Raw genomic sequence first — 115,343 nt, 5'->3', positions numbered from 1 at the left:
CGGGTGATGGGACCGGACGTCACCTTGATTTCATCTGCCGACGAAACGGCAAGAGAAATCAGCACGATTTTGTACCATCGCGATCGGATGGAAACATCGGGGATATTGCCGATTCACCAATTTTTTTGCAGCGGAGAACCTACGTTATTTAAGCGGATAACGGAAAGTTGGCTCAAAGATCAGATAGCCATTACACCTGTCGTTTGGCAGGTACCAACTATTTTTTGAATGGACCCTCAGGTGGCTATTCTTAAAGATAAGAATTGTTCTGGGTTGAGCGTAAGCTCAACTTTTTTTTGTTAAAATCTAAGTATGGAATCGAATCTACTCAAACAAATATTTATCGTTGTAAAGACGGTTGTGCAGCAAAGTTGAAGGGCTACGTTGCATGACATACAACGGAATGGTGTGGTCAGACCGCGATTGCGGTCTTTCGTTGCACATCATACAACCATTTGTTGCAAAAGATGAATTGTAAGCGATTTAAATGCAACAATCGTTGTATGAAGTGCAATATAGATGCGAAGTGAGGCCCCTTTACGGCAAAATGGTTGCGCAAAATACAACATAGACTGTCACAGTCGCAACTCGGACACCACCCCATGAAATTTGCTGCTATCGCTCCAGCGGCAGCGGTTTTTTCAGGGAACTACAGGGCTCTATTTCATCGAAATAAGCTCTTCTTCGCGCGGAGGGGAACTGACGTCCTCTATTTGTTCGTTTTCTTGAAGAAAACGGGATTAGCGGTCAAATAAGGCCCTGCAGTTCCGCTTAAACGCGGAAACAGGCTTAATTTGTTAGAATAGCGCCCTGTAGATCCTCCAAGCTGTGGCCAGCCAGCTACCTCTCCTATGAGGATGCCCCCTCCGCCAAATGTCTCAGTACGCTGAATATTTAGCGGCGTTGGGTGTTCTCCACCCCAAATTCGCTCCCACTGGGCTCTTAACAAGCTAAACTACGGAGGAAAATTAACTCCTCCAACGATTCCTTTCTCCTCAGCGAGGAACTATTGTGCTCTATATCATTGAAATAGGCCTTTTTCATTGTAGAAGGCGTGCAATAACTTAACTTCGTTACGCCGCATGTTTCTAATGGAGAAGGCATATTCATAACCTACGTAGGAGATCAAAGAGCTGTGAGGTGGTCGTATGTTGGGTTACGGGTATGGAACGTTGTGTGATGAATTGAATCGGCTGGGCAGGATTTATCCTTTCCTGCATGTCGAAGTTATAGGAGAAAGTGTGATGGGAAAAGGCATACCTGCGCTGCGCATCGGCCAGGGGGCCAGAGAGCTCCATGTCAATGCAGCGATCCATGCGAATGAATGGATTACGACACCGCTTGTTATGCAGTTTGTAGAGGATCTTGCTTGTTCTTATGCCAGAGGAACAGCCTGGCAGGGCAGAAACACCAGACGCCTGCTCTCCGAGTACTCCTTATGGGTTGTTCCGATGGTGAATCCTGACGGTGTAGAACTTGTCCTTAATGGCATCGGGCCTGATCATCCCTACCAAGCCAATTTGCTGGAATTGAACGGAGATCAGCCTGATTTTAGCAACTGGAAAGCGAATATAAGGGGCGTAGACCTTAATGATCAGTTCCCTGCCCATTGGGAAGAGGAAGCTGAGCGCAGGGGGCAGTTGGGGCCGGGTCCGCGGGATTATGGCGGCGAGACGCCTCTATCGGAGCCGGAGACTGCCGCGCTCGCGCGTTTTACAGAATGCCACCCGTTTGAGCTCGTTGTTGCCCTGCACACGCAAGGAAGAGAGATCTATTGGAATTACCGGGGATATGAACCTCCGGAATCCGAGTCGTTTGCCGACCAATTAGCGGTTGTCAGCGGTTATGAAGCCGTGAAATTAACCGATAGCGATGCAGGGTATAAGGATTGGTTCATTCAACAATTCCGCAGGCCTGGATTTACCGTCGAGTTGGGTTACGGTGTCAATCCGCTGCCCGTGGAAGCCTTCGCCGAATTGTATGAAGAGATCGTCCCGATCCTGCTGACTGCGCTGGATTTACAAACCGTTAACCGCCAGACAACATCAGGAACATAACCTTGTCCCTCAAGAACCGTTCTGTCCAGACTTCATATACTGGAGTAAGTAGACGGTTGGGAGGCGAGGTTATGGCACCACCTAAAGGCAAAGGCAAAGTTGCTAAGAAGAAAATAGTATCTTCCAGAGAGCAGTACACGATGAGAATAGTGGAGTCGTCTACGTGTGCGGTTTGTAAAACACAATGTACAAGAGGACTTCGTTATTTGGAGCATATGGCTCAACCTGGGGCTGTAGGCAGAGGGGTTCCCTGCATTTTAACAAGAAGAAAAATCAATTAACGAAAAAAAAGTCCACGCCTGAAAGAAAAGAGGCATGGACTTTTCTTTATTTACTTGTGCCCTTTATTGCTTTTCTGATCCTGCGTTTTCGTCGTTGTATTTTTGCGGGATTGTCCTTGCTGCTTATGATCTTCTGACATGGCCGGTCCTCCTTGAATATCGTTGTTGAGAAGCGCGTGATTATTATAAGCAGTTGGTTGATTTTGATACAGTGGTTTCAAGAGGAAAATAAAAACCCAACGCACGATGGTGATCGTTCGTTGGGCTGTATGCGAAGATGGTAGAGTACAATTAATGGTTAGGAGGAAGCAGTTTATCTTCGAGGCGTTGTTTTACCTTCTTGATGGCATCTCGCTCTAATTTGTGGTTTAAGTTGAACTTTGCACCTGTTAATGCAAGCGCTTCCTTAACAGTCATTTCTACATAAATAATCTCTTCACCTTGACGAATTTGAATAGAATTTTGTTCCATTTCCATCACTCCTATGTCAACTTTTTGAAGAGGAAACCTTGATTTGTCGCACTTTTAATATAACATATCATGTGAGGTTAAACAAGGGTTATTAAGACCTATTTATAGAAAAAGAATGTCGGAAACGATGCCGGCCACCAAAGAAAAAAGCACGCAAAACGGCAGCGTTTGCTAATCCATTTTGCGTGCTTATGAGACTAACTGTAGCAGCGAATTTCTACGATTTCGGCTCGCTCAGCTCCGTTTGTTGATTCCACTAGCAAGCGCAAGCGGCTGGTTACAACGGTCTCTGGGAATGTATGCGTATGAAGGCGAGTGTGATTATTAAATGCTTCAGCGACAGTTTTCCATTCTCCTCCAACAAAGGCCTGGAGTTTGTAGTCTTTAACCAACTCAGGAATAATCTCGAATGCTGTCCGATGATGATGCAAATTAATTAAATCCTCATGGACGTCATCATTCAAGGTCAGCTGTACGCTGCGGATTGGCACGGCATTCGGCCAGCTGACTTCAAGCCACTCCGACTTACCGGCTTGCAGATGGGCTGAAGACCACATGTTCGGGCCGCCGTATGGCCGTTTAAAGCCATTAGCCGCTTTATCCGGCGAGTAAGCCGAAGTAGGTGAAAGCAGCCGGAAGCAGATCGGCTTACGGTTGAACTCGCCAGGAGTCCAATCAACGACAGGTTGGTTCGGTGTCGTGTCGCCATAATCTGCGGCATTGCTATTATCTTTATGCTTGAGCCCAAGGACGCCGGACTGCAGTTGGTCGGACTTATGGACCGATAGTGCAGGATTGCTGCGTAGAATAATAAACGCATTTTGAACGGTGTCCGGATGCCAGCTTAACGGAACATGGATCCACTGTCCAGATCCTTGCGGGACAGCTACTCGAACGGCTGTGACCTGTGTGTGCGGGACGTAGTTCTGCGGCTTCCCTGTGCTCCACAACTCGACGGATAGCTGCGTAGCCTCCGAGGCGTCAAGCAGCAGCTCCAAGCCCTCGATGTGCGGATCTACAGGCACGAGAAGCGCTACACTATCCGCAAGCGGGAACACCGACGCGGATTTCTCTACCGCCAGCTGACTCAAGGTGCTGGACGCTGTCAAGGTCGCGCCAAGCACAAGGTCGGCTGCGTCGGCGTTTTTGATCCCGAGCACGGAGGCATCCTGCCGCAGCAGCGTTTGCTGCAGCTCGCTCAGATGGCTGCCGTGCAGCTCGCGAGGGGAGATGCCTTTCGCTGCGCAAAGGGCAGCGCCCGTTCCTGCGGCTTCGCCGATGACGGCACATGTCGCCATGACGCGTGTCGTGCCGAAAGCGACGTGGGACGCGCTGATATTGCGCCCAGCCATAAGCATATTCGTCGTATTGACCGAATAGAGGGAACGGAACGGTATGTGATAGCTGCCGTCCACATGCATATGCTTGGAGCCCTTCGCCGTGGCGTACATGCCTTGTGGCGGATGCAGGTCAATCGACCAGCCGCCGAAGGCGACGCGGTCTTCGAACAGCTCCTGTGCGATGACATCGTTTTGATTCAGCACGTAGTCCCCTACGAAACGACGGTATTCCCGTTTGCCCGGAACCGAACCGATCCATTCGAGCGTAAGGTTATCCGCTTCGAATTTACCGGAATTTTTGATATAATCCCAAATCCCGTAAATCACGGAAGACAGTTCATCACGGATTCTTTCGTTATCATGAACCGTATCCAGTTCACCGCCCCACTCAATCCACCAGTAAGCGCAACCATTATCGCCGCTGCGAATAACACGTTTCATAGGAATCGTGGTCTGTGTAATGTCTTTGGCGAAACTAGGCGGGATGTACTTCACAGGTCGGCCAGCATCTTTGGTATAGAAGAGCAGAGTGCTGCCTAAGGTAATATCATCCGGGACGAGAGGCGCCCATTCTTCATTGAACTCCTCCTGCGCTTCACGGCCAATACGGAATTTCGCGCCTGCCAGAAAACCGACGAGCCCGTCGCCAGTGCAGTCGAGATAGACACGGCTGTCGAAGCGGATACGGCGTTCCGACCCCATCATCCACCCTGTAACGGATCGAATGGTCCGGGAAGTTTCGTCTCCGTCTGCATCAACTTCATGAACATCCGTATTCAAGAAAAGGGTAATATTTTTCTCGGCTTTCACTTTTTCGAGCACAATCAGGTCCCATAGATAGGGATTTCCATCGATATTGCGGTATTGATTCTCAACGAACATTTCACCCATGATACCGGTTTCACGCGCATACCGATGAAGCCCGTGGGAAGTAGCTCCACAAACCCACACGCGTACTTCACTACTGGAGTTACCACCAAGAACAGGGCGATTTTGAACAAGGGAAACGGTTTGACCTAATCTGGCTGCAGCGATCGCGGCACACACGCCGGCTAAACCTCCGCCGACAACGGTGATGTCGGATGTAACGATTTCGTGTTTCATGACCAGCACCTCACTAGTTGATAGAATATCTTTGATTTCATTTTAAAATATTATATTCCTATTGAACATGCAGTCAGTTACAATGAGCATATACTTTATTTCACTTAAAGAGGTGCGGGTATGGCTTTTCGTGATGTGGCGGTGAAACTTATTTCGCATGTTTACTGGCATCGTAAAGATGAGTTTATGTATAACGAGGACACGTATCCTTGCTGGACGTTATTTGCTGTGGAAGAAGGCCGATTTGTCTATGGAATCGGAGAGCACAAGGGGGAAGCGGGATTTGGCGATTTTGTTATTTGCCCGCCCCATGTTGGTTTTCGAAGGAGGACGCTGGAGCCGTTGTCGTTTCATTTTCTGCAGTTTGTTTGGCTGTCGGAACCAAGTTCAGAGGAAGCAACCAGTTGGAAAGGCAAGCTCGTCATTAAGGATATCGAGAGATTGGCCTCGAATTATCACTATTTGAAGGAGCTTCCGGGGTGGGATGAGGAGAGCACATTGCATAAGCAGCACATGCTCAGCGATATGTTTCGATTAGTCGCAATTGAACGAGAGCTCAAAGAGGACCTTACTACAGAAACGGACAGTTTGATGGAAAAGGCACGTAAATATGTAACGGATCATGCATACGGAAGTTTATCCATGTCGGATTTGGCAGAGAGCCTGGGGCTAACTCCCGTGCAGCTTACGCGAAGGTTTCGCAGAGCTTTCTCGCAAACACCTTCTGAGTTTTTGAATGAATTGCGTTTAACCAGAGCGCGCCATTTGCTGGAAGGATCGACTTTGACGTTAGATGCAATCGCAGGAAAATGCGGTTTTGAAAACGGTTTTTATTTGAGCCGCGTGTTTTCACAAAAAATGGGGATGGCTCCATCCGTGTACCGCAGTATGTATCGTGTATAATACGAAAAAAGCTCATCTTTCCAGAAAGGAAGGATGGGCTTTTAAGTTTATGGACCACTCGTAGGAAGATTGCTCTGCGTGTATTCGTCCTCAGGCTTGCGTATCCAACGATGGAAATAGCCTTGTGTATACAGAGCTTTGAGCAAGATGATTAGAACAGGCGACAGGATGACTCCCGCAACGCCAAACAATGACAGGGACACGATCATAAAAGCTAATGTCGTAAAGGCGGACACGCCCAGGGATTCCCCTGTAATTTTGGGCTCCATGATTTGTCTGACAAGGATAACGACAAGCAGCAGCGCGCTTAACCAGATCGCAAGTGTTGTCTGACCCACGATAAACAAGTAAATGATCCATGGAATGAACAAAGTGGAGACACCCAGCAGCGGCAAAACATCGAAAATAGCCGAGAGCAGGGAGATCGAAAAAGCATTATTGACGTCGAGCAGAAGCAAAGCGACAAAAACGACGATAAACGTCAGGGAAATCAGTTTAAATTGGGCTTTTACGTAAGAGACAATCCCCTTCACAACATTTTCCTTTAGAAAGAAAAATACCGATTTAAACGTTCTTGGTGTTTTCTCACTGGCAAGGCGTTTCCAGGAGTCGATTTCTATGCTGAGGAAGTAGGCCAAAATGATTCCGACAATGAAGTTGAACATGAAGGTGGAAAAGGAAGTCAGCGAGGCTACTAGTCCGGATAAGAAAGAAATAATGAATTTAGAGGCATTACCTGCAAATTGTCCGGCATATTCTTTAATTTTCACAATGACATCAGGGGGCAACGTTTGGAAGCGATTATTTAGTTCGCTAATTTTATGTATGATTTGGTCATTAAAAACGGCTTGGTAATCGTCTACTTTATCGACAAGGCTCATGATCTGGCTTGTGAAAATAACGGCGGCACCCGCCAGCGCGCCCAAGATGATCAGGACGAAGAGGAGCGTTGAGATCGCTGATGCAATCGACTTTCGCATCCCTTTTCGATTCAGAAACCTAGCAAAAGGCTCGATCATCATGAAAATGATCAGAGCCAGAAAGATAGGTGTCGCGATGCGATACAAATAGCTGAACAACAGCATGAAGAGGTAGACGGTTAGAACAATGAGAGCAATGTCAAAAGCAGTTCTCCAATATTTCTTGTAAAAAGAAATCATGCATGTTCCTCCGGGGCTTAAATGTTTATTGTTCCGTCAAAATAACCGGTCCTTGGCTCGTAATCGCAATCGTGTGTTCATATTGTGCGGACAGACTGCCGTCGTAAGTTCTTGCTGTCCACCCGTCGCTATCAACCTTGGAATGATATTTGCCGACATTCAGCATCGGTTCAATGGTGAACACCATGCCTTCTTTAATGCGCGGCCCTTTGCCTGCTGGTCCGTAATGCGGAACTTGCGGTTCTTCATGCATTTCGGAGCCGATGCCGTGTCCGATAAAGTCTCTGACGACAGAGAAGCCTTGTGATTCCGCATACACCTGAATCGCATGCGAAACATCGCCGATGCGGTTGCCTGGAATCGCTTGCTCAATGCCTTTGTACAACGACTCTTTGGTTACTTGAAGCAATTTCTCCGCAATCGGAGAGATGTTCCCAACGGCGTAGGACCAAGCGGAGTCTGCCAACCAACCATCAATCCGAACAACCATATCGATGGTGACGATATCGCCGTCGTTTAAGGCCTCTTTCTTCGGGAACCCGTGGCAGATCACATCGTTAACGGATGCACAGGTAGCGTAAGGATAGCCGTGATAGCCCTTTTGTTCCGGCGTTGCGCCGTGCTTCGCCAAAAATCCCTCGACGAATTGGTCGATTTCCCATGAAGTGATGCCAGGGCGAATCATTTTTGCAATTTCTTTATGACAATCGGCTAGAATGCGTCCAGCTCTGCCCATTTTTTCAATTTGTTCTTTTGTTTTAATGGTAATCACGTAAGTCCAACTCCTCAGCTGTTATTCAATCATCATGTCCATTTTGCGGACCATAGCTTCATCTCTTTTAATATTTGATGCAAATCCTGGCCTTTCGGTGTCAAGGTATACTCAACGGTAACAGGGACAGTTGGGTATGCCGTCCGCTCTAAAACACCGTGATCCTCCAGATGACGGAGAATATCGGTTAGAGATTTGGGGCTGATTCCAGTTACTTGACGCTGCAGTTCGCCGAAACGCTTCGTACCGCAAAACAGTTCCCGAAGCACGAGGAAGGCCCATTTGCCACCGATGACTTCAAGTGTACGTTCAATGGAGCATTCAATGACTTTCGGTACTTTAGGAACATAGTTGCTGAGCGGGGCGACTTTTTCATTTTCAAGAGTAGACATTCAGAAACGCGTCCTTTCCATTTTGGAATGTACATAACTATCCATGAAGTAAGTAAGTTACCAGCTTGAATTTAGGATAAAATAGTTCCACTACTATGTATTTTAAAGTTCGTGAAGGCAATTAGCAATAGCAGCCCGATTGGGGCATTTGTAAATCACTTTTTAAGTCGGATGCTGTCAAAGGTTGATTTCGTGACTTAGATTCTTTACAATAAGAAATAAAATTATTGTTTCAGGAGATGTGTACATATGAACGTCAAAATTTCTCGTAATGCAGCGAAAGTACTTCAATTAGAGCTTGATAAAGAAGAAAACAAAGGTCTATTGGTTCGAGTACAAGTGACTCATAAACATGGCGACCACGCTCACTATGGCTTGGGTCTTGACGATAAATCTGCCAATGATGTTGTTGTCAGCACGGACAAGGGCATTGATGTTTTGCTGGATGGAAACGAACCATTGCTTGACGGAATCCGTATAGACTACTTCTACACGCCAGAAGAAGGCTTCATGATTACGAACCCAAGCAAGGGGAACAACGGAGATCACTAATGCGCAATGATATTCGCATTTGTGATAAATGCAAACATATGAAGGTGAAATCTGCACTTTCAAAAATTAAAGTCATTGCACCTGATGCTGAAGTCAAAGTTGCCTGCAAATCGTATTGCGGTCCTTGTTCTCGTTTTGCTTTTATATTCATTAATGGCCGCTATGTGACAGGAGCAACAGAAGATGAAGCAATCGAAAAGGCTAAAAAATACGTCAAATAAAAAGAACCGTCGGAGCGATTGATGCCCTGGCGGTTTTTTTCTATATGTTAAGCATGAACGGTGGTATTTGCGAGCAGTTGGCGAATTTGGCTTTCAATTTTACGCGGCGTTGTGGTTGGTGAGAATCTTTTAATGACGTTACCGTTTTGATCCACGAGAAATTTGGTGAAATTCCATTTGATGCTGGAGCCGAGCAACCCGGAAGCCTGCTGTTTCAAGTAGCGGTAAAGTGGATGGGTGTCAGCGCCGTTGACATCAATCTTGGAGAACAAAGGGAAGTTCACGCCAAAATTGATTTGGCACACCTGCTCAACTTCTGTATCGTTTCCGGGCTCTTGATCTCTGAATTGGTTGCATGGAAAGCCCAGTACGCTAAATCCTTGATCTTTATATGTATCGTGAAGCTCCTGCAGTCCCGTAAATTGAGGGGCAAATCCGCATTTGGTTGCGGTATTAACAATGAGCAGCACTTGCCCTTTGTAGTCGGCAAGCGACTTATCTTCACCGCGGATCGTCCGGGCTGAAAATTGATGAACGGTCAAAAGAATCACCTTTTCACAGTTATTTTAGTTGTTCACGATATCCGCCAACGCTTTGTCGACGGAACTATATGTAAAACGAAAGCCATGCTGGAGCAGGACATGCGGCAGCACCTTCTGGCCTTCCAGAAGCAGTGTGGATAATTCGCCGAAAGCAAGCTTCATGACAAAAGCAGGGAGAGGAAACAGATTCGGTCTGTGAAGTGCTTGGGCCAGCTGCGCCCCGAACTGCTTGTTTGTGACAGGATTTGGCGCTGTCGCATTGACAGGTCCGCTGATTTCCTCGTTTTGTATGCAGAAATCGATCAATCTTACCATGTCTTCAATGTGAATCCAAGACAGCCATTGTTTGCCGCTGCCGATAGGGCCGCCAACGCCAAGCTTATAAGGGAAAGCCATCTTTGGAAATGCGCCTTCTTTCCCGTCGAGCACAAGTCCAACGCGAACTTTGACGAGCCGCGGACCTTTGATTTGATCTGCGGCTTGTTCCCATTTGTCCACGACACTCGATAAGAAATCCATCGTACGGTGCGGGCTGCGCTCATCGAAAGTTGCCGTCTCCGACGTGCCATAAATAGACATACCGGAAGCGTTAACGACAACTTTAGGTTTCTTGTCCATACGTTCTACAAGCTGCCCCACTTGCTGTGCTGCCTTAATGCGGGACTCTAGGATGCGCTGTTTGGCGGCAGCCGTCCAGCGCTGATTAATGGATTCGCCCGCCAAATTCACGATGGCGTCCAGTCCTTCGAGTATCTCGGGAGCATCTTGCAATTCTGCCCATGTTACCGTGCGCGCACCTTGTACGACGGTTTGGGATGAGCGGGAAATTGTAATCATTTCATGGCCGAGCTGTTGGCAATAGGCAATTAAACGACTTCCGATAAAACCGCTTCCGCCGGTTACTGCTATTTTCATCGATGAACACCTCCTCCTCGCTATTATATCATTTACAAAATTTGCATGTCATCTCAAGCTCCTCATGCTCAAGTTTCTCCTGCTCAAGTTCCAGCTGCGGTTCGAGTTAAAGGTTGTGAACACTTTCCTCGAAAAAATCAGGGAAGTGTTTTTCGTATGCAAGGGCATGCTAAAATTTAGACTGGAAAAATTCAGACGCCCTATGCTATACTCATGTTCAAACAGGAGATGATCAGATGAATTCTAAAATGTCTTTTCAACCGCTGAATCGTCCAAAGTTGGTAGACGATGTAGTGAATCAACTGCAAAAGAAGATTTCAGAAGGAGAAATAAAACCTGGGGATAAGATTCCTACGGAACCGGAATTGATGCAGCAGTTCGCCGTGGGACGATCAACGATCCGTGAAGCGGTCCGTGTCCTTGTTCACGCTGGCTTGCTTGAGAAGAAACAGGGCTTCGGTACTTTTCTGAAGGCGCAGTCGGCCATGCAGGAACCGCTGGATCACAGGCTCCGTAGAGCACAGATTCTGGAGGTTTACGAGGTCAGAAGGATGCTTGAGTTAGAAATCTCCAGATTGGCTGCTGAGCGCCGAGACGAGAACGATCTTGAGCAAATGCGAAGCGCGTTGGATCAACGTTATGAAGCATTGGAGAAAGGCGACACAGACACGTATTTGCGTGAAGATGTGAAATTTCATCTATCGATCGCTGTTGCGAGCAAAAATAGTGTTGTCATCGACCTGTATCGATCCTTCACATCGGCACTATTTGAGGCTTCACAGAAATTGATCGTGACTTTGCAAGATCCTCATCATTTGTTTCATGAAAATATGTACAAAGCGATCAAGGACAAAAATGTCGCGGAAGCGGAGTATTGGACCATGAAAAATCTGGATGAAACGGTCACACAGCTTAAACAGTTTGTAAACCAGGAGTAGCTTGACTCTCCTATGTCTTTAAACATCAGATGATATGATGAAAGGGGTTAGTGACAGTGTCAGATTCCAGTTCAGTACGCAATCATACGGTTTATGCGATTTTATTCTCGATCTCCCTGGTCCACTTATTGAATGACGCCATTCAATCCGTTATACCTGCCGTTTTCCCGATTCTTCATAATTCGCTGCAGTTGAGCTTTACTCAAATTGGCTGGATTGCTTTTACGCTAAACGTAACAGCTTCCTTATTTCAACCTTTAATTGGTTTGTACACAGATAAAAAGCCAAAGCCGTTTTTGTTGCCCGCAGGCGTATATTTCTCGTTATTAGGCGTGATTTTACTTGCTGTAGCGTCTTCGTTTGTTCAGGTGCTTGGAGCTGTTGTGCTGGTTGGTCTCGGATCTTCCGTGCTTCATCCGGAGGCATCGCGCGTTGCTTACTTGGCTGCCGGACCTCGTCGAGGCTTGGCGCAGTCGATTTTCCAAACAGGCGGTAATATCGGGCAGGCGCTTGCTCCTATTTTCACAGCGCTGATTTTCGTTCCATTTGGCCAATTCGGCATTATTTGGTTTTCGTTTGTCGCTGCTGCAGCGATTGTTGTTCAGTTTTTCGTAGCCAAATGGTATGGTAAAGCGGGCAGCAGCCGCTCAGCCGCTTCAAGTAAAGCTTCTGTCAGTAAACAGCCTCTGCCGCGCAAGACAGTTACCTATGCCATTTCAATTTTGATCATGCTCTTGTTTTCCAAGTTTGTTTATGTGGCAAGCATGACGGGTTTTTACGCTTTTTACTTAATCGAACACAATCAACTTTCCGTTGAAAAAGCGCAGCTATTCATATTCACTTTGCTTGCTGCTGGAGCAGTCGGTACGTTCATGGGCGGTCCGTTGGCGGATCGGTTCGGAAGACGGAACATGATCTGGTTTTCCATTCTGGGAACGGCTCCGTTTTCACTGCTTTTGCCATATGCAAACTTATTTTGGGCGGGCGTGTTGTGTGCATGCATTGGATTTATTTTACTATCCGGCTTCTCCGTCATTGTCGTTTATGCGCAGGAACTTCTGCCAGGCAAAGTCGGGACGGTATCCGGTTTATTCTTTGGCTTGGCTTTCGGACTAGGTGGGATCGGATCAGCTGTGCTTGGTACACTTGCGGATGCAACAAGCATCTCATTTGTCATTAAACTCTGCGCATTCTTGCCGCTAATCGGGCTATTGGCCGCTTTCCTGCCATCAGATAAAAAATTGAATATGACACAAATTGAACTATCACAAAATGTTGCTAAAGCTTAATTGATCACGAGGTGAAACCGAATGCCATCGATTATTGAAATGAATAACGTCTCCTGGTATAGAGATAACAAAACGATTCTGAATGAAGTGAATTGGCAGGTATCCAAAAATGAACACTGGGCCGTACTGGGTTTGAACGGTTCAGGCAAGACGACCATATTGAATATGATCAATGGTTATATCTGGCCGAGCCAAGGACAAATGGCTGTACTCGGCCATCCGTTTGGAACGGTAGATTTAAGAGATTTGCGTAAAATGATTGGTTGGGTAAGTTCATCCCTTCAGGAGAAGTTGTATGCCTCCGATAAAACGCAAAATGTCGTAATAAGCGGTAAACATGCTTCAATCGGGTTATATGAGAAACCGAGTACGGAAGACTTCGAGCAGGCCAAAGCGCATATGCAGCGGCTGAATTGTATGCATTTATACGACCGGACTTATCAATCGTGCTCTCAGGGTGAAAAGCAAAAAATATTAATTGCACGTGCATTAATGGCCTCTCCTAAACTGCTGATTCTGGATGAAGCAACGAACGGATTAGACTTCCTTTCTCGTGAAGCTTTGTTGTCCAGCATCCAAGAACTAGCCAAGGAACCGGATGCTCCGACATTAATATTCGTAACGCACCATATTGAAGAAATTCTACCTGTTTTTAATCAAACCTTATTGATTCGTCGTGGTGAGGTATTCGCAAAAGGGCTGTCGCGCCAAGTATTGACAAGTGAAGGTTTATCCTCTTTCTTTGAGACGGAGGTTGAAGTGAAATGGCAGCGAGAACGCCCATGGCTTTCGATTCCTGCTAGTGATTTGTGAGTTTCTAAGGGCACTTTCTTTATGGAAGTGCTCTTTATTTTGTGGGAATTATTGACATTCAATTTTTGGTGGTATACTATATATTTAGATATCTAACTAAATGATATGGAAGGAGGTTGAAGAATGAAATCATGCCCGGTTAATCCTCAAAAATCAATTCTGAAGCCTAAGTTCTTTGGCTGTCTCATCTGTTATACGGCTGGCTGGATTTCGTATTGGATTGCAAAAAGGAAAATGTCCAAAGGCCAGTACTAAGTATACGAGTTTGTCATATGTTCATCAGAGAGGTGATCGTATATAATGGCAATATAACACAAGCAACTTGTAAAGGGAGAACCAACATGAACGCTACACTGCATGGATCAATTGGATTCTGGTTAAAGAAGAATTATCGCAATGCCTGCAATTATTTGGATCAAATGCTGGAGGAACAGGGTGTCACGAACTCTCAGCTAGGTGTCCTTATGATTCTATGGGAAGAAGAGGGACGGACCCAAAAAGATATGGTGCATATTTTAGGCATTCAACCGGCTTCCATGACCTTCCTTCTTCGTGGGTTAGAAGATAGAGGGATGATCAATCGTGTACCAGACAAGTTGGATACCCGTATCAATCGTATTTATTTGACGGATAAGGGCTCCTCCATTAAAGAGGCTTGTTTAGCTATTGTCGAAGAGGGAGAAAAGATGATTCGCCAAGGATTTTCCGATCAGGAAATCGCCTTGATGCTGCATTGGATGAAGCGTGTTGACAGTAATTTTCAAGGGTGAGTGGACTGGCAAAATAAGTTGCATGGCAGTCTTTTTTTTGGATATATAATTAGATATCTAAATTATTTTTGGAATCTATAATCTAATGCTTGGGATCATTATAACGGATTTCAGGCTTTTTTTGTAGATAAAAATGAAAATTTAACATAATAAAGTCGAAATATTTAAATGTTGACAGCTAAAAATAAGTTAGATATCATAATATTCAAATCATAGAAATGGAGGAAATTGGAAATTAATTTTAAAAATTCTAATTCATTGTATGAACGCAGCAATTTGAGAAGAGTAGCAGAGCTGCAAGAAATTGTGCCACAAGGATCCAAAGCATTTTTTCAGTTTATGGGTGAGGCTTTTGGCGAAAGAGCCATTCGGAGACATTTGGGGCATTCGAACAATTTCAGTCCACAGCCATGGCGGATGGCGCTATTGATACCAAAACGAAACAGTTGATTGCTGTTGTCATCGCACATGTGAATGGTTGTGCTTATAGCATTGACAACCATACGCGAAAATTCAAAGAGTTGGGCGGGACAGCAGAGGAACTAATGGAAGGACTACTGGTCGGCGGTGTTGCGAATGCGGGCTACGTCCTGACTCATGGCATTAACGCCCTCAATGCCTTTGATTATCATTCGGATGCAGTAGCCCAGAATTAGTGTTGACTTCAAATTCTAGGCCACAAAACATATTTAAAACCGGCTTCCCGCTCGATATCGGGGAGTCCTTTTTTTATTCGACAAAAACATATAATAAAGGACACGAACTACCGTTTTTCGTGTATAATGGGTTCTTGATCTCATTTCTTAACCTTTGGTAAATTAGCAGCGAGAGGAGTTCTGACAGATGAATCGATTACGTGGTTTTCTTGGTTCGTATCATCCGATTGTACATACGTTAATTTTGGGAACGGTCATGGCCAGAGCAGCGTCTTCCATGAGTCTGCCTTTTCTGGCAATTTACTTAGCTAAACATACGTCGATGAGCGCGGTAATGATTGGGGTCGTAATTGGAATGGGAGCCTTGGCAGGAACAGTCGGAGGTTTTATCGGCGGCAACTTATCGGACCGATTCGGCCGACGCATCATCATGCTTGCTGCACTTTTTGGATGGGCGGTTGTGTTTGTAGGTTTTAGTATCGTGAAATTACCGGTTTTGTTCATGATGCTGAACATGCTGAACGGCTTGTGCCGCTCCTTCTACGAACCGGTCTCGCAAGCCTTGATGGCTGATTTGACCGAGCCGGCTAAGCGACTCAGTGTGTTTTCTATGAGATACATGGCCATCAATGTTGGTGTTGCTGTAGGACCTTTATTGGGTGCATTTTTTGCAACGATGGATGGAGCACTGCCGTTTCTACTCACTGGAATCGTATATTTTATTTACGCGGTTACACTCTATGTTCTCCTTATCGTTTTTGGTATTAAGCAAATAGAAGGGGAGAAAAAACAACCTGTTACGTTTGTCTCCGCATTGCGGGTCATTCAACGTGATGTCACGTTCCGCTATTACATTCTTGGTGGAATTATAGGGGCTATCGGCTATTCGCAAGTCATGGTGACACTATCGCAATATTTGGAGCAGAACTTCGCTGAAGGTGTGAAAATGTTTGCTGTCCTCATGAGTGTCAATGCCATTGTGGTGATTGCGATGCAAATACCGCTTACACGAATTTCTGATAAATATTCGCCGCTTGTAGCGATTATTTTTGGCAATTTGATGTTTGCGTTAGGCGATATCGGTTTTGCATTTTCGCATTCGTTAGTACCCATGATTATTTCCATGGCGATTTTTACACTAGGCGAAATATTAAATTACCCCGCGGCCAACATGCTAATTGATAAGCTGGCTCCGGAGCATATGCGCGGTACTTATTTTGGAGCACAAACGTTAACCAACGTAGGTCATTTTATGGGACCATGGGTTGGCGGCTTTCTGCTCGTAGCGTACGGGGGCACTGCACTTTATCTGGTTATCGCTTTTGTGACCCTCGCGGGATCTCTCTTTTACTGGAAAGGCGCCAATAATCTACAAGCACTGCCCAAAAATAGGTCGAAAAAAGAAGTTTTTTGATAAATATTGCAAAATTAGTTCTTGCGAACTATACGATTTCAAAACAACATCCCTTATTCTTGAGAGTGTAGTTATTTCTTGTAAAAGAATTCACAACACATCTCGACAATGGCAAAACTGACGAAAGTCAGTGACGCAAAGCTAAAGGGGCTACCTTGTTCATAAACGAACTCGTTGCCAGCCAGCTGCCGAACGATTGGGTATTCAACTTAGATCCCCTCCGATCGGTACACTATGGTGGGGTTTTTCTCTGTCATAACTTTTATAAACGATGGATAAAAGGAGGACCAAGCAGCATGCAGTCTGATTTACTTGAAGAGCAAAAAGTAACATCACTTTGCGGCAATCATGTTGCCCGTTTGGTGCCATCCTCGGATGGACCGAAGCTAATGATTAATTTAGAAGAGTACGCACTTAATGAGACGTGTTGGGATGTTGAAATGTTTCAGGGGAGAAGCAACAGCATTTTGATTTTCTACTGGAAAGGCGAAGTTAAGCTTTCTGTGAAAATGCCTCCGATGCCGCAAATTGAAGCATTTATGACTAGACTTTACCAAATTTTGACGTCCAAATTAAAAACGGTTCAGCCCATCTAGGCGAACTGTTTTTTTTTTTTTATTTCAAAAGCGCAAATGACAAAATGATTGTCACAAATCGACAGGTGCTGATATAATGATACACATAATCATACATAGTTCTTAAGTACTAACTTCGTAGGGGGATTTGCGTTATGCGATTAATTACGCGTTCGGATTTTGACGGTTTAGTATGCGCAATGCTTTTCAAAAAGCTAAACATGGTCGATGACATGAAATTCGTTCATCCCAAAGATATGCAGGATGGTCTGATCGAGGTTACCGAAAACGATATTTTGGCGAATGTGCCATATGTTGCGGGTTGTGGATTATGGTTTGACCATCACTCGAGTGAACTTGAGCGGATGGGCGAGAAGGTAGCATTCAAAGGGGAAACCCGTATTGCACCAAGCGCAGCACGCGTCGTTTATGATTATTACGGAGGGCAAGAAACCTTCGGTGATATTGACGATATTATGCAAGGCGTAGATAAAGCGGATGCAGCACAGTTCAGTAAAGAAGATATTTTGAATCCAAAGGGCTGGGATTTATTGTCCTTCATCATGGATGCCCGTACGGGTTTAGGACGTTATCGGGACTACCGAATTAGTAATTATCAGCTAATGGAAGAGCTTGTGGATCACTGCGCGGTGATGACGGTCGATCAAATTATGGAGCTTCCTGACGTTAAGGAGCGGGTGGAACGGTATTATGAATTGGATGCTCTGTACCGTGAAATGCTTGCAAAACATACGTATACAGAAGGAAACGTGATCATTACGGATCTTCGTGACGTGGAAACCATCTATCCTGGCAACCGTTTCATGGTTTACGCGCTTTATCCGGAGCAAAATGTATCCATTTGGATCGTGGACGGACGCAACAAACAAAATTGTGTATTTGCCTGCGGGCACAGCATTGTGAATCGCACTTCCCAAACGAACATCGGGACTTTAATGCTCCAAAATGGCGGAGGCGGTCACCACGCAGCAGGCACGTGTCAGGTAGAGTATGCGCAAGCCGAGAATATTTTGAAGAAAATTGTTGAAACGATGAGAGCAGACGGATAAAATAAGAAACGAGCCGCAGGATGGGGAATTCCCGGATTGCGGTTTATTTACAGAGTGGGGAGGCGTGTTAGTGAAAATCGATCGCATTCATCATGTGGCCATAATTAGCTCGAATTATGAACAGTCGAAGCATTTCTATGTTGATTTACTAGGAATGACGATCGTAAATGAGTTGTACCGGGCAGAACGTGATTCCTACAAACTGGATTTGCGCATAGGAGAAACAGAGCAGCAGATAGAATTGTTTTCGTTCCCTAATCCTCCCTTAAGAGTGGATAGACCGGAAGCGCGAGGACTTCGACACTTGGCTTTTGTCGTTGGAAATATGGACGAAAGCGTCAAAGAACTAGAGAGCAAGGGCATTGCGGTTGAACCGGTACGAATTGATCCCATAACAGGTGATCGGTATACGTTTTTTGCAGACCCAGATGGACTCCCGTTAGAGTTGGTGGAACATGCCGAACGATGATGTATCAAACAATGAACAAAAAGCAAAATTAGGCTTTGCTATAGGATGCATGTGGAGTATTCTGCTGTCTATTCCGCTTTGGGTCATAATCATTTGGCTTTTGATGAAAAAATAAATCCCTCAAACGCTCGACTGATCAGGGTCGTAGCGATTGGGGGATTTTTTTGGTGGCATTGGTATTAAACTTAGTAAATGTTGATTCGTCGAATAATTCCGTTTAGGCTGTCATAAATCACGATGTTTCCATGATGATCGATAGTAAAAAGGAAACTACCCTTGAAACTTAAAGCGCCAGGATCTTCAACCTGATCAGTAACGGATTTACCATCAACAATTTTATCATTTACGGCAGGCTGCTCATAGGTTTGTGTTTTCGGATCATATAAACCCTTGTTATAAGTTAAAAGAGAAACATTAGTGTACTGATCCATTTTACCAGCAACATCAACTTGATAAACCTTTGTATTATCTGAAATGTAGAAATACCCATTCCTCGAAGAGGCTCCCGTTATTTGATCCAAATTAACACTCGCTACCTCAGTAATCGTGCCGTCCAAGTTAACCTTGCTTATTTTTTTATTCGTTTTATTGAGGATATACATTTTCCCATCTGTGTTTAAAGAAACATAACTTGCTTTCTTATCGGGTAGGAATCCAATTACTTTACTCTCATTCGGTGCCTGAAAGTCGAATATTTTCCCTGAAAATGCATTGCTGTAGTAAAAATGATCTTGATCTAAAAACGAGATAAAATTGTTTTCTTCATTCATGGAACTTTCTAAATTATAAGTTACCATTTTTACTTCTGGTAGTATCTCATAAATAATCACGGCTTCTTCGACAAAAGGTCTCGCAGCATGTGCCATCAAATACAATTTGTCAGTTAAACTATCGTAATACAGTTTTTTGGGTGTTATATTTTGATATGATACACGTTGCACAGCACCTTTTGAATCCTTATACTGCGCGTCAAATTTACTATCTATAAAGGTTGTGTGCTGTATGTTTTTTCCATCCCCGTTATTTTGATTATAGGATAAAATCCCATAAAGGTAGGATTGACTTTTAACGTCAAAATCTATCATATATAGATTGCTTTTTGAGTCTGAAATAATATCTTCTATTTTTACATTACTTCTATCTGTTATTGGTCGTTCAATCGATAAATTATCTACAGTTGGCTTGTCTCGTTTTTCATTTACAGGTGCAGTTTGAATGTGTTTATTAGTGATTGTAATCATTTGCGTTGTACCATCGAACGAAACACTTTGATCCATATTTTCAGCAATAAAGCGGAGAGGGACCATAGTTGTATCATTGAGTATTGTAGCAGGTTGCTCCAAAGAAGTAGAAGCTCCGTTAATCACGGCATCTTTACTGTCGATTGCCAGAGATATTTTGGTTTTGGCTGTAGTCAGTGTAATTAAACGTGTAGCGTCATCCCATTGGACCGTAACTCCCAGAGTCTCAGCAATAAAACGAAGCGGCACCATGGTCACGCTGTTCATTAAAGTAGGCGGGACTGGAAGTGTTTGAGTTTGACCATTAACGGTAACGATTTGCTCATTCAGTTTAAGTTTTAGCTCATGCGGATACTTAGTGGCTGATGAGTCTTGTGCAAAAGCAGGTTGAATAGATAGAAAAATACAGCTGATGCTTAGTGTTAGAAGCTGTACGACTTTTTTATGAAACACGGTTATCTTCCTCGTTTTCTATGATTTAAAAGCGTAGATTCCACTTTCTGAATAATGTATATTCCACATATTGTTACATTTTCCTCTTTCCATTTAACAGCCTCGGGCATGAAAACAGTGGGGAATAAACGAACTGTACGGATAACTCGTCTAATAGAAGAGATCGAAAGTAGAAGAAGGTAGTAAAATCAGACAACAAAATTGAACTCTTATACTCATGTGTCATTAATGTATTAAACCTATAATAAAACTTAGTATATAAAACTTATTGATTTCAGCTGTAAGAGGTCCCATTTTTGGTGAGGAGGATGCGCTTGGAAGGAATTTTAATGTACTGCTTCTACTTATTCTTAGTTCTACTTATTTGCTACATAATTTTTATCTTGCCGACACAATGGCTAAAAATTGAGCGGATAAGATATCCTCTTAATCTAAATGTGAGAATTCTGCAAATAAGTGACATGCATGTTGAAAGATTAAGAATTCGTCCAGCCAGAATAGCCGCTATTATTCATGATGAAAAACCGGATTATATATTTATTACGGGTGATTTTACCAAATATAAGAAAATGCTTCCTAGACTGGAGGAGTACTTAAGAGCGATCGCAATTTGTAACGTGCCGATTTATTGCGTTCTTGGAAACCATGATTATCAGCAGAAAAATGTCAAAGATCTTATTAAGCTTTTAAGGAAATATGGGCTTAAATTGTTAAGGAACGAGTCGCTGCATTTACAACGATTTGAACTAATTGGAATTGATGATTTCGATTCTGATAAAAGTGACATTAAGGCTGCCTTTCGAGCTGTTGATGATCGCAGACCAAAACTCATTATTACCCACGATCCTAATATAGTCTTGCATTTAAATAAAAACTACGATTATTTAATGGCTGGGCATCTTCACGGCAAACAATTTAATATCCCATTTTTCTTTCATATTAAAAACGCAGGTAAGCTGCCTAGAATGGGGATTTACAAGGGATTACATAAACAGCAATATGGGGCTTACTACATATCTAAAGGTATTGGGCAAACTGGCGTCAATGCGAGATTGTTTGTTAGAAGCGAAGTAACCATGCATTATTTGTAAAAAGATAGAGGTAGCTGAGATGCAAGGGTCTCAGCTACCTCTGTTTCATTTCGTGGGTTGCTACTACGAAGTAGCTGCGCTAACGGACACCAGCGCCCTTATTTGCCATTTCCGCGGCCTAATTGCCTTCAAAATAGGCAAATAGCTGCGCTGGTGTCCGTTAGAAATCTAAATCGGCGATTTCACGCCGAATAAAGGCTCCTGTGTCCGTTAGCGTACCACCGTCGGGACTACCCAGGCTAGATATTACTACGGGTTAAGTAGCTGCCTCTTTTTCGTAATACCTACGTGGAGGAAACGGCCTAAGATACTGATACAGGTTGACAGAGTAAATATTGATGTTTTTTACTTATTCGTTTCGTCTAATTAGTTAAAATAAACACGAAGAATGATGATTTTTGTAGAAATTTGTTTAAGTCTACTCTATGGTGTGTTAGACTTGGAAGGGGTTGGAAGAGATTGGATGATTGGAATGAAAACGTGAAGTATGCATTGTGAGTTGTAGTTATTTGATTTCACCTAGTTTGATAAGTGTTTGTTAATAATTTCATATGCGTGAAGCAACGGAGGAACAAATGTTAAGTAATACGTTTTATGTAAGACCTCATCCTGATGTGGAGCTCGGCTACAGGCGCTCACTCTTGGAATATCAGCTTACGTTTCCCGAGGCAGGGGTTAACGAAGAGACCGGTTTGATCCTCTTTATTACGCCGTTTGGCGACACTCCGTCATCCGAATACCAGGCTAATAAGTTGCGGCCATACCTAGCTAATAAGAGCAACTGCATTGTTGCCGGCGTCCATTACTGGGGAGTAGACAATGAGATTAAGTCAGTCAAATTTGATAACGCGTATTTTGCAACGCTGAGTTCGTTATACGGTATCCCATGGACGGATTTCCTGAATAACGACGGATCGCTGCAAGACGACTGCTTGGACATTTTGGCGTTTCACCTGAAGCAGCGGGGCATTCAGTATTTGTTCGGGCATGGCTCACCATACATGCTCTTGTCGTATCATTTAAAAGGGGAATATCAGTCGTTCGGCTTTCTTCCGGCACTCGACTATTTGTCGGTGCTCGGCGATATTTTGAAAAAACACACGATCAATCGGCGCCGTATTATCGCCTATGGATCGTCATATGGAGGATATATCGCCTTATTACTCGGAAAGTTTGCCCCTCACACTTTTTCGGCGATTATCGATAATTCGGGTTTCTCGCGGGCGAGCGTGGTTGACATCTGCACGAAGGATTACAAGCTGGGACCATTGGTTTACCGGCATGAGGGAGTAACGATTCAAGCTATTGCCGATGAACCTTGGACGCTTTCAGATGAGCTCGATCCGTATTATTTCTCGGATAGCTGTCGCGCGATTCGTAGTTTGTTGGAGGAATCACACCGCATCGCGTCGGATACAACATACTATATATTTCATGGTGATGAGGATAAGGTATGCCCGACATCGGAAAAGGAACAAGTTGTTAACATATTAGAAAAATATAATCAGGTCAACTTTAAAAAAGTGACTGCAGATGATATTGATGGCAGAGTGTTTAAGGACTTGTCGCATGGGATGAAAGCATCACTTCGAGGCATTTTCGATCTAGTTCAAGAAGCCGGCGGCAAGTTACAGAAGGGTGAAGATCTAACGGACTTCGACCGTTCGAGTGTTTATACTTTTGATTGCGGAAATAAATCGTATCGTTTCAGTTATTCGGATGATTACCAGATTCGCGTTGAGATATTGAATTAGATTTACAAGGAATCATATATAAGTCTGAAAAACAGCGGCAGCTATGACTTTTATAAGTCTTAGCTGCCGCTGTTTTCGCAAAAATACTTGTCCTACCTGCGCGGAGGAAAAGGCCCAAGATACTGATAAAGGTTACACTCAATCCGTCCGTTAAACAACTTGCGCTTCTTATCAGCGCGGCGGTTCATATAATGCTCGAGCTGTGTGCTCGGGCTAAGAATAAACATGCTCCACGAAGGCATTGGAGCTGTAAGAGCCCCGAGCTCGCGCAGCGCGACCTCGACATCTTTGGCTTCACCAAGCCGCTCTCCATAAGGCGGATTGGTGATCAAACAGCCATAGTCGCCGCGCGGGCGGGCTTTGGCTACCGGTTCCACGCGAAGCTGGAACTGTTTCGTCAGCCCAGCCGACTTCGCGGCGGCTTCTGCCACTGCGATGGCAGACGGGTCAATGTCGCTGCCGATAATGTGCAGCGGCACATTATCGCGGACCGCGTCGAACGCTTCGTCGCGCGCTTTGTCCCAGAGCTTGCGCGGCACATTGCCCCACGCCTCGCTGGGGAAGCTGCGCCGCAGGCCTGGCGCGATATTCCAGCCGATCATGGCGGCCTCGATCGGGATCGTTCCCGACCCGCAGAACGGGTCGTAGAGCGGCCGATCGACGCTCCAGCGGCTGAGCAGGATCATGGCCGCGGCCATGGTCTCCTTCAGCGGCGCTTCGGTCACGAGCTTGCGATACCCGCGCTTGTGCAAGCTTGGGCCTGTCGTGTCGATCGTGAGTGTCGCAATATCGTTAAGAAGCGCTACCTCGATTACGTAACGCGCCCCGTTCTCGGGGAACCATTCGGTGCCGTATTGAAGTTTCAGTTTCTCGACGACGGCTTTTTTTACGATGCCTTGGCAGGCAGGAACGCTGGAAAGTTGTGACTTATGGGAACGCCCTTGCACAGGGAATTCGGCATCGTTCGGTATCCAGTCGGGCCAAGCGAGCGCTTTGGTGCCTTCAAAAAGCTCATCAAAGGTCAGAGCTTTAAACTGGCCCATAAGCACGAGAATCCGGTCTGCTGTCCGTAACCATAGATTGGCTCGGCAGATGGCAAGCTCGTCTCCCATGAAGCGTACGCGGCCGTTCTCAACGGTAACCTCGGTGTAACCGAGGTCGCGGACTTCGCGAGCAACGATTGCTTCAAGTCCCATTGGGCAAGTTGCAATTAGTTCAATAGATTGTGGCATGTTTAGATTCCTTCCATCCGGGTTGTGCTTCGTTCATAAAACTCATACAATTAACAAGTATAGGACAAATAAGATATACTTACAAACGAAACGGCAAACTCTTAGGAGGAATAACATGGAAACCCTAACAGCTGAAAGCTATATGGAAGGTTTATATGCGAATGATCCCGTGCTTGAGCGGGTGAAGGAAGTTATACGAACTAATAATATGCCAGAAATCTCAATCGCCCCGGGCTACGGCAGACTGCTTACGATGCTTGTGACGATGATTGGCGCAAAAAAGGTGCTGGAAATAGGAGCATTAGGCGGTTATAGCGGGATTTGCCTGGCTAGAGGGCTGCAAGAAGGCGGCAAACTCATCTCACTTGAGTTGAAACAGGAATTCGCCGATGTAGCCAAACAAAATGTGGCCGACGCAGGTCTGGGACAATTCGTCGAGTATCGTATTGGCGAAGCGTTGACGCATCTCAACGAGCTGCTTGTGCAAGGGGAGCGTTTTGATTTCTTTTTTATCGATGCGGACAAAGTGAACTATCCAAACTATTTGGAGCTTGCCATTCAATTAGCGAATCCAGGGGCCATCATTGCAGGCGATAATACGCTGATGAGGGGGAAAGTGGTTGACCCAGGCCAAACCAAAACCTCCGTGCAAGCGATGCGCAGCTTCAATAAGCTCATTGCTGAGGACCCGCGTTTGGAAAGTACAATTCTACCGGCCTATGACGGTTTGGCGCTGGCTCGGGTGAAATAAGGCGTACATAGGAAGGGCTACCTGATTGTCTGAAAAGACATTCCGGGTAGCCCTTTTCCCTTTGACATAGAAGGTTTATCTTAAGAAGTTAACTGATGCACTTGAAAAAATTTAAATTCGTTTATTTGCCAAGGTGCTTTCTCTTCTACCTGTGTAACAGGCTGAGCGGGTTGCAGTGTGGATATTGGATGTACATTTTGCTGCTTCTTGAAAGGTATAGCGCTCATCCCATTCCAGTAAATAAGCAAAATCTCCGCGCATATAACGATAAAAGCAATTTTGGACCAGTTCAGCTTCATGGAGGGCATCCTCGCTTTCAATGATGAACCTATATTAGCATGTAGTGGAATTAATTTCCATAATAATTTTTTGTTCAATCCCTTACTTGTGCACCAGCCCCGTTGAAATCTCAAGCGCATAGCGCTCAGCCTCTGGCATATGCACAGCGTGAGCTCTACTGATGGCATAGTCGATATCATACGGTACGCGTACATATTGTAGGGAAAATCCTGCTTGTAACTGACTATTCATATTGCCCTCCAGAACACAGTAGCAGGCTTGTGGAATGCCATCATAGGGAATGCCTACACTGCCCACGTTAAAGAGCATTAGACCGCTGTCGGAACTCGTTGTAACGCTCTTTTCCGAAGGGTTTTTCATCGTAATCAAAAAAGGGATGTGAATATCCCCGTAGCCAACAATATCGGGCAGCTTTCCGTTAGGAGCCGCACCGGTCATTTCTGTATTTTGAAACAGTGCCAGACGTTCTTTTTTGGAAGATTTACGCTTTACACGATGGTAAACACTTTGTGAGGAAGCATGAAATAAACGGAACAGTTTGCCGCTAAGGTAAAAATCAAAGGAGAATGGCAGTTCTGCCAAATAAGCAAGCCTTTCAGGCCCTAACTGCTGCTGCTGCCAAAAGCCTGCCGGCTGGTCTTGCGGCCTATTGATGCCTAAGTCCCAATTTCCCTGTATGACAACCTCGCAGGTTCTTTGTATCGTGTCAACAACGGCTGCCGAATCAGGTCCTTTGCCAACGAGATCGCCTAAGCAATAGATTCGCTTAATGCCTCGCAATTTGATATCAGCAATTACTGCTTCTAATGCAGGCAAATTTCCATGGATATCTGAAATAATCGCTATTTTTTCCAAAACGATGAATTCCTTTCCGTGCTGGTCTCAAGTGTGAATCTCATTGCTTCTGTTATATCATACGGATTCCATTCTGAAAATGAGTGTCCTTGACTATTACCCAATGCTAGATTCTTCTGCTATAATTTGTGGGGGAAAGGGGAAGGTTTTGAATGGAATCCAGAGTAGAGCGTCACCGTAAAGTGAAGGTAGTGCGTGCGCCTCAGAAGAAAACTCCGCTGAAAATGATCGGAGGACTCACTTTGGCTGCCGTTGCTTGTTTCGCGATTGGAATTGGTGCATCCTATTGGACATCGAATAGCAAAACTACCGAAGAACAAGAGGCATCTTTACCATTGGTGTCCGTAAACTCGCCTCAACCGACGAATGCCGCAAGTAGCCAGCCCAGTCCTGCAGCTACAGCAAACGCAATCGTACCGTCGTCATCACCGGAAGTTTCGGACAAGCAAGCGGGCAGTAGCGGACAAGTGAATCTCACTTTTGTTGGCGATGTGATGTTAGCTTCTAAGGTAGAAGATATTGTGAAACAAAAAGGCTATGATTATCCTTATACGAATGTAAAAGACTATTTGACCAAACCGGATTTCACCATCGCGAATTTGGAAACACCTATAACAACTAAAGGTACGGAACAGAAAAAGGATTACGTTTACCGCTCATCGCCTTTGGCTTTACCTCCGCTTAAGGATGCCGGCATTGATCTTGTTAATTTAGCGAATAACCATGTCATGGATTATGGCCCTGATGGTTTGCAGGATACGATGAATGCGCTGGATCAAGAGGGTATTAAGCGCATGGGAGCGGGCAATGATTTGAATGAAGCCTATCAGCCTGTCATAATGGAAAAAAACGGCATGAAAATCGCCTTCTTCGGCTTTAGCCGTGTTGTTCCGGAGGCCTCTTGGAAAGCAGGTCCCGGGCGTATCGGAGTAGCGGAAACTTACAATTACAAGCCGCCAGTCGAAGCCATTCAAAAAGCGAAAGAGAGCGCCGATCTTGTTGTCGTTGTTGCACATTGGGGCGTCGAGCGAAGCGATCATCCGGACAAGTATCAGACGGATTTGGCACACCGCTATATTGATGCCGGCGCAGATTTGGTCGTTGGCGGCCATCCGCATGTGTTACAAGGTTTTGAGCAGTACAAAGGCAAATGGATCGCATATAGCTTAGGCAATTTTATATTTACCACAAACGATGTTTCGAAGACATGGGAAACGGTTATCTTGGAAGCGTCCTGCTCGAAAGATAAAGCGTGCAATATTCATCTTGTCCCTATTTTAAGCAAATTCGCACTTCCAACACCTATGAATTCGGAAGACGGCTCCAAGCTGTTCCAGCGATTAAGCCAAATTTCGATTGGTTCCAAAGTTGATGCCGAAGGTAATGTTAGCAAGAAATAATGTGAGGAGATAACGACATGACAGATATTCGCAATATTTATTGTGTAGGACGCAATTACCGGGCACACGCTGCCGAGCTGGGGAATGATGTTCCGGATCAGCCGATGATTTTTACCAAACCAACGCATGCCTTGGCGGATATGAGTGGCGGGGAGCTGAAGCTTCCAGGCGATCAAGGCGAAATTCACTATGAAGCTGAATTGGTGCTGCATATCGCGAAGCCTTATCGTGAAGGCATTCAGGTTGATGAAATTGTTGACAAGTATGCACTTGGCATCGATTTTACGCTAAGAGACGTACAGTCTGTCATTAAGAAAAAAGGCCAACCTTGGCTGCCGGCCAAAGGGTTCCTGAAGTCAGCGCCACTCACGGAATTCCGCCCGTTCCCGGGGACTTCCAAACTGACGGAAGAGAACTTCCAGCTTCGCCAGAATGGCCAAGTCGTTCAGAACGGCAACATCAGCAATATGATTTTCGATTTGCAAACGATCATCGATTTCATCGCTAAGCATTACGGGCTGGGCGTAGGCGATATCATTTACACGGGAACTCCTGAAGGCGTTGGACCTGTAAATAATGGTGATATCTTGGAATTAACGTGGGGCGAAGAGGTATTCGGGGCAGTAACCATTCGCGTATAAAACAAAAAGGGCAGTCTCTTGCGGTCATCGTTGACCGAGAGATTTGCCCTTTTTATTGTACATCTGCCGAGTCCTCCAGCGCACTATCGGCATATTGTTCCCGCGCGTGAAGGATCGCCGGTAATTGTTCAAAAAAGACATCAACAACTTGAGGGTCAAAATGTTCGCCCCGCTCTTCGGTGAAAAGCTGTAGGATGCGATCTAAGTCCCACGCTTTTTTGTAGACACGCTCGCTGCCAAGCGCATCGAAAACGTCAGCAATCGCGGTAATACGCCCGTAGATGTGAATGTCTTCACCTTTGATTCCTCGGGGATATCCGCGACCATTCCATTTCTCGTGATGCTCATAGGCGACCACCGCCGCCGTTTTGAGAATGTGACGGTTGGAGTTTTTGAGCAGATTATAGCCGATCACGGTGTGATTTTGCATTAATTTGAACTCTTCATCGGTTAATTTGCCCGGTTTGTTGAGCACACTGTCGGGAATCGCTACCTTGCCGATATCATGCATGGGTGAAGCAATTTTGAGAAGTTCCGACTCTTCCATACTCATGCCTAATCCACGTGCAAGGATATAGGAATACTCGGCTACACGCTTAACGTGGTTCCCCGTTTCTTTGGACCGGCTCTCGCCAATTTCGCCCATACGGAAAATAATTTCTTTCTGGGTCGCTTCAATCTCATTGGTGAGCAGCGCAGATTCTAAAGATTTGCCCGCATAAGAGGAGGCCAGTGTTAAATATTCCATATCTTTATCCGAAAATTGCTGGCATTCCGTTAGTTTATTAATGGCCTGGTAAGCGCCCATGATTTCGCCCTGACTGTCGCGGAACGGAATAACCATCAAGGCTTTCGTGCGGTAGCCTGTTTGCTGATCCGTTCGCAGTGCGCCATTAAGCAAGTAGGTTTTATATTGTTCATTCGTGTAGGCGTCATCAATAAATACAGCTTTATCATGCGTGACCGCATAACCGACAAGTCCTGCCGTGCTGGGGATACGAATCTCATCGAGTCCATGAGCCACTTTGGACCAGAGCTCATTCTTACTCTTATCCAGCAGCCAAACCGTACAGCGATCAGAGACAATCATTTCCCGGCCCATATCCGCCATCAACATAAGGACATTCTCGAGTACTCGTTCATTGGCAATTTTGGCTGCATAATCAAAAATAACGCGCAGCATTTCTTGCGGATCCAAGTCATTTTTTATCTGGGATCTAGTTGTAATCTGGTCGTTATCCATGGCAGCCTCCTAGCTTTCGGAAATTATCTTACCATATTATTCTCGTAAAAAGGTTAACTTCCTGCTAGAATCTTACGAAAAATGATTGATTTTGTCGAAAAATAGTAGAGTTCGCTCGGGATGATTCCCAAGACTGTGCTATGCTAAAATAATAGTTGGAAATTGAGGTGTTCAAATGGAATGGATTTGGGGTTTAGCCGGCAGTTTGCTTATTGCAGGCGCTGCCTACTGGAGAGGATCCCTCTCTGTATCAGGTTTGATTTCTGCGGTTATTCTTGGGACCTTGATGTTTGTATTTGGCAGCTTAGCTTGGTTTGGGACGCTGATCGCCTTTTTTATTTCGTCTAGCGTGTTGTCGAAGCTTAAGCATCAGCGCAAGGCCGCTGCGGAAAGCGGTTATGCCAAAGGCGGAAGGCGAGATGCCGGGCAGGTTGCGGCTAACGGCGGTTTGGGCTTATTACTGTGTATAGGCAATGCGATTTGGCCTGATCCTGTTTGGTGGGTGTTGTTCGTTGGCGTGATGGCAACCGTCACAGCGGACACGTGGGCCACGGAAATTGGCGGAATGAGCTCATCTGAGCCGAGGTCGATTCTTAATGGCAAGCGTGTTCCTGCTGGAACATCAGGTGGCATCAGCACCATTGGCGTGCTGGCTTCTGTGGTGGGAGGAGCTTTCATTGGATGGCTCAGCGGTTGGTTCAGCACCATCGGCGATATGGACTACGAAACAGTCGCAACTCCTGTTTTAATTCTATTCGGTGCCCTCTCAGGTTTGCTCGGTTCCTTAGCTGATTCATGGTTAGGGGCAACTTGGCAGGTCATGTACCATTGTACGGTATGCGGGAAAACAATTGAGAAAGAAGTTCACTGTGGTCAAAATGCGAAGCAAATACGCGGCTTCCACTTCATGACCAATGACCGGGTAAATGCACTCTCCTCGCTGATTGGAGGCGTAGTGTGCTACGTATTATTACTTATATCGACGCAGCTATAAAAAAAGTGCAGCAAATTTATGAATTTTCGAATTCAATAGATTTGCTGCACTTTTTTAGCATTAATGCACGGTAGGCGAAGCCTCGCCGGCTGTTTCTCTCACCGGCTGCTCGGCTGGAGGCGAGACGGCGTCTTGCAGCTGTTTTTCCAAGTGCTTGACTTTACGATTCAGCTTGTACTGACGAACCATTCCGAAGAGGCCGACAATCAGACCGCCTAATAAGGTGGAGGTTAAAATAACGAGAATGAGTGGCGTGGATGTTTGGGCAAATATGAAATTTACTTGCACCGGTTCGACATTCACAACCGCAAAAACGGCTGTGAGGAGGGCGAATATTAATGCGCAGATCAGAATCCATTGCATCTTCATCCAACATTCATCCTTTCCAAGGAGAAAAGGTTGAAGGCTCGGGCCTCCAACCTCACTCGTTCACTTACTTCGTAAGCTCTTCCATCTGATCGAGCAAAGAGCTGAAGACGCTCATGGCTTGCTTGATCGGCTCCGGTGTCGACATGTCAACGCCGGCTTTTTTCAGGATGTTCAGCGAGTAGTCGCTGCCGCCGCTTTTCAGGAAGCCCAAGTAACGGTCAACGGCTGGCTGGCCTTCATCCAAGATTTGCTTCGCAAAGCTGGTTGCTGCCGAGAAGCCAGTTGCGTATTTGTAGACATAAAAGCTGTTATAGAAATGAGGAATACGCGCCCATTCCATCTCAATATCCTGATCCACAACCATGTCATTGCCATGGTACAGCTTATTCAAGCCGTAATAGATTTCACTGAACTCTTGAGGCGTAAGCGACTCGCCTTGCTCCGATTTCTCATGGGTAATCATTTCGAACTCGGCAAACATCGTTTGACGGAATACCGTAGTACGGAATTGATCCGCATAATAAGTCAGCAGATAGAGCTTCTCTTTTGGATCCGTCACACGTTTCAATAAATAGTCCATGAGGAGCGCCTCGTTCAGGGTAGAAGCGACCTCTGCAAGGAAAATCGTATACTGCGCATAGCGGTATTCTTGATTTTCGTCGGACAAATAGGAGTGGATGGCATGACCCATTTCGTGCGTCAGCGTGAACATGCTGTTTAAATTGTCTTTATGGTTGAGCAGCACATAAGGATGTGTACCGTAGGCACCCCAGCTGTACGCACCGTTACGCTTATTCTTGTTCTCATAAACGTCGATCCAGTGGTTGTCGAAGCCGTCTTGAAGAATTTTCAAGTAATTTTCGCCAAGCGGAGCCAGGCTTTTCTTGATTTCTTCTTTGGCTTGCTGGTAGGTGATATCCATTTTGAACTCTTCAACCAGCGGAGCAAAGAGGTCATACATATGTAATTCATCGACTTTCAGCAGCTTTTTGCGGAGCTTCAAATAACGCTGCAGCTCAGGCAGAGAGTCGTGAATGGTGGAAATTAAGTTCGTGTAGACTTCCTTCTTGATGTTATCGCCGAAAAGGGTCGATTCCAGAACGGAAGGATAGTGACGCGCTTTGGCATAAAAAATATTTTTATTAATATTCGCGCTGAGCGTTGCGCCAATCGTGTTCTTGTTGTTGCGGTAAGTTTCGTAAACGGCATGGAAGGCATTTTTTCGAACTTCCGGATCACGGCTCTCCAGGAATTGAATGTAGCTTCCATGGGTGAGCTCAACTTCCTCGCCTTTTTCGTTCTTTACTTTAGGGAACTTCAAATCGGCGTTGTTCAGCATGCCGAAGATCGTGCTCGGCGCTCCCGCCATATTGCCTGCTTGAGCCAGAAGTGCTTCTTGCTCTTTGGAAAGCGTGTGCGGCTTCTGGCGAATCATTTCTTCGAGCGTGTCTTTATAAAAAGATAAAGAAGGATCATTGACCAATTGCTGCAGTTTTTCATCGGATAAACTTAAAATTTCCGGCGAAATGAAGGAAAGAGCTTCGCCCACTTCGACACTGATTTTTTTCGATTTATCGGATAAGGCCTGGAAAGTAGGCTCTGCTGTATCTTCATGATGTTTCATGTTGGCATACACATAAAGTCTTTCTGTCTTCAGAGAGACCTCATCTTCCAACTGGAAACATTGCTTGACGGCAGCGGCGTCGTTAAGTTTTCCTTGGAAGGCGCTGATTTTGCTGATCGAGCCTTTAACATCCTGAAATTCTTTTTCCCAAGCCTTCGCATCGGCAAATAAATCTTCCAGATTCCAACGGTGCTCGGCAGGTACTTGTTTGCGTTCCAATAGTTGAGCCATGGGAGCCCTCCTGTCCTTGTTTTGAATTTGGGGTAAACGGTTTTCCTTCGCATGCAAATCAGCTGCTGGGACAGAGCTGAGGAGAAGTCCCATTGCTGCAGTTACATAGATCCAGCGCATTACGGTCACGCTCCCGGCATATACCCAAGTGGGGGATTCTTGATTTAAACCCACTTCATGGTTTTCACCTAGTATGACCGTTAACCCACTCAATTATGATTATAAGAAAAAGCTGGAAGGAAGTAAATTTACTTTCCGGCGCCAAAGAAGCTGATCAAGATGAGTACAAACGAAAACGAGACCATGACGATTGCCAATAAAGCGAGATATCGTTTCATTTGGGCGGGAAGGCTGTCTTTTTTCATAATCAAAATGATGGCTAGGCAGAAGGATACGAGAATAAATGTGAGTATAGAACCGGATTCGGTCATTGGTGAATCATCCTTATCCCTATAGAATATGACATTTGCTAATTACTGCATGATAGTAACTTTCGCTGCCTGTTGGCAAACTCCTTTTTCAGCCGGCATGCTGCATCGTTTCATCGGGATTTTCATCCTCTTCTGTCTTCACCAGAATTAACTTGCCCCGGGAATCCATCTTCACTGTAAAACGATCTTCCGGAGCAATTTGAGCTTCATCGCTTAATTCTTTAGGCAGTTTTAATTGTCCGCGGTCTCCGACTTCCACGAGGTAGCCGACCATTTTGGACCATTTGCCTGCGGCAAGCACGATGATGACGAGCAGTCCGATAAGCAGCCATTTGCCAAGCGGATTTGAAGCGAAATAAGGGGAGAGGAACTTCTCGCCGGTAATCATTTTACCTGCCGTTAATGCGAGCACGCCTGCGCCGATATACATGATCCATGGATAAGTTTCAATCCATTTGATGAACAAGGTGCTGCCCCAAACTACGATAGGGACGCTGACGAGCAAACCGATGATGACGAGCAGGAAATTTCCATGAGCGGCGCCAGCGACTGCAATGACGTTATCCAGACCCATGACGGCGTCGGCAATAATAATCGTGCGAATGGCAGCCCACATGCTGCTTTTCGCTTCAACTTGTTCGTGATTTTTCTTCTCGCTGAGCAGCTTATACGAGATCCAGAGGAGCAGTATGCCACCCGCCAAGAGAAGTCCGGGAATTTTCAGAAGCGTGACCACGACCAGGGTCGCAAGAGCGCGAATAACGATGGCGCCTACGGTTCCCCAAAGGATGACTTTCTTTTGTGTTTCCTTTTTCAAATTACGTGCCGCCATACCGATAACGATCGCGTTATCTCCTGCAAGTACCAAATCAATGAGGATAATGCTGAGTAATGAAACGAAAAACCCTGCTGATAACCATTCCACAACGACCACTCCTTTAGCAATTTTTTTGAAAAAAATAGAGCCCAGCACCGACGACGGTGAAGGCTCTAATTCATCAAAAAAGACCTTCACCAAAAAATTGGCAAAGGTCTTGCTAACAACGATAGTCGTTGCCAATAAAGCCGGGATCTGATGAGGATCCGAATTGACGACTTTACTGTATCAGCTACTCCCCTTTGGAGTATTACGTATGAACTTGTAACTTAATTATAAAAAGATAGAGAATGAAAGTCAAGGCATTTGGTCTAATCCGTTTATACTTCTTTGAATGCGTCCATAATTGCTTGCCATTCTTCTTCGGTACCATCGAACTTATCCTTAGCAAATCGCTCATTAGCCCAGTGAAGCATCGCTGGCCGTCCGATGAACGTGTGACACTCTTCACCCCACTGGTCGGAGATCTCCGTCAGTACAATTTTGGTTCCTTGGACCTCCACATTCAGCATGTTCCATTTATCTTTTTTGTAGATGGTATGTTTCTTAAAAGGTTGTTTTGACACGGTTGTTCCTCGTTTCTGTAGTAAGCTTAAAGATATATGCAATCGTATCATAAATAGGCGTTTTTTCCAAACAAAGCATCAAAGAAATCCCTATTGCCATAGACCGTTGCCCGTGGTAATATTCTCCTAATCCTTTCCAGAGGGAAATGGTTATGAGACGGGTTATTGCCCGGAGAAGATGAGCTGAGGAGAGATGAGCATGGGACAAAAGCGTATTTATGAGCAAGTTGGGGTCGCAATGACCTCGAGGTCGTACGCAGAGTATGAGAAAATGTTTATGCTGCAGGCGGAACAATTGCAAGGCAAAAGGGTTCTGGATGTGGCCGGCGGTGCATCTTCCTTCACGGTAGAAGCAAGGAAGCTTGGTATTCTCGCAGAGGCGGTTGACCCTCTGTATGAGAAATCATCGGAGGAGATAGATCAACACGGCAGGCAAGAAATCGGGCTTGTTGCGGCCAAGATGGAGAAGCTCCAGGATGTCTATGATTGGTCGTTTTATGGTTCGCTTCAAAATCATACGGCAGGACGTATAAAGGGCCTAGAAAGGTTCGTAGAGGACTTCTCAAGTCGTAATGGCATGGCAAGGTATCATGTGGCTTGTCTTCCGGTGCTGCCTTTTGAACAAGATTCCTTTGATCTTGTGCTGTGCAGCCACTTTCTGTTTCTGTATGAGGAGCAGTTCGACTATGCCTTTCATCTGAAAGCGGTGCGGGAACTGCTTCGCGTCGCGAAGCCTGGCGGTGAAGTGAGAATCTATCCATTGCTCAGTTTTCGAACAGAGGAGTATGGCAGATTGCCTGATTTACTAAATGAATGTACAAACGAGGGGCATTTGGTTGAAAAAAGAGAGGCAAGCCTACCATTTTTACCAAATTCTCATCAATATTTAAGCATAATCAAGAGGGGCTTCGCATAGAGGAAAACGTTGGTATATCAACAAATTTTAGCATGTCCAGAGCTTTTTATGCGTTGATTTATCCCAGATGTGATGGTATAATTTCCTTATTCGTCATAGATGGCGATATTTTTAGGAGGTTGTTCACTTGAAAGGTACAGTTAAATGGTTCAACGCAGAAAAAGGCTACGGTTTCATTTCTGTTGATGGAGGCGACGATGTATTCGTTCACTTCTCCGCAATTCAGGGCGAAGGATTCAAAACATTAGAAGAAGGCCAATCCGTTGAGTTCGACATTACTCAAGGCAACCGTGGTCCTCAAGCAGCTAACGTCACAAAATTATAAGAAATTGGGAGTCCCCACTTATAAATAGAGTGTCATAGCACAAACAACAGAGACAGTCCCCTGTGGGGCTGTCTTTTTTGCTATTAGTAAGGCCTGTGCACATCCTGCGAGGGAGGTGCACAGGCTTTTATATTTAAACAAAGATATCGATAATCAGCACGGTTCCGAATGCAATGAAGGAAAGGAGTGTTTCCAGGACAGTCCACGTTTTGAACGTTTCTTTGACGGTTAATCCGAGGTATTCCTTGACCATCCAGAAGCCTGCGTCATTGACATGGGAAAGCATCAGCGAGCCTGCGCCAGTAGCAATAACGAGCAGTTCCAAATTAACGCCGGACATATGCACAACAATGGGAGAAACGATACCCGCGGCTGTTGTTAAAGCGACCGTCGCTGAACCGGTTGCGACACGAATTAATCCGGCAACCATGAAAGCTAGTACGATAGGAGACAGAGAAATATTTTCGGCCATTTGCGCAATCGAGGTACCTACGCCGCTGGCGATAAGGATTTGTTTGAATCCGCCGCCTGCACCGATAATCAAAATAATCGAAGCAACAGGGAGCAGGCAATCGTGCGACAGCTTGCTGATATAATTTTTACTCATCCCTTGGCGAATGCCCAGGAAGTAGAAGGCAGCGAAACAAGAAATGAGCAGCGCGATCACGGAGTTTCCGATAAAAGCAAGGAATTTCATGAATCCGCTTGGGACAGGCAGGTAAGGTGCAATGACAGACAAAACCATCAACAAAACAGGCAGCAAAATAATGAAAAAGGAAATGCCGGCGCCTGGCAGTTTTTCAGGCTCAGTGCTTGCATCCAGAAGCTCAGGTTCATTCTGAGGAACAACACGTTTGTTTACCCATTTGGCAAACAGAGGGCCTGCAATGATCGCAGCCGGAATCGCAATGATCAGGGAGTAGATCAGCACTTTGCCGATATCCGCTTTGTAAATGCCAATCGCTGTCATAGCACCAGGGTGAGGCGGAACTAGACCATGTACAATAGACAAACCAGCGATGACCGGTAATCCGATGAGTAAAATATTTTGTTTCGTCGATTTGTGGATGGAGATCACAAGCGGTAGGAGCATAACGATCCCGACGTCAAAAAATACAGGGATCCCGATAATAAAACCGGATAGCAGCATGGCCCATGGCAAACGTTTTTCACCAAACACGCGGATAAAGAAATTGGCGACTTGGGTGCCTGCCCCGGAATCGGACATCATTTTACCCAAAATTGTCCCTAATGCCAAAATGCCGACTAGATGCCCTAGCACAGCGCCGACGCCGGTTTCGTATGCGCCAACGATTTTATCCATAGAGAGACCCGCCATAAGCGCCAGGAACAAGCTCGCAACGGTTAAAGAAATAAAGGCATGCCATTTCCACCAGGCTACGCCGAGAATAACAATAACAATAGCAAGCAGGGTAACGATCAGTAGATACATATTCATGTGGAATCCCTCTTCTCAAGAAGTTAGTAAGCGTTATCAAGGTGTCGACGAGAAAAGGAAACAAGGCTGAGGCCAGTATCCTAAATATCGTAATTAACTACATAATTGTGCATTTCGGTGCTGTAATGCCCTGCGCTGAATTCGATCAGAGTGCCTTGTTCATCATAGGAATATCGCAATCTGTTCAGTAAGGGCGTGCCTGGTTTCACCTGCAGCATGTCCTCTACATGGGAAGAAGCGGTGACAGCAGCAAATTCATCCCGATATTTCTCTAAGGCAATGCCGTGATCTTCAAGGAGCTCGTACAAGGATTGCTCGTTCAAGTCCGTGAGTTCGATCGTGGACATTTGCAGGGAGAGATAGTGGGAATAGTGAATATAGGGCCTGTCATCTAAGTGATATAGGCGTTCGATATAGAAACACCGCTCTCCAAACAGCTGATAAGGCAATGTTCCAGGTGTATTCGAAACAATTTCAGCGCGCAGCAATTGCTTGTGAATTTGGTGGCCTTCTTCAACCAGCACTTCTGTGAACCGTTTCCATTTGGATAACTTGGACAGGGAAGCATTGCGAATGACTTTGGTTCCTTTGCCGCTGCCTTTTTCCAAATATCCCTCTTGTGCCAGCTCTTTGATGGCATTTCGAACGGTGATCTTGCTGACGTTGAATTCCTGCTCCAACTGGGGTTCAGATGGAATATTGGTACCCAAAGGATACACACCATGCAAGATGCGATCCTTTAGGATATTCATGATTTGTAAATATAAAGGGCGTTTATTACGGGATAAGTTCACCTAAACGTTCACTACCTTTCTACATCGCCCACAACTTCCGTCATCGCACGCAGGATATCGCTTTCCGATGACATAGGCGTATCGCCAACAATGGTATGTGCGAGCATGCTGGCGGCAGCTGCAAACCCGACTGTCTTATCAGGTGAAAATCCTTGGATTTCCCCATGTACGATACCGCTTGTGTAGGCATCTCCAGCACCAATTCTATCATAGATAGAAAATGTGAGGAGATTAGAAAAGGTGAACGACTGATTTTTATAAATAAATCCACGCAGTGAATGGGTGTTGTCACTGTTGATATGACGATGCGTTCCTGCAATGACAGCGATCTGATATTTGTCTGCAACGGCTGGAATCAGTTCCATCAGCTGATCTTGACGTTCGGTTTGATCGGTATGCATGCCCAGGATATATATGGCATCTTTCTCATTCATCATGACAATGTCAGCAAGCTGCAGCATGTCCTCGTAATGAGGTTTTGCTTTCGCGTAACCGCCTTCACCCCAATGGGCCGGACGATAATTGCAATCGAAAACAACCGTGCCGCCGTTAGCTTTAACTTGTTTGGCCAAGGCCTTCATATGCTGGCGTACATTATCATTCATGGCGAGAGTAATCCCGCAGAAATGGATCATATCGATATTTTTAGCAATTTCAGCAAAATTATAAGTGTTTTCCGGGGCGGTATTGAAACTGCTTTCCTGCCGGTTGGAATACGTGACGCGGCTGGGCCGCGCACCGAAACCATTTTCTAAAAAGTACATGCCGACATAGTTGCCGCCTCGAGTAATCATCGACGAGTTGATGCCTAGTTTACGTAAGTAAGCTTCTGCAGCATCTCCTACTGGGTTGGACGGCAATCTGGAGATCAGGAACCCGGCATGCCCGAAGCGAGCAAGCGCGGAGCTGATATTCACCCCTGTGCCAGAGAACGTGTAGTTAAGCGAGCTGGCTTGAGACAAGAGTTCATAACCTGGCACCTGCAGGCGCATCATAACCTCTCCAAAAGCAGCAATTCGCTTAGCCATGTTGATCAACCAGCTTCTTCATGATGCTGAGCAGTTCGCGTACATCGGATGTATTTGTTTTTCCTGTAGCTTTATCAATAATTGATGAATACACATGAGGGATCACTTGTGGAACTTTCGCTTCCAACGCGATGCGCAGGATCGTTTCAAAGTTTTCCATGTCGATGCCGCCGGTTGGCTCAAGAGCAAAACCTTCTTCGCCGCAAGCTTGTGCAACGGCACGAAGCTCGTCTTCACGGCTCAAGCCGTTCATCGGGAAATACTTGAGGGCATTCCCGCCCATGTCGCGAACAAGTGCGATAGCGGTTTTAACAGGTACGATAGCGTGCTCAGGTTGAGCCGCGCTTACAGGACCTGTTGAGATGTTCACATAGCCGACGCGGCCGGTAGGAGAGACCAAGCTGTTGATCCAGCTGTCTTGCTCGCCAAGATTAGCGCGTGTTGCCCCAACGGCAGGGAACACCTGGTTGATGTGAGTCCCCGGGTAATGCTTGGCAATCGCTGCAACAACAGTAGCTTGGCGATTGTCGCCTGCGCCCAGACCGATGGATACGGCTTCGTCAATCGCTTTGCCGTATTCTTTCATTGCGGCAACGGCTGTCTCAACGGTTGGGTAGTCTTTCGAAAGAACGCCGACAAGCACGTAACCTTCAGCTGCTTCGAAAACTTCTTTTGCATTTTCAACGGAGTTAGCGAGCACGTTTAGCGCTGCGCGGCCTTTATACAATCTTTTTGCCATGTTGGACATATTATTGACCTCCTGCTAATTTGCGTATTTGAGCAGCGATAACCTCAATGTCATCGCCTTGAAGCGGACGTGGATCGATATCAAAATAGCCTTGTCTTACCCCATAATCACGGGTATAGATGGCGATTTCACCTTCGCGAAGCCCATTTACGACTTCTTTCGCTGTCGTTCCAGCTTGCTCCGGATCAATTTGAATGCGTCCGCGGAAAATAGCGCGGCCTGCTTCATCTTGAACAATCGTCACTTTAATGCCTTTTAATTCGCCAAGCGGCATTAGCACTTGCAAAGCTGCTTTTTCTTGCTCGCTTTTGTCTGCTTTAACGCCATACTCATCAAGTGCTTGAAGCAAGCCGAAGGAAGTTTCCTTGCCGACTTTCATGCTCCGGCCAATGCCGTGCAGCTGAACTTTAAGCCACTCAATATAGGTGCGTTTGCCGCCGACAATACCTGAAGTAGGGCCTTCAATGGCTTTGGAACCGCTGTAAATGGCCAAATCGGAGTATTTTACATACTTTTGAATATCTTCTTCCGCAGCCGCATCTACGATGAGCGGTACGTTATTTCGCTGCGCAATATCCCAGGCTTCTTCAACGGAAATCATGTTTTTTTGGACAGCATGATGAGATTTCACATAAAGAATGGCGGCCGTATTTTCGTTAATCGCGTCTTCAATATGTTCGGCTTTCCCTTCATTGGCGTAGCCAACTTCGACGAGTCTGCCGCCACCAAGGTAAACCATGGTTTCAACAGGGGCGCCGTATTGTACGTTGTGACCTTTGAGAATGATGATATCACGTTTGGCAATAGGGTCCTGATGCAGCCGCTCGCTTGCTCGACGATTCCCTTGGGTTACTACGGCTGCTACGGAAAGCGCGATGCCGCTGGATGCCGAGTTGACGACAACGGCAGCTTCGGAGCCAAGGATTTTGGCGATGTAGTCACCGGCTTTATCAACCAGATCTGCAATTTCAACGTAATTTTGTCCGCCATGTTTCATGGCTTCCATAACGGTGTCGGTCGGAGCGGATACCCCGAGAATACTCATACGTCCACTGGCATTGATGACACGTTTAAGACCGTATTTAGCATTTAATGAGAGCGCCATTTACAACTACTCCTTTAGATTGAATTCTTTGTTCCGCCGTACGTGTGTCTCCTTCAGAGTCCGTGAGTTGAATCTTTTCATTCTGCACGGTAAACAGAGTGAGATTTGCTGTATCTCCAACTTGAATGCGGCCAAGCTCCGGTTTGTTCAGCCAATTTGCAGCATGCGTAGTCACCGCAGCAATGACTTCCTCAAGCGTATAGCCCAAATACAGAAATTTCGTCAGCACATTGGACATACTAAAAACAGGCCCTTTCAAACGATTCCCACGATAAATATCCGTTGAGATCGTGTCCAAACCGATGTGATGCTTTTTCGCGGCTTCGGCAACTTTGAATGAAAAGCTGGCTGTACCGTGTCCGACGTCCAGATGAACGCCTCTTTCAATTGCTTTCGTAAGGACTTGCAGAGGTTTGCCGCTGTCATCAAAAAGATTATTAGCCTTCCCATTCAAATAATGGGTAATGATATCTTTCTTTTCCAAAAGCGAAACAACTTCTTCAATGCTCGGCGGTCCAGAACCGATATGAACCATTAAAGAAAGACCGGTCGCTGCTGAAAGCGCACGTGCTGCACGCAAAGGCTCAATGCGGGAATCGCGAACAACACTTTTGCTGATTCTTGCCTTCAAACCGACGATGAAGTCTTCATAGTTCTTGACTGCATCAACAACCTTCTCTTGGTTAATCCATGACATATCGGATAATTCGTCGATCCTTTGTAAACCGATATGCGAAATGTTCAAAAAAGCAAACAAGTTTGTTAGCGCATTTTGTCTGCTTGCTGCTAGTTCGGCGATACGGTCAGCTCCACAGCTTCCGGCATCAACAATTGTTGTAACACCTTGCTTGACGCCGATTTCATCGATTTCATCGCCATAGGGATCAAAGGCAGGGAAGGCATGAACGTGCATATCGATCCAGCCGCTTGAAACATAGGCACCTGAATAGTCAACGATCTGTTTGCCTTGTCCTTGTCCGGGACTCGTCAACTCCGCAATTTTTCCGCCTTCAATGACAATATCCAGAAATTCTCCGTTTACTTGCTTAACATTGTGTAGGACGAACCGCTCCTGCATGCCTGTCACCTTTTTCCATAACTCGAATTATGAACGCTTTCACTAAGTCTTCCTTCTAAGGTCTCCTAATATGTAGGAGAAGGTTGTAAATTGTATAATTGAATATAACGTTATAATGTTAGAATAGCATATTGATTTATTTAAGTAAATATAACGTTATAATGTTTGTGGTGGTAATTTTGGCATGTTGATGTGCTCGCATATAAGAAAAAGAAGCTGTCCGCGAATAGCGGCAGCTCCTTCATCTTAGTCGATGATTTGGAGAATATCATCAATTTCTTTGCGGGCCAATTTGCCCGGGCGTTCCTTCGGATGACCAAGGGAAATAACCATATTGATCTGACATTCTTCCGGAATGTTCAGATATTCGCGAATTTGATCTTGGGCCAGCAAAACAGGGCCCGTCATCGGACATGTCGCGAGACCTCTGGCATGCGCGGCAAGCATCAGATTCTGCGAGGCTAAGCAGGAGCTCTTGATGCCTTCCTCCGCCCACACCGCATCCTCAACAAGCTCAATCGGATCAAAAATCCGCTCACGGAACTTCGACTCGTACGGTGTTGCTAAGCAAATGATCAGCACGGGAGCGTTGGAAAACGCAGTAGCATAGGGTCCGAATGATTTCACAAGAAGGCGTGCTTCTCGGGAAAGGCCTTTCTGCTCGGCTTCAGACGCCCTGAGGTGAAGCTGATCCCAGGTTAGTTGTTCGATATGTTTAATCTTTTCCGTATTTCGTATCGCAATAAACTTCCACGTTTGGGAGTTCGTATCGCTTGGCGCATAGCGGGCACAGTCGATAATTTCACGAATATCTTCGGTCGCGACTTCCTGCTCTGTAAAATTCCGAACGCTGCGGCGCTCTAACACAATAGATTTAAAATCCTCATAATTCATATAAAACAATTACCTGCCTTTGCTGCATCATTTTCGTCATCATTATTACTTGGTCCTAAGAGTATAGTATAAAACAGTTGTCACTGCAGCACAACCGTATCTCCCTCTTGGAGCCCCTTGAGGACCTCCGTTTTCTCAGGTGTTTCCAAGCCGATCTCAATTTCACGGCGTTCTATGCCTTGCGGGGTCTGCAACATGACGTAATAAATATCTTTCTCATGATTCACAGCAAGCGTGGGAACGACCGTTGCTCCGCTTTTTTTCTCAGTCTCAATTGTGCCGGAAAGACTGAGTCCTGCGATAAGCTGCTCATCCGGTTCCAGGGAAATCGTTACCTCGAATTGCGCGGAAGCCGAACCTTGATCCGTGCCGGTTTTGGCAAATTTGGAAACCTTCTCAACCTTGCCTTGCAGCTTTTTCTGTTTCAGGGCTTCAACTTTGACTTGGACGGGCATCCCCGGCTTAATCCGGAAAACGTCAAACTCGCCTACGGTACAAACGAGCTGCAGCTTCGTCAAATCCACGATTTTACCGATTCGTACGCTTTCCTCGACAGACTTGGGGATTTTGGCGGAATCCTCGAACAAGAAGATGCCGTCCTCAGGTGAAACAAAAGCGGCTTGCTCCACTTTCTCTTGCTTTTTTGCCAGCTGCAGTTGAATGGACTCATCGTTGACCTGATTCAACTGCTCCTGGATTCTGCGTCCTTCGGAAGCGGCAAATCGTGACCGGGAATCATCCTCACTAACAGCGCCAACCGGAGTGCTGGATGTTTCCCCTTCCGGTCCAGCTGCTTTGAAGTTCGCAAGATCAGCCTCGAGCTTCTGCTTTTTCAAATTGGATTGCAGAGCTGCAATTTCACTTTTCAACGGTGTGGCGTCTAGTTCGAACAGCAGCTGTCCCTTTTTAACTTGAGCCCCGTCAGCGATCTGCCATGCTTTAATTTCACCGCCAAACGGTGCATAGACTCGTGTTTCCTTCTCATAGGACGACTTTCCTTTTACTTCAACACTGTTGACCAGGTCCTCTTTGGTTACTTTAAATAGCAGTGCGCTTGGAGAGGCGGTGTTGTCCGTATTTGCTCTCTTCATGGCTTGGGGATGGCTGGATATGTATAAAAAGCCGCTAATCCCGCAGATTAAGAGCGCTGTGATTAGCAGCATCCATGTTTTCTTTTTCCTCATTCTAGGCAAACTCCTATTCTCGTTTAATAGCTGTCAACGCGTCCGTGCGCGATGCTTTAATAGCGGGATATAGTCCTGATAGAACGCCGGTCATCACAGCGAAAAACATGCCAACTGGAAGAATCCAAAAGGAAATGAATAAAATTTCAGCGGGCTCTCCGGAATTAGATCCGAATCGGATGATGATCAGATTAATTCCCCATATAACCCAATAGGAAAGCAGTATACCTACAAGGCCGCCTAACATGCCTAATAGCGATGATTCCACGATAAACATGTTGCGGATTTGTTTTAAATTCGCACCCAGCACCTTCATGATGCCAATCTGTCTTCGGCGTTGATGCGTGGACATCGTCATAGCAACTACAATGGAAATCGAGGCTACGAATAGCACGAAAAGACCGACACCCGTGAGCAGCAACCGAACGATAACGAATTCGCCTTTCATCCGATCCTCTTGGTATAAATTGGTTTGCGTGTTGAGCTGAAGTTTCTTTATCCACTCATCTACTTGCTTGACGTTGACGCTATTGTCAATTTTCACTTTCACTTCCGAATATTGAACGCGACCGTTTTGGGCCGACTTGTTCAGTGCCTCCAACATTTTCTGGCCGGTTTGTGGGGATACGTAAGCCGTTTTGTTCCCTTGCAGCATGGAGTCAGGCAAACCATCCGGTTTTTTCAGAATGCCAGTAACCCGCAGTGTCACTTCTCTTGGTTCAGCCAAGCTTGTACCCGAATTCCCTCCAGATTGGTCTTGGTAGTTATTTGCTTTGAGCAACAATTGCTTTTGATAAAGTGGATACGGAATTGCGCCCATTTGACGGTAAGTTTCAGCCTGCTCCTTGGTTGGATTTTGCTGCATCAGCTTATTTCTGGTCTCTATCGTCTTGGAATCCATAACACCGAGGGTCGCCCCGTAATTGAGCACAATGTGATTGTCTTGATTCGTAGCGCCGCCTTGCCCAAATTTGGAGTCGAAATCTTCCAGCGCGCTTAGTTCAGTGGCAATAAGATGAAGGTAACTTTGTTTGCCATCATCAACCGTGAAGCTGAATTGTCCTAAGTCTTGAAAACTAGCAACGGATTTCACATGTGGAAAAGTACGAATGAGTTCGAGCTTGCTTGTTGTTAGTTTAGGCTGGCTGTTCGGGTCATTGTTCTGCTCTGTAATTGTAATTTCATCTGTTTTGAGATAAAAGCTCATTTGTTTCTGGCTGTAATGCTGAATGGATTCTCCGAAGCCGAGCGCCACCATAATGGAAGCTGAACCGATGGCGATTCCTACGGTACATAAGGCTGTGACGACTTTACGCCGCTGCAGTTGGTCCCAGCCAAGTCGAACGTAATCTTTAAGCTTCATCCGGTCTCACCGTCCTGCTCATTTCCTTCCAGCAAGTATCCGTCGCGAAGCTGTAAAATCCGCCGTGTACGGCGCGCTACTTCGTGTTCGTGAGTAACGATCACGAAGGTGATGCCCGAATTCTCATTTAAATCAATGAGTAAATCAATGATTTCGCCTTCCGTCTTCGTATCTAAATTACCAGTAGGTTCGTCAGCAAAAACGATGGCAGGTTTCGTAATGAGGGAACGAGCGATACTGACACGCTGCTGCTGTCCGCCGGATAACTGTGAAGGAAATAAATCCGATTTATCACCGATACCCACTTGTTGCAGAAGCGCCATGGCTCGTTGTTTGCGTTCTGAGGCGGCTACACTTTGAAAGACGAGGGGCAGCTCAACGTTTTCGCGTACGGTTAAATGTGCTATTAATTCATAAGATTGGAAAATGAAGCCGATATGCGTCCTTCGAAATTCCGCCAAGCGGTTTTCGCTCATTTTCTCAATCGCCTGTCCTGCGATGCTAATACTACCTCGAGTGGGCTTCATTAAGCCCGCCATTAAATTTAGCAGTGTCGATTTCCCGGAGCCTGAGCTCCCGAGCAAAGCGACCATTTCGCCTTGCTCTACCCGGAAACTTAGTTCATGCAAAACGGGGGTATCCTCTTGCCCAGTGCGGAAACTGTGAGATAACCGTTCAATGGCTAACACGTAATCAATCCCTTCAATAAAAAACTATCTGCTGCCCGGCAAACGCTCATCGTTTTGGAATAGATGCGTAGCAAGGAAACCGATTGCTGCCACGATGGATAAACAGCCGGCAATGAGGTAAACCGTGCTTCCCCCCAGAGCGTCATAAATCCAGCCGCCCAACATGCCGCTGATTAATCCAGCAATGCTTGACCAAGCCACAGCAAAAATCGCTTGCCCGGACGAGCGGTATTCATCGGGTATAATTTGGCTCAAATAACGATTGGCCGTTATGAGGAATACGCCGAATGTTAAGCTATGCAGCAGCTGAACGCCGATGATCCAAACGGGATTATGGATAGATCCCATAATGAAAAAGCGCAAAGCGTAAATAATTCCCGCAAAGGCCAGAAGCGGCAATTCTTTGAACCGATGCCCATGCTTGCTGAGAAAGAAGAACATGGGGATTTCACTTAGTGCGGAAGCCATCCAAGCATAACCAATCACAGAGTCAGGGGCGCCGAGCTGCCGCATATAGAGGGCAAGGAAGCCATCATTAAAACGGTGAGAGACTGACAGAATGATGATCAAGGTTAAGAACCAGACAAACTTCTTCGAACGCAGAATGCTTAGCATGCCGCCTAAAGCCATTTTTTTGCCACTTTGACGCGCGTCCTTTAAGAAGAAAACAAGGATTAACGTGCAAGTAATGGTGAACAGACACAGAATTGGCGTGAGGCCTGTCCCGTAATGTCTAAGCAGCAAACCAAAGCCTCCGGCGGATACAGCGAATCCGATGGAGCCCCACACACGAAAAGAGGCGTAGCTTTTGCCGCTTGCCCGAATGCTCAACATGAGTTGGCTGTCATTGAGCGAATTAACCGGCTGTTGAAAGAAGAAAAACATCGCTAAACAAATGTACAGCAGGGAAAACCATCCCGCAGTAAACACTAAGATGGCCGTGATGAGCTGGCCGATGATCAGAATGATCATGATTTTTTTGACGGTTTGAAAACGGTCGCTCAAGAAACCCCACAATAAATTTGTTGCGATTCCAATCAGCGGCCCAATGGCATAAAGCAAGCCAATTTGAAGCTTGGAATATCCTTTGTAATCAAAATACAGGGGGAAAAAAGTGACGACGATGCCCATTGTCATAAAAAAGGAGAATGTGAACAATCGAAGCAGGCGATGTTGTGACTTTATAAGATTAGACGTACTCATAGATGGTTATCACTCGTTTTCGCTACAAATTTTTTGGAGATAGGGTTGGCTGCGCTTCTTCGGCTGTGCGTTTGAGCACGTAAACTACGACCAGCAATTCGGCCAACGTGCCAATGGATTGTGCTAATGCGCCAATCATTCCATTCCAGTCGGGTACTGCCCAAATAGAGATGAAAAGGGTTAAGACCGTGATCGTAGCATTTGCCGATTGCGAGAAAACCATTATTTTCGTTTGTCCTCTGAGCATGATAATTCCGTTCATATAATCCAGCCAAGGGAATACTAATGTCATAATCATAAAGATACGCATAGCATGCAAGCTGGCTCGCATGAGTTCAGCATTAACACCCATCACATGGGACATAAACCAAGGCCCAAGAGGTGTATAAGCAAGAATAGCGATGAGAGTTCCGGGAATAAAGCTAAGAACAAAGACAAACCGCAGCACGGATTGTGCATCTTTGCGATAGAAGTTCAACACGATTTGATGAATATAAGAGAAAAAACTTAAAACCAGCTGCGTCAAAGAGCCGGCAATCGCAAAAGAAGATATGGCAAGGTGGATGTGCGTTGTTTTTCCTAAGATCGCATTAATAGAAGGTCCAATGATGACGGCGATGATAGATGAGTACAAAAGCGGCTTATAGAAGCTGAAAATTTGCTTCTTGGTTTCAACGGGATGGCCGGGCACCTTCTCAGGAATAACTTTTTTTAGCAAGCTGGTGCCTTCCCAGATGGCTACTAAAGCTTCAATGACCATGCCCATTAGAAAAATAATAGCGCCAACTCGCCCGCTAGAGACATTATCGGTTGTGATAAAATATAACGATAATAAATACATAGCGACAATTCGAACACCCATGCCGATGGTTAACCATTTGGTCCGCATATTAAAAATAATAATGCCATGGAATAAACACCGCAGTCCGGAAAAAATGCTAACATACATTAAAATACGATAAACACTGATCGTAGAGTCCAACAACTCGGGTTCGACGCCAAAGAAGTAAAGAAATACCCACTCTCCGACCGGCGTGTAGCATATAATGAGACCAAGAAGGATGATACAAGCAAATACATAAGAGCTGACTGCTGCCATGGCTCGAAATGAGATGCGGTCCCTGACGAGGGTAGAACATGCTTGTCTTAGCAGAACAGCGGGTCTCTCGGTTATGCCTAACAAACTTAGTGGCAGCGCATAGCTGGCAATGACCAATTCGGGATTATCAGCCCGGGCAAGTGTGCTGTTAATGATAACGTGCGAGAGGGTAACTAACGTTGCGGAAAGACCGAGGGGGAGAAAAAAGGAGATAAGCTGATTCCATGAGATCGTTCTTTTCACAGCTGAAGCGGTCATTTCTGTATCTCTCCTAACCAATATGTCCCTTCTAAAAACGTTATTTAAGTATACCAGAAAATGAAATATTGTTGACATACAATTTTAACTGGAAACCCAAGGTTTGAAGTGATACATTTAAAGGTAGAATGTTTCTTGAACTATCGCAGCATGTTTTTACTGCAAGGAGGTAATTCAGAAGAATGAGCTGCTATTTTCAATACGATGCCAGACTTGGTATCGAGACGCCAGCTTTAGAACAAGATTGGGATTCTTATCCCTCTGATGTGCGTGTTGAAATCCTGTTTCAGTGGGAACAAATTCGAGGAGTTATCCCCGATCGGATCATGAAGCTGGAAAGCGTCATTATTCGTAAACAAAACCAGTTGGATCAAGAAGATGATTTTATAACTTCCTGTCGTTTGAATTCCGAAATTGCTGATTTGGCATCGATTATAAATGATCTTCACCTTTGGTTCCGGATTAATCAGGATTTGGAAGCGAAGACCCACCATTAAGTTCGTCTAATGAAAGGGAGAGTGACTGGCATGCATAGCAATAAAGATGGTACAGACTGGCTGGAAGCTATAGCGAAGCCGCTCTTGGAGCATCTGCCTGCCTTATATCCAATTGAAGAATGGGATTTAGCCATGGATGCGAACATTGAAGCGATGTTACCTGTTACTATGAGCCAAGGGAATCCAGAGCAAGAGATGTATGGATTGGCTATCAAAGCGGGTCTTTATTTACTGAATGAAAGTCTCGACAAGTCGCACGATATTGCCCAGGAAATTACAAATGCGACAGGCAGCTATTGGCATGCTCTTATGCACCGGATGGAAGGCGATTATAGCAATGCGAAATATTGGTTTAATGACGTCGGTCATCATCCTATTTTTTCGAATTTAATTGCCTGCGTAAGAGATTATTTAAGTGTGAAAGACTTGGCGGATCTAGACAACGAGGCGTTGCGCCAGAAGCTGGAAGTGCTGATTACTTCTCCTGTATGGAACCCATGTGTTTTTATTGACGTGGTGGAACTTCAGGTATCCCTGGTTCAAAATTCAACAGTCGATAGCTGGCTGAGACATATCCAACGTTATGAAATGCAGCTGCTGCTGCAATATTGCTATGAACAAAGTTGTGGAGGAAGTCTGCTTGAAGCAATTGGACAGAAGTAGTACGAAGGTTCCGCAAGGTCCACTACGCTTAATGCTCAGGGTATATCGGTACATTTTACCGGATGTAGGCGAACAGCTTTCCATTTGGAAAACAAAAGCGGAGAACATTCCAGATACTGAACTGCGTACGCAAGCTTTAGCCAGCATAGCAACGAAGAAGTTTCATTGTCAGGGCGGCGCCGTCTATGCGGCTGCCAATTTGTCGATGCGTCATGTACTAATACCGCTTATCGTTGCTTTTCAGACGATCAGTGATTATCTAGATAATTTATGCGATCGCAGCACTTCCTTAGATCCTCAAGATTTCCGACAATTGCATCAATCGATGCTTGATGCCGTAGATCCTTCCAAACCTCTGCATGATTATTACGCGTACAGACAGGAGAAAGAGGACGGCAACTATTTGAGGGATCTTGTTGTGAAGTGCCAATCCTGTATCGATTTGCTGCCGTCTTATGGACAAGTCGCGGATCAGGTACGGGATTTCGTTGGTTTATACTGCGATTTGCAAGTGTACAAGCATATCCGCAAAGATATGCGAGAACCCGAGCTTCAACAGTGGTGGAAACTTCACCATCATCGTTATCGCCAGATTGATTGGAATGAATTTGCGGCAGCTACGGGGTCGACTTTAGGGATGTTTATGCTGTTCTTGGCGGCATGCGATACGCAGTTGAATGACAAGCAGGTGGAGGCGATTCGCGAGGCGTATTTTCCTTACGTTTGCGGGCTGCATATCTTGCTTGATTATTTAATTGATCAGGAAGAAGATGTTCTTGGTGGAGACCTGAACTTCTGCAGCTATTATAGCTCTATGGAGGACACGGTTGAGAGGATTGCATTTATCGTGCAGGAAGCGCGCAGCAAAATTTTGTTCTTGGAACATCCGCGATTTCATCGTATGATAATCGAAGGTTTGCTCGCGCTCTACTTGTCAGACCCTAAAGTGAATGGACAACAGCAAGTAAAAAACATATCCAAGCGTCTTATGAAAAATAGTCCGTTAACCCGGTTGTTTTTCTGGCTAAATAGCATGTATATCCGTACGACATCATGAATGTCATTCACAAGAATTTGAAGGAGGAAATTGAAATGTCAGCAGTAAAATCAATTGCAGTTTTAACAAGCGGTGGAGACTCCCAGGGAATGAATGCAGCGGTTCGTGCGGTTGTCAGAAGCGCATTGTTCCATGGACTTGAAGTTTATGCCGTGCAACGTGGCTATCATGGCTTAATCAACGATGATATTCGCAAAATGGATCTTAGAAGCGTTGGAGATATCATTCAACGTGGCGGAACGATCCTGCAGACAGCACGTTGCAAAGAATTTTTGACTCCGGAAGGCCAACAAATCGGGGCGGATAACCTGCGTAAACGCGGGATTGACGGCTTGGTTGTTATCGGTGGGGACGGGTCCTACCAAGGAGCCAACAAACTAAGTAAACTGGGTATCAAAACGATGGGGCTGCCAGGGACAATCGATAATGACATTCCGTTTACAGACTTCACGATCGGTTTCGATACAGCGGTAAGTATCGTCGTGGATGCGATTAATAAGCTTCGCGACACCATGACCTCCCACGAGCGTTCATCCGTTGTAGAAGTTATGGGCCGCCACTGCGGAGAAATTGCGCTTTATGCGGGATTAGCCAGCGGTGCGGAAACCATCATCGTTCCAGAGGTTGAAGTTGACATCTGCGAAGTGGCTAACCGTATGAAAGACAACTTCTCTCATGGCAAACGTCACAGTATTATCCTGATCGCTGAAGGAGCAGGTACTGGCGAAGGAGTTGCGAAGCAAATCAATGAGGTAGTCGGAATTGAGCCGCGTGTTACCGTTCTGGGTCACATCCAACGTGGTGGAACACCAACGCATAACGACCGTATCTTGGCAAGCCGTCTTGGTGATTTTGCCGTTCGCAGACTGATGGAAGGCGATTCTTCCAAAGCTTGCGGTGTCATCAAAGGCGAATTAGTTGCTACGGATATCGACTTGGTTGTTAATACGAAGCGTGAATTCAACACAGAGCTGTATGAATTGGCAAGTCGTTTATCCCAATAAGCTCAGTAAGCAGAGAGCCTATTGACCTGAGGGTTGACTTCGTCTATAATAGCGAACAACGTACAAAGCGACATTATGTCTATGAAGAGCATCCAACTCGGAGACGTTTATGATCGGATCGGCTGATGACTGAATAAGCATCGACTCTCTCTAAGTAAACCGGCACCGCCCGTTATCGCGGAACCAAGCGGATGATGGCAAGATATTGCCGTCATCAAGTTGGGTGGCACCGCGAGCAGAACGCTCCTCGTCCCAATTCGGACAGGGGCGTTTTTGTCTTTTTCTCATAATCGAAAAGGAAGCGGTGACGGAAAATGTTGGATATCAAATGGATTCGCAACAATCAAGATCAGGTGAAAGAAGCTGCCAAGCGAAAGGGAATGACATGTCCCTTGGAAGAGCTTCTCGAAGTAGAAGAGAAAAAGAGGCAGATGCAGCATCGTGTTGATTTGCTTCGAGCAGAGCGTAATCGAGCTACTGCACAAATTGCAACATTAATGGCTGAGAAGAACCGAGCGGAGGCCGATAAGCTGAAGGATCAGGTTCGAAGCTGGAATGTAAGCCTGGCAGCGGACGAAGAGGAGCTTGCGCATTATGAGGAAAGGTTCAAAGTGCTCATGCTGGCAGTGCCGAATCTTGCTTCGCCTGACACACCTGAAGGCGCTACGGATCAAGACAATGTCGTCGTGAAAATCGTAAGAGAGCCAACATCATTTTTTTTCGAGCCTCGCGATCATCTGCAAATCGGGGAAGATCTAGACATTCTAGATATATCAAGAGGTGTAAAAGTAGCGGGAACCCGCAATTATTACCTCAAAGGTATGGGATTGTATTTACACCGGGCGGTTCAACAGCTGGCCATTGATTTGTTAACGGATCGTGGTTTTACGGTCATGGATGTACCGTTGATGGTTCGTGAAGAAACACTGGTGAACGCAGCGTTCTTTCCGGCAGGCAAGGATCAGACCTATGAGCTGCAGGATGAGAACAAATGGTTAGCAGGTACTTCGGAAGGCCCGCTTGTTTCGTACTATGCGAATGAAATCGTAGATCTCTCGGAAGGCGCTGTTCAGCTGGCAGCCGTATCGAATTGCTTTCGTAAGGAGGCTGGTTCGGCGGGTAGGGATGTGCGTGGATTGTATCGCGTTCATCAATTTGCGAAGGTTGAGCAGGTCATTATTTGCCGAAATGATCCGGAGACGGCGAATCTCATGTTGGAGCAGATCACGCGAAATGCGGAAGATATTCTGGATCTATTGGAGCTGCCCTATCGAATTGTTGCCGTGTGTGCGGGTGATATGGGAGCCAAAAACTATAAGCAGTACGATATCGAAACATGGATGCCAAGCCGTAATGCTTATGGCGAGACGCATTCGTCGTCAAGCCTGCTTGATTTTCAAGCACGCCGAAGCGGACTGCGTTACCGGGATCAGAATGGCGAACTGCACTACTGTTACACACTGAACAATACAGCTGTAGCCACACCGCGTATTCTGATTCCCCTACTTGAAAACCATCAACAAGCGGATGGCTCGATCTATCTTCCTGCGGCTCTTCGTCCCTATATGAGGGGATTACAAGCGATAACTGCCAAATAACGATAAAACGCACCTTATCTTTCGGAAGCAATTCCGTTAGATGAAGGTGCGTTTATGGTTTAATAGCCTTCGTGAACGTTCACCAAGTTCATCATTTCTCCACCGTCCAAGAGCGCCCGCAAATTATGATAAAAGATCGCAGATACACGCTCTGTATAATGCGAGGATGAACCTGCAATATGCGGAGTGACGATTACGTTCGCCATACTCCAGAGGGGAGAAGTCGCTGGCAAAGGCTCTTGCTCGAAAACATCGAGCGCTGCTCCGGCGAGCTTGCCTTCCTGCAGCATAAGCGTCAATGCGCCTTCATCAATTACGTCGCCTCGAGCCAGATTGATCAGAAAGGCGCTCTCCTTCATTAGGCTTAGATGTTCTTTCGTAATTAAACCGCGTGTTTTCGGAGTGCTAGGAAGAAGCAGAACAACGAAATCGCTCTGGGCAAGCAGACTGCGAAGCCCCTCATCGCCGCTGAGCGTTTGATCATAGCCGGGTTGTGGCGTACCTGAGCGATTCAGACCGATGACCGACATATCAAAAGCTTTCGCTTTGCGGGCGACGGCTTCACCAATGGCGCCGGCTCCAACAATGCCTAGCGTTTTACCGGCAAGCTCGCCGACGGAGATGCGTTGATACCATTCTTTCTGAAGCTGGCATTCATACAGCTTGTTGGATTTACGCACCCACTGAAGCATAAGACTGAGCGTGAACTCACTCATTTGAATCGTATGTACTCCGCGTGCGTTAGTTAGCGGGATTTGGCGATCTGCCAACTCCTGTAACGGCAGCTTGTCCACCCCGGCGGATAAGGTTTGCATCCATTTGAGTTTAGGGGCTTTTTCTCTTGTAGCGTATTCCGGATTAATCCGGCCGGCTGTAATGATGACTTCAGCATCAGCAATATGTTCTTGAGCATCTTTTGAAGATCTAAACCATTGAAACTGGGTGCGGTCCTTTAGATCTTGTGGCATCTGCTCCTGCATCAAGGACAGATCCATATCCGTAATGGCGACAATTTTCATTACTTCAACTCCTTCAGAGTATCTCATGTTATTGCTGTTCGCTTTTGTATAACTTTTTGTGTACAGCTTGGCATCAAATCTGGTAACATATTCTTGATTATACGATAAAACACCCTGAGGTACATAGCCTCAGGGTGTTTCCTTGATTAATAACTAACATTAGGTGTGTAGTTGTTATTAGCGTTCCAAAGCAAGAATTCGTCTACGCCATTATCTTTCAGTGCGCGAATTTGTTCTTGTACCTCATGTGGGCCGTATTTAATGTAACCCTGTACCCATGAGGCGGTGAAATCTTGAATCCACGGGCGAACGACGGGTTTCCAACCTTTTTTGTCAATGGCTTCTAATTTCTTCGTTGTATCCTTCGATGCACCGTTAATTGTCACATATGGAGCGGCATCTGGTACTTTAGCGCCAAACCAGCCCGTACTATAATGACTCGGATAAATCATCGGGGAAATGACATCGACATTTTGAGAAATTTTCTCGAAATCTTGTCCAATCCCTTCAGCTGCCGGTACCGATGCGGCATATCCGAAAATATCAACGGAAACACGTACACCAAGCGGCTGCAATTGTTCTTTGGCATATTTGACGAAAGAAGCGACAGCATCGATGCGAGGACGATCATCTTTGGTGTATTTGAGTGTGTCTGCCCTTTTCTCGAAGCCTTCCGGAAAGCGGACGTAGTCGAACTGAATTTCTTTGAAACCGGCTTTGACGGCTTCTTTGGCGACAGCAATATTGTAATCCCATACTTCTTTGTTATATGGATTTACGAAGCTGTCCGGCGGATTTTTGCCATTGCCCCAAACCGTGCCGTCAGGGTTAACGAAAGAGAGTTCCGGTTTCTTTTTGGCAAGAACGGTGTCCTTGAAAACTACGATGCGTGCAATGGGATAAATGTTATGTTCATTAAGCGTAGTCATGAGACCGGGCATATTGCCAATGATTTTCTGGGTGGTACCCATTGCGTCCAGCTCTGGATTGCCTGTTTCCCACGTGATGTAACCCCAATCGTCTTTGACGTCGATAACCATGGCGTTCAGTTCCGTGTCGTCCATTAATTTCACAAGCGTATTGAGACGGGAACCTCCTGCGCTATGCGCAGTCGCATAGATACCTTTAACCTTGGGTGCGTCTTTTTGCGGATCTAGTTTGTTTACTGGGGCGAGAGGATCAGTTGGATCGTTTGCAGGGGCTGGTTGAACGATTGCTACGGCATTTTTAGCGTCCAAAGATGCTTGTACGAGCTGCTCGAAGCTTGCGTCAGGGTTAGCGGCAGTAACATTGCCCCAAATCAGGGCAAGTGAAGCAAGTAAAATTTCCATGATGTATAAGTCCTCTCCAATCTTGTTCTCTGCTTTATTATAAAGCAAGCAGCAAGCTCCGCACAGAGGAAATTTGTTGAGAGTTGTAGAAAGAAGGTAGTCGTTGTTGAAACTTGATAAGCAAATTGTATCTTTGTCGGGAGTTAACTTTTTTTACTATGCTTCAAGTGCAATCTTAATGCCCTATTTACCCTTATATTTGCAAACGAAAGGCTACACAGCAGCAGAAATTGGACTGTTAATGATGATTGGCCCCTTTATCTCGATATTCGCTCAACCCTTTTGGGGCTATGTAAGCGATAGATTCAATTCCGTGAAAAATATTGTATTTCTGTTGTGGGTGCTATCTTTATTGGGCAGCATCGGTCTTTTTTTAACGAGTGGATTCGGACTTACATTAGGCTTCATCCTTCTGCTGTATTTCTTTTTGCTGCCATCGATCCCACTCATTGATAATTTGGTCGTGAAATCAACGGCTGTTCGTGGAATGTCTTATGGCTCAGTTCGGGTGTGGGGCTCCATCGGTTTCTCGGGGGTTGCACTAATTTCGGGGCTGCTGCTGGATCAATTAGGCGGGGTAGCCAAAATGCCTTATTTTTATTGGGTATTGTGGATTTTTCCATTTCTGCTTCTAGCCTTTATTAAGGATGAGAAGAGCAGCGGGCAACGTATTACCCTAAGTGCTATTAGCATTATTTTTAAAAGTAAAAGCTTCCTGTGGTTTATGTTAATGATCTTGATTATTTCGATCCCGCATCGTATGAATGATGCACTACTGGGCTTATATCTCAATAAATTGGGTGCCACGGATTCGATGGTAAGCTGGGCATGGGCGATTGCGGCCTGCAGCGAAATTCCTGTATTTGCCTTAATTAATCGCTACATCCACCGCTATCATGAGCTGACCATTCTTGGAATTGTTGCGATTATTTATACAATCCGTTGGATTCTTTATTCGGTGATTACCGACCCTTGGGTGTTAATCGGCCTGCAAGTGACACAAATGCTCACCTTCGCCGTGTTATGGATTGTCGCCGTACAATATGTCGTTCGATTGCTGCCGGAGCAGTTCGGATCAACGGGACAATCCATACTTGCCATGGTGTTCATGGGGCTAGCAGGAATCATCGGAGGTTCCATAGGGGGCTGGTTAAGTGAACAGTGGGGAGGCGCCAGCATGTACGTGTTCGCGACCGTCATGTCGGCTATCGCCGCGGTGATGTTCCTAGGTACACAGACCGTTATACGCAGCAGAAATTAAAAAAATAAAAGCACCCTGTAGAAAAATATTACCGGGTGCTTTTTATTATTTGTTTATCTGACCTGTCTCTGCATTCTTGACTTCAGCAGGATTGATCTCTTTACGAACCGGTACAGGCTGATCATCAGATGTATTGTTACCGCCGTTCCCACTCGTTGCATCTTTGAATTCACGAAACATTTTGCCAAAACCTCTGCCAAGTTCAGGCAGTTTATTAGGCCCGAACAAGAGAAGGGCAACAATTGCGATTAAGATGATGTGCCAAGGAGATAATGCTCCCATGCTAGACACCTCCAATAATTTATCTTTATGCACTATTATATCATGTTATTATAATAACCTATATAGCCTAATTATTACAAACTGAATAACAATGTTGTAAAAAAATGTGCATTCGCAGAAAAAGACGCCCCTTAATGATAAAGGGCGTCTTTATGATGTTCCGAAATGCTGAATTGAATAATCTCCATGACATCTTCCGCCTCGAGCGCCTCGATACCAAACCGAAGGACGATCTCAGAGTCCAGCTCACAGCTGGTTAAGAAGGGGTACAACTCGGGTGTTAATTTCATTACAATCCTGGATAATTTGACTGTTTCCACAAGCATCACCCTTCCAATCATAAGATTAGAATAAGAACTACGCCTGAACCACTCACGATGAAACCAGAACTATATGAAATTACAATCATTATAACACAATTTAATCTGGATGAAAGAGGCTGGTTACACGATTTACGACTTCAGCTTGCGGAATTCGCCAACGACACCAACGGTTTCAACGATATTTACGAACGCTTTTGGATCTATTTTCTTAATAATTCGTTTTAGCTCAGCGAGCTCATAGCGAGTTGTGACGGTCATGAGCATATCATGTTGTTGTTTCGTATAAGCGCCTTCTGTTTTTACTAGTGTGACGCCTCTGGGAAGCTGCAGCAGCTCATGAGTCAACTCATCCTTCTGTTTCGTAACGATGAACGCCGTCACCTTAACATGGCGAATATGTACCGTATCGACGACTTTCCCACAGATATAGATGGCTAACATGGAGAAGAGGGCGAGGTCCCAATTATTTTTAAAATAACCGAGAGCGACAATAACGATACCGTTCATACCGGAGATAATCGTACCCAGTGGAAAATCAAATTTGCGGGTTAAAATCAAGCCTACAATATCAAAGCCGCCGGTGGAACCGCCAATCCTTAAGGTGATACCGCTTCCGATCCCGATTAATACACCGCCGAACACTGCGCCAAGAATAGGTTCCTGCGCCACATAACTCGTAGGCAGGATCTGCATCAGCCATGAGGTTAAAATGACAGATGCGACGCTGATCATAATGAATCTGCGGCCGATCACAATCATTCCCCATATCATGAGGGGCAGGTTAAAAATTAAATATAATAAGCCGATGTTCCAGTTCGTAAAATACCCGATAATCATGGCGAATCCCGACACCCCGCCGCTAAGCAGCTGGTGAGGGATGAGAAACATGTTGAAGCCAACCGCGACAAGCAGAGCGCCAACTAAAATGATGATGGCATCCAGCGCTTTTTTCAAAAAAAATCACCTCTAAAATAGTATGCAGCATAATGCAAGTATAATTCATTCTTTCAAAACTTCAATCTTTATTTAACCAATGTTTAATTAAAATAAACAGAAATAAAAAAGCTGTGTCCATTTCGTGGACAACAGCTTTTCCCAAGTGACTAGCGCCTTTTGAAGGAGCCTGTTTTCTTTGATGTGCGTGGCTTACTGGTTGAAGGCTTCGTTACTTTACTAGGCGTTGAGCCGTCGTTTTTGCGAGACGTAGAGGAGCTGCCTGAGCTGGGATTTGCCGTCCCGCTTTTGAAAGTTCCCGTCCGATCCGACGTAGTCGGTTTCTTATCCTTGGAGGTATCGGTAGTCGGCGTAGTAGCCTTGCCAGAACCTGCATTATAGGTCGGCGTCTTCGTATAGCCTCGATAATCGTAAGACCCTTTATTATTGAACCAGCTTCCTCCGAAGAGGTTCTGCAATAAGGCCGCTGTCAAAAAACCTTGTAAGAAGGAAGAATCATAATGCGTTTTTGCATATTCAATACTATCTACCTGAACCAGGGTGTTCTTGCTTTCATTCGGATCTTTCTGAATGTTAATGACTTTATCGCTATAAACAAGGAACATTTGATCTTCCGATTCCTTGCTCTTTTCTTTCGGTGACTCTTTCGCGGCTAGTTCAGTTGCAACAGCAGGGACATTTTTCCCTTCAACCAAATATACTTTAGAAAGGTTAGTTCCTTTACCTTCTACACTGACAAGCGGGTACTCATCTTTGATATATCTTACGGCATCAGCGCCACACCCGGTCAGAAGGGCGATGATCAATAAGAAGGAAAGCCATGAGGTCCATCTTTTCACTTTACAGTAAACCCTCCTTTTGGGGTATGACTAAATGATATCACAGGTGGATTAATGCGTCGATTTCAAAAATTTAATCTGATTCCCCGGTGTCCGCTCTCCTTCGGCAGCGATAAACTTGCCATCTTGCCATTGAAGGAAGAAGAACCTGCGATCAGGGCCGAAGTAGCGCCAGAAGATGACGTCATCACCACTTCGGAAATCGGTATTTCCTTCCGTCCGCGTAACATCATTACGATGAAACTCCAAGTCGAACGTCAAATCGTCATCTAATTCAAGCCGTGTAGGGACATCATTGGGATCATCAAGTGCTCCTTCAACAAAGCTGCATAGGAAGCAATCATAGGTTCGTCCTTTTTCCACAATCAGACACTGAATATTTCTGCCGCTTTGCAAATAATAGGCGTAGCGATGCGGAGCAAAACCGCGGTCAAAATAAACGACTTTACCGGATATGACGTATTCCTCTAAGTCTACATTTACAATATCCCCAACTTTGGCGTCTTCAAGCGGGTTGCCGGCAGGGGGTGTTTCCGGTATTTGTTTCTGGCTTCGCAAAATATTGCTTACACGTTTAAATATGGACATTAAAAACGCTCCTCTGTTCCGAATGTTGTTCTTACCTGTAATACGTTTAGCTTATGCTTAAGGTTTCGTTCTCATCATTCGATGTGTTCATGAAAGCAGCCTCTGGCATTGTGCATATAACTTGTGCTATAATACTTTAGATGTTCTTAAGGGCGGCCCATTGGATCATGGAAGATGATGAATCGAAATGTTATCCACCAAGAAACTATAGACACGGATAGGAAGTCGTACTTAAGGGTAAAAAAGATACAAGGCATTAGCCTGCCCTGTACAAAAGGAGATTGAATTTATTTGAAAACATTTCAGGAGTTTGGTTTAGAGCCGGCGATTCTACGTGCGGTAACGGAGATGGGGTTTGAAGAATCCACACCGATTCAAGAAAAAACGATTCCGTTAGCCATGGAAGGCCGAGATTTGATCGGTCAAGCACAAACCGGTACTGGTAAAACAGCAGCTTTCGGTATCCCGCTAATCCACAAAATTAATATGAAAGAAGAGCGTATTTCCGCTCTTATTATGTGTCCAACACGGGAACTTGCCATCCAGGTTGCGGAAGAGATTGAGAAACTCGGCCGTTTCAAAGGCATTCGTTCCTTACCTATTTACGGTGGACAGGATATTGTAAAACAAATTCGTGCACTTAAAAAGAAACCTCAAATCATTATCGGTACGCCTGGTCGTTTACTTGACCATATTAATCGCAAAACGATTAAGCTTGATGATGTTCAAACGGTTATCTTGGATGAAGCAGATGAAATGCTAGACATGGGCTTCATGGATGATATTCAATCCATCTTGAAGCTTGTTCCGGAAGAGCGCCACACGATGCTGTTCTCAGCAACGATGCCAACGAACATCCAGAGATTGGCGCAGCAGTTCCTGCGTAATCCTGAGCATGTATCGGTGATCCCGAAACAAGTCAGCGCACCGCTGATTGATCAAGCGTATATCGAATTGCACGAAAAACAAAAATTCGAAGCGTTAAGCCGCTTGCTTGATATGGAAGCTCCGGAACTGGCCATCATCTTCGGACGTACGAAACGCCGCGTTGATGAATTAGCGGAAGCTCTACAAAAAAGAGGTTATGCTGCAGAGGGTTTACACGGTGATTTGTCCCAAAATCAACGTGATAATGTGATGAGAAAATTCCGTGACGGAAGCATCGACGTGCTCGTTGCTACGGATGTAGCGGCTCGTGGACTTGACGTGTCCGGCGTAACGCATGTTATCAACTTTGACCTTCCGCAAGATCCGGAAAGCTACGTTCACCGTATCGGTCGTACAGGACGTGCTGGTAAAGAAGGTACAGCTTGGACGTTCGTAACACCAAGAGAAATCGATCACTTGCACTTCATCGAGAAAGTTACTCGTCATAAAATTAGCAAAAAGCCATTGCCTAGCTTGGCAGAAGCGATCGAAGGCAAGCAAAAAATGACAGCTGAGCGTATTCTTGATGTGCTTCAAAATGATGCACAATTCGAATTCAAAGGTTTGGCTATCCAAATGCTTGAGCAATATGATTCTGTTAACTTGCTTGCGGCAGCTATGAAGCTTTTGACAGGCGACAAAAAAGAACTGAATATTGAGTTGACTCCGGAAGATCCAATCCGTGCTAGAAAGAAAAAATTCGACGTGCGCAGCTCAGGCCGACGCGTTGGTGGCGGATATGGTTCCGGTTCAGGAGATCGTCGCCAAGGTGGCGGATACGGCTCCGGTTCCGGCAGCTCCAACTCCCGTTACCCGCGAAAAGATGGCGGTAGAGATTACGGTTCAAACAGAGAAGGCGGAGAAGGACGCAGCTCTTCTTCCAGAAACCGTGAATACGGAAGCAACAATCCGGGCAACCGCGATCGTTCCAGAGCTCCTCGTAAAAGCGAAGACACTTTGGTAAATAAATAAGGGGTTACACCCACAAAATAATGGCGGAGATCCTTGAAGGATCTTCGCCTTTTTTCAATCGTTGAAGAACCTAGAATGACTAGACGTCTACCTTAATGTTCAAAAATAGGCTATAATTAAACCAAGGTTGGCTAGACAAGCTTTTTGATGACTTATGGACTATCAACGTAGAAAGTTTCCTGAAGGAAACGCTAAGGAGGAAGCGGGTTTGGAGTTTAGAGGAGTAATGGGAGGACTTTACAAAATATCAGAATGGATCATGCGTTTATCGGTGATCAATCTTTTATGGATTTTGTGTTCAATTCCGGTTTTCTTTTTTGGTTTTATGGGTTTGGTTAGTCCCTCTCCTGATGGGCTGAAAGCCATGTTACCGATCATCGCAATTTTGGCACCGTTTACTTTATTCCCGGCGACTACTGCCATGTTCGCAGTTGCTAGGAAATGGGTTACTGGAGAAGAAGATGTGCCTTTGCTGAAAACATTTTTTCGCGGATATAAAGAAAATTACGTGCAAAGTATGGTCGGCGGTATTTTCTTTGTTCTCATCTTCGTCATCATTAGCGTGAATTACTTCTTTTACTTAAAACAAGGAAGTTCGCTCAAAATATTGGCCGTTTTGTTCATTGCATTCACGGTCATCATGATCATTTCCTTATTTAATTTCTTTTCCATCATGGTTCACCTGCATATGAAGATCTTTCAGATTTTGAAAAATTCCGTCTTGATTTCCATTGGAAATCCAATCAACTCCATCGTATTGCTGCTTTGTAATGGAGCTATTTTCTACATTTGTGTTACGAAGTTTAATTTCTTCCTTGTTGTATTCTTCATGGGAAGCATTATGGCAACCTTTTCATTCTGGCAGTTTAATCGCAGTTTTACGAAACTGCAAATTAAGCAGCAGGAACTCGAAGAGAAAGAGCAGCAGAAGCTTGAAGAAGCTGAGGCTGAAGCTAACTCGGAAGATTTGGTCGAAGAAGAAACAGAAACTAGAAATTCTACGGTTAGTCTGCATAAAAATGACGAAAAGAATAGAGAATAAAGCTACCAGTTGATTATCAGCCGGTACAGCACTATAATAAGAACTACAAAAGAATCCTGCGATGTACGTAACGGTTTTAAGTTGTTTTAAACCAATGACTGTTTCTAGGGAGACCTAAATCGAAGTGTGGCTGACATGCCCTCGAAAGGGGACCTCAAATACACTTCTGCGGACACCCACCTGCGAGAGCGGGTTTGAAGCACAAAAACCGGACGGCATAGGCGGGTTTCTTTGCGTCTCTATTATACAAATAAAGCGGTTGATCAGGAAGGTTTCCTGTTCAACCGCTTTTTCAGTTCTTACAATTAGGATTGACCGGCAAGGTCGGTTAATTGGTGGAAAGTGTTTTGCAGCGTGCCGTATAGGCCGCGGTAAATTTGATAATAAGCTTCATATTTATTTTGATTATCTATATTCGGCTCTACACGATCTGTGACTTGGATCCATTTCTCACAAAGCGAAGTAATGTCCTCTCCAAGGACTCCTGAAGCAGCCATGATGGCAGCGCCATAAGCAGGCCCGTCTGTAGAATTAACGGTGACAACAGGGATTCCGAAGATGTCGGCAATCATTTGACGCCAGAACGGGCTTCTAGCACCGCCGCCGTTCACGCGAAGTTCGGTCACCTCGACGCCGGACTCCCTGATTAGTTGAAGAGAGTCGCGCAGCCCAAACGTAATGCCTTCAAGAACGGCGCGGGTCAGATGCGCTTTGCCATGTCTGAGATTCAGGCCGATGAAGGCGCCGCGGGCTTTGGGGTCTGGGTGCGGCGTCCGCTCCCCGGACAAGTAGGGCAGGAACAGCAAGCCTTCGCTGCCTAAGGGAGCAGTGGAAGCCTCAGACGTCAAGATCTCGTAGACGTCTTTGCCTTCCTGCTGCGCACGCTCAAGCTCTTCGTGCGCGAAGTGGTTGCGCCACCACTGGAACGAGCCGCCGGCCGCCAGCATAACCCCCATGCGGTGCCATTTGCCAGGCACACCGTGACAGAAGGAATGAAGCCGATACGCTTCATCCACTTGATACGTGTCGTCGTGAACGAAGACGACACCGGACGTGCCGAGCGCCACCGACGCGATGCCTTGGCGGACGACGCCAACACCAACGGCGCCGCATGCTTGGTCTCCGCCGCCGGCTACGATCGGCGTGCCTGCGGTTAGGCCGGTCAGGCTGGCTGCTTCCGGCAGCAGGTGGCCGGCTACGTCGCCGGACTCAAAGAGCGGCGGCAGCCACTCGAGCGGAATCTCCAACCGCTCGGCGACGGTTTGCGACCAGCTGCGGTGCGCGACGTCCAGCAGCAGCGTGCCGCTTGCGTCGGCCATGTCCATGCCGAACGCGCCCGTCAGGCGCAGCCTGACGTAGTCCTTCGGCAGCAGCAGATGCCGAACGCGTGCGTAATTCTCCGGCTCATGCTGCCGGAGCCAAATGACCTTGGGCGCGGTGAAGCCGGTCAGCGCCCGATTGCCTGTAAGTCGGCCGAGTTCGGCTTCGCCGACGGTCGACTCGATGTAAGCGCACTGCTCGGCCGTGCGCTGGTCGCACCAGAGCAGCGCAGGTCGGATGACCTGCTGCGCCTCGTCAAGGAAGACCGACCCGTGCATCTGGCCGGAAAAGCCAATACCTGCAACATCGCTGCCAGGGATGTTTGTTTTCGTTAAGAGCGCGCGGATCCCCTCGACGGTGGCGTTCCACCAGTCCTCAGGATGCTGCTCTGCCCAACCGGGATGCGGCTGTTGAAGCGGATACTCAACGCTATGGCTTCCAACGACGTTACCTGAGTCATCTACAAGAATACATTTAACTGCAGAAGTTCCTAAATCTAACCCCATAAAATACGACATATGCATTCACCCTTTGTTGAAAATAGAATTAGTTTTTCATTATCTTTGTTTGTTTAATAAATATACAAAGATGGATCATCTATATTATTCGGATGAAAACATAAAAATCCTTCTTTTGATGAGATTTTTTTCGTCTATTGCCATATCAAATTCATTTCATACCACTGGACTCCGCCATGCTCTGATGCCGATGGACCAATGTACCTAAATCCATTTCTTTCATAGAATGAAATCAAATGTTTTTCACACATTAAAATAATGCCTTTTAAACCATCATCTTTGGTCTTTCGTATCATTTCTTGGAGGAGATTGGCGGCGATCCCTTGTCGTTGGTAATCAGGATGTACGGCGATCGTCAGCAGGCAAAAATAACGGCCGTTAGGATCATAATCAACACCCTGTTTAATGCTCTCGTCCGAGAGGTCGCTGTGATTCAATTGCACACCATTGGCTACACCAACAATTAGCTGCTCAGAACTTGAGTCGGATTCAGCTACCAGAAAATAGCGCCCGAACACTTCCATCCTCATCTGAAAAGCATCCCACGATGCAGCGGACTCTTTTGTGTATACGGTCATTTCAATATTAAAAGCTGCTTTCAATTCTAAATCATTGGCGATTGGACGAATTTTCATTGTGAAGTTAACTCCTCATTGTTGGTTTTTCCCATGGGAAAATTTATTTCGTATGCACATAAGTGTTTGCCTATAGCATAGTATGGGTTTATATAGTATAATTCTAAATAAAAAGTTTCCTTAGGACAACATTATTGGTCTTACGAAAGAAGGAGATATCTATGTCAATAGCATATAAAGAAGCTGAGCATGAAGGTGAAGGCTGGAAAGGTAAATCCTCGATGCCGAGTTTGCCTGAAGTTCATCAAAGTATGCGAGTACCCAAGAAGGCAGGCTTTTTACGTAAATTGCTTGCATTCGTAGGCCCCGGCTACCTGGTCGCGGTGGGGTATATGGATCCTGGGAACTGGGCGACGGACTTAGCGGGAGGTTCCAAGTTTGGATACACCCTTTTGTCCGTGATCTTAATTTCGAACCTGATGGCTATTCTCTTGCAGGCCTTGGCCGGTCGTTTGGGCATCGTAACAGGACGTGACTTAGCGCAAGCTTGTCGGGATCATTACAGTAAGCCTATATCGTTCGCTTTATGGATTCTATGTGAATTAGCGATTGCAGCCTGTGATTTAGCGGAAGTCATTGGCGCAGCGATTGCCTTGAACTTATTGTTCGGTATTCCGCTAATTTATGGTGTTATATTAACATCGATAGACGTTCTTTTAGTATTGATGCTTCAAAAAAGAGGTTTTCGTTACATTGAAGCCATGGTTATCTCCTTGATGGCACTTATTACTTTTTGTTTTGTCATGGAACTCATCTTTTCTCAACCTGACTTCGCGGCTGTAGCGGCGGGATTCATTCCGACAACTGAAATTGTAACCAATCCTGCTATGTTATATATTGCTCTTGGTATTCTTGGGGCGACGGTTATGCCTCATAATTTATATTTGCATTCATCCATCGTTCAAACACGTAAAATTGAACCAACGATTCAAGGTAAACGCGAGGCAATTAAATTCGCAACGATTGACTCTACAATAGCATTAATGTTAGCCTTGTTCGTCAATGCGGCTATTCTTATTCTTTCTGCGGCAGCTTTTCACTCAGCAGGCAAAGAAGTAGCTGAAATACAGGATGCCTATCATCTGCTAGGGCCTATGTTAGGTACTGGCGCCGCGAGTGTATTGTTTGCTGTTGCGTTGCTAGCTTCAGGGCAAAATTCAACGCTCACAGGGACATTAGCCGGACAAATCGTCATGGAAGGCTTTCTGAATATCCGTCTTTCACCGTGGCTTCGCCGTTTGATTACCCGCATGATTGCAATCATTCCGGCGGTCATTGTGATTGGCATCTATGGGGAAAGCGGCGCTACGGATTTGCTTATTCTAAGTCAAGTCATTTTGTCTTTGCAGCTTTCCTTTGCTGTCATTCCGCTAGTGAAGTTCACTTCTGACCGCAAAAAAATGGGTGAACTTATCACACCGAAGTGGATGATTGTGCTTAGCTGGATCGTAGCGGTCTTAATTGCAGGTCTAAATGCCTATTTGCTTTATAGCACCTTTTTTGGAAATTAATGAGTAAATCTGTCTAAATGACTGTGGAGTAATCCTACCGATTTCATTTTCCCTCTTTTTCTTATCCCCAAACAGTGGTAATATAGAGAGCAGTGTAGAGAAGGCAAGCGGTCTAAATGCACTTCATTGAAGGGGGAAAAGGCTTTTGCTTAAGAGAACTTTAATCGGATTACTTCGCAGTCACGAAACGACCGGAGATAAAGCCAAAGATCCTTTGCTGAAAACAAGGTATTATAAGCTTCCCAAAGAGCAGGTATGGGAAGAGGTTACGGCAGTTTTGAAGAAGACACCGGGTTATAAGCTGCTCCATGAAGTCCAAAGTGTAGGCGAAATTCTCGCAGAACGTAAAACAATGACAGGCAGAACACAGGATGTTACTTTGACACTGTTCGCGATTAATCCCGTGAAAACGGCAGTGGATATTTATTCTGCATCCCGCGGCTCGATGGGGGACCTTGGTTCCAACTACCGTACGATTATAGATATTTATAAACAATTAGACCGTAAACTAGCTCAATATAAAATTGAAGGATAATAAAAACAGCAGGGAAGCTTGGCCTCCTTGCTGTTTTATTTGTTTCTATTAAATTAATTTTTTAACAGCTGCTACAGCTGCTTCATAGTTAGGGTGAGCTGTCATTTCGCCCAGGTATTCCACGTATTGAACGGTGTCGTTAGCGTCGATAACGAAGATTGAACGCATATCAAGTTGAAGCTCTTTGATCAATACGCCATATGCTTCACCGAAGGATTTTGTTTTGTAATCGGACAAAGTGATAACTTTGTCGATTCCAGCTGCTCCGCACCAACGGGATTGTGCGAAAGGAAGATCAACGCTAATTGTCAGTACAGTGACATTGTCACCTAGGCCAGCTGCTTCTTCATTGAAGCGGCGAGTTTGTGCGTCACAAACACCTGTGTCCAAGGATGGAACTACGCTGATCAGCTTTACTTTACCAGCATAATCTGCCAAGGTTACTTGTGTCATCAAGTCTTTGTTCACAGTGAAGTTAGGTGCTTTGTCACCTACTTTAATTTCAGGTCCCACCAAGGTGATCGGATTGCCTTTGATTGTAGCAACACCAGTACGGTCTTGAGCCATTTGAACAGTTCCTCCTTTGATTTCCATGCAATTTAACAACTTTTTCATTATAAGCTTTTTGAAGTTAGGTTGTCCAATTGAAGCTGTGAGGCTATAATTTAAATGCATAAAATGTTGACAGATTCGTAATCCTGTAAGAAAAGTCGGGGGATTCATCCAAGTGGAATTAAGACAATTGCAGTATTTTGTGAAAGTTGCAAGGAAGCAGCACGTGACTCAAGCGGCAGAAGAAATGCATGTGGCTCAGTCCGCTGTTAGCCGCCAAATTCATCTGTTAGAAGAAGAGCTTGGCGTGAATTTATTTGTTCAAAAAGGGCGTAACCTGCATCTGACCTCGGTTGGTCATTTATTTTTAAGCCGCATCGAGGGGATATTGACGGATCTGGAGCGCGCCGTTGGTGAGATGCATGAATTTCTCGATCCGGAGGCGGGGGAAATTCGTATTGGTTTCCCGCACAGCTTGGTTATTAATTTACTCCCAGCTGTTGTTGCCTCATTTAAGAAGGATCATCCTAATGTGAAATTTCGGCTTCGCCAAGGGACGTACACGTCTTTGATTCGAGATGTTACGAAAGGTGAGATCGACCTCGCTTTTATTTCGCCATTTCCAGAGTCCCATGAGCATGTGACAGGGGAATTACTGCTGACGGAAGAATTATATGCGATTATTCCGGCCAATCATATCCTGGCTGATTATACGTCGATTCGTCTTGAGCAGCTTAAACATGAGAACTTTGTTATGTTTAGTGAAGAGTACACGCTGCGTTCTATTGTCATGGAGGCATGCTTGAAGGCTGGTTTCGTTCCGAAAATCGAATTCGAGGGGGAAGAGACGGATACCATTCGTGGTCTCGTTGCCGCGGGCATGGGGGTCAGTTTGCTGCCTGCGATGGCGCTGATTGAAGGCGGTCAGATGCAGCCTGCCAAAATCCGTGTTACCGATCCGCAAGTAACGCGTACAGTAGGTTTGATAAGCCGGAAAGGTGAAAAGCTTCCATTGGTAGCTGAAGTGTTCAGACGCTTTCTGCAAGAATATTTCCAATAATAAAAGCTCTCCCGTGTGCTGCTTACGCTGCAACGCCATGGAGAGCTTTTTGTATTAATCGTCGTTGTTCCGACCTGTAAATATCATGATATATTTCAGTAGCTCAAGCACGGAGATTAACGCTGCGGCGACATAAGTAAGTGCAGCTGCATTAAGGACCTTGGCTACTCCGCGTTCTTCCTGATTGGAGATGAATCCCTCGGAAACCATCAAATCACGGGCTCTGGAGCTGGCGTTGAACTCAACCGGCAAGGTAACCAGTTGGAAGGCGACGGCTGCTGCGAAAAAGATAATGCCCAGACCAAGAAGCCATGGAATCTGTTGGAACAAGAACCCCGCTAATATTAGAAGTGGAGCTACGCCGGATGCAAAATTTACGACAGGGAACATGTAATGTCGTGCAACGAGCATAGGATAATGTACTTTGTGTTGAATCGCATGCCCAACTTCGTGACAGGCGACGGAAACGGCTGATATGGAGCTTTCATAATAGACGGGCTCTGATAATCGAACAACTCTAGCTGTCGGGTCGTAGTGGTCTGTTAACGTGCCTCGTACGGCTTCAACAGGGACATCATAGAGCCCGTTGGCATCCAGCATCCGACGTGCGGCCTGGGCGCCTGTCATACCTGAGTAGACAGGGACACTGGACCATTTGTTGAATGTTCCGCGAACTCTGAACGAAGCCCACAAAGAAAGAGCGAATGCAATAATAATGAGAAAATCCATTGGGTGAAAAAATAACATTTCACATGCCTCCGTAATTCGTTATGAGAACGGATTTTTACCTAGAAGAACAATTAATGCTTCAATGCATGCTGCGGTTGGTTGCGTTAGGATGCGATAGAGCTTTTTGAGCTGATTTGGCTTCAGCTGTTGGATAATAGGCCCAAGTTCTTTGGCTTCCTTCATTAACTGTTCAAGATGAAGCTGAATTGATGTCAGCTTATCTCTCACTGTGTCATCTTGGGATACCTTGCTCCATTGCTGTAAGTTTGCTTTGATCTCCTCTAGGGTATATTTCTCGTTCTTCATAGTTTCAATACGTTTAAGTCGATTCAAAGTTTCATCGCTATAAAGTCGGTAGTTCGTATCGGATCTTTTCTCAGGCTCGATCAAGTTAAGCTTGGTGTAGTAATCAATGGTTCGAGAACTAACATCGGCAAGTTTGGCAAGTTCCCCGATTTTATATAGCTTCTCATTTTCCATGTTTCATTCACCTCTACTCCAATGTCATATAATAAATTCCTTCTATATAATAATGATACCTGATTACAAACCGTACAGTCAAACGTGATGCTTATGCTATCATACCTGACGAGGGTTCAAAGGTAGGAATCTTCACATTTTTCACAAAAAATTAATGAAAACACGAATTATGCCTGTTCGATGTCAGGTTATTTTTCGTTTTTTTCATTTTTTTAGAGAAAATCCTATTGTCAAACCCATATAACCTGTATATAATGACATTAAGAGTTTCATTATATGTTATTTAATCTAACATTAAAGGAAGTGGTCGTATGGTTAAGAAGTTGTTGTTAGCTTTTGGTGTCATGGCCCTGCTGTTCCCTACTCTCGCATTTGCTGCAGATGAAGCGACAGTTCCCCAATTGCAAAGTGCAATCGATGCCGTTTGGGTCATGTTAGCCGCAATTTTAGTTATCTTCATGCAAGCTGGTTTCGCCTTATTAGAAGCAGGGTCGACTAGAATGAAAAATGCCGGTCACGTAGCCGGTAAAACAATCTTAACCTTCGGACTATGTGCCATTGCATTCTGGGCTGTTGGCTTCGGTTTCGCCTTCGGTGATGGCAATGCCTTCTTCGGAACAACAGGGTTCTTCGTTACTGGCTTGGAAGATCAAGCTACAGCGGCATTCGGGGCGTTATCTGCTTCTGACGTACCGATCGGAATCAAATTCTTATTCCAACTGGCTTTCGCAGGTGTATCCTTGGCGATTGCTTGGGGTGGATTCGCAGAAAGAGCGAAGCTTCCGGTTTACTTTATCTTCGGAATTTTGTTCACTGTCGTGATTTATCCAATCGTTGCTCACTGGGTATGGGGTGGCGGCTGGTTGAGTAAGCTTGGTATGCAAGATTTCGCCGGTTCAACGGTCGTTCACTTACAAGGTGCGACAGCAGCTCTGGTAGCTACGATCTTGTTAAAACCACGGATTGGCAAATATAATAAAGATAAAACGCCAAATCTGATTCCTGGTCATAACCAAGTGTTGTCTGTTCTCGGTGTTATCATTCTTTGGATCGGTTGGTTCGGATTCAACCCAGGTAGTACGCTAAGTGCAATGGGGGATGGATTCTTCGGTTACATCGCTTTGACAACGAACATGGCTGCTGCGGCTGGTGGTGTTGCTGCACTGATCATTTCCTGGATGTACTTTGGTAAAGCGGATATTCCTAGCATGTTGAATGGTGTTCTTGCAGCCCTTGTTGCAATTACAGCAGCGTGTGCGTTCGTAGATACTTGGGCTGCGATTGTTATCGGTGCGGTAGCAGGTATTGTAACTTTCTTCACGGCGCAATGGTTTGAAAAAGCTGGTATTGACGATCCGATCTACGCTTTCTCTGTACATGGTATCGCTGGTATCTGGGGTACGCTTTCCACGGGTCTGTTCGCAACTCCTGATCTTTCGGCTAAAGTTGGTGTCGGTGGCGCGGGGTTATTCTACGGAGGCGGTTTGCACCAACTAGGTATTCAAGCGCTTGGCGTTTTCGGAGCATTGGCATTCGTACTTGTTTTATCCTTCATTATCTTAGGAATTCTTAAAGCTACAGTTGGTCTGCGTGTAACAGAAGAAGAAGAAATCATTGGTCTGGACTTGTCTGAACATGGTTCATACGGTTACCCAGAGCAAATGAAAAAAGCAGCTCAAAACGGCGTGTCCGTTTAAAATCACTTAACTTTTTACTTGGGCAAAGGGGATGCAACATGAAACATCTCTCAATGGAACAGATCCTGGAGCGTATCTATCTATCGGAACAGTTCGATGAGATGCGAATAACCAGAGATCAGGTGCATGAGATGTTTCGGGAGCATCTCCTTTTCTCTCATACACCGGAATTAGGTCGAAAAGTGAACGCTGTTCACGATGCTTTTATACAAAGAACGATCGAGCTTGCTGAACACATTTTAGAAGATGAAGGCTTTGGGAGACCGCCTGTGCCGTATGCTTTTATCCTGTACGGTAGCGGAGGGCGAAGTGAACAAACGCTTTGGAGCGATCAGGACAACGGGCTTGTATATGCGGAAAGCGATCAGCATCCAAAGGAAGAAGTAGAAGAATACTTCATTAAATTGGTTGATTGCATCTTGAAAGGTCTAGACGCGTTAGGATACCCGCCGTGTGAAGGTAATGTTGTATCTAGCAATATACAATGGCGTAAGTCGTTATCAGAGTATACCCAAATGATGCTGGAATGGCTGCGGGAACCGGAGTGGGAAAATATCCGGTACCTGCTTATTATGGCGGATATGCGGTGTATATACGGATCGCAAAATTTAGTCGATCAACTGAAGGATACGTTTTTAACCTATGTTCGGGAGAACTCGGGCATTCTGAACGATTTATTATCGAATACGCTCCACCACAAAATATCGTTAGGTGTCTTTGGTCAGTTGATTACGGAGAGGTACGGCGAAGATGCTGGTGGTTTTGATATCAAATATGGCGCTTATATTCCTATCGTGAATGGTATACGCCTACTCGCTATTCAAGCTGGAATCATGCACTCATCCACGCTGCAAAGGATAAAGTCTCTAAAGGAAAGTGGTTTTATACCAGATCAATTAGCTGATGAGTGGTTAGAGGCATTTTGCGTAGCACTTAAGCTCAGGGATTTGACGCCTTTCCAATTGGAAAATGAGATGTACACAAGCCGCGGGAGGCTGGCAGCTGATCAATTAACCAAGGAAGTCAAACAGGAATTGAAGCAAAGTTTACGTGCCGGGATTGAACTGCAAAAGTATGTCAAAAGGTCGATTGTTTCACACATAGAGAGAGAAAAGGGTTAGATGGATCGGAATGCATTTTTTCTTGTGTTGGAGAGGTGAGTTGAGATGAAAGATATGCGGCCTGGCGGACGTATGTGGCAGTTATACAAAATGGGGGGGCTGACACCGGCTATAACCTCCATGTTTGATGTGCAAAGTGCCCAGCAGATGGCTTTTATTCGCTCGATGTTAAAAGAACAGCGGAAGGACTCCCTGTTTGAAATACCGCTGCACTCGATGGAAATTGTAGTTTTTGATTTGGAAACGACGGGGTTCTCTCCTTATAATGGTGATGAAATTATTTCTTTCGGCGGCGTCTCCGTTATCGGCGGTGAAGTTCAGAGGGATCATACTTTCTATAGTATGGTAAATCCGAAACGTAAAATTCCAGAAGACATCGTTGAACTAACAGGGATTACGAATGAGATGGTAGCGGATGCGCCTGAATTGATCGGCGTTTTGAGCGATTTTCTGGAGTTTGTCCAGCAGCGAATTTTGGTGGCTCATGCAACCGGACATGATAAAAACTTTCTGAATTCTGCGCTCTGGCGAACTTCTAAGGTCAGTTTGTCGCATCGTGTATTGGATACGATGATGATTGCGAAGTGGCTGATGCCAAAAAGGAAAAATTTAAGCTTGGATTCTTTGCTTCATGCTTATGATATACCAGTTACTCAGCGTCATCATGCCCTGGAGGACTCCTTGATGACAGCGGAGCTGTGGTCCCGATTCATGGAGGAGATCAAAGCTAGAAATGTCGATACTTTGGGTGATCTATATGCCCTCTTAAGCCATCATTGACCGATTACAAACGCGAGTTTGTGATAATCGGTTGATGAGGCTTTTTTTATTTGATAAACCATTAACTCAGGGGTATCTGGGTTCATCAAAGAGAGGATCCAATGAGTAGGAATCGTATGCCAAAGGGTTTGCAAATCCGCGGCGGATGGAACCGCGGAAGCTGTTGGATGTGAGTGGAATAAGCCAATTACAGGTTTATAGTTATTTGTTAAATAGGGAATCATCTCCGCCGGGTCCAACTCGAAATGAATTCGAGGATGGGAGGAGCAATTCCGCATGGGAACAAACGAAGAGGCTAGAAGCTCTTCGTTTGGGCTCGTAGATTTGCCTAATATGAGGCCGCATGCTTCCTCCGGCATCATTTGCCGGCTGAAATGCAGCAGCTGATTGAAGAGTTCTTTTTTTAAATATACGGTCATTGGCGCCCCCACCTTAAAATGAGACTAAGATTGAGGCTAGTATATCATGCTTTTCCCTTCAGTTCTTCATTCGGTTTGATGCAGAAAAAGACGAGCACTAACATCAGCAGAGCCATTGAGGCTACTGTTATGAACAAGGTTTTATGTGACATATTCATGAGCCATCCGAATAATGGCGGACCGAATGCGACGCCGATAAAGCGAAGGCTGTTGTACAAAGATGTGATCATCCCGCGCTGATCGCGTTCCACAGAACCGGTGATCATGGTATTTAAACAGGGGAGCAGGAGCCCTGTGCCTATTCCGCTAAGCGATAGAAGCCCTATGAACACATACAGGTTCGTATTGAGAAAAATTGCTAATGTTAAGGAGACTGTCATCAGAATCAGTCCGATGTTCATTAACCATCGCATCAACGTGCCATTTTGTTTAATTTTGGCGCCGGTTGTGTACGATGTTATGACCATGCAAAGCAGGGGGACGGCCAGTACGAGCCCTTTGCGGACTCCTTCAATGCTGTAGGGTTTTTCTTCTAGGATTTGAGACAAATAGAAGAGCACGCCGAACAGAATGAATAAAGTAATCGAACCGGCGAAAAAGGCAGGGATAAGCCAACGTCCTTTTTCTCGCAGGATATCTCTGATTTGCTTTAAATACGTGCCAAGAGGTTCTGCTTTTTTCTCATTTGGAGGTTCTTTAATCATGAAAATAACAGCCAGCAAAGCTAATACACAAAAGATCGGAAACGCGAAAAAAGGGGCAAACCAGATGAGCATGGCAAGTAATGAGCCTAATATCGGACTAACCACCTTGCCTGCTCCGTTGGAAGCTTCTATAAGCCCTAGTGCTTTGCTTGCATCTCCGCCTTTGTATAGATCGCCGACTAATGCCATGGCTATAGGGGCTGTACCGGCCGCTCCAAGGCCTTGTATGGCACGTGCAGTGATCAGGATGGGGTAAGAGTGCCAAACAGCCCCGAAGCCTGCCAGAACACCAGCTGCCCCGTACACGATAAGCGATGGAATGATGACGGATTTCCGCGTAAAGCGATCGGACAAATAGCCGGATACCGGAATAATGATGCCTGCAGCAATCGAGAAAAGTGTAATGACAAGGGAGCTTTGGAAGCGGGAGATGCCCATCTTTTCCTGTAGATCGGGTAAAATGGGGACTAGCATGGAATTCCCTAAGACGAGAACTAAAGGAATTGTTGCTAACGCAATGTATTCCCATATGGAGCCTTTGCTTGACTTATCCTTGGACTTGTTGTTCGTTTTGTTGTTTGATGCGTTGTTCGAGTCGTTGCTGGCATGATCGCTAAATCTGTTTTTGGTCCTGACGTTGGGGATTGCAACTTTGTTCACTTTGATTATTCCTTTCAGAGTAATTAGTAGACTTACTTTTCCCGTAAATGGGGAAAGCATACTTTGTTGATTTGCCGATGTTGGAAATTAGGCTGAATTGGAGATAATATAGACAATGGAGGTGAACACATTTTTGAAAAAGAATGTCTTTGTAATTGTATTGGTCGTAGTATTAGCCGGGATAGCTATTTATCAAAACGCCCAGCATAAGAATAAACAGACCCTAATGCCAACAGAACAAGCGCCTCAGGTGAATTTCCTTGCCCCTGCGTTTACCTTGACTGGGCTTGATGGAAAGGCGTACACGATTGGTGGTCCGCGCGAGAAGCCTTTGCTCGTTAATTTCTGGGCATCCTGGTGTGGTCCGTGTGAGGAAGAAGCGCCGGATCTGGTGAATGTATATAACAAATACGAAGGACAGTTTGATCTGTATGCGGTGAATGTGACGCCTGGGGATAAAATGGAGAATATCAAAAAGTTCGTGGAAACGTATAAATACCCTTTCCCGGTGCTGTTGGACAAGCAAGGAACGAACGCGGATGCGTACCGGGTTGTTGCGATTCCAACGAGTTTTCTGATTGATAAAAATGGCGTCGTTCGTGAGGTTATTCACGTGCTTTCGCCAAAAGAACTGGATAAGAAGATTGCGGGTCTCATCAAGGGATGACAAAAAAGCTGCAAGTTAGCCTCAGAGGGCCAATTTGCAGCTTTTGTCTGTGTATAGTTTTAGTGATTGATCAAACCAAGTCTCTCGTTCTGCTCTTTGTTGACGGGCTCAACACGTTGTCTGCTGATGAGCGCATAACGCAAGCTGTCCACAAGCGCATACCAGCTCGCTTCGATGATGTTACTGGACACACCTAATGTGTTCCAAGTTGTGTTAAAGTCTGTCGTTTCCATCAGGACGCGAACTTTACCGGCTGTTGCGCCTTTCTCGTCAAGGACACGAACTTTATAGTCCGATAGGTGGACGTTCTTGATATCCGGGTAATATTGGATAAGTGCTTTGCGTAAAGCGTTATCCAAGGCGTTGACCGGACCGTTTCCTTCCGCTGCAGTGTAGATCGTTTCGCCATGCACCTTAACCTTGACGATGGCTTCCGATACGACGGATTGGTTGGCCGATTTCTCAACAAGCATTTTAAACGATTCTAAAGTGAAAATTTCTTCAAGCCCTTCAAATGCTTCACGCAGCAGCAGCTCAAGTGTCGCATCCGCTCCCTCGAACTGGTAGCCTTGATGTTCGAGATCTTTGATCTTCTCGATCACTTGTTTGGTTTTCTGAGGCTCTTTATCGAAGTCTAAGTTCAGCTCTTGCGCTTTGACAAGCACGTTGCTTTGGCCAGCAAGCTCTGAGACAAGGACTCGCTGTTTGTTGCCGACGAGCTCTGGTTTCGTGTGCTCATACGTACTTGCGTCTTTCAGAATCGCAGATACGTGAATACCGCCTTTGTGGGCGAATGCAGCGTTACCGACATAAGGCTGATTGATCGGCATATGCATGTTGGCAATTTCGCTGATATACCTGGAAACCGGTGTTAATGTTTTCAATTGTTCATCAGTGATTACGTGGTATCCCAGCTTCAGTTGAAGGTTAGGGATAATCGAGCTCAAGTTTGCGTTCCCGCAGCGCTCGCCATAGCCGTTAATTGTGCCTTGAACCTGTCCGGCACCGGCTTGAACGGCAGCAAGGCTGTTGGCTACACCTAACTCGCAGTCGTTATGTGCATGAATGCCAACAGGCGTTGATACATGCTGTTTCACCGCGGTCACGATTGCGGTTACTTCACCAGGGAGCGAACCTCCATTGGTATCACATAATACGATCCAGTCTGCACCGGCATCTTGGGCTTTTTTGATCGTTTGCAAAGCGTATTCAGGGTTGTTTTTGTAGCCGTCAAAGAAATGTTCTGCATCATAAATGACTTCTAATCCGGAGCTTTTCAAAAAAAGTACGGAGTCATAGATCATGGCCAGGTTTTCTTCGAGAGTCGTTTGAATCGCTGTATGCACGTGGAAGTCCCATGACTTCCCGAAGATGGTTGCTACCTGCGCACCTGATTCAACAAGTCTGTTCAGATTAATGTCGTCTGAAGCAAGGGAATCTTTGCGCCTTGTGCTTCCGAAAGCGGTAATCTTGGCATTGGTGAACTTCATGTCGCGAACACGCTCAAAGAATTCAATGTCTTTGCTGTTGCTGCCCGGCCATCCGCCTTCAATATAATGAACCCCAAGCTCATCGAGCTTACGGGCAATTTTAATTTTATCCTCAACAGATAAGCTGATGCCTTCTCCTTGAGTTCCGTCTCTTAGGGTAGTGTCGAAGATTTTGACTGATGTTGGCATGGGTTCCTCCTTCAAAAGCTGGCAAAAATGACTTGGATACGTATGTGTAGGTTAATATGCTTGCTTTAAAGCGCTAATGTATAATTTACGATTATAACATAATATTACGGTTAAAGACATCATAACTCAAAAATGCGTTTGCTTGAACCCATATTTTTTTGTATGCTGAAAATGACTTTCATCTAGTTTTTTGAATATGGAAGGGGTTGTGAAATGACGACGGTCGAGCATCACTATCCCAAGCAAGGCAGAGTTATTTTGCATATCGATATGAATGCATTTTATTGTTCGGTCCATGAGGCTGTCGAGCCAGACATATATAGAGGGAAACCCATCGCAGTTGCAGGAAGCGTGGAGCTCCGCAGAGGGATCATTGTAACTTCCTCTTATGTGGCCCGATCGATGGGGATTAAGACAGGTATGCAAGTCGGACAGGCGTTGAAAATATGCCCTGATTTGATGCTTATCCGGCCTGATTTTGAATTGTATCGCAGTTTTTCAAGACGTTTTATGCAAATCGCCTACAGCTATTCCCCTATGGTCGAATCAATGTCGATTGACGAATGTTTTGTAGATATTACTGGTTCCAAACAGTTCGGTACCCCGCTTGAAATTGCCGGAACAATCCAGCAAAGGATTATGAAGGAGCTGCAGCTGCCCTGCTCCATTGGCGTTGCACCAAATAAATTATTAGCTAAAATGGGCTCGGATATGAAAAAACCGAATGGCATCTCTGTTCTGCGCCTGCGGGACGTGCCAACAGTCTTATGGGACAAACCGTGCAATTATTTATATGGTATCGGCAAAAAGACGGCGGACAAGCTGACAAAGCTGGGCATCTTCACACTCGGGCAACTGGCGGAGGGCGACGAGTTACTGCTAAGCAAGCATTTTGGCGTTATGGGCCCACATCTAAAGCGTTCGGCGAATGGGATCGATAACTCGCCGGTTAACCCTGAGCAAGAGCAAAGCAAATCTATCGGCCATACCACAACGCTGCCTCGGGACTATATAGAAAGAAAAGAGATTCACCGCGTTTTCTTGAATCTTGCTGATCAGGTGGCAAGAAGGCTTCGGAAGCAGGAATTGATGACGTCTACGATCCAAATCACCATTCGTGATCCGGACATGAGGACGATTACGAGATCCGTTACGTTGCCTACGCCGACGGAGCACATGGATGATATCTACAGAACTGCCTGCCAACTGTACGATCATCAATGGGAGGACGGCAAGCCGGTCCGGTTGTTGGGGATTACCTTGCAAAATCTAACAAGCAAAGAAGAGACGTTCGTGCAGCTTGATCTATTTGATTACGAGAAGCAGCCAAAACGCGAAAATTTAAATAAAATCATGGATGGACTTCGAGATAAGTTTGGCGAGAACGCGATTCTGACCGCTGGTATGATGAGTGACGACCCTTCTGCTTTTATTAGAAATCATAAGTCAAGGGGAACTTCCTTGCAGATGGATCATTTGAAAAATAATCCGCTTCATAAGGAAGAGGAGAAGTGAGGGGATTATGGCACATTGTATCGGTTTTGCCGGATATTCCGGCAGCGGCAAAACGACCTTGATTGCTAAACTAGTCATTGAAATGAAACGCCGCGGCAAACAGATCGCTGTATTGAAACATGATGCACATGGACACTATAAGGAAGCATCCGGAGCAGATTCTACAATTTTTGCGCAATCCGGTGCGGAAGCTGTCGTAACAATCTCTACTGATTCTATTCATGTCTATGAGAAAAAATGCAAGCCTGACTTGCAAGAGCAAATCAATGCTTATGCTCACATGGATTATGTTTTTGTTGAAGGATTTAAGCGGGAAAAGCATCCAAAGATCGCTGTCTTTCGTACAATAGAGCAGAGTGAAATTATTCAAGCTCTAGATCACGAGCCTGTAGCGATTGCAACGGATATGGAGACGCTGGATTCTCGGTTCACAACCCTGCCAAAGCTTGATTTGAACGACATTGTTGCTCTCGCAGACTTTGTTGAAAGGTATTTTAAGGCAGAACAATTTTAAGGTTTGAACTTTGTCCTCATTTATATTATATTTTACAATGAGGATAAAATGAGGAGGAGTTAAACTATGGCAAAGTATACATTCGTTGATAAAGATACTTGTATTGCTTGTGGCGCTTGCGGAGCTACAGCACCAGACATCTATGATTACGATGATGAGGGATTGGCAGAAGTGATTTTTGATGGAGATGGCAACAAAGGGGTAACTGAAATCCCAGAAGATCTGTTCGATGATCTACAGGATGCACAAGATGGCTGCCCAACTGATTCCATCAAAGTTGCGGATTCACCTTTTAACTAATCATAACCCAATTTGTGGCGCATTCCACAATATGTCGAAAAAGCTCGGTTCCTGTAAAGGGATCGGGCTTTTTTTCTGCTACAATTTGTATTTTTTTGTAACAATTCATTGCCAATTAGTTTCCTCCATCTTACAATAAAGCTAGTATGCATGGGGAGGCTCTTATGGGTAAAAAGAAATGGATCAATACGTTGGCAGCGGGACTTGTGTTGATGCTGCTGTCGACATATTTCTACACGGTGAACTCGAGCGGGTTATTTTATTTTATTGAGGGTCCCCTTCAGGATGTGTTGCGTAAGGCCAAATCAGTGGAAGAACGCCAACCTGAGGATCGGATCAAAATTGTCAAGATTGATGAGAAGTCGTTAAAAGCAATCGGGAAGTTCCCATGGGACCGAACAACTTACGCGCAATTGATAGAAAAACTGGAGCAATCCGGCGCAGCTGCAATCGGCATAGACGTAGTCTTAGCTGAACCTTCCAAAAACCCCGCAGACGATAAAGCATTGGCTGAAGTGCTGGCCAAATATCATAATGTTATCCTGCCCGTTCAAATCAATTACCCCTCCAAACAGCAGCAAGCAGGAGATCTTGTGCCTGAGAGAGTTGACTACCCAACGACAACCTTAACTACTAATAAGCAGCAGATGGCGCATATTAATGTGTTTGTCGATAAAGATGGAAAAGCCCGAAAGCTTCCGGTTGGATTGCCGGATGAGAATGGGACTTTCATACCAGCTTTCAGCGTCGCCCTTGCCAATCTCGTTCTTGACGACAATGAGAAGGTTAAGCGAGATGAGGCGACGGGAGAATGGAAACGCGGCAGTGCCGTTTTACCGACGAATGAAAGAAATCAGGTAACGACGGAGTTTTTCACACTGCCCAGGCAGAAGGTGGATGCTGCTACCGGTTACGAGATGCTGTCATTTGTGGATGTTTTGAATAGCAAAAATCCTTTGCCTCTGCAAGGCAGCATTGTACTGGTTGGGCCTTTCGTGACGGCGATGCAGGACGAATATCCTACGCCGATCAGTTCTGTCAAAATGTTTGGAATCGAAATCCATGCCAATATGATCCAAACTTTGTTGGAAAGCAAATTTTATAAAGACGCAAGTACACCGGTAGGAATTGGTCTTATTCTACTTATTTCCGTACTGGCCATTTACTTATTTGAGAGATTCAAAGGGAAAACCGCACTATTTATTTTTATTGGCATGTTTGTGGTTTATGGAGGCGTGTGGTTAGCCTTTTATATTGCGGGTTCGACATTTGCTCCACTCGTTTATCCGCAATTTGCGTTAGTCACTATATACATATGGTCATTGGTAAGTCATTACCTGGATGAGCGCAAAGAGCGCAATCGGGTAACGGGGATCTTCGGCAGATTTGTTTCAAAGTCGGTAGTAGACGAGCTGTTGCAATCTGGAGAAGATGTCAAGCTCGGGGGAAGCCGTAAGGATATCTCTCTGATTTTCGTTGATATTCGCGGGTTTACGCCAATGTCAGAACGGTTAGAGCCCGAACAAGTCATTCAAGTTTTGAACGAATATTTGGATGTATGTACGAAAGCGATTTTCAAATTCAATGGAACGCTTGATAAGTTCATAGGTGACGGTGTTATGGCGATGTTTGGCGCTCCTATTGAATATGTCAATCACCCGGAAATGGCTGTTCGCGCAGCGATTGAAATGAAGTCGCAGGCGAATGTGCTTGAACAGAAGTTGATCGAGAAGTACGGGATCGGCGTGAAATTCGGTCTGGGCATCAATAGCGGACCTGCTGTAGTCGGGAACATTGGATCCGAAGACCTTCGTCTGGACTATACGGCGATCGGAGATACCGTGAATTTGTCAGCACGTCTGGAATCGAATGCAAAACCAGGGCAAATTCTTATTAGCGAACAGACGTATGAGCGGGTCAAAGACCTTTTTGAAATTGTATCTATCGGTGAAATCAAAGTTAAAGGGAAAGAAAAACCCGTAGCGGTATATGAAGTAATCGGGAATCTGTAAAGTTGGAAACTAGGGAGGAAGCTGGTGTGGGGATGTCCAAGAAATCATTTGTCTCATTATGTTTAAGCTTAAGTTTGATATTTAGTTTGATCTCCGTGCTGCTTGTTAAGCCTGTAGACGCCAAAACGGTTAGGGTTGCTGTGGTATCGGCCTTAACAGGAGAAGTAACGGTCAAAAAAGGCGGAGGTTCCAAAACATACGATGCTTATGAGAGCATGAGTTTAAATCAAGGGGATACCGTTTATACGGGTGCGAGCTCATCTGTAACGCTTAATTTGAGCAACGGAGATGCGGATGTAACTTTGGGGGAAAATGCGGAAATCAATGTGTCCGACCTCAATACTTCGGATGGAAACAAGAAGTCCAAGCTCAAAGTATGGGCAGGTTCCTTGTGGGTCAAAGTGAAATCATTAGCCGGTTCCAATGATGAATTTGAAGTTGAAACACCGACTGCCGTCATGGGTGTCCGGGGAACGCAGTTTTTTGTGATGGTTGATCCGGTAACAGGTGCTATCAAAATGGCGGTTGGGGCAGGTAAAGTGTCTGCTTCTACGGTAACAACGGGCGAGGATTCGGAGCAGAAAACAGCCGTTACTTACTTGTATCCTACACAACAAATTTCACTTGATGGCAGAGATGAAACTGAGGAATTGGCATTGAAAGTGGATTTCCTCGATCTGGATGATTTCGTTAAGCAGGCATCGCCTGAAGTTATCAAAGAGTTCATTTTGAACAAAGCGGAAATTGATAAAGAAAATGAGGAATTCATCGCCAAGAAAGCAACGGAACTTGCTGAGGGCAATGTAACCGATGATGAGAATTTAGTCATAAAGAGCACGGATGAGCTCGATAAAGTGAAACAAAATTTCGATAATTTAATCGGAAACATTGCGAAAAAAGCACTGGCTGAAAAGAAACTGGATCAATCTTCGATGGATAAAGTAATTGCAGACGCCAATAAAAAGATTTCTGAGGATAGCAAAAAATTAGATTTGAGCAAAGTGAAGGATTTAGATAAAACGGCGGGTGTTGACGCTGAAAAAGAGAAACAAAAACAAGAACTTCTGAAGAAGCTTGAAGCTGAGAAATTGAAAAAGAAGCTCGAACAGGAAAAAAAGCAAGCTGAGCTGAAGAAGCAGCTGGAGGCGCAGCTTAAACTGCTGGAAGAGCAGAAGAAAAAGCTGGATGCAGCTACGAAAGCCGCCGAGGAAAAGGCTAAAGCGGATGCATTGGCGAAGTTGAAGGCGTCGGAAGCCGTTAAACCAGTGACACCACCGACCGGTGAAGGTTCGAATTCCGGAGGAAGTTCCGGTGGAAACACAAATCCAGGTAATCCTGATCCGGGAACACCTAATACGCCAGTGCCGGCTGTGAGTTTAACAGCAACATTAAACGAGACAGGTTCTAATCCGAATATGTACAACTTGGATATTAATTTGAAAAATTTCGTTGAATCTAATGATATTTATGGCGTAGAAGTCCATCTGTTCTATGGTACAAATACTTATTACAGCGATGATATGCGGCCTGTAAATGGAACGATTTTTGGGCGGGAAAACAGTACCAATTATGTCGAACATATCAAAGAATATGAGGGCGACGGTCAAAAAGAACTGGTTTACGCGGTCACGGGTTATGGGGATGCAGGCAATATCAAGGTTTCTGATCTTCAAAAGCTAGTGACAATTCCTTTGCAAGGTTATGGGCATCAAGAAGTTAGTGTTGGGAAGATCGTCATTGTACGGAAAAATGGCACGTCCGTTCAAACCATCCCGATTGTTGAATCGAGTATTCAGCCGGTAACTTTAGATCTCCATACGGGTGTTTAATCGAATTATTAAAGGAGAAACCTATGAAACCCTTAAAATATATGCTTATTTCTACGTTTGCGGCTGCGACTTTACTAGGAGGTTCTTCCGCGTGGGCGGCGGGCCTGTCCGCAGATGTGCTGCGTTCTAGTAATGGCCAAATTCTAGCGGATGTTACGACGTTCGCCGGAATTGGGGATTTTGAAGATGTGAACGGCGATGCCTTGAGTGCCGCATTTCGTGCGCCAGGCAGTGTTCTTCAACTGCCTGACGACAGCATTCTGATTGCAGATACTCGCAATCATCTTATTCGTAAGGTTTCGGGAGGCAAAGTTACGACGTTCGCAGGACCGGAGGTTGTTGTTTCGACGAACAGCCAAGGATTTCCGACGGGAGGACTCCTGGATGGCAAGGCCTCTGAATCATTTTTTAATGCGCCGTCAGGGTTGGCCGTTGATGGCAAAGGGAATGTGTACGTAGCTGACTCTGCGAATAACGTGGTCCGTAAAGTGGACACGAACGGACAAGTTACCACGCTTGCGGGAAATGGTGTTCCGGGTAAGAAGGATGGCAAAGGAGCGGAAGCGAGTTTCTATCATCCGAGTGATGTTGCGGTAACGGCTGATGGAATTGTATACGTAGCGGATTCGCTGAATCATGTGATTCGTAAAATTGCTACAGACGGCACGGTTTCAACATTGAATGCAGCCTCTACTCGTGCAATTCTGGTTCGTCCCGGAGAGGCATCCTTTGCCGGTGAGTACCAAGACGGTAGTTTAACTGAAGCAAAGTTCAACGAGCCTTCCGGTCTTGCTCTGGACAGCAAAGGAAATCTATATGTGAGCGACACGGGCAATCAACGCATACGGTACATCGATTTGCAAGCTGGCACCGTAAAGACAGTAGCTGGATCTACGGCACTTTTAAGCAATAATACGATTTATGATAAAAATGAGCTGTATGCTGGCGGTGACTTCGCTGATGGCGAAGCATTAAAAGCTAAGTTTGATTTTCCAAAAGGACTCACCGTGACTTCGGAAGGCGGAGTTTTGATAGCGGACAGCTTAAATCATGCGATTCGTTATTTATTGGACGGTAAGGTGACGACGATATCCGGCACGGTGCAAACAGGTGAGACGGATGGGGTTGAGCGGGCGGCTGAATTTTATAATCCGAGTGATGTCATTGTCACGGCTCAAGGAAATATGATCGTTGCAGATGCTTCGAACAATAAAATCCGTAAAATAACGCCGTATCATTTACCGGATAATTTAGCCAGCCAAGGAATTAAGGTCGTACATGGCGATAAAGTGATAGTTTTCGATGCTCAGCCAGAGCTTCAGGATGGACGGACGATGGTTCCGGTTCGAGCAATCAGCGAAACATTTGGTTTCGAAGTCAAGTATGCAGAACAAGCGGGCAAAAAGATTGTACGGCTAAATAAAGGAACCACGACTGTAGAGCTAACCATTGGTGAAACTGGCGTTGTGCTTAAACAAGCGGGACAAGCAGATGTGAAGCAATCTACGGATGTGTCGCCTTATGTGAAGCAGGACAGGACATATGTGCCGATTCGTTTCTTCGCGGAGCAGATCGGCTTGGATGTGCAGTGGGATGAAGCCACACATACAGCGATTTTACGTACAAAATCATTTGTGAAATAAGAAATAAGCGAGCCTAACGAGGGGAACCTTGCTGGGCTCGTTTTTAATTTAAGCTTCAACTCCAAGCTTCATCTGCCGATAAATTTGAGAGAGTTAGTCTCGAAGTTCGTGCGGGGAGGGTATCCGAGGTGAAAAATAATCATCGCCAAGATCAGTTGGAACGATTTTTCCAACATAATCCGATCGAAGATCCGCTGTATCTTAAGAAATATGTCAAAGAGCATCCTGATCATAAAATGGCTTGGTATTTATTGGGGCGAGAATACGCGGCGCAAGGAAAAGAAGGCAAGGCGGCCTACTGTTTTGCGCAAGCTGGCGAGATTTATGAGGCTTTTGAGCGTCAAAAAATAACAATTGAAGGTCCGCTTCCTACTGATCCATCTACCGTCTCTAGGAACGCTAAGGGGGCAGAGAGTCCGAACCGGGTGAGGAACAAAGGGAAGTGGATGCCGCTTTTGGTTCTTTTGCTGCTTTTGGCAGTTCCAGCCGCGATAGACTCTGCGAATGGAGGTGTGACTAGTGAAGCTGCAAAGACAGCACCTGGCAAAAACGCGAATGCCAATGCTGAGGTTCAATCCGATCAAATACAGGGAGAAGTGCCAGGGCCAGGGACGAAGTTATACTTTTCGGAAGGGGATTGGGGGAAAAGGCTTCAGCAGGTCCTTGCTACTTCCAGCTTGAGCGCCGGAGAATCGGTTATTATGCAGGCGCCGCGCAGTGCAGATGGCAAATGGATTGAGTGGAACAAATCAGTGAGTCCGCTGTTAAGTGTGACGTCAGATGGCGGCGGCGGGGGCTCCTCTGCTTTGAAGTACTATCAGTCGCAAATATGCTCATGCCAAGTTGCTGACAGCGCAGCGCTTGTTCCCGTCATTGAGCAATGGATGAGGGATCGTGAGCAGGCAATCGTGCTGCAAAGCGCGATGAAGGCTTATCAAGCGAAAACGGGTTCGCTGCCTGAGGTGCCTGATCAGTTGGCCAAGCCCTACCCGGATAATTTGCTTCCGGGGCTTACGCCGGAGATGAAGGAGCTGTTTCCGCAAACGCTCAAGATGTTGAAAACCAATCCTGCCACACCTGGGCAGGCTCAGGGGACGAAGCAAGCGGAGGAACCAGCTCGGCCTGGTCCCGAGGGCAAAGAGGCGGCTATACCGAGCAGCTCGCAGCCTAAAACATCAAGCGACCCTTTGCGTGAAGCGCTCAGCATCATGATTGACACAGATAAGCATCTTCTTGCCTTGGTTAGCGGAGATAAGATCATCCGCAGCTATCCTGTTGGGTTAGGCGGTGAGAAAACGCCTCAGGGTGAATTTATTATTAGCGAAAAGGTGCGCAACCCAAATGGCAAATCGAATGGTGAATTCGGGAGCCGAGGTATGACGTTATCGGATACGCTGTATGCGATTCACGGGACAAACAAGCCTTCCAGCATCGGCAAAGATGAGTCTCACGGTTGTGTGCGGATGCAGCAGGCGGACGTTGAAGAGCTTTATGACATGGTGACACATCAAACGAAAGTGACCATTGGCAAGGGGATTTTGCCTGAGCCGGGTTCAGGCGACGGATCAGGAGCGGGAGCAGGGGCCCCTGGCAGTGGAGCTGGGAGAGGGAAACCGAATCAATCCTTCGGACTGCCGCTGCAGACAAATGACAGCAATCCAGGCAAGAAGTATAGATGGTTGGATTAGCCTTGTCCTGTCAGCGTTATAAATGATTGAAGTAAACCCCGACTGAATCAGATTCAGGCGGGGTTATTTGCTGTTCATACAAGCAACGTAGGATTTGTATTGACAATCATTAAGAAAGCGATTACAATTCAAAATGTGATAAATTCAATCATTTCAGTCGTAATCATTTGTCCAAAATGAGCAGTAATGTCATGCCGATTATGACAACAAGCAAAATGGCGCCTGTCCAAATGATGGCTTTCTTATTGACTTCCTCTTTGACTCTACGATTAACGGCTGTTGGTTTACGTTTGGACATAGGAATCACCCTTTACTTAGGATTAAACGATATGATCTATCATATCACAAGATGGGTCGATCATAGAATATAGTAGTCACAAGGAAATTTTTGTAACAGGTATTGACGATCATGTCATTATATTGTAAGATTTAATCACACCAAGCAACGAAAACAATTTAATATGTTAGTTTTAATAACATGTTACCGTAAGGGCATTAGTTATTAGAAGAATGCAAGTCTTCTTCTATAACTATGCCCTTTTATTTTTTACCAAAAACGGATTGCTGAAAGGGGTTGGTCGTACAAACGTCGGATGGACAGGATAACGGGAAATCGCTACTCCAAAATAACCAAACAGATTTATTAAAAAAGGGAGAAGATGAACACATGAACATGAAAAAATGGTCAACAATGGGCCTCGCTGCATCTATGGTACTTGTAGCAGCAGGTTGTGGTAAAACCGCCGCACCGGCAGAAACGACAAAACCCGCTGCATCAACAGCACCAGCAGCCACAGCCGCTGCAAGCGCTGCGCCTACTGCGGCGGCAGCAAAAAAACTAACAGGTGATTTTGAAATCCAATACTTTGTTGGCGGATACGGCGACAAATGGTGGAAGAAAGTTATTGCTGATTTCCAAGCGGCAAACCCGGATCTGAAAATTAAAGAAAGTGCGGGACCAAAAATCAACGAACAAATGAAACCCCGTTGGATCGCTGGTAACCCACCTGATTTCGTATATATCGATGGACCTGAATTGTTCGATCGCCAAATGGTGACAGACGGTCAACTTGAAGATTTGACAGACTGGATCAAAGACGCGAAAAACGTTGACGGCGATAAAATTATTGATTTGCTAGCACAAAAGCCACAAGAGTTCGACGGTAAAATCTATAACGTTCCTTTCGTTATGAGCTCATGGGGTATTTTCTACGATAAAGCCCTATTCAAAGAAAAAGCTTGGGCAGAGCCAAAAGACTTTGAAGATTTCTTGGCAGTAAGCGATAAAATTAAAGCCGCTGGCATTAATCCTTTCATTCACACTGGTAAATACCCTTATTACATCAATGGTGCTGTACTATTACCTGCCATCGTATCGGCTAATAACAATGATTATAAATTGCTCCAAGACATGTCCACTAACAATCTGGAAGCTTGGAAAAACCCTGCCATCATCAAAGGTTTGAACAAAATCGTTCAATTGCGTGATAAAGGATTCATCGACAAAGCGTCCGTTCAAATCAATCATACGGATTCCCAATCCTTGTTCCTGCAGCACAAAGACGCATTCATCCCGAACGGTCTATGGCTGCCAAACGAAATGGCGAAAGACGTTCCTGCTTCCTTCGACTTCGGATTCATCCCTTCCATCACGCAAGATAAAGGTGGAAAAGTGGTAGCGAACACGTCCACATCGACATTTGCCATCGCGAAAAAAGCGAAAAACAAAGATGCTGCAAAAGCATTCATGCAGTTCGTATTCTCCAAAACGCAAGCTTCCCAGTGGGCTGAGCTGAGCGGCGCTCCTTCTAACATTAAAGGTGACATCTCTTCCTCCAAAGCACCTAACTTCGTTAAAGACGCTGCCAAATTCTTGTCTTCACCGGACACAGTGGTCGTACCTACGGTTTCCTTCGCAGCTGACGTTGACAAAGCTATGCAAGATGCGAGTGTTGCTTTGACAATCGGAACCATTACCCCTGAAGAGTGGGTAAAACGTGTAACCGATGTCGTCGCCAAGCAGAAGAAATAGCAACGGAATGAGGCAGTGCGGAGAACAAATAAGGCTAAGTGCCCTAGGTGTTCTCCGCCATTTTAATGATAGGACGGTGAGGATAGAATGAAGGCCAAGTCAAAAGTGTGGAAAAGGAATATGTTCATCGCTTCATTCATCATTCCGACTTTTTTATTCTTCTGTGTGTTCACGATCTACCCTGTTATACAGGCCTTGCAGAAGTCATTTTATGATTGGTCAGGAATGTCGGAGAACAGCACGTTTATCGGTTTTGACAATTTCAAAGAGATATTTAAAGACCCAATTATCCTTACAGCCATAGGGAATGATTATTTCTTAGTCGTTGGTAAAGTGATTGGCATTATGATTCTGGCCACGTTCTTCGCAGTCGCTTTGACACGCTTCAGAGTAAGGGGATCCGGATTTTTCCGAGCCATCTTTTTTATCCCGAATGTCATATCAGTCGTTGTTATCGGCGTTCTCTGGAACTTCATCTACAATCCGCAAATTGGATTTCTGAATGCTTTCCTTTCGCTATTTACAGGTGAAAAGGTTGATATTACCTGGTTAGGTTTTCCCCAGCATACGATTTGGATGTTACTGCCGCCTACGATCTGGGCTGGTATCGGTTTCTACATGATCTTGATGATTGCTGCAATCGTGAATATTCCTGCTTCCTATTACGAAGCAGCTAATATAGATGGAGCCGGTCAATGGTCGCAATTCCGCAACATTACGATGCCGCTCATCTGGGAGCAAATTAAAGTTTCGGTTGTTAACATTGTAATCACAACGCTCAACGGTTCCTTTGTCATTGTTCAGCTCATGACGAACGGCGGGCAGCCTGACAATACAACCCAAGTGATGGGATCTTACCTGTATCGGATGGCTTTTCAACAGTATCATTTCGGTTATGGAGCGGCCATCGGTGTGATGATCCTAATCGTCTCACTGATCACAACCCTTATTCTGCAGCGCGTTATGCGCCAGGAAACCATCGAAATGCATTAAGGTCATCTTAGAAAAAGAAAGATTCTGAAGGAGGGGGAACCATCTTATGGAGATTAAAAATCCGTTAGCCAAATCGATTGTCTGGATCATTCTTCTGATTTGGGGCGTTGCCGTCCTGTATCCTTTGTTATGGACACTGCTCGACGCACTCAAAAATAATGAGCAATTTTTCTTGAACGCCCCTTGGGCGCTGCCGAAATATCCACTGTTATGGTCCAACTTCTCCTATGTATGGAGCAAATATAACTTCAGCACTTATTTTCTGAATTCCATTATTGTCACTGCAGGAAGCACCCTGCTTGGCATGATTCTTGCGGCGATGACGGCGTATATTTTAGCGAGGTATGATTTTAAAGGGAACAAAATTATTTTTACGATTTATATCTCATCGATGATGATTCCTTTTGCGTTGGCTTTGATCCCACTGTTCTTCTTGCTCAACGATTTGCAGTTGATCAATACGTGGCTGGGGTTAATTCTTGTGTACGCAGCGCTTAACCTGCCATTCGGGATTTTCTTGCTGGTCGGATTCTACAAATCGCTGCCGAAAGAAATTGAAGAAGCCGCTATCATTGACGGGACCTCTCATTACGGTACCTTCTTCCGAGTGATGCTGCCGTTGTCACAGCCGGGACTGATTACGGTTATGATTACGAATATGCTCAATAACTGGAACGAATATTTCTTGGGCGTTGTTTTAACGAATGAGCCAACGAAGTATACACTTCCAATCGGTTTAGCCGTTATGCAAGCGGAAATGCAGTATCGTGTGGAGTGGGGGCCGTTGTTCGCAGGTCTTCTGATTACGACCCTCCCAACATTGATTGTGTATATCATCTTCCAACGCCAAATCGCAAGCGGGATCACGGCGGGAGCGGTGAAATAACAGCAAACTGTTGCATAGAAAAAACACCTTATCCTAGAGGATTTTATCCTTTCGGGAGGGTGTTCTTTCTACTATAATTGGGATAGGAAAGAGCAAACAAGAAACGGCCAAACTTGTGGGCTTAATAGGTGAGACAGAATGAGAGCGATGTATCTTTTGCAAAAAATGGGACGTTCCTTAATGATTCCGATTGCGGTGCTGCCGGCGGCATCCATTCTATTGCGTATAGGCAAAATGACGTTCAGTGATCCTTTTCTCATGCAGGTGGCTCATATTTTTGAGTCAGGCGGAAGCGCGATTTTTGACAATTTACCCTTAATCTTTGCGATTGGCATTGCCATCGGATTGACGTCCGGAGATGGCGTCGCGGCATTGGCGGCAACGGTAGGGTATCTCGTGTTTAATAATGTATTACAGCTTTTTCATACAGGTACGGACTCGGCTGAACGCTTGGATATGGGGGTCCTCGGAGGGATGCTTGTCGGCATCCTGTCTGCCTCTCTTTTTAATCGTTTTCAGCATATACAGCTGCCTAAAGCATTAGGTTTTTTTGGCGGGAAACGATTTGTTCCTTTGCTAACAGCAATGGTTATGGTTTTTCTAGGGCTGCTGATGGGCTCGATTTGGCCACCGGTGCAGAAATCGATTAGCGTTATCGGACTATGGATTGTTGATAATGGAAATATCGGCGTGCTCATCTATGGCGTGATGAATCGTCTGCTGATTCCTACCGGCTTGCATCACATTATTAATAATATCGCATGGTTTCAAATAGGGGATTACAGCACCGCAACGGGCAAAATCGTGCATGGCGATATCTCCAGATTTTTCGCAGGCGACCCGGAAGCGGGGATGTTTATGACAGGATTTTATCCCGTGATTATGTTCGGACTCCCCGCAGCAGCCCTGGCTTTGATTAAAAGTTCACCAACGGTCAATAAACCATTGGTTGTCCCCGTTTTGCTAAGCGCCGGTTTGACCAGCTTTCTAACAGGGGTAACGGAGCCGATCGAGTTTGCTTTTATGTTCGTCGCTCCTGGCTTATACATCATCCACGCCTGCTTAACGGGTATTTCGATGCTGCTTATGAATGTGCTTCAAGTCAAAATGGGCTTTGGTTTTTCAGCAGGCTTCATTGATTTTGTGCTGAATTGGCATATCTCCACGAACCCTTATCTCATTCTTATTGTTGGCGTAGGTTACTTTCTTCTCTATTATGTAACGTTCCGGGTTTATCTGTATTTCTTCCCAATCAAAGTATCCGCTCGCGATGAAACGGCTGAGGTAGAAACGGAGGAAGCAAGTCCCTTAATTGAGACGAAAGAAGATCGTCCAACCCGCATTTTAAAACATATCGGCGGTCCTTCCAACATCATATCAATTGACGCTTGCATTACGAGACTGCGCTTGTTGGTTAATGAAGAGAAGCTTGTGTTGGACAATGAACTCAAAGAGCTCGGCGCGATAGGCGTTATCCGGCTTGGGAAAGGGAATGTACACGTTGTATTCGGAACGGAGTCCGAGCAAATTCGAGAAAGCATTAAACCTATGCTTCACATGCAAAAAGACAAATCAGGACAAGCCTAAATATCCCCGGAAGTTGATTTAGAGGGGGACCCCGAAACAAAGAAAGGGAGGTGTCTTATGATTGAACGGACGATCATTCATGTACTCTCACACAATGTGGTGATGGCGCATTTGACATCAGGGAAAAACTCGATAGCTTTCGGTAAGGGGATCGGCTTTAAAAAGACACCTGGCATGCCGATAGATGAAGCGGAAATCACGCAAGAATTCCTCTTGCACACATCAGAGGTGCTCAAGAATTACGAACAAATTCTTAACGCTGTTGATGTGAAAATTATCGGGATCACCGAAGAGGTTATTGCTTACGCGCAGAGCATGCTGGAAGGTGATTTCTCGGAGACAATTCATGCCTCCTTAGTAGACCACATCAACTTTGCGGTTGAGCGGCAAAAACGAGGTATTTTCATCACAAATCCCTTTGCTTATGAAATTGGGTATCTGTACCCGGAGGAATACAAAGTAGCCAAGAAGTCAGTCGAATTCCTAAACGATCATCTTGATGTTAAATTGCCGGAGGATGAGGTTGCCTTTTTGACGATGCATTTTAATAGCGCGCGCAAAAAGGAGCAGGCTTCGGATTCCTTGGCGGTTGTCAGAATCGTATCGAAAACGATTGAATCGGCGAAAGAGTTAGGCTTTAACTTCGATGACTCCTTCTCCACTTTGCGTTTCATCAGTCATTTGAAAGGTGTCATTGAGCGGGTTAAACAAAAAAAGACACTTCAAAATACGCTGCTGGATAAAATCAAAGAAGAGTACGGGGACACCTATGTGAAGGCGAAGGTCCTGTCGCTTATGCTCAGCGATGCACTCCAATTGGAAGTGCCGGACGACGAAACCGGTTATCTTACGATGCATTTGGAACGGCTGCTTCTGCGCTCGGAAGTATAGAGTTTGGCTATGAAACCTATTCCCTTGCAACCTTCATGGAGCAGGGATTTTTTGTTTAAAAAAATAAGTTTACCCCTTACTTCGGATTGCATAATTGGACATTGTCAGCTAAACTGACTGTTAGAGTCATTAGAGAACGGAGTGCATAGGACATGCTGTATAAGAAGTTAGCCAAACCGATTTTGTTTCGAATGGACCCTGAGAAGGCGCATCATCTGACCATTGACGGTCTAAGTGCGGTAACTCGTTTCCCAGGCGGAGCGCAATTACTTAAATCCATGTACGGAGTGCAGAACTCTCCACTTATGAACCAGCGTATATGGGGACTGGAGTTTGCCAATCCGGTTGGTTTGGCCGCAGGATTAGACAAAAATGCAAAAGCAGTTAAAGGATTTTCTCAGTTAGGTTTTGGATTCATGGAGGTTGGTACGATCACACCTAAGCCGCAACCAGGCAATGAGCTGCCGCGGTTATTTCGGTTACCCGAAGATAAGGCGCTAATCAATCGAATGGGCTTTAACAATGTTGGGACGGACGAGATGGCGTACAACCTCCAACAGACAGGCAAGCGTGATATCCCAGTTGCCATCAATATCGGCAAAAACAAAACGACTCCAAATGAGCAGGCCGAAGAGGATTATCGGGCTTGCATCCGTGAGTTATATACATACGGCGACTTCTTTGTCGTCAATATTAGCTCACCAAATACGCCGGACTTGCGTAATTTACAGCATGGGAATGATTTGAAGCGATTGCTTGATGCGGTTACGGCCGAAATGCAGCTTCAACAGAAAAAGAATGGCGATGCAGGTAAGCCCGTTCTTGTGAAAATAGCGCCGGATCTTACGGATGATGAGTTGGAATTGACCGTACACACGATCAAGGACAGCGGAGTATCCGGGATCATTGCAACAAACACGACGCTGAGCCGAGCAGGACTCGTGCATGAGAACCGTTCGCAAGCAGGTGGGCTTAGTGGAAGTCCGCTCACACAGCGTTCCACGGAGGTCATTCGACGCGTCTACCAACTGACGGAAGGCAAGCTTCCGATCATTGGGGCTGGCGGGATATTTACGGCGAGAGACGCTTATGACAAAATTCGTGCCGGCGCGAGCTTGGTTGAAGTTTATACAGGCTTAATCTATGAAGGTCCAGGCATTCTTACGAACATTAATCATGGACTTCAAGATTTACTCAAAAAAGATGGGTATACTCATATTTCCCAGGCAATCGGTGCAGATCACAACTGACTTCATTCGGAATGGAGGAAAAATCAATGGATGGACGAGACTGGAAAAAATTTCTCCTGCCTTACGAACAAGCGGTAGAAGAGTTAAAGGTAAAATTTAAAACGCTGCGCGGCGAACTCAAAAGCAGGGAAGAATATGCCCCCATTGAATTCGTAACAGGCCGCGTTAAGAAAATATCCAGCATGTTGGAAAAAGCGAAGCGTTTGAACGTACCGATGGATCAATTGGAATCCGGCATTGAGGACATTGCCGGTATTCGGATTATGTGTCAGTTTGTTGCGGACATCGAACGTCTGGCTGAACTCATTCGCAGCAGGCAGGATATGAGTATTGTCTACGAGAAAGATTATATTACCAATAAGAAACCAAGCGGATATCGAAGCTTTCATATCATTATCGAATATCCGGTACAAACGGCATTAGGAATGAAGCGAATACTGGCCGAGGTGCAGATTCGAACACTTGCCATGAACTTCTGGGCGACGATCGAACATTCCTTGAATTATAAATATAAAGAGCAATTGCCGGCTGATGTCAGGGCTCGTTTGAGTAAGGCGGCAGAGGCGGCTTACCTGTTGGATCAGGAAATGTCCAGCATTCGCGGGGAAATCGTTGAATCGCAGAAAATGTTTGAGGATAACTCGAATTTAGTCAATAAAGTGCTCAGCAACATACAGGAACTTTATTTCTATCACAGAGTTCGGGAAGCAGCGCAATTTCAGCTAAGATTCAACGAAATTTGGGAAACGGAGGACGGTTTAAGCGACTTGTCTTCCGATCTTGAGGCCGCAATCGCCCGAGCGAAAAAAGGAGATCAAAACTGATCTATGGCTGATTACGATCGATTATATGTAGCTTACTTATATTATTTTAACGAGCTGCGCGATTATTTCGAATGCCATGAAGTGATGGAGGAGCTTTGGCTGGAAGAAGGCCGGAGCCCTCTATATCAAGGTCTACTGCAGATTGCAGTGGGCCTTTATCATCATGCGAATGGAAACGTAAGCGGTTCCATTAAGCTTTTTAGCGCAGGTTTGGATAAGCTTGCTCCTTACCCGAAGGATTCCCTTGGTATCGATTTAGGAAGATTGATCGAAGAAAGTAGTATTTATGTATCGAAACTGCACCGGATCAAAGAAGAACCTTTCGCTCCGTATGATCTAACCATTCATCTCATAGACCCGGAGTTACGCGATCTTCTGGTTGAAATGAAACAGCATCCACCCCAGCATGAGGAGGAAGGCCATGATTGAGGTCCGTAAGCTGAGCAAATGGTATCAAGTGCACGAACGGGAGCCGGGCTTCCTCGCTTCGCTTAAAAGCTTGTTCCACCGAAAGTTCCGCACGGTTAAAGCTGTCGATGATGTATCCTTCTTCATCCCTGAGGGAGAAATCGTCGCCTTTCTTGGACCGAACGGGGCTGGGAAAACGACCACGATGAAAGTCCTCACTGGACTGCTGCATCCTTCAGGTGGTGAAGTGAATGTCGGCGGTTTTGTTCCTTTTCAGCATAAAAAAGAGTTCAAGAAGCAGATTTCTCTGGTCATGGGGCAGAAAAGCCAGCTGATTTGGGATCTTCCCGCAGCAGAAACGTTTCTTGTTAACAAAGTTATCTACGAAATACCCGATCACATCTACGATGACACCTTGGGCGACTTGGTACAGCTTCTCGAGCTGGAGGAAGTTATCCGCAAGCCGGTTAGGCAGCTCTCGTTAGGAGAGCGAATGAAATGTGAGCTGGCTGCTGCACTTCTGCACCGGCCAAAAATCGTGTTTCTCGATGAGCCGACGATTGGGCTGGACGTGAATATGCAGGAAGTTATGCGCCGGTTCATTCAGGATTACAGCCGCAAATATAAAGCGACCATTCTGCTCACCAGTCATTACATGGCCGATGTTACCGCATTATGCGAGCGTGTGCTAGTCATCGGCAAAGGCCGTCTGTTATATGACGGGGCAATCCATCAGTTGATTGACAAGTACGCTCCTAATAAGCGTATTCGTCTTCAATTGGCCAAACGTGCGCATGAGCGAGAGCTTGAGGATGTTGTCCATGGGATGGGAGCGATAGTGAGTTATATGTTTCCGGATCTTGAAGTGGATGTACCGAGAGAGCAAGTTTCGGAGCTTTCGGCAAGGCTTTTATCCAAGCTGAATGTATTGGATTTAACGATCGAGGACCCATCCATGGAATCGGTGATTGCTCAAGCATTTGAGACAAGGACCGAAGGGGGAAGCACAGGAGCATGAAGGGATTAGCACTATTTTGGCAAAAATATCGCGTCCTGCTTCGCGTGGAGTGGGCGGTGATGTTTGCGTACCGCAGTGAGTCGCTGATCTGGATGGTCGGAGCTTTTATACAGCCCCTTGTATCTATGGCGGTGTGGCTGTCTATTAGCAACAATGAAGCTATCGGCGGGTATGATGCTCATGATTATATGGTGTATTTTCTTGGTGTTCTTGTCGTTGACCGTTTAACGAGCACATGGGATGTATGGGAATTAGACGCCAGTATTCAAGATGGATCTTTGTCATCAAAACTAGTTCGCCCTTTCCACCCGGTGCATTGGAGCATCTCGCAAAATCTCGTGTACAAACTGTTTTTCGCGTTTCTCTTAATCCCGGCGTGGGTGATTGCCGCAGCTTTGTTCCCTATATTAAGGCTGACTATTTCCTTGGAAATAATTCTACTTTTTATATGCGCAATCGCGGTGTCCTCAGCCATCCGTTTTCTGATCGGCTTTGAGTTTGGCCTGTTTGCCTTTTGGACGAATCGTGCCACGGCAATTTACAGCCTTTACGAGGGCTTTCATCTCTTTCTTGCAGGTCGAATCGCGCCTCTAAGCATGTTTCCCTCATGGGTAGAAAAGGTTGCAGCTTGGTTACCCTTCTACGGTACCGTTGGTTTCCCAGTAGAACTCCTGGTCGGTAAAATTGATGTGGGGTCTCCTGCAATCCTTCAGAACTTCGCGATCCAACTTGCATGGCTCATCCTGCTATTCGTATCATTTCGATTGCTGTGGAGAAAAGGGATTAAGAAATATGGCGCTGTAGGCGGATGAGGAGAGGAGGGAGCCTGGGATGAAATATGTTCGGCTATTTCGCGAATTTATGCGTGCGTGTTTGGTGGAAGAGTTTGAGTATCGCGCTAATTTTGCAGCGAATATGTTATCAACAGTATTTTGGCTGGTGATGGCGGTCCTGACCGTGCAATTATATTTTTATCGGACACAGGAAATTGGTGGTTGGGATTTCTATGAAGTGCTTGTCTTGCTTGGCATATTTAATGCGGTGCATGGTTTTATCGAATTTATCCTGCAGCCTAATATGTCGCGACTTGTTAATCATATTCGCAAAGGGACACTGGATTTTGTTCTGACAAAGCCTGTAGATAGCCAGTTTTATATTAGTTTCAGGCATCTTGTTTTCTGGCGCTTGTCTGACGTTGTGCTCGGATTTGGCTTAGTCGCTTATGCACTTTGGCAGCTTAATGCTGTACCAAGCTTCGTCGAGTTAATCCAGTTTGCTATTGTATTTCTAGCAGCTCTTGTCGTCGTGTATTCGCTTTGGATGGGGATGATGATGTTTTCTTTCTGGGCTGTCAAAGTAGATAACTTATCGTATTTATTCAGCTCATTTTTTGAAACGGCAAGGTTTCCGGTTTCTGTGTATAAAGGTTTTTTACGATTCACGTTAACGTATATATTTCCGATTGCTTTTATCACAACCTTTCCTGCTTCCGCGCTAATTGGACGTATCAGCCCTTGGCAAGTTGCCTCGAGTGTGGCGATTGCAGCTATTTGCTTGACGCTGACACGTATTTTATGGAAATTCGCCTTGCGGCATTATACAAGTGCAAGCAGTTGAAAATGAATGACGCAGCAAATAAAAGGACTTCTCCCCTTAGGGCGGCAGAGGTCCTTTTTCCATTGTCTCGGTCTTTCATACATAATTTTGAGCGTGGAAGGGAAAACTTCCCACAAGATGAACGGATTTCAAAAAGAGCTTGGTGGTGGCGAGATAACATGTTTTGGTCCAAGACGCTACATCAACTATTTAATCATAAAAGAATTCCAAGCACGCGCTCTCAGGAGCACGAGGATCCTCTTTCGCATATAAGCCTTCTTAGCGACAGCCAATTGAATATCGCACAAATCACAGCGACTTTTGGCAACAGCGACGATTTTAAGACGGGGGAAATGTACCTGGAACTGGATGCCAACATCAAAGTTGGTTTCGCCTTTCTTGAGCAGATGGTGGACAAAAATTTATTTCAGGATATCATGAACGGCTTGACCGCCAAATCGGCTGAAATCGTGGAAGCACTGGAAACGGGTTTCTATGAGCTGCCTGATTTAATGACGAATATTCTTCAGACCTTAGGGGAAGTCAGAACGATTCACGACTACCAAGAGGTATGTTATCGGATTTTGTCAGGTGAAACCGTCATTTTTGTCGATAGTTATACACAGGTATTATCCGTGAATACAGCTTCTGAACAACAGCGATCGGTAGAGGAGCCGACCACACAGTCTGTTGTGAGAGGACCACGTGATGGTTTTACGGAGTCGATAGGCACGAACATTTCGCTTATTCGCAAGCGTATCAAAAGCCCAAATTTGTGGCTGGAGAGCATGACCATAGGTCGAGTTACGCAAACAACAGTTTCGATGATGTACATCAAAGGGATTGTGAATGACAAAATTGTAGCTGAGGTGCGGCAGCGGCTTGAGCGCATTGATATTGACGGTATCCTTGAAAGCGGCAATATTGAGGAACTGATTCAGGATGAAACGTTCACGCCGTTCCCAACGGTCTACAATACCGAGCGTCCTGATGTAATTGCATCTGGCTTATTGGAGGGGCGCGTCGCCATATTGGTGGATGGAACCCCATTTGTGCTCGAAGCTCCCGTTTTTTTTACGCAATTTTTTCAATCTTCGGAGGACTATTATCAACGGGCTGAATTTGCAACATTGATTCGCATGCTGCGATATGTGTGTTTTTTTATCTCTTTGATGGCCCCCTCGTTTTATATCGCGATGACCACATTTCACCAAGAGCTCCTGCCCAGCTCACTATTATTTAATTTAGCGGCGCAGCGGGAAGGCATTCCTTTTCCTGCCTTTGTAGAAGCCTTATTGATGGAAGTGACGTTTGAAATCCTGCGTGAAGCCGGCGTTCGACTGCCGAAAACGGTAGGCCAAGCAGTATCTATCGTAGGTGCGCTTGTTATTGGGCAAGGAGCCGTGGATGCAGGATTGGTTTCACCGGCTATGGTTATTGTCGTAGCAATTACAGCGATTGCAAACTTTGTTATTCCAGCTTTCAGCATGGGGATTCCAATCCGGATTATCCGGTTTGTTTTGATGATATTTGCGGCTACTTTTGGCCTATTCGGCATTACCGTTGGCTTAATCGCGATGGTTCAACATCTATGCTCCCTGCGTTCCTTCGGGGTTCCGTACATGTCTCCGATGGCTCCGTTCGTCATGGATGATCAGAAGGACACCATTCTCAGATTGCCGCAATGGAGCCTTTTCTCCAGACCCCGATTTATTAACCAGAAGAATATGATTCGCGAAAACAATGCCCCGACAACCAAACCAAAACGAAGATAAAGGGGGATGAGCCCATGAAAAGATTAGGTCGTATTCTGTGTACGCTTAGCTTACTTGGTCTTGTGCTCTCAGGGTGTTGGGATCGGCATGAATTAAATGATTTGGCCATTACGGTTGGCGTGGGCTTGGATAAAAGCGGAGACGAATACTTGGTAACGGTACAAATTGTGAACCCTAATGAGGTAGCATCGAAAAAAGGGGCAGGCTACAGCACGCCTATCACAACTCTGTCAGCAAGAGGAATTTCAATTCTGGAAGCGGCAAGGAAATTAACAACCTCAGCTCCGCGTAAATTATTCGCATCCCATTTGCGCATTATCGTAATCGGCGAGGAACTTGCGCGTGAAGGGGTTGCTAAAGTGCTGGATGGCATCACCAGAGATCATGAAATCCGATCTGATTTCTACCTCATTGTTGCCCGAGGTACGACAGCCTCCAAAGTGCTGCAAATATTGACACCAATTGAGAGGATTCCAGCGAACAAAATGTTCAAGACGTTAGAAACTTCAGAGAAGGCCTGGGCGCCAACGGTCAGTGTTCGTATCGATCAGTTCATCACGAAGCTTAGTGAGCCGACGACCGAATCGGTGTTAACCGGTATTCGAATTGAGGGGGATCCCAAGAAGGGAAGATCCAAATCGTCTCTAGGGGAAACGAAACCAATCACGAACTTGCAGTACACCGGGCTAGCCCTGTTTAAGCAAGATAAATTGGTTGATTGGCTTAACGAGGATGAGAGCAAAGGTTACAACTATATTGTTGGTAACGTCAAGAGCACGATGGGGCATTTGGAATGTCCCAAAGGCGGAACGTTAACCGTAGAAATTATTCGTTCAAAAACCAAGATGAAAGGAGTGGTGAAAAACGGGAAGCCGGAAATCAATTTGCATGTCATTTTAGAGGAAAATGTCAGTGAAGTTCAGTGTGACATCGATTTGTTGAAGCCGGAAACGATCCATGAACTTGAAGAAACCGCTGCCAAAGCCCTGAAAAAAGTGATGTATGCTTCCATTAATAAAGCAAAGGAAAATAAAGCGGATATATTCGGTTTTGGTGAGGTGATTGAAGATGTGTCCCCTAAGTTGTGGAAAGAGATGGAGCCCGATTGGCAGAATGAATTCGCCAAGCTTCAAGTAAATATCTCCGCAGATTTACACATACGCCGTCTAGGTACAACGAATAACTCTATCATAATGCGCCGCGAAGAGGAGTGAAGACATGGGAGTTATCGTCTCGGTTTTGATCATTGCGACTCTCGCGGGGTTGATTGAGCTCCCGCAGCTAATGCGCAAACAACAAATTGCGGAAATCTGGGTATTTTTATCGCTTTTAATCATAGGATCTGTGCTTTGCATTCTGCAATTTGAGAGAGTGAAGCTTCCGAATCCGATGGAATGGATTACATACGTCTATCAACCGGTCAGTCGATTTGTTTTTGGCATTCTAAAATAGAGGTGAATTACATGTTTGAGAAGGGTAGGATAGGCGTTAACCAGTTTACGATATTGACTATTTTATTTACGATTGGCAGCTCTATCCTCATCGCTCCTTCGGGACTTGCCTATGATGCCAAACAGGATGCTTGGATTGCTGCCATTCTAGGACTCCTAGCAGGTCTGCTGCTTGTTATCCTATATCTGGCCCTTGGTCAACGTTTTCCTCAGCAAACACTGGTTAAATACTGTGAGGAGTTAATGGGAAAATGGGTGGGGAAAGCCGTCGGCTTGCTCTATTTCTGCTTTTTTTTCATTCTAGCCGCGTTGGTGCTTCGTAATTTGGGTGATTTTATTTCAACCCAAGTCCTTGTGGATACACCGCTGCAATTTACGCATATCTTCTTTTTGGCGATCGTCATTTTGGGCATTCGAAACGGACTGGAAACCTTTACGCGTACTTCGGAAATCTTTCTGCCATGGGTGCTGCTCTTTTTCTTCCTCATGTTCATCCTGCTGCCGACGCAAATGAAAGTAAACAATATATTGCCGATACTCGGGTATGGCTTCAAACCGATTGTACGTGCTTCCCTTCCCCTGATTGGTACTCCTTATTTGGAACTGGTTGTTTTTTTAATGATTTTACCTTTCGTCAATCAAACGCAAAAGTTGGGAAAAGCGTTTCTTGCAGGAGTGTCCATCGGAGGCTCTTTGATTGTTATCATCTCGCTTCTTTCTATTCTTGTGTTAGGGGACGATTTAACTTCAGTCCAGATGTATCCCAGCTTTTCCTTAGCCAGAAGAATATCGATTGGCAGCTTTCTTGAACGTCTTGAGGTTGTTATGGCGGGGATTTGGTTCATTACCATTTATTTTAAGCTAACGTTATGCCTATATGCGTCCGCTGTGGCCTTGGGCGAGATTTTTAAATTGAATGAAATCCGGCAGCTCTATATTCCTTTGGGAATGACTTTAATTGTACTTTCGGTCGTCGCCTACCCGAATGTCGCCTATTTCATTAAGTTTGCTTCTAAAATATGGCTCTTTTACTCGGGGACGTTTGGGCTTGTCATCCCTTTATTACTCTTAGGCATAGCTATGATTCGAAAAAAGACGGGCAGCCATTAAAATGAAAAAGCAGCGTTATCCGCTGCTTTTGCCGTACCTATTAACCTTTGTATTTCTGGAAAAAAGCTTTGAACATTTCAGGTGTATTACCGCCTGTTGCTCCGGCTTCAGGAACACCGCCTACGATGCGATCCACTTCTTTGCCGTCTTTGTAGTAAATAAGGGTTGGTGTGGAGTCAACCTTGTACTTCTCCCAACCGTCTTTGAATTCTTCCAAATTGAACTGTTTGACATCAATACCGAGCTCTTTTTCAATAGGAACAAGGACAGGAGTTGTTATTTTGCAGTGCGGGCAAGTGGATGCATAGTAGTATTGGAAAAATGTTTCTTTGTTTTTCAGCCTTTGATCAAGATCTTTAGGCAGAATCAGGTTCTGGTAGTTCGGATCGTTTAATTGTTTCACCGTTTCGGGATTTAGCTTGGATGCCGCAACACCGTAAGGATTTCCGGCATTGGCTTGATCCGATGATTTGGTAGACTGTTGATTAACGAAATATAAACCCCCGAATAAAATAACGACAATGCCTAGATAAATAAGCAGCTTCTTCATTTCATGCACCTCATCTTGTCTTGTATACTAACTACTAATTTCGATAAAAAGTATAGCATATCCTGTTCAGATTTTGAAAATAATTGGCTGTTTCGTGACAGTTCAGCTATAATAGCGAAGATAAAAGAGGAAAGAGAAGATGTCGGATGACGAAGCAGCTGCCGCCCTTATTTAGGGATAAAATGATTGATTTATTAGGGGAAGACGAATTTGAACGCTTTCTGGCCTCTTATGACCAAGCAAGATCTTATGGTTTGAGGGTAAATACAAGTAAAATTACGAAAGCGGATTTTCTGGATAAAAGTCCTTTCGCGTTGGAACCCGTGCCATGGGCGTCCGAAGGGTTTTACTATGAAGAAGGAGAACGTCCTGGCAAGCATCCGTATTATCATGCAGGACTTTATTATATTCAAGAGCCCAGCGCCATGGCGCCGGTAGAGCTGCTTCAGGTTCAGCCTGGCGAAAAAGTGCTCGATTTGTGTGCGGCTCCCGGCGGGAAGTCTACTCAAATTGCAGCAAAACTTCAGGGCGAAGGAGTGCTTGTCGTGAATGACAACCACTCGGACCGGGTGAAGGCGCTGGTCAAAAATTTAGAGCTTTTTGGCGTTCGGAATGCTGTTGTTTTGAATGAACGGCCGGAGCGGATGCTGAATGTGTTTCAAGGCTATTTCGATAAAATATTAATAGACGCTCCTTGTTCAGGGGAAGGCATGTTCCGCAAGGAAGAGGAAATGATGCAGCAGTGGGAGCGCCATTCTGTGCAGGAATTTGCCGCTATGCAGAGGGAATTGCTTGGACAAGCGGCGCAAATGCTGGCACCTGGCGGAACCATTGTGTACTCAACCTGTACGTTCTCGCCAGAGGAGAACGAGGCGCAGATTGCGGAATTTTTGGACAAACATCCTGCATTTGACGTGGTGCCGATTGACCGTTTCGACCATGGACAGCCGGATTGGCTGCGTGAGCCTTGGTGTGAGGAGACTTTCTCGGCTCAGGCTCGGGAAGCGGTCGCAGGGACTGCGCGGCTTTGGCCGCATCGGTTGCGCGGTGAGGGGCATTATGTTGCTGTGTTGAGGAGTGAGGTTGGGGCGGAAGCTGGAGTCGGGGGAAGGGCGGAAGTCGGAGAGAGCGTAAGGGCGGAAGTCGGAGAGAGCGTAAGGGCGAGTGCAGGAGCGGGGCGCAGCGGTCGTGACGCGCTGCGTGGGAAGGGCCGTGCGGGGACGGAGTCCCGCGTGAGCTTGGAGCCGCTTCAGGCGTTCGAAAACGAGCTGCTGCGCAGCGAGCCTTTCGCCGCTATGCGGCTGGTCTGTTACGGCGAGCACGCGTATGCGTCGCCGGCGGGTTTGCCGGAGCTGAACGGACTGAAAGTCGTGCGGCCCGGTTGGTACATCGGCGCGCTCCACCGCGGCCGATTTGAGCCGTCCCATGCGTTAGCCATGGGACTGCGTTTGCGCGAAGCCAAGCGAGCGCTGAGCTTGGCTTCGCGCGACGAGCGAGCCCTTCGGTACCTGAAGGGCGAGACGCTCGAAGTCGCGGAGAGCGAGATTATCCGCGACCCGGAAGTGACCAAGGCAGCCAAAGGCTACTGCCTTGTCTGTATTGACGAACATCCCGTTGGCTGGGGCAAATGGATCGACGGGATGCTGAAAAACGAATACCCGCCCGGCTGGAGGTGGACCTAAGCGGTCATGAAACAAACACAACGGCTCGATAAAATACTCGCCCACGTGGGCATTGGTTCGCGCTCTGAACTTAAGCGCCTTGCTAAGGAAGGCGCAATTTATGTGAACGGCGCGAAAATCAAAGACAGCGGGATGCAGGTCAATCCCGATAAGGACATCATCCAGGTAAACGGTGAAACCGTGCGTTACAGGGAGTTCGTTTACCTGATGATGAATAAACCGCAGGGCGTAGTCTCCGCTACTGAGGACAATCGTGATCGTACCGTAGTGGATTTATTAGATGCGGAATATGCACCATTTGAAGTTTTTCCAGTAGGTCGATTAGATAAGGATACCGAAGGTTTTCTCTTGCTTACCAATGACGGGAAGCTAGCGCACAACCTACTTTCTCCTCGCAAGCATGTCCCTAAGACTTATTTTGCTAAGGTCGAGTGGGAGGTTACTGAGGAGGATATCGAGGCATTTTCGCATGGAGTGACCTTGGACGATGGGTATGAGACGCTGCCTGGTATCTTAAAAATTCTGAGTGTCGGTAACGAAGCTAGCGGTGTGCTTTCCGAGATTGAGTTAACGATCATGGAAGGTAAGTTTCATCAGGTGAAACGTATGTTTCAAGCTGTAAGCAAGAAAGTTGCCTATTTAAAACGCATTTCCATGGGCCCGCTTGCTTTGGATCCAAACCTAGCATTAGGCCAAGTGAGAGAGTTAACAGACGAGGAGCTTACTGCACTGAGAAATGCCCATGAGTCTCAAAATTAATGATTTACAAAAATACTAGTATATGGTATTTTTTGAGTAATACAAATATTTCGCGCGGAAGAACCGCCCATGTCATCGTTGAGTTTCGTTCATTGCGATGGCAGGGTGGTTTTTTATGTTGTTTTATAGGATTTTACTACCAAATTTGTATCCTGTTAGTGATGAGAGAGGGGTTATTTATGAGAAAAAGATTTTCTGTATTAGGAATGACAGTACTTTGTGCAATATCTGTTGGCTATGATGTCATGAATTCTTCTGCACAGAGCGCTACGCAATTCAAAGACACATACCAGCACTGGGCAGAATCTTCTATTCAGAATGCCGTTCAAAAGAAGTACGTTGACGGTTACGAGGATGGCACTTTTAAACCTGATGCCCCAATTAGTCGTGCTGAGTTTATTAAAATGGTGGCGGTGGCTACAGGGGAAAAGGTCAACAGAATTGATGGGGATGGGTGGTTTCAGCCCTATGTGGATCTTTTGAAGTCGCAGGGAATTATTCCCGCTGAGTTTCCAGAACGGTACAACGAACCTCTGCAAAGGTATGAGATGTCTATTCTGAGCGTGCGAAGTGTCGATAAGAAATTGAAAGGATCTATGGTTGATTCTACGAAATTGGGGCTAATTCATGGCGTAAGTAGGACAGATCTGGACGTGTATGGGACTAGTACGCGTGCTCAGGCGATTACGATCATTGAGCGGATTCTTGCTGCCAAGAATGGGGAGGAACTGCCGGTTGATAAGTATGCGGCTAGTGCGGCTGAGATTGCTGAGACTGGGAGTAATGTGGGGACTATGTTGGGGTTGAAGGCGAAAAACATAGGAAACTCTTGGAGTGCAGGGCAGGGCGCTGTAGTTACGTTAAACCAGGTAATCATAGCTGACCCGTCTGACGAGAATGATCCTAATATGGAGTATATTGATACTTCACATTGGAATTCTAGAGTGGATAAACAGAGGGATTTTGTGGTGATGGCTAAATTCACTGTGGAGGTGGATGAAACCGCGGATGATAGTTTTAGTTTAGGTGGCTATCAGTATCTTACATTGTATGACCAGACTGGACCGTTGCATCTTGCTAAAGAAGGTTTAATTAGAGTTATAAGATTCGCTGTCCCAGGAACATATTTTGGTTATGTAGCTTATGGGGTAATGAAAGATCATTCTAGAACGGGATTAACTCTGGATGTTGTAGGAAATGAAGTCGGAATTGCAAAGCCATAAGGGGGGGGATATCATTCGAAAATTCTTTTATAGAGTATTGCTATTTCTTACATTGTATCATTTGATGCTACCATTTGTAGAACTCCCTTCTGAAGCTTCCGGTTCTAAGATACTTTATTATGATTATGAGAAGGAACAGTTTAAAGATTCAATGGTAAATGCCCAATATTCGGCATCATCAACTAAACAAATAAATGAGGAAATATTTTCTAATATAAATGGTGAAATAACTTCTCTAAAAATTATTAATAATGGCTCTATAATGTTATGCTCAAACTGTTTTATTGGAACTCGAATAAATATTACCAATATAAGCGGTCAAAGTGTATCAGTTTTTGGGATGTCAGAAACAAAGCCTGGACATCAAATTTATCGACAACCTATAGGAAAAATTTGGGAGCACAAGGGAGAGAGTACGCCAGTTGTAGAATTTGAAGGGAAATCAGGAATACCTTCACCATACCCTGGACTAATACCTAATATTGGGAGATACAGATATACAGTTAATCCGTTCAACTATCGAGATTTTGGAGGTTCAAATAATGGACCCGATTTACGTTATAGCTATGATTCAAACCAATATAAAATTTCCGGGAGAATTGATGTACCAGCAAGTGGAGATATAGTGAAAGACTTTGGAAAGGAAGGGTGGGCGGTTACAACTGCTTATGAAGTTGATCGTCCAAATCGTTGGTTTATCAATGAGTCTTCTGTAGTTTTAAATGACGGATTACCTGAAATAACTGATGGGGACAAGTTAGTACAAAGTAGTATAACTATCATTGATGCCAAGCAACATACAGCCTCCCAAGCCCTCCCTTTATCTTACGGTAAAGGAAAAACAGATGGCACAGGCATGATCAGAACGATGTTGCCTCTAGATAATTCAGTAGACTCATTTTACTACGAAGAACAGGACGCAATAACAGGTGGCCAAACGCCTCCTTACGGTCTGCTCCGAAATTATTACATGTACGCCATAGGCCTATGGAAAGGAGAAACCTACAAATACCAAACCTACATCGAAGTCACCTACACCCCACCAAACAAACCCGATCTAGCTGCAATATCGATCGATGCCGGCAGTTGTGTCCTCTCGGGTGCAAGCACTAATCTCACTATCAAGTTCAAAAACGCTGGTGTGGCTATTCCAAATGGCAGCACATTCAAAGTAACAGTAGCGGCTGACGGCGCAGTGTTTAAGACTTTCACTTACACGGCAGGACTTCCGCCAGGAGAGAGCAAAACCGAGATAGTCCCCTATACCTTCAACAGTATAAAGAGTATTACGTTAACGGTAGATGCCAATGACGATATCTCAGAAACCTCTTCCACGAATAATACGCTTTCCCAAATTGTTACCCCACAAGCTAGCTGCGCGCCTAAAGGCGGTGGTTACTCCGGAAAAACCTCGGCAGACAAGCCTATGATTACATGGAAAGATTCCAACATGATAAAAGCGGATTGGACAATTCCGTCCAGTTGTACACCGGTTAGAGGACGTTTTATTTTATCCCAAGCAACCGGGGAAAACGTTCAATATGGTTGGAGTACACTAGGCAGCACTTCAGTGAATGATATGTCCATTTTTGCTTATGGGATGATGGGTTTCATTGGTTATCCTGGCAACATGCAAAGTGGGCAAGTCGATATTGCTTACCAACTTGAGGATAGTTGTGGAGGAACTTCTTATTTTTATGAGGGGAAATTTACAGTAGGTCCTAAGCCTCCCAATAGACCGCCACAGTTCGAAATCGGATGGTTCCCGGACAACGATTATTATACTCGGATATCCCTGTCAGAAGCGGTAGTTGGGGACAAACTGAATGTAAGATTGCTGCCAGAAATTGCGCCGAACCATTATGATCCTGATGATGATTCCGTTTCTTTTGAGTGGTTGTTCGCGAACAGCTCAAGTCCTTGGATCAAAAGTTTTCCTGCCATGGGCTATTTAAAAGGGGAGGATAAACTGACTTGGCTTACGGCATCAACAGCCGGAGATCATACAATTTCGGCAAAAATGTGCGATGACAAAGGAGCTTGTACGCAAAAGGAAGCGACAATAACAATCATGCGTCCGGAGCCAGTTCCTTGCATTAATGTTCCAAATCGTGTCGTGCAAAATCGGCCGCTTCCGCCAAATGCGATCAACGGCGCTTGCAGCCGACCGGCTAAGAACAGGACAATTACGGAGTATTTTTGGACGAATAATCTTTCAGTTTATCCTAATGTCGGTATGGAAACCATTACTCTCGAAGTCAAAGATAACTATGGCGTACGAAGTCTACCGGAAAATAAAGCGATCAAAAACATTCATGTCGTCGAGGATAAACCTCCTGTTGCGGTCATTAACCTTCCGCTCTTCGCGGTTCGTGGAAACATTCCATTTCGGGATATTTCATTTAGCCCTGATGGGGATGTCATTGTTGAAACTACGATTAACTATGTCTACGACAGTAATAATGATGGAATTTTTAATGATCACATGCCACTTAATCTACCTATTGCAGTAGGTGGAACGGCACAGCTGCCGGCTGCGAAGATAGGGAAGTATAAACTTACCGTTAAAACCAAGGAAGACTGGGGACTAACTGATACGAAATCTTTTGTGATCGATATCAAAAATGACTCGCCTGAGGTCGCATTCACGGTAACTAGTGCAAATCCCGAACCTCCTTTGTTTCAAACCGTAGCTGAGAACGAATTGTTAATGGCGTTTGGGGATCAATGGGAAGGTTCGACACTTACAAATGCGAATTTACATAAAACAAAGGATATTGGTTTCACGTACAACCCTATTACAAAAGGTTTCACTTCTCATTTTGGCAAGTCGCCCTATAAAGCGCCTGCCAGTAATTTGATTTTTAATAACGCTGTAGCGACTGTTGGACTTGACGTGGGAAGCAGCTTTAGCGTGCCACCTTTGTATGGCACTCAATATTTAGGTAATAAAAGCGGAGTGGCTGTTCGCGGTGCAATCCCCTACGCGGTGCAAAAGATTGATTGGCAAGGAAGTCCTGACGGTCAACCTACAACTACCCAACTCAGTGGTATTAACCCGCCGACAGCAAGCAATACGGGCAATTATTTAACATTTGACGCCAAAGGAGGCAGCTACAGTTTATCCTGCAAATATTATTTTGAAAACTACTCAAGTGATGACGATGTTTATCATTGGTGGTGCGACTATACGAGGAAAAATGCATCTGGTCAGGTTTCGTGGGTGAAAAGCTTCGAGAGTAACAGTTCTTCGGTTACCGGTTTTTTTGCTCTGCCAACACAGCCTAATCACATTGGCAATGCAAATAACATGGAGATTAATGATGATGGCACGAAAATAAAATTACCTTATGTACTTTTTAATCCTAATTACTGCTCTTATTGTGGTGGCGGGGAACTTTCACGTTGGTATGACGTGGAGACAGGTTTTGAAGTACCTTCGGCAACAATTACTAGGCCAAACTCAGAAAATGGAGCTATATATGAAGATACCGAGGTAGCTGTTTACGTGCATCAAGATTATAAGAGTACTTATAGTAACTCCAGCTATTCAAATAGCGGCAGTAACTCAGCTTACAGAGGGATTTATACCAATTATCTGACTTCGTATAACAAACAAACGGGTGTTACGAAGCGATTAGATATCAGTACGGTCAATCGAGACGATAGCAGCCAATCCCGAGATGGCAGTGTCATTCGAGGAGAAGGCTCGGATCGTACAACAAGCTCGATCGTGCAAGTAAAATGGGATGTTTCTGAGGATGGCTATGTATACATCGTAGATGGGTTTAATAAAATAACAGTCGCTGATAAATTTGCCACAAAAATTGCAGACTTCACGACGGCAAATTTACGTCCCAAGGATTACTCAAGCAATGAACAATATTTATATGAAAATAGGCAGTTTAAGATTGCCTCATCAGGATTCGGGGCTGACGGTGAATACTATCTACAGCTACAGGAACGATATCACAAGCTCCGAAGGTATAATTTTGTATGGGAATCTTGTGGCAGCTGCAGTGTTGGCAGTTACGTCTCAAGTTATGATGAAGATTCTTCAGGTTCATTTAACAAGTATTATTTCTACACGATAAAAGGAGCCGTTGCCAGTCCCAAATTGTATGCCTCTTCTGAGGTCGGCCAAGTTTTAAAGAAAGACGCGGATATAAGCGATGCGGACTATGCTTTTGACTTTATGCAAACGAATTTGAATTACAGCTTGAATTCACCGTCGGGGTTTATTTTTAGGGCGAAGAACAATAAGAATATGTATAGGCTGGAACTGACTTCAAATTGGATTTCTCTTAGCAAAATAGTGAACGGGGATCGTACAGTCCTGAGAAGCAGTCCTATTAATTTGAACACGACAGATTTTGTAAATCTTAAAGTTTCCGTTAGAGGATCGAAATTAAAGGTTAGATTAGGTCAGCTTCCTATTTTTGAAACATCGGACTCTACGTTCACTTCAGGGACTTATGGAGCTTTTATCGGTGGCTTTGGTTCTCATTTGCGTAACGTTTATGTGAAAATACCCATCGTTGATAATACGATAATAAGCGATATAGGAATAGCTGGGGAAGAATTGACGTACGGGACAACTTATGAGGACCCAGAGAACGATCCGCAACTGATTGTTAAAGACAAATGGAAATATGAGCACACAAATTCGGTGAAATTTTTGGATGCAGGCGATGGAAAAAGCGGCTTGTCCAGCTATCATGGCCAGACATTAATCGGCGCCCCAACGAAAATACTTGATAAAGTTGGTATTTTTACACTTTCGTATATTGGCGTTGATGATCCTGCACCACTAGGCTATACGAATCCTAATGTAACTTTTGCCGATTACGTCTCTGAGTCGGATCCTTATTCGAGAAATGTTTTGATTCATCGCAAACCAATTAGTAAGATATCTTGCAGTCAAGATCTGTACTATAAAGTGACCTGTGATGACTCACAAAGCTATGATCCGGATCGATGGTTAAGTTCCACAAACTACTCTACAGAAGCTACGGGAATTAACTATGCCTTAACAAAAGGGATCCTTGATCGCAGATACGAATATATCCTTCCGGACGGCACTACAGTTCCGGGGCTTATCGATCGTGTCAAAGAAGTCGGGTTATATACGTTCAGGGTAGCAGTAAAAGATGAGTACAACGCTTGGTCAGACTGGGAAGAGGCGTATATCTGGTTAGACGCTCCGCCTGCCAACCATGCTCCTTTTGTAGATATAACGAACCCTGTAAGTAGCGACTTTAATCATCCATCCGGGGCGGCATCATCAAACCCGCTGTTTACTTGGAATGCAGTTGATTACGATGCGGATAGTTACATTGTAAAGTCTGAAATCGACGTTCAATATTACTACTACGATTATTATAGTAATCCGCAATATCGATGGATCAATCAGTTTACTCCAACTCTTTTTATGAATAGTAATTTAAAAAGCGAAGGAACGGCGGTTGGTTTAAGCTACACAGCTCCGATGACTTTACAGGATAATAGAGTTTACAAGGTGAGAATACGTGTACAGGATGAAAAAGGGATGTGGTCGCAGTGGTCGGAGAAATATTTTAGCAAGGGGTACCCGCCATCTGCTGTATTGACTTTCCCCAATGGAACACAAGCTACCCCTACTCCGATAACAAGTGGCTTACTCATACCTTCTTGGAATCAATCGGATCCAGATGCTCCAACTCAATATAATAACTTCCAGTATAGAATCCTTGATGATAATGGGAATCAGGTCACATACAGCGATAATGGGCTTACGAATCAGGCCATTCGAGGAGGCAGCTACGCTCATTCGTGCAGCTATAATAGTAATTCAGGGGCATGGCGAAGTTGCAAGTACGGAACGACGAGCAGTTCATGGACGGTTCATCCAATTGAACAATTCGACCTGTCTGATCTTGAAGGCTTATCAGGCCCATTGCAAGTTCAGGTTAGTGTAAATGACGGCAAGTACTGGTCCGAGTGGTCCAATTCCGGATGGTTCACTTTGAACAGACCTCCTACCGTATCGATGACAATGCCTAATGGGACGCAGGCTGCGCCTACGGTATACGCTGAACTTCGACCTACGTTTCAATGGACACAAACAGATCCAGATCCCGGTACAACTTTCACTTACTTTCAGCTGTTAATTACGAATGAGGCTAATGATGTAATGGTTCTGGATTCTGGGCAATTTTACCAAGGTGTGACCTCGAATTTAGGCAGTTGGCAAGTCAATCGCGATCTTCCTCCTGCCCAAAAGCTGCGTGTCATAATAAGAGTTTTCGATGGCATTGTTTGGTCTGATTATTCAGCGCCAACTTGGTTTTATATTAATCGGGCTCCTGTTGCTCAGTTTGACTGGACTCCTAAGCCGGTCTGGGAAGGTGATGTGGTTCAAAGCATGAATTCCTCTTATGATCCTGATGGGGATTCTCTGAGCTATGCATGGAAATTGGAGCAGCCCAATGGGACGGAAGTTTTCTTTTCCTCACCAACGTTTAGCTATAAGTTCCTAATTCCCGGTGTTTATAAAGTGACACTTACTGTGTCAGATGGACGGCTTACGAACTTGATTGTCAAAATGATTACAGCGGCTCCATTAACGATTCACTCTGATGTGACCTATACGAACAATTGGCTGATTTTGCATGAGAAAAGCGGTCACCACACAGTGGCGGCGCCAAAGGACTTTTACTCCGGTGAAATTTTTGTGGTATCTAGTCAAAGCTCGCCGGCGCCTGTTGACGAAGTTACGGCCTGGATTGATACAACAGGGTTAGACGGTAAATTGCTCTATGTATCCGAGCGTTTAAGTCCGGCAGCAGGGGAAGAGACATCTTTTCGGGGTGAAATTTTCGATGCCAAATTTCAGTCATTCTCGGAGGGATTGCCGGAAGGCTTGCAAACCATTCATTTTCGAATACGATATCGCAATGGCGTGATAAAAACAGAAGATATTCACCTAAATATTATCGGCAATGTCAATAAATCCGTAGGTGTTCATAGGGTTCAATAAATGCAAAGCAGCAGTTATCTTCGGATAGCTGCTTTTTGTATGAAACGGTGAATCCCAAGCTGTCCTATGATACAATTAGCGATAAAAAGGTTATGACTAAGGGAGCGAGAAGACCGTGAACTATCGTTTAATTGCATTGGATGTTGATGGAACGCTTTTGAATGACGATCATGAATTAACCGAGCAGACGATTGAAACGATTCAGGAAGTGCATGATCAAGGGGCACATATCGTCTTGTGTACAGGAAGAGCTCCTGACAGCACGCTGCCTATCCTGCAGCAGCTTGGATTAGAAGGAACGATGATTACCCATAACGGAGCGGCGACGGTTCACGCAGACGAACGAGGGAAATCGTTAGTGAATGAGTTTTCTTTTACACTGCCGGAAATTGCCCCCATGTTGGATTACGTAAGGAGAGAGGGCATCCATTTCGATGTTTGCACATCTTTCAATATGTACATCGA

111 protein-coding genes, 1 other RNA gene, 1 pseudogene and 1 riboswitch (2 of these 114 cut by a window edge) are annotated in these 115,343 nt (G+C 45.4%); of the genes and pseudogenes, 67 read left to right on the top strand and 46 right to left on the bottom strand.

Features of this window, described 5'->3' with window-relative positions; translation table 11 throughout:
* The 3 genes from racE to PCH02S_RS16015 all read left to right on the top strand — a co-directional run.
* Positions 1-228, top strand: partial view of a glutamate racemase gene (gene racE, locus PCH02S_RS16025; protein WP_127454694.1) — the end only. 582 nt of this gene lie to the left of the window's left edge; the window shows 228 of its 810 coding nt (coding positions 583-810); the start codon falls outside the window, past its left edge; its stop codon occupies positions 226-228.
* A 920-nt stretch (positions 229-1,148) separates the two neighbouring features.
* Entirely contained in the window at positions 1,149-2,057 is a 909-nt protein-coding gene (locus tag PCH02S_RS16020; RefSeq protein ID WP_127454692.1) for a M14 family metallopeptidase, read from the top strand.
* A 71-nt stretch (positions 2,058-2,128) separates the two neighbouring features.
* Positions 2,129-2,338: a hypothetical protein gene (locus tag PCH02S_RS16015; protein ID WP_127454690.1), complete on the top strand. Its 210-nt coding sequence runs from the start codon at positions 2,129-2,131 to the stop codon at positions 2,336-2,338.
* 291 nt (positions 2,339-2,629) lie between these two features.
* Here PCH02S_RS16015 and PCH02S_RS16010 read toward each other — a convergent pair whose 3' ends face one another.
* Entirely contained in the window at positions 2,630-2,809 is a 180-nt protein-coding gene (locus tag PCH02S_RS16010) for a hypothetical protein (protein WP_127454688.1), read from the bottom strand.
* Positions 2,810-3,006: 197 nt separating this feature from the next.
* Entirely contained in the window at positions 3,007-5,253 is a 2,247-nt protein-coding gene (locus PCH02S_RS16005; protein ID WP_127454686.1) for an FAD-dependent oxidoreductase, read from the bottom strand.
* 120 nt (positions 5,254-5,373) lie between these two features.
* Here PCH02S_RS16005 and PCH02S_RS16000 point away from each other — a divergent pair, with 120 nt between their 5' ends.
* Positions 5,374-6,156 (top strand): AraC family transcriptional regulator, encoded by a 783-nt coding sequence (locus PCH02S_RS16000; RefSeq protein ID WP_127454684.1) that lies wholly within the window; start codon positions 5,374-5,376, stop codon positions 6,154-6,156.
* A gap of 47 nt (positions 6,157-6,203) precedes the next feature.
* Here PCH02S_RS16000 and ytvI read toward each other — a convergent pair whose 3' ends face one another.
* Genes ytvI through PCH02S_RS15985 form a run of 3 tightly spaced genes read right to left on the bottom strand, consistent with a single transcriptional unit; the run spans position 6,204 to position 8,480 of the window.
* Positions 6,204-7,316 (bottom strand): sporulation integral membrane protein YtvI, encoded by a 1,113-nt coding sequence (gene ytvI / locus PCH02S_RS15995; protein ID WP_127454682.1) that lies wholly within the window; start codon positions 7,314-7,316, stop codon positions 6,204-6,206.
* 25 nt (positions 7,317-7,341) lie between these two features.
* Positions 7,342-8,088, bottom strand: a complete 747-nt coding sequence (gene map, locus PCH02S_RS15990; protein WP_127454680.1) for a type I methionyl aminopeptidase — start codon at positions 8,086-8,088, stop codon at positions 7,342-7,344.
* Positions 8,089-8,120: 32 nt separating this feature from the next.
* Positions 8,121-8,480, bottom strand: coding sequence for a winged helix-turn-helix transcriptional regulator (locus tag PCH02S_RS15985; RefSeq protein ID WP_127454678.1), 360 nt, complete (start codon positions 8,478-8,480; stop codon positions 8,121-8,123).
* Between the two features lie 249 nt (positions 8,481-8,729).
* On the opposite strand from PCH02S_RS15985, the gene PCH02S_RS15980 reads away from it, so the two are divergent.
* Together PCH02S_RS15980 and PCH02S_RS15975 are read left to right on the top strand one after the other, a co-directional pair.
* Positions 8,730-9,032 (top strand): iron-sulfur cluster assembly accessory protein, encoded by a 303-nt coding sequence (locus PCH02S_RS15980; RefSeq protein WP_127454676.1) that lies wholly within the window; start codon positions 8,730-8,732, stop codon positions 9,030-9,032.
* The gene (locus PCH02S_RS15975; RefSeq protein ID WP_127454674.1) at positions 9,032-9,253 is read left to right on the top strand and encodes a DUF1450 domain-containing protein; all 222 of its coding nucleotides are present in this window, start codon (positions 9,032-9,034) and stop codon (positions 9,251-9,253) included. Before PCH02S_RS15980 ends, PCH02S_RS15975 begins: the two co-directional genes overlap by 1 nt.
* A 47-nt stretch (positions 9,254-9,300) precedes the next feature.
* On the opposite strand, the gene PCH02S_RS15970 is transcribed toward PCH02S_RS15975, so the two are convergent.
* A complete protein-coding gene (locus PCH02S_RS15970) occupies positions 9,301-9,795 on the bottom strand; it encodes a glutathione peroxidase (RefSeq protein ID WP_174806787.1) in 495 nt (164 codons plus the stop codon).
* Between the two features lie 24 nt (positions 9,796-9,819).
* A complete protein-coding gene (locus tag PCH02S_RS15965) occupies positions 9,820-10,710 on the bottom strand; it encodes a TIGR01777 family oxidoreductase (protein ID WP_127454672.1) in 891 nt (296 codons plus the stop codon).
* A 236-nt stretch (positions 10,711-10,946) separates the two neighbouring features.
* Here PCH02S_RS15965 and PCH02S_RS15960 point away from each other — a divergent pair, with 236 nt between their 5' ends.
* The 10 genes and pseudogenes from PCH02S_RS15960 to gloA2 all read left to right on the top strand — a co-directional run bounded on the left by PCH02S_RS15960 (position 10,947) and on the right by gloA2 (position 18,704).
* Complete coding sequence (locus PCH02S_RS15960) at positions 10,947-11,648, top strand: FadR/GntR family transcriptional regulator (RefSeq protein WP_127454670.1); 702 nt, start codon at positions 10,947-10,949, stop codon at positions 11,646-11,648.
* 56 nt (positions 11,649-11,704) lie between these two features.
* Positions 11,705-12,937, top strand: coding sequence for an MFS transporter (locus PCH02S_RS15955; RefSeq protein WP_127454668.1), 1,233 nt, complete (start codon positions 11,705-11,707; stop codon positions 12,935-12,937).
* Positions 12,938-12,958: 21 nt separating this feature from the next.
* Positions 12,959-13,750 (top strand): ABC transporter ATP-binding protein, encoded by a 792-nt coding sequence (locus PCH02S_RS15950; protein ID WP_127454666.1) that lies wholly within the window; start codon positions 12,959-12,961, stop codon positions 13,748-13,750.
* A 123-nt stretch (positions 13,751-13,873) separates the two neighbouring features.
* Positions 13,874-14,005, top strand: a complete 132-nt coding sequence (locus tag PCH02S_RS36710) for a hypothetical protein (RefSeq protein ID WP_268597870.1) — start codon at positions 13,874-13,876, stop codon at positions 14,003-14,005.
* 86 nt (positions 14,006-14,091) lie between these two features.
* On the top strand, positions 14,092-14,520 hold the full coding sequence (locus PCH02S_RS15945; RefSeq protein WP_157322728.1) for a MarR family winged helix-turn-helix transcriptional regulator: 429 nt from the start codon (positions 14,092-14,094) through the stop codon (positions 14,518-14,520).
* A gap of 383 nt (positions 14,521-14,903) precedes the next feature.
* Positions 14,904-15,176 (top strand): annotated as a pseudogene (locus PCH02S_RS15940) (carboxymuconolactone decarboxylase family protein); the annotation flags it as partial.
* A 187-nt stretch (positions 15,177-15,363) separates the two neighbouring features.
* Positions 15,364-16,590, top strand: coding sequence for an MDR family MFS transporter (locus tag PCH02S_RS15935; protein WP_127454659.1), 1,227 nt, complete (start codon positions 15,364-15,366; stop codon positions 16,588-16,590).
* Positions 16,591-16,690: 100 nt separating this feature from the next.
* A riboswitch (cyclic di-GMP riboswitch) is annotated at positions 16,691-16,783 on the top strand.
* Between the two features lie 103 nt (positions 16,784-16,886).
* Positions 16,887-17,186, top strand: coding sequence for a hypothetical protein (locus PCH02S_RS15930; protein WP_127454657.1), 300 nt, complete (start codon positions 16,887-16,889; stop codon positions 17,184-17,186).
* A gap of 134 nt (positions 17,187-17,320) precedes the next feature.
* Positions 17,321-18,235, top strand: coding sequence for an exopolyphosphatase (locus PCH02S_RS15925; RefSeq protein ID WP_127454655.1), 915 nt, complete (start codon positions 17,321-17,323; stop codon positions 18,233-18,235).
* Positions 18,236-18,305: 70 nt separating this feature from the next.
* Positions 18,306-18,704 (top strand): SMU1112c/YaeR family gloxylase I-like metalloprotein, encoded by a 399-nt coding sequence (gene gloA2, locus PCH02S_RS15920; RefSeq protein ID WP_174806786.1) that lies wholly within the window; start codon positions 18,306-18,308, stop codon positions 18,702-18,704.
* Between the two features lie 185 nt (positions 18,705-18,889).
* Here gloA2 and PCH02S_RS15915 read toward each other — a convergent pair whose 3' ends face one another.
* Positions 18,890-20,398: a copper amine oxidase N-terminal domain-containing protein gene (locus PCH02S_RS15915; protein ID WP_164819584.1), complete on the bottom strand. Its 1,509-nt coding sequence runs from the start codon at positions 20,396-20,398 to the stop codon at positions 18,890-18,892.
* A 314-nt stretch (positions 20,399-20,712) separates the two neighbouring features.
* Here PCH02S_RS15915 and PCH02S_RS15910 point away from each other — a divergent pair, with 314 nt between their 5' ends.
* Together PCH02S_RS15910 and PCH02S_RS15905 are read left to right on the top strand one after the other, a co-directional pair.
* The gene (locus tag PCH02S_RS15910; protein WP_246069103.1) at positions 20,713-21,489 is read left to right on the top strand and encodes a metallophosphoesterase; all 777 of its coding nucleotides are present in this window, start codon (positions 20,713-20,715) and stop codon (positions 21,487-21,489) included.
* 575 nt (positions 21,490-22,064) lie between these two features.
* Complete coding sequence (locus PCH02S_RS15905; RefSeq protein WP_164819583.1) at positions 22,065-23,243, top strand: DUF2920 family protein; 1,179 nt, start codon at positions 22,065-22,067, stop codon at positions 23,241-23,243.
* 92 nt (positions 23,244-23,335) lie between these two features.
* Here the strand turns inward: PCH02S_RS15905 and PCH02S_RS15900 are convergent, their stop codons facing one another.
* A complete protein-coding gene (locus PCH02S_RS15900) occupies positions 23,336-24,475 on the bottom strand; it encodes a THUMP domain-containing class I SAM-dependent RNA methyltransferase (protein ID WP_127454649.1) in 1,140 nt (379 codons plus the stop codon).
* A gap of 115 nt (positions 24,476-24,590) precedes the next feature.
* On the opposite strand from PCH02S_RS15900, the gene PCH02S_RS15895 reads away from it, so the two are divergent.
* Positions 24,591-25,226, top strand: coding sequence for an O-methyltransferase (locus PCH02S_RS15895; RefSeq protein WP_127454647.1), 636 nt, complete (start codon positions 24,591-24,593; stop codon positions 25,224-25,226).
* An 80-nt stretch (positions 25,227-25,306) separates the two neighbouring features.
* Here the strand turns inward: PCH02S_RS15895 and PCH02S_RS15890 are convergent, their stop codons facing one another.
* The gene (locus tag PCH02S_RS15890) at positions 25,307-25,525 is read right to left on the bottom strand and encodes a hypothetical protein (RefSeq protein ID WP_127454645.1); all 219 of its coding nucleotides are present in this window, start codon (positions 25,523-25,525) and stop codon (positions 25,307-25,309) included.
* Between the two features lie 82 nt (positions 25,526-25,607).
* Positions 25,608-26,381: a metallophosphoesterase family protein gene (locus PCH02S_RS15885; protein ID WP_127454643.1), complete on the bottom strand. Its 774-nt coding sequence runs from the start codon at positions 26,379-26,381 to the stop codon at positions 25,608-25,610.
* A gap of 152 nt (positions 26,382-26,533) precedes the next feature.
* Here PCH02S_RS15885 and PCH02S_RS15880 point away from each other — a divergent pair, with 152 nt between their 5' ends.
* Entirely contained in the window at positions 26,534-27,781 is a 1,248-nt protein-coding gene (locus PCH02S_RS15880; RefSeq protein ID WP_246069102.1) for a CapA family protein, read from the top strand.
* A 17-nt stretch (positions 27,782-27,798) separates the two neighbouring features.
* Positions 27,799-28,422 (top strand): fumarylacetoacetate hydrolase family protein, encoded by a 624-nt coding sequence (locus PCH02S_RS15875; RefSeq protein WP_127454642.1) that lies wholly within the window; start codon positions 27,799-27,801, stop codon positions 28,420-28,422.
* Positions 28,423-28,474: 52 nt separating this feature from the next.
* Here PCH02S_RS15875 and PCH02S_RS15870 read toward each other — a convergent pair whose 3' ends face one another.
* Entirely contained in the window at positions 28,475-29,665 is a 1,191-nt protein-coding gene (locus tag PCH02S_RS15870) for an HD domain-containing phosphohydrolase (protein ID WP_127454640.1), read from the bottom strand.
* 175 nt (positions 29,666-29,840) lie between these two features.
* Between PCH02S_RS15870 and PCH02S_RS15865 the strand changes: the two genes are divergently transcribed.
* Positions 29,841-30,659: a DUF92 domain-containing protein gene (locus tag PCH02S_RS15865; RefSeq protein ID WP_127454638.1), complete on the top strand. Its 819-nt coding sequence runs from the start codon at positions 29,841-29,843 to the stop codon at positions 30,657-30,659.
* Between the two features lie 60 nt (positions 30,660-30,719).
* Here the strand turns inward: PCH02S_RS15865 and PCH02S_RS15860 are convergent, their stop codons facing one another.
* From PCH02S_RS15860 to PCH02S_RS15840, 5 genes are all read right to left on the bottom strand, one after another.
* Positions 30,720-31,028: a LapA family protein gene (locus PCH02S_RS15860; protein ID WP_127454636.1), complete on the bottom strand. Its 309-nt coding sequence runs from the start codon at positions 31,026-31,028 to the stop codon at positions 30,720-30,722.
* A gap of 64 nt (positions 31,029-31,092) precedes the next feature.
* Positions 31,093-32,883, bottom strand: coding sequence for an oligoendopeptidase F (pepF, locus tag PCH02S_RS15855; RefSeq protein WP_174806785.1), 1,791 nt, complete (start codon positions 32,881-32,883; stop codon positions 31,093-31,095).
* A gap of 248 nt (positions 32,884-33,131) precedes the next feature.
* On the bottom strand, positions 33,132-33,314 hold the full coding sequence (locus PCH02S_RS15850; protein WP_127454635.1) for a hypothetical protein: 183 nt from the start codon (positions 33,312-33,314) through the stop codon (positions 33,132-33,134).
* A gap of 88 nt (positions 33,315-33,402) precedes the next feature.
* On the bottom strand, positions 33,403-34,239 hold the full coding sequence (locus PCH02S_RS15845) for a TerC family protein (RefSeq protein ID WP_127454633.1): 837 nt from the start codon (positions 34,237-34,239) through the stop codon (positions 33,403-33,405).
* 272 nt (positions 34,240-34,511) lie between these two features.
* Positions 34,512-34,703, bottom strand: a complete 192-nt coding sequence (locus PCH02S_RS15840) for a hypothetical protein (RefSeq protein ID WP_127454723.1) — start codon at positions 34,701-34,703, stop codon at positions 34,512-34,514.
* Between the two features lie 253 nt (positions 34,704-34,956).
* Here PCH02S_RS15840 and PCH02S_RS15835 point away from each other — a divergent pair, with 253 nt between their 5' ends.
* Both PCH02S_RS15835 and PCH02S_RS15830 read left to right on the top strand, forming a co-directional pair.
* Positions 34,957-35,673 carry a class I SAM-dependent methyltransferase gene (locus tag PCH02S_RS15835; protein WP_127454631.1) on the top strand — a complete coding sequence of 239 codons (717 nt, stop codon included), beginning with the start codon at positions 34,957-34,959 and terminating at the stop codon, positions 35,671-35,673.
* A 127-nt stretch (positions 35,674-35,800) separates the two neighbouring features.
* Positions 35,801-35,998: a cold shock domain-containing protein gene (locus PCH02S_RS15830; protein WP_028556542.1), complete on the top strand. Its 198-nt coding sequence runs from the start codon at positions 35,801-35,803 to the stop codon at positions 35,996-35,998.
* Between the two features lie 133 nt (positions 35,999-36,131).
* Here the strand turns inward: PCH02S_RS15830 and PCH02S_RS15825 are convergent, their stop codons facing one another.
* The 12 genes from PCH02S_RS15825 to PCH02S_RS15770 all read right to left on the bottom strand — a co-directional run bounded on the left by PCH02S_RS15825 (position 36,132) and on the right by PCH02S_RS15770 (position 48,900).
* A complete protein-coding gene (locus PCH02S_RS15825; protein ID WP_127454629.1) occupies positions 36,132-37,457 on the bottom strand; it encodes a GntP family permease in 1,326 nt (441 codons plus the stop codon).
* A gap of 80 nt (positions 37,458-37,537) precedes the next feature.
* Complete coding sequence (locus PCH02S_RS15820; protein WP_127454627.1) at positions 37,538-38,251, bottom strand: UTRA domain-containing protein; 714 nt, start codon at positions 38,249-38,251, stop codon at positions 37,538-37,540.
* 11 nt (positions 38,252-38,262) lie between these two features.
* The gene (locus PCH02S_RS15815) at positions 38,263-39,279 is read right to left on the bottom strand and encodes a sugar kinase (RefSeq protein WP_127454625.1); all 1,017 of its coding nucleotides are present in this window, start codon (positions 39,277-39,279) and stop codon (positions 38,263-38,265) included.
* Entirely contained in the window at positions 39,272-40,027 is a 756-nt protein-coding gene (dagF, locus tag PCH02S_RS15810) for a 2-dehydro-3-deoxy-phosphogluconate aldolase (protein WP_127454623.1), read from the bottom strand. Before dagF ends, PCH02S_RS15815 begins: the two co-directional genes overlap by 8 nt.
* Before the next feature lies 1 nt (position 40,028).
* Positions 40,029-41,132, bottom strand: a complete 1,104-nt coding sequence (locus tag PCH02S_RS15805) for a DgaE family pyridoxal phosphate-dependent ammonia lyase (protein ID WP_127454622.1) — start codon at positions 41,130-41,132, stop codon at positions 40,029-40,031.
* Positions 41,110-42,210: an amidohydrolase/deacetylase family metallohydrolase gene (locus tag PCH02S_RS15800; RefSeq protein WP_127454620.1), complete on the bottom strand. Its 1,101-nt coding sequence runs from the start codon at positions 42,208-42,210 to the stop codon at positions 41,110-41,112. Before PCH02S_RS15800 ends, PCH02S_RS15805 begins: the two co-directional genes overlap by 23 nt.
* A 246-nt stretch (positions 42,211-42,456) precedes the next feature.
* Positions 42,457-43,104, bottom strand: a complete 648-nt coding sequence (locus tag PCH02S_RS15795; RefSeq protein ID WP_127454618.1) for a nitroreductase family protein — start codon at positions 43,102-43,104, stop codon at positions 42,457-42,459.
* Between the two features lie 80 nt (positions 43,105-43,184).
* A complete protein-coding gene (locus tag PCH02S_RS15790; RefSeq protein WP_127454616.1) occupies positions 43,185-44,288 on the bottom strand; it encodes an efflux RND transporter periplasmic adaptor subunit in 1,104 nt (367 codons plus the stop codon).
* Between the two features lie 13 nt (positions 44,289-44,301).
* Positions 44,302-45,651 (bottom strand): ABC transporter permease, encoded by a 1,350-nt coding sequence (locus PCH02S_RS15785; protein ID WP_127454614.1) that lies wholly within the window; start codon positions 45,649-45,651, stop codon positions 44,302-44,304.
* Entirely contained in the window at positions 45,648-46,340 is a 693-nt protein-coding gene (locus tag PCH02S_RS15780; protein WP_127454612.1) for an ABC transporter ATP-binding protein, read from the bottom strand. Before PCH02S_RS15780 ends, PCH02S_RS15785 begins: the two co-directional genes overlap by 4 nt.
* 24 nt (positions 46,341-46,364) lie before the next feature.
* Entirely contained in the window at positions 46,365-47,543 is a 1,179-nt protein-coding gene (locus tag PCH02S_RS15775) for an MFS transporter (RefSeq protein ID WP_127454610.1), read from the bottom strand.
* Between the two features lie 22 nt (positions 47,544-47,565).
* Positions 47,566-48,900, bottom strand: a complete 1,335-nt coding sequence (locus tag PCH02S_RS15770) for a multi antimicrobial extrusion protein MatE (protein WP_127454608.1) — start codon at positions 48,898-48,900, stop codon at positions 47,566-47,568.
* Between the two features lie 182 nt (positions 48,901-49,082).
* On the opposite strand from PCH02S_RS15770, the gene PCH02S_RS15765 reads away from it, so the two are divergent.
* The 5 genes from PCH02S_RS15765 to serS all read left to right on the top strand — a co-directional run bounded on the left by PCH02S_RS15765 (position 49,083) and on the right by serS (position 53,719).
* Positions 49,083-49,397, top strand: coding sequence for a hypothetical protein (locus tag PCH02S_RS15765; protein WP_127454606.1), 315 nt, complete (start codon positions 49,083-49,085; stop codon positions 49,395-49,397).
* A gap of 30 nt (positions 49,398-49,427) precedes the next feature.
* On the top strand, positions 49,428-50,060 hold the full coding sequence (locus PCH02S_RS15760; RefSeq protein WP_127454604.1) for a hypothetical protein: 633 nt from the start codon (positions 49,428-49,430) through the stop codon (positions 50,058-50,060).
* Between the two features lie 31 nt (positions 50,061-50,091).
* A complete protein-coding gene (locus PCH02S_RS15755; protein WP_127454721.1) occupies positions 50,092-51,117 on the top strand; it encodes a tetraprenyl-beta-curcumene synthase family protein in 1,026 nt (341 codons plus the stop codon).
* A 35-nt stretch (positions 51,118-51,152) separates the two neighbouring features.
* A complete protein-coding gene (pfkA, locus tag PCH02S_RS15750; RefSeq protein ID WP_127454602.1) occupies positions 51,153-52,121 on the top strand; it encodes a 6-phosphofructokinase in 969 nt (322 codons plus the stop codon).
* 314 nt (positions 52,122-52,435) lie between these two features.
* Entirely contained in the window at positions 52,436-53,719 is a 1,284-nt protein-coding gene (gene serS / locus PCH02S_RS15745; protein WP_127454600.1) for a serine--tRNA ligase, read from the top strand.
* A 59-nt stretch (positions 53,720-53,778) separates the two neighbouring features.
* On the opposite strand, the gene PCH02S_RS15740 is transcribed toward serS, so the two are convergent.
* Together PCH02S_RS15740 and PCH02S_RS15735 are read right to left on the bottom strand one after the other, a co-directional pair.
* Entirely contained in the window at positions 53,779-54,738 is a 960-nt protein-coding gene (locus PCH02S_RS15740) for a D-2-hydroxyacid dehydrogenase (RefSeq protein WP_164819582.1), read from the bottom strand.
* Positions 54,739-54,884: 146 nt separating this feature from the next.
* Positions 54,885-56,069: a putative glycoside hydrolase gene (locus PCH02S_RS15735; protein WP_127454596.1), complete on the bottom strand. Its 1,185-nt coding sequence runs from the start codon at positions 56,067-56,069 to the stop codon at positions 54,885-54,887.
* A gap of 103 nt (positions 56,070-56,172) precedes the next feature.
* Here PCH02S_RS15735 and PCH02S_RS15730 point away from each other — a divergent pair, with 103 nt between their 5' ends.
* Positions 56,173-57,330 carry an MFS transporter gene (locus PCH02S_RS15730; protein WP_246069101.1) on the top strand — a complete coding sequence of 386 codons (1,158 nt, stop codon included), beginning with the start codon at positions 56,173-56,175 and terminating at the stop codon, positions 57,328-57,330.
* 45 nt (positions 57,331-57,375) lie between these two features.
* On the opposite strand, the gene PCH02S_RS15725 is transcribed toward PCH02S_RS15730, so the two are convergent.
* The 5 genes from PCH02S_RS15725 to PCH02S_RS15705 all read right to left on the bottom strand — a co-directional run bounded on the left by PCH02S_RS15725 (position 57,376) and on the right by PCH02S_RS15705 (position 60,316).
* Positions 57,376-57,612, bottom strand: coding sequence for a Sec-independent protein translocase subunit TatA/TatB (locus PCH02S_RS15725; RefSeq protein ID WP_127454594.1), 237 nt, complete (start codon positions 57,610-57,612; stop codon positions 57,376-57,378).
* A gap of 131 nt (positions 57,613-57,743) precedes the next feature.
* Positions 57,744-57,938, bottom strand: a complete 195-nt coding sequence (locus PCH02S_RS15720; protein WP_079413795.1) for a hypothetical protein — start codon at positions 57,936-57,938, stop codon at positions 57,744-57,746.
* A gap of 126 nt (positions 57,939-58,064) precedes the next feature.
* Positions 58,065-58,889 (bottom strand): YitT family protein, encoded by an 825-nt coding sequence (locus PCH02S_RS15715; RefSeq protein WP_127454592.1) that lies wholly within the window; start codon positions 58,887-58,889, stop codon positions 58,065-58,067.
* Positions 58,890-59,038: 149 nt separating this feature from the next.
* Positions 59,039-59,728, bottom strand: coding sequence for a DUF4247 domain-containing protein (locus tag PCH02S_RS15710; RefSeq protein WP_127454590.1), 690 nt, complete (start codon positions 59,726-59,728; stop codon positions 59,039-59,041).
* A 51-nt stretch (positions 59,729-59,779) separates the two neighbouring features.
* Positions 59,780-60,316, bottom strand: coding sequence for a DUF4178 domain-containing protein (locus PCH02S_RS15705; protein WP_127454588.1), 537 nt, complete (start codon positions 60,314-60,316; stop codon positions 59,780-59,782).
* A gap of 291 nt (positions 60,317-60,607) precedes the next feature.
* Between PCH02S_RS15705 and PCH02S_RS15700 the strand changes: the two genes are divergently transcribed.
* The 3 genes from PCH02S_RS15700 (at position 60,608) to ssrS (ending at position 63,489) form a co-directional block, all read left to right on the top strand.
* Complete coding sequence (locus PCH02S_RS15700; RefSeq protein WP_127454586.1) at positions 60,608-62,215, top strand: DEAD/DEAH box helicase; 1,608 nt, start codon at positions 60,608-60,610, stop codon at positions 62,213-62,215.
* 208 nt (positions 62,216-62,423) lie between these two features.
* Entirely contained in the window at positions 62,424-63,257 is an 834-nt protein-coding gene (locus PCH02S_RS15695) for a YesL family protein (RefSeq protein ID WP_127454584.1), read from the top strand.
* Positions 63,258-63,307: 50 nt separating this feature from the next.
* Positions 63,308-63,489: non-coding RNA, 6S RNA (ssrS, locus tag PCH02S_RS15690), on the top strand.
* 73 nt (positions 63,490-63,562) lie between these two features.
* Here ssrS and xylB read toward each other — a convergent pair.
* Together xylB and PCH02S_RS15680 are read right to left on the bottom strand one after the other, a co-directional pair.
* Complete coding sequence (gene xylB / locus PCH02S_RS15685; protein WP_246069110.1) at positions 63,563-65,083, bottom strand: xylulokinase; 1,521 nt, start codon at positions 65,081-65,083, stop codon at positions 63,563-63,565.
* A gap of 146 nt (positions 65,084-65,229) precedes the next feature.
* Positions 65,230-65,730, bottom strand: a complete 501-nt coding sequence (locus tag PCH02S_RS15680; protein ID WP_127454580.1) for a GNAT family N-acetyltransferase — start codon at positions 65,728-65,730, stop codon at positions 65,230-65,232.
* A gap of 161 nt (positions 65,731-65,891) precedes the next feature.
* Here PCH02S_RS15680 and PCH02S_RS15675 point away from each other — a divergent pair, with 161 nt between their 5' ends.
* Both PCH02S_RS15675 and PCH02S_RS15670 read left to right on the top strand, forming a co-directional pair.
* Positions 65,892-67,241 carry an Nramp family divalent metal transporter gene (locus PCH02S_RS15675; RefSeq protein ID WP_127454578.1) on the top strand — a complete coding sequence of 450 codons (1,350 nt, stop codon included), beginning with the start codon at positions 65,892-65,894 and terminating at the stop codon, positions 67,239-67,241.
* A gap of 145 nt (positions 67,242-67,386) precedes the next feature.
* Positions 67,387-67,776 carry a DUF1499 domain-containing protein gene (locus PCH02S_RS15670; protein ID WP_127454576.1) on the top strand — a complete coding sequence of 130 codons (390 nt, stop codon included), beginning with the start codon at positions 67,387-67,389 and terminating at the stop codon, positions 67,774-67,776.
* A 48-nt stretch (positions 67,777-67,824) separates the two neighbouring features.
* Here the strand turns inward: PCH02S_RS15670 and tpx are convergent, their stop codons facing one another.
* The gene (gene tpx / locus PCH02S_RS15665) at positions 67,825-68,343 is read right to left on the bottom strand and encodes a thiol peroxidase (protein WP_127454574.1); all 519 of its coding nucleotides are present in this window, start codon (positions 68,341-68,343) and stop codon (positions 67,825-67,827) included.
* Positions 68,344-68,503: 160 nt separating this feature from the next.
* On the opposite strand from tpx, the gene PCH02S_RS15660 reads away from it, so the two are divergent.
* A complete protein-coding gene (locus tag PCH02S_RS15660) occupies positions 68,504-69,388 on the top strand; it encodes a LysR family transcriptional regulator (protein WP_127454572.1) in 885 nt (294 codons plus the stop codon).
* A gap of 54 nt (positions 69,389-69,442) precedes the next feature.
* Here the strand turns inward: PCH02S_RS15660 and PCH02S_RS15655 are convergent, their stop codons facing one another.
* On the bottom strand, positions 69,443-70,135 hold the full coding sequence (locus PCH02S_RS15655) for a zinc metallopeptidase (protein ID WP_127454570.1): 693 nt from the start codon (positions 70,133-70,135) through the stop codon (positions 69,443-69,445).
* A gap of 21 nt (positions 70,136-70,156) precedes the next feature.
* Positions 70,157-70,597, bottom strand: a complete 441-nt coding sequence (locus PCH02S_RS15650; protein WP_127454568.1) for a MerR family transcriptional regulator — start codon at positions 70,595-70,597, stop codon at positions 70,157-70,159.
* 311 nt (positions 70,598-70,908) lie between these two features.
* Between PCH02S_RS15650 and PCH02S_RS15645 the strand changes: the two genes are divergently transcribed.
* The 3 genes from PCH02S_RS15645 to PCH02S_RS15635 are packed head-to-tail and all read left to right on the top strand — an operon-like array spanning position 70,909 to position 74,195.
* Complete coding sequence (locus tag PCH02S_RS15645; RefSeq protein ID WP_127454566.1) at positions 70,909-72,294, top strand: ammonium transporter; 1,386 nt, start codon at positions 70,909-70,911, stop codon at positions 72,292-72,294.
* A gap of 38 nt (positions 72,295-72,332) precedes the next feature.
* Positions 72,333-73,415: a DUF294 nucleotidyltransferase-like domain-containing protein gene (locus PCH02S_RS15640; RefSeq protein ID WP_127454564.1), complete on the top strand. Its 1,083-nt coding sequence runs from the start codon at positions 72,333-72,335 to the stop codon at positions 73,413-73,415.
* 45 nt (positions 73,416-73,460) lie between these two features.
* On the top strand, positions 73,461-74,195 hold the full coding sequence (locus PCH02S_RS15635) for an exonuclease domain-containing protein (protein ID WP_127454562.1): 735 nt from the start codon (positions 73,461-73,463) through the stop codon (positions 74,193-74,195).
* Here the strand turns inward: PCH02S_RS15635 and PCH02S_RS15630 are convergent.
* Both PCH02S_RS15630 and PCH02S_RS15625 read right to left on the bottom strand, forming a co-directional pair.
* Entirely contained in the window at positions 74,189-74,614 is a 426-nt protein-coding gene (locus PCH02S_RS15630; RefSeq protein ID WP_127454560.1) for a M67 family metallopeptidase, read from the bottom strand. The two genes, PCH02S_RS15635 and PCH02S_RS15630, sit on opposite strands and share 7 nt — an antisense overlap.
* Positions 74,615-74,658: 44 nt before the next feature.
* Positions 74,659-75,978, bottom strand: coding sequence for an MFS transporter (locus PCH02S_RS15625; RefSeq protein ID WP_268597834.1), 1,320 nt, complete (start codon positions 75,976-75,978; stop codon positions 74,659-74,661).
* A gap of 133 nt (positions 75,979-76,111) precedes the next feature.
* On the opposite strand from PCH02S_RS15625, the gene PCH02S_RS15620 reads away from it, so the two are divergent.
* A complete protein-coding gene (locus PCH02S_RS15620; RefSeq protein WP_127454556.1) occupies positions 76,112-76,645 on the top strand; it encodes a TlpA family protein disulfide reductase in 534 nt (177 codons plus the stop codon).
* A gap of 59 nt (positions 76,646-76,704) precedes the next feature.
* Here PCH02S_RS15620 and cimA read toward each other — a convergent pair whose 3' ends face one another.
* Positions 76,705-78,324 (bottom strand): citramalate synthase, encoded by a 1,620-nt coding sequence (cimA, locus tag PCH02S_RS15615; protein ID WP_127454554.1) that lies wholly within the window; start codon positions 78,322-78,324, stop codon positions 76,705-76,707.
* A 213-nt stretch (positions 78,325-78,537) separates the two neighbouring features.
* Between cimA and PCH02S_RS15610 the strand changes: the two genes are divergently transcribed.
* From PCH02S_RS15610 to PCH02S_RS15580, 7 genes are all read left to right on the top strand, one after another.
* Positions 78,538-79,839, top strand: a complete 1,302-nt coding sequence (locus tag PCH02S_RS15610; protein WP_127454552.1) for a DNA polymerase IV — start codon at positions 78,538-78,540, stop codon at positions 79,837-79,839.
* A 7-nt stretch (positions 79,840-79,846) separates the two neighbouring features.
* Positions 79,847-80,353, top strand: a complete 507-nt coding sequence (gene mobB, locus PCH02S_RS15605) for a molybdopterin-guanine dinucleotide biosynthesis protein B (RefSeq protein WP_127454550.1) — start codon at positions 79,847-79,849, stop codon at positions 80,351-80,353.
* Between the two features lie 66 nt (positions 80,354-80,419).
* Complete coding sequence (locus PCH02S_RS15600; protein ID WP_127454548.1) at positions 80,420-80,653, top strand: ferredoxin; 234 nt, start codon at positions 80,420-80,422, stop codon at positions 80,651-80,653.
* Positions 80,654-80,817: 164 nt separating this feature from the next.
* Positions 80,818-82,665 carry a CHASE2 domain-containing protein gene (locus PCH02S_RS15595; RefSeq protein WP_164819581.1) on the top strand — a complete coding sequence of 616 codons (1,848 nt, stop codon included), beginning with the start codon at positions 80,818-80,820 and terminating at the stop codon, positions 82,663-82,665.
* A 32-nt stretch (positions 82,666-82,697) separates the two neighbouring features.
* Positions 82,698-84,494 carry a FecR domain-containing protein gene (locus tag PCH02S_RS15590; protein WP_127454544.1) on the top strand — a complete coding sequence of 599 codons (1,797 nt, stop codon included), beginning with the start codon at positions 82,698-82,700 and terminating at the stop codon, positions 84,492-84,494.
* 23 nt (positions 84,495-84,517) lie between these two features.
* The gene (locus PCH02S_RS15585) at positions 84,518-86,137 is read left to right on the top strand and encodes a stalk domain-containing protein (RefSeq protein WP_246069100.1); all 1,620 of its coding nucleotides are present in this window, start codon (positions 84,518-84,520) and stop codon (positions 86,135-86,137) included.
* A 128-nt stretch (positions 86,138-86,265) separates the two neighbouring features.
* Positions 86,266-87,825 carry a L,D-transpeptidase family protein gene (locus PCH02S_RS15580; protein WP_246069099.1) on the top strand — a complete coding sequence of 520 codons (1,560 nt, stop codon included), beginning with the start codon at positions 86,266-86,268 and terminating at the stop codon, positions 87,823-87,825.
* A 163-nt stretch (positions 87,826-87,988) separates the two neighbouring features.
* Here PCH02S_RS15580 and PCH02S_RS36705 read toward each other — a convergent pair whose 3' ends face one another.
* Positions 87,989-88,123, bottom strand: coding sequence for a hypothetical protein (locus PCH02S_RS36705; protein ID WP_258567649.1), 135 nt, complete (start codon positions 88,121-88,123; stop codon positions 87,989-87,991).
* A gap of 369 nt (positions 88,124-88,492) precedes the next feature.
* Here PCH02S_RS36705 and PCH02S_RS15575 point away from each other — a divergent pair, with 369 nt between their 5' ends.
* The 15 genes from PCH02S_RS15575 (at position 88,493) to PCH02S_RS15505 (ending at position 103,646) form a co-directional block, all read left to right on the top strand.
* Positions 88,493-89,857 (top strand): ABC transporter substrate-binding protein, encoded by a 1,365-nt coding sequence (locus PCH02S_RS15575; protein ID WP_127454542.1) that lies wholly within the window; start codon positions 88,493-88,495, stop codon positions 89,855-89,857.
* Positions 89,858-89,944: 87 nt separating this feature from the next.
* Entirely contained in the window at positions 89,945-90,850 is a 906-nt protein-coding gene (locus tag PCH02S_RS15570; RefSeq protein ID WP_127454540.1) for a carbohydrate ABC transporter permease, read from the top strand.
* 46 nt (positions 90,851-90,896) lie between these two features.
* On the top strand, positions 90,897-91,736 hold the full coding sequence (locus PCH02S_RS15565; RefSeq protein WP_127454538.1) for a carbohydrate ABC transporter permease: 840 nt from the start codon (positions 90,897-90,899) through the stop codon (positions 91,734-91,736).
* 138 nt (positions 91,737-91,874) lie between these two features.
* Complete coding sequence (locus tag PCH02S_RS15560) at positions 91,875-93,323, top strand: PTS transporter subunit EIIC (protein WP_246069098.1); 1,449 nt, start codon at positions 91,875-91,877, stop codon at positions 93,321-93,323.
* 57 nt (positions 93,324-93,380) lie between these two features.
* Positions 93,381-94,214: a PRD domain-containing protein gene (locus tag PCH02S_RS15555; protein WP_127454536.1), complete on the top strand. Its 834-nt coding sequence runs from the start codon at positions 93,381-93,383 to the stop codon at positions 94,212-94,214.
* A gap of 152 nt (positions 94,215-94,366) precedes the next feature.
* On the top strand, positions 94,367-95,464 hold the full coding sequence (locus PCH02S_RS15550; protein ID WP_127454534.1) for a quinone-dependent dihydroorotate dehydrogenase: 1,098 nt from the start codon (positions 94,367-94,369) through the stop codon (positions 95,462-95,464).
* A 26-nt stretch (positions 95,465-95,490) separates the two neighbouring features.
* Positions 95,491-96,288 carry a GTP pyrophosphokinase gene (locus PCH02S_RS15545; protein ID WP_127454532.1) on the top strand — a complete coding sequence of 266 codons (798 nt, stop codon included), beginning with the start codon at positions 95,491-95,493 and terminating at the stop codon, positions 96,286-96,288.
* A 3-nt stretch (positions 96,289-96,291) separates the two neighbouring features.
* Positions 96,292-96,717 carry a DUF309 domain-containing protein gene (locus PCH02S_RS15540; protein WP_127454530.1) on the top strand — a complete coding sequence of 142 codons (426 nt, stop codon included), beginning with the start codon at positions 96,292-96,294 and terminating at the stop codon, positions 96,715-96,717.
* On the top strand, positions 96,710-97,714 hold the full coding sequence (locus PCH02S_RS15535; protein ID WP_127454528.1) for an ABC transporter ATP-binding protein: 1,005 nt from the start codon (positions 96,710-96,712) through the stop codon (positions 97,712-97,714). The genes PCH02S_RS15540 and PCH02S_RS15535 overlap by 8 nt, the downstream gene beginning before the upstream one ends.
* The gene (locus PCH02S_RS15530) at positions 97,711-98,526 is read left to right on the top strand and encodes an ABC transporter permease (protein ID WP_127454526.1); all 816 of its coding nucleotides are present in this window, start codon (positions 97,711-97,713) and stop codon (positions 98,524-98,526) included. Before PCH02S_RS15535 ends, PCH02S_RS15530 begins: the two co-directional genes overlap by 4 nt.
* A gap of 19 nt (positions 98,527-98,545) precedes the next feature.
* The gene (locus PCH02S_RS15525; protein WP_127454524.1) at positions 98,546-99,331 is read left to right on the top strand and encodes an ABC transporter permease; all 786 of its coding nucleotides are present in this window, start codon (positions 98,546-98,548) and stop codon (positions 99,329-99,331) included.
* Between the two features lie 158 nt (positions 99,332-99,489).
* Complete coding sequence (locus PCH02S_RS15520) at positions 99,490-101,085, top strand: spore germination protein (RefSeq protein ID WP_127454522.1); 1,596 nt, start codon at positions 99,490-99,492, stop codon at positions 101,083-101,085.
* A gap of 14 nt (positions 101,086-101,099) precedes the next feature.
* Positions 101,100-102,299, top strand: coding sequence for a Ger(x)C family spore germination protein (locus tag PCH02S_RS15515; protein ID WP_127454520.1), 1,200 nt, complete (start codon positions 101,100-101,102; stop codon positions 102,297-102,299).
* Between the two features lie 4 nt (positions 102,300-102,303).
* On the top strand, positions 102,304-102,537 hold the full coding sequence (locus tag PCH02S_RS15510; RefSeq protein ID WP_127454518.1) for a hypothetical protein: 234 nt from the start codon (positions 102,304-102,306) through the stop codon (positions 102,535-102,537).
* Positions 102,538-102,548: 11 nt separating this feature from the next.
* A complete protein-coding gene (locus tag PCH02S_RS15505; RefSeq protein ID WP_127454516.1) occupies positions 102,549-103,646 on the top strand; it encodes a GerAB/ArcD/ProY family transporter in 1,098 nt (365 codons plus the stop codon).
* 40 nt (positions 103,647-103,686) lie between these two features.
* On the opposite strand, the gene PCH02S_RS15500 is transcribed toward PCH02S_RS15505, so the two are convergent.
* Positions 103,687-104,196 (bottom strand): thioredoxin family protein, encoded by a 510-nt coding sequence (locus tag PCH02S_RS15500; protein WP_127454514.1) that lies wholly within the window; start codon positions 104,194-104,196, stop codon positions 103,687-103,689.
* Positions 104,197-104,342: 146 nt separating this feature from the next.
* Between PCH02S_RS15500 and PCH02S_RS15495 the strand changes: the two genes are divergently transcribed.
* The 5 genes from PCH02S_RS15495 to PCH02S_RS15475 all read left to right on the top strand — a co-directional run.
* Positions 104,343-105,878: an RsmB/NOP family class I SAM-dependent RNA methyltransferase gene (locus PCH02S_RS15495; RefSeq protein ID WP_127454512.1), complete on the top strand. Its 1,536-nt coding sequence runs from the start codon at positions 104,343-104,345 to the stop codon at positions 105,876-105,878.
* 6 nt (positions 105,879-105,884) lie between these two features.
* On the top strand, positions 105,885-106,637 hold the full coding sequence (locus PCH02S_RS15490) for a pseudouridine synthase (protein WP_127454510.1): 753 nt from the start codon (positions 105,885-105,887) through the stop codon (positions 106,635-106,637).
* Positions 106,637-107,860, top strand: coding sequence for an S-layer homology domain-containing protein (locus PCH02S_RS15485; protein ID WP_127454508.1), 1,224 nt, complete (start codon positions 106,637-106,639; stop codon positions 107,858-107,860). Before PCH02S_RS15490 ends, PCH02S_RS15485 begins: the two co-directional genes overlap by 1 nt.
* 625 nt (positions 107,861-108,485) lie before the next feature.
* Positions 108,486-114,878, top strand: a complete 6,393-nt coding sequence (locus tag PCH02S_RS15480) for a PKD domain-containing protein (RefSeq protein ID WP_164819580.1) — start codon at positions 108,486-108,488, stop codon at positions 114,876-114,878.
* Positions 114,879-114,993: 115 nt separating this feature from the next.
* Positions 114,994-115,343, top strand: partial view of a Cof-type HAD-IIB family hydrolase gene (locus PCH02S_RS15475; RefSeq protein ID WP_127454504.1) — the 5' end (the start) only. It continues 451 nt past the right edge of the window; only the first 350 of its 801 coding nucleotides appear in the window; the start codon lies at positions 114,994-114,996; its stop codon lies off the right edge, out of view.

It is taken from the genome of Paenibacillus chondroitinus NBRC 15376 (assembly GCF_004000765.1).
GTDB lineage: Bacteria > Bacillota > Bacilli > Paenibacillales > NBRC-103111 > Paenibacillus_E > Paenibacillus_E chondroitinus.
The sequence above is the reverse complement of the archived record's forward strand: the minus strand, read 5'-3'. Positions and strand labels throughout refer to the sequence as shown.

Coding starts and splice junctions, on each gene's coding strand:
- PCH02S_RS16020 (WP_127454692.1), top strand. CDS start 1,149: ATGTTGGGTTACGGGTATGGAACGTTGTGTGATGAATTGAATCGGCTG.
- PCH02S_RS16015 (WP_127454690.1), top strand. CDS start 2,129: ATGGCACCACCTAAAGGCAAAGGCAAAGTTGCTAAGAAGAAAATAGTA.
- PCH02S_RS16010 (WP_127454688.1), bottom strand. CDS start 2,809: ATGGAACAAAATTCTATTCAAATTCGTCAAGGTGAAGAGATTATTTAT.
- PCH02S_RS16005 (WP_127454686.1), bottom strand. CDS start 5,253: ATGAAACACGAAATCGTTACATCCGACATCACCGTTGTCGGCGGAGGT.
- PCH02S_RS16000 (WP_127454684.1), top strand. CDS start 5,374: ATGGCTTTTCGTGATGTGGCGGTGAAACTTATTTCGCATGTTTACTGG.
- ytvI (WP_127454682.1), bottom strand. CDS start 7,316: ATGATTTCTTTTTACAAGAAATATTGGAGAACTGCTTTTGACATTGCT.
- PCH02S_RS15985 (WP_127454678.1), bottom strand. CDS start 8,480: ATGTCTACTCTTGAAAATGAAAAAGTCGCCCCGCTCAGCAACTATGTT.
- PCH02S_RS15980 (WP_127454676.1), top strand. CDS start 8,730: ATGAACGTCAAAATTTCTCGTAATGCAGCGAAAGTACTTCAATTAGAG.
- PCH02S_RS15975 (WP_127454674.1), top strand. CDS start 9,032: ATGCGCAATGATATTCGCATTTGTGATAAATGCAAACATATGAAGGTG.
- PCH02S_RS15965 (WP_127454672.1), bottom strand. CDS start 10,710: ATGAAAATAGCAGTAACCGGCGGAAGCGGTTTTATCGGAAGTCGTTTA.
- PCH02S_RS15960 (WP_127454670.1), top strand. CDS start 10,947: ATGAATTCTAAAATGTCTTTTCAACCGCTGAATCGTCCAAAGTTGGTA.
- PCH02S_RS15950 (WP_127454666.1), top strand. CDS start 12,959: ATGCCATCGATTATTGAAATGAATAACGTCTCCTGGTATAGAGATAAC.
- PCH02S_RS36710 (WP_268597870.1), top strand. CDS start 13,874: ATGAAATCATGCCCGGTTAATCCTCAAAAATCAATTCTGAAGCCTAAG.
- PCH02S_RS15945 (WP_157322728.1), top strand. CDS start 14,092: ATGAACGCTACACTGCATGGATCAATTGGATTCTGGTTAAAGAAGAAT.
- PCH02S_RS15935 (WP_127454659.1), top strand. CDS start 15,364: ATGAATCGATTACGTGGTTTTCTTGGTTCGTATCATCCGATTGTACAT.
- PCH02S_RS15930 (WP_127454657.1), top strand. CDS start 16,887: ATGCAGTCTGATTTACTTGAAGAGCAAAAAGTAACATCACTTTGCGGC.
- PCH02S_RS15925 (WP_127454655.1), top strand. CDS start 17,321: ATGCGATTAATTACGCGTTCGGATTTTGACGGTTTAGTATGCGCAATG.
- PCH02S_RS15905 (WP_164819583.1), top strand. CDS start 22,065: ATGTTAAGTAATACGTTTTATGTAAGACCTCATCCTGATGTGGAGCTC.
- PCH02S_RS15900 (WP_127454649.1), bottom strand. CDS start 24,475: ATGCCACAATCTATTGAACTAATTGCAACTTGCCCAATGGGACTTGAA.
- PCH02S_RS15895 (WP_127454647.1), top strand. CDS start 24,591: ATGGAAACCCTAACAGCTGAAAGCTATATGGAAGGTTTATATGCGAAT.
- PCH02S_RS15890 (WP_127454645.1), bottom strand. CDS start 25,525: ATGAAGCTGAACTGGTCCAAAATTGCTTTTATCGTTATATGCGCGGAG.
- PCH02S_RS15880 (WP_246069102.1), top strand. CDS start 26,534: ATGGAATCCAGAGTAGAGCGTCACCGTAAAGTGAAGGTAGTGCGTGCG.
- PCH02S_RS15875 (WP_127454642.1), top strand. CDS start 27,799: ATGACAGATATTCGCAATATTTATTGTGTAGGACGCAATTACCGGGCA.
- PCH02S_RS15870 (WP_127454640.1), bottom strand. CDS start 29,665: ATGGATAACGACCAGATTACAACTAGATCCCAGATAAAAAATGACTTG.
- PCH02S_RS15865 (WP_127454638.1), top strand. CDS start 29,841: ATGGAATGGATTTGGGGTTTAGCCGGCAGTTTGCTTATTGCAGGCGCT.
- PCH02S_RS15860 (WP_127454636.1), bottom strand. CDS start 31,028: ATGAAGATGCAATGGATTCTGATCTGCGCATTAATATTCGCCCTCCTC.
- pepF (WP_174806785.1), bottom strand. CDS start 32,883: ATGGCTCAACTATTGGAACGCAAACAAGTACCTGCCGAGCACCGTTGG.
- PCH02S_RS15850 (WP_127454635.1), bottom strand. CDS start 33,314: ATGACCGAATCCGGTTCTATACTCACATTTATTCTCGTATCCTTCTGC.
- PCH02S_RS15840 (WP_127454723.1), bottom strand. CDS start 34,703: ATGCTGAATGTGGAGGTCCAAGGAACCAAAATTGTACTGACGGAGATC.
- PCH02S_RS15835 (WP_127454631.1), top strand. CDS start 34,957: ATGGGACAAAAGCGTATTTATGAGCAAGTTGGGGTCGCAATGACCTCG.
- PCH02S_RS15825 (WP_127454629.1), bottom strand. CDS start 37,457: ATGAATATGTATCTACTGATCGTTACCCTGCTTGCTATTGTTATTGTT.
- PCH02S_RS15815 (WP_127454625.1), bottom strand. CDS start 39,279: ATGGCTAAGCGAATTGCTGCTTTTGGAGAGGTTATGATGCGCCTGCAG.
- dagF (WP_127454623.1), bottom strand. CDS start 40,027: ATGTCCAACATGGCAAAAAGATTGTATAAAGGCCGCGCAGCGCTAAAC.
- PCH02S_RS15805 (WP_127454622.1), bottom strand. CDS start 41,132: ATGGCGCTCTCATTAAATGCTAAATACGGTCTTAAACGTGTCATCAAT.
- PCH02S_RS15800 (WP_127454620.1), bottom strand. CDS start 42,210: ATGCAGGAGCGGTTCGTCCTACACAATGTTAAGCAAGTAAACGGAGAA.
- PCH02S_RS15795 (WP_127454618.1), bottom strand. CDS start 43,104: ATGAATTATGAGGATTTTAAATCTATTGTGTTAGAGCGCCGCAGCGTT.
- PCH02S_RS15790 (WP_127454616.1), bottom strand. CDS start 44,288: ATGAGGAAAAAGAAAACATGGATGCTGCTAATCACAGCGCTCTTAATC.
- PCH02S_RS15785 (WP_127454614.1), bottom strand. CDS start 45,651: ATGAAGCTTAAAGATTACGTTCGACTTGGCTGGGACCAACTGCAGCGG.
- PCH02S_RS15775 (WP_127454610.1), bottom strand. CDS start 47,543: ATGAGTACGTCTAATCTTATAAAGTCACAACATCGCCTGCTTCGATTG.
- PCH02S_RS15770 (WP_127454608.1), bottom strand. CDS start 48,900: ATGACCGCTTCAGCTGTGAAAAGAACGATCTCATGGAATCAGCTTATC.
- PCH02S_RS15765 (WP_127454606.1), top strand. CDS start 49,083: ATGAGCTGCTATTTTCAATACGATGCCAGACTTGGTATCGAGACGCCA.
- PCH02S_RS15760 (WP_127454604.1), top strand. CDS start 49,428: ATGCATAGCAATAAAGATGGTACAGACTGGCTGGAAGCTATAGCGAAG.
- PCH02S_RS15755 (WP_127454721.1), top strand. CDS start 50,092: ATGCTCAGGGTATATCGGTACATTTTACCGGATGTAGGCGAACAGCTT.
- pfkA (WP_127454602.1), top strand. CDS start 51,153: ATGTCAGCAGTAAAATCAATTGCAGTTTTAACAAGCGGTGGAGACTCC.
- serS (WP_127454600.1), top strand. CDS start 52,436: ATGTTGGATATCAAATGGATTCGCAACAATCAAGATCAGGTGAAAGAA.
- PCH02S_RS15740 (WP_164819582.1), bottom strand. CDS start 54,738: ATGAAAATTGTCGCCATTACGGATATGGATCTGTCCTTGATGCAGGAG.
- PCH02S_RS15735 (WP_127454596.1), bottom strand. CDS start 56,069: ATGGAAATTTTACTTGCTTCACTTGCCCTGATTTGGGGCAATGTTACT.
- PCH02S_RS15725 (WP_127454594.1), bottom strand. CDS start 57,612: ATGGGAGCATTATCTCCTTGGCACATCATCTTAATCGCAATTGTTGCC.
- PCH02S_RS15720 (WP_079413795.1), bottom strand. CDS start 57,938: ATGCTTGTGGAAACAGTCAAATTATCCAGGATTGTAATGAAATTAACA.
- PCH02S_RS15705 (WP_127454588.1), bottom strand. CDS start 60,316: ATGTCCATATTTAAACGTGTAAGCAATATTTTGCGAAGCCAGAAACAA.
- xylB (WP_246069110.1), bottom strand. CDS start 65,083: ATGGGGTTAGATTTAGGAACTTCTGCAGTTAAATGTATTCTTGTAGAT.
- PCH02S_RS15680 (WP_127454580.1), bottom strand. CDS start 65,730: ATGAAAATTCGTCCAATCGCCAATGATTTAGAATTGAAAGCAGCTTTT.
- PCH02S_RS15675 (WP_127454578.1), top strand. CDS start 65,892: ATGTCAATAGCATATAAAGAAGCTGAGCATGAAGGTGAAGGCTGGAAA.
- tpx (WP_127454574.1), bottom strand. CDS start 68,343: ATGGCTCAAGACCGTACTGGTGTTGCTACAATCAAAGGCAATCCGATC.
- PCH02S_RS15655 (WP_127454570.1), bottom strand. CDS start 70,135: ATGTTATTTTTTCACCCAATGGATTTTCTCATTATTATTGCATTCGCT.
- PCH02S_RS15650 (WP_127454568.1), bottom strand. CDS start 70,597: ATGGAAAATGAGAAGCTATATAAAATCGGGGAACTTGCCAAACTTGCC.
- PCH02S_RS15645 (WP_127454566.1), top strand. CDS start 70,909: ATGGTTAAGAAGTTGTTGTTAGCTTTTGGTGTCATGGCCCTGCTGTTC.
- PCH02S_RS15640 (WP_127454564.1), top strand. CDS start 72,333: ATGAAACATCTCTCAATGGAACAGATCCTGGAGCGTATCTATCTATCG.
- PCH02S_RS15635 (WP_127454562.1), top strand. CDS start 73,461: ATGAAAGATATGCGGCCTGGCGGACGTATGTGGCAGTTATACAAAATG.
- PCH02S_RS15630 (WP_127454560.1), bottom strand. CDS start 74,614: ATGACCGTATATTTAAAAAAAGAACTCTTCAATCAGCTGCTGCATTTC.
- cimA (WP_127454554.1), bottom strand. CDS start 78,324: ATGCCAACATCAGTCAAAATCTTCGACACTACCCTAAGAGACGGAACT.
- PCH02S_RS15610 (WP_127454552.1), top strand. CDS start 78,538: ATGACGACGGTCGAGCATCACTATCCCAAGCAAGGCAGAGTTATTTTG.
- mobB (WP_127454550.1), top strand. CDS start 79,847: ATGGCACATTGTATCGGTTTTGCCGGATATTCCGGCAGCGGCAAAACG.
- PCH02S_RS15600 (WP_127454548.1), top strand. CDS start 80,420: ATGGCAAAGTATACATTCGTTGATAAAGATACTTGTATTGCTTGTGGC.
- PCH02S_RS15595 (WP_164819581.1), top strand. CDS start 80,818: ATGGGTAAAAAGAAATGGATCAATACGTTGGCAGCGGGACTTGTGTTG.
- PCH02S_RS15590 (WP_127454544.1), top strand. CDS start 82,698: ATGTCCAAGAAATCATTTGTCTCATTATGTTTAAGCTTAAGTTTGATA.
- PCH02S_RS15585 (WP_246069100.1), top strand. CDS start 84,518: ATGAAACCCTTAAAATATATGCTTATTTCTACGTTTGCGGCTGCGACT.
- PCH02S_RS36705 (WP_258567649.1), bottom strand. CDS start 88,123: ATGTCCAAACGTAAACCAACAGCCGTTAATCGTAGAGTCAAAGAGGAA.
- PCH02S_RS15575 (WP_127454542.1), top strand. CDS start 88,493: ATGAACATGAAAAAATGGTCAACAATGGGCCTCGCTGCATCTATGGTA.
- PCH02S_RS15570 (WP_127454540.1), top strand. CDS start 89,945: ATGAAGGCCAAGTCAAAAGTGTGGAAAAGGAATATGTTCATCGCTTCA.
- PCH02S_RS15565 (WP_127454538.1), top strand. CDS start 90,897: ATGGAGATTAAAAATCCGTTAGCCAAATCGATTGTCTGGATCATTCTT.
- PCH02S_RS15560 (WP_246069098.1), top strand. CDS start 91,875: ATGAGAGCGATGTATCTTTTGCAAAAAATGGGACGTTCCTTAATGATT.
- PCH02S_RS15555 (WP_127454536.1), top strand. CDS start 93,381: ATGATTGAACGGACGATCATTCATGTACTCTCACACAATGTGGTGATG.
- PCH02S_RS15550 (WP_127454534.1), top strand. CDS start 94,367: ATGCTGTATAAGAAGTTAGCCAAACCGATTTTGTTTCGAATGGACCCT.
- PCH02S_RS15545 (WP_127454532.1), top strand. CDS start 95,491: ATGGATGGACGAGACTGGAAAAAATTTCTCCTGCCTTACGAACAAGCG.
- PCH02S_RS15540 (WP_127454530.1), top strand. CDS start 96,292: ATGGCTGATTACGATCGATTATATGTAGCTTACTTATATTATTTTAAC.
- PCH02S_RS15535 (WP_127454528.1), top strand. CDS start 96,710: ATGATTGAGGTCCGTAAGCTGAGCAAATGGTATCAAGTGCACGAACGG.
- PCH02S_RS15530 (WP_127454526.1), top strand. CDS start 97,711: ATGAAGGGATTAGCACTATTTTGGCAAAAATATCGCGTCCTGCTTCGC.
- PCH02S_RS15525 (WP_127454524.1), top strand. CDS start 98,546: ATGAAATATGTTCGGCTATTTCGCGAATTTATGCGTGCGTGTTTGGTG.
- PCH02S_RS15520 (WP_127454522.1), top strand. CDS start 99,490: ATGTTTTGGTCCAAGACGCTACATCAACTATTTAATCATAAAAGAATT.
- PCH02S_RS15515 (WP_127454520.1), top strand. CDS start 101,100: ATGAAAAGATTAGGTCGTATTCTGTGTACGCTTAGCTTACTTGGTCTT.
- PCH02S_RS15510 (WP_127454518.1), top strand. CDS start 102,304: ATGGGAGTTATCGTCTCGGTTTTGATCATTGCGACTCTCGCGGGGTTG.
- PCH02S_RS15505 (WP_127454516.1), top strand. CDS start 102,549: ATGTTTGAGAAGGGTAGGATAGGCGTTAACCAGTTTACGATATTGACT.
- PCH02S_RS15500 (WP_127454514.1), bottom strand. CDS start 104,196: ATGAAGAAGCTGCTTATTTATCTAGGCATTGTCGTTATTTTATTCGGG.
- PCH02S_RS15495 (WP_127454512.1), top strand. CDS start 104,343: ATGACGAAGCAGCTGCCGCCCTTATTTAGGGATAAAATGATTGATTTA.
- PCH02S_RS15490 (WP_127454510.1), top strand. CDS start 105,885: ATGAAACAAACACAACGGCTCGATAAAATACTCGCCCACGTGGGCATT.
- PCH02S_RS15485 (WP_127454508.1), top strand. CDS start 106,637: ATGATTTACAAAAATACTAGTATATGGTATTTTTTGAGTAATACAAAT.